This window comes from Bradyrhizobium betae (genome assembly GCF_008932115.1).
Taxonomy (GTDB): Bacteria; Pseudomonadota; Alphaproteobacteria; order Rhizobiales; family Xanthobacteraceae; genus Bradyrhizobium; species Bradyrhizobium betae.
Genome location: NZ_CP044543.1, coordinates 1,937,255 through 2,049,820 on the forward strand (window position 1 = coordinate 1,937,255; position 112,566 = coordinate 2,049,820).

110 protein-coding genes, 2 tRNA genes and 1 pseudogene (2 of these 113 only partly in view) are annotated in these 112,566 nt (G+C 64.7%); 48 read left to right on the top strand and 65 right to left on the bottom strand.

Annotated features, from left to right (window positions below; translation table 11 throughout):
• A protein-coding gene (locus tag F8237_RS09190) for a Tex family protein (protein ID WP_151643920.1) crosses the window boundary here: on the bottom strand, positions 1-214 show its start. The gene continues 2,123 nt to the left of window position 1, outside the view; the window shows 214 of its 2,337 coding nt (coding positions 1-214); its start codon is at positions 212-214; its stop codon lies beyond the left edge, outside the window.
• Positions 215-1,419: 1,205 nt separating this feature from the next.
• Between F8237_RS09190 and atzD the strand changes: the two genes are divergently transcribed.
• On the top strand, positions 1,420-2,526 hold the full coding sequence (atzD, locus tag F8237_RS09205; RefSeq protein ID WP_151643922.1) for a cyanuric acid amidohydrolase: 1,107 nt from the start codon (positions 1,420-1,422) through the stop codon (positions 2,524-2,526).
• A 107-nt stretch (positions 2,527-2,633) separates the two neighbouring features.
• Positions 2,634-4,103, top strand: a complete 1,470-nt coding sequence (locus F8237_RS09210) for an amidase (protein ID WP_162005957.1) — start codon at positions 2,634-2,636, stop codon at positions 4,101-4,103.
• A 40-nt stretch (positions 4,104-4,143) separates the two neighbouring features.
• Here the strand turns inward: F8237_RS09210 and F8237_RS36060 are convergent, their stop codons facing one another.
• Complete coding sequence (locus F8237_RS36060; RefSeq protein ID WP_162005958.1) at positions 4,144-4,464, bottom strand: hypothetical protein; 321 nt, start codon at positions 4,462-4,464, stop codon at positions 4,144-4,146.
• Between the two features lie 115 nt (positions 4,465-4,579).
• Here F8237_RS36060 and F8237_RS09220 point away from each other — a divergent pair, with 115 nt between their 5' ends.
• Together F8237_RS09220 and F8237_RS09225 are read left to right on the top strand one after the other, a co-directional pair.
• Positions 4,580-5,503 (top strand): PaaI family thioesterase, encoded by a 924-nt coding sequence (locus F8237_RS09220; RefSeq protein WP_151643924.1) that lies wholly within the window; start codon positions 4,580-4,582, stop codon positions 5,501-5,503.
• Positions 5,504-5,570: 67 nt separating this feature from the next.
• Positions 5,571-5,936 (top strand): hypothetical protein, encoded by a 366-nt coding sequence (locus tag F8237_RS09225; RefSeq protein WP_162005959.1) that lies wholly within the window; start codon positions 5,571-5,573, stop codon positions 5,934-5,936.
• Here F8237_RS09225 and poxB read toward each other — a convergent pair.
• The 3 genes from poxB to F8237_RS09240 form a co-directional block, all read right to left on the bottom strand.
• Positions 5,933-7,669 (bottom strand): ubiquinone-dependent pyruvate dehydrogenase, encoded by a 1,737-nt coding sequence (gene poxB / locus F8237_RS09230; protein WP_151643926.1) that lies wholly within the window; start codon positions 7,667-7,669, stop codon positions 5,933-5,935. The two genes, F8237_RS09225 and poxB, sit on opposite strands and share 4 nt — an antisense overlap.
• A gap of 80 nt (positions 7,670-7,749) precedes the next feature.
• Positions 7,750-8,382, bottom strand: a complete 633-nt coding sequence (locus F8237_RS09235) for a 2-dehydro-3-deoxy-6-phosphogalactonate aldolase (RefSeq protein ID WP_151643928.1) — start codon at positions 8,380-8,382, stop codon at positions 7,750-7,752.
• Between the two features lie 13 nt (positions 8,383-8,395).
• On the bottom strand, positions 8,396-9,310 hold the full coding sequence (locus tag F8237_RS09240; protein WP_151643930.1) for a 2-dehydro-3-deoxygalactonokinase: 915 nt from the start codon (positions 9,308-9,310) through the stop codon (positions 8,396-8,398).
• 218 nt (positions 9,311-9,528) lie between these two features.
• Between F8237_RS09240 and F8237_RS09245 the strand changes: the two genes are divergently transcribed.
• Complete coding sequence (locus F8237_RS09245; RefSeq protein ID WP_151650504.1) at positions 9,529-10,626, top strand: LLM class flavin-dependent oxidoreductase; 1,098 nt, start codon at positions 9,529-9,531, stop codon at positions 10,624-10,626.
• A 58-nt stretch (positions 10,627-10,684) separates the two neighbouring features.
• Complete coding sequence (locus F8237_RS09250) at positions 10,685-11,239, top strand: flavin reductase family protein (protein ID WP_151643932.1); 555 nt, start codon at positions 10,685-10,687, stop codon at positions 11,237-11,239.
• Positions 11,240-11,416: 177 nt separating this feature from the next.
• Here F8237_RS09250 and F8237_RS09255 read toward each other — a convergent pair whose 3' ends face one another.
• From F8237_RS09255 to F8237_RS09270, 4 genes are all read right to left on the bottom strand, one after another.
• Positions 11,417-13,273: a sigma-54-dependent Fis family transcriptional regulator gene (locus F8237_RS09255; protein ID WP_162005960.1), complete on the bottom strand. Its 1,857-nt coding sequence runs from the start codon at positions 13,271-13,273 to the stop codon at positions 11,417-11,419.
• Positions 13,274-13,417: 144 nt separating this feature from the next.
• Entirely contained in the window at positions 13,418-16,723 is a 3,306-nt protein-coding gene (locus tag F8237_RS09260) for an acetyl-CoA carboxylase family protein (RefSeq protein WP_151643935.1), read from the bottom strand.
• A 126-nt stretch (positions 16,724-16,849) separates the two neighbouring features.
• A complete protein-coding gene (locus tag F8237_RS09265; protein WP_151643937.1) occupies positions 16,850-17,518 on the bottom strand; it encodes an aspartate/glutamate racemase family protein in 669 nt (222 codons plus the stop codon).
• Position 17,519: 1 nt separating this feature from the next.
• Complete coding sequence (locus tag F8237_RS09270; RefSeq protein ID WP_151643939.1) at positions 17,520-18,290, bottom strand: GntR family transcriptional regulator; 771 nt, start codon at positions 18,288-18,290, stop codon at positions 17,520-17,522.
• 88 nt (positions 18,291-18,378) lie between these two features.
• On the opposite strand from F8237_RS09270, the gene F8237_RS09275 reads away from it, so the two are divergent.
• The gene (locus F8237_RS09275; protein WP_244626103.1) at positions 18,379-18,762 is read left to right on the top strand and encodes a polysaccharide deacetylase family protein; all 384 of its coding nucleotides are present in this window, start codon (positions 18,379-18,381) and stop codon (positions 18,760-18,762) included.
• On the opposite strand, the gene F8237_RS09280 is transcribed toward F8237_RS09275, so the two are convergent.
• Entirely contained in the window at positions 18,759-20,444 is a 1,686-nt protein-coding gene (locus tag F8237_RS09280; RefSeq protein WP_151643941.1) for a methyl-accepting chemotaxis protein, read from the bottom strand. The genes F8237_RS09275 and F8237_RS09280 overlap by 4 nt on opposite strands.
• Positions 20,445-20,929: 485 nt before the next feature.
• Between F8237_RS09280 and F8237_RS09285 the strand changes: the two genes are divergently transcribed.
• Complete coding sequence (locus F8237_RS09285) at positions 20,930-21,430, top strand: hypothetical protein (RefSeq protein WP_151643943.1); 501 nt, start codon at positions 20,930-20,932, stop codon at positions 21,428-21,430.
• Positions 21,431-21,441: 11 nt separating this feature from the next.
• Positions 21,442-21,915 (top strand): hypothetical protein, encoded by a 474-nt coding sequence (locus tag F8237_RS09290; protein ID WP_151643945.1) that lies wholly within the window; start codon positions 21,442-21,444, stop codon positions 21,913-21,915.
• Here the strand turns inward: F8237_RS09290 and F8237_RS09295 are convergent.
• On the bottom strand, positions 21,912-22,511 hold the full coding sequence (locus tag F8237_RS09295) for a TetR/AcrR family transcriptional regulator (RefSeq protein ID WP_151643947.1): 600 nt from the start codon (positions 22,509-22,511) through the stop codon (positions 21,912-21,914). The two genes, F8237_RS09290 and F8237_RS09295, sit on opposite strands and share 4 nt — an antisense overlap.
• A gap of 177 nt (positions 22,512-22,688) precedes the next feature.
• Between F8237_RS09295 and F8237_RS09300 the strand changes: the two genes are divergently transcribed.
• A complete protein-coding gene (locus F8237_RS09300; protein ID WP_151643949.1) occupies positions 22,689-23,066 on the top strand; it encodes a tautomerase family protein in 378 nt (125 codons plus the stop codon).
• 19 nt (positions 23,067-23,085) lie between these two features.
• On the opposite strand, the gene F8237_RS09305 is transcribed toward F8237_RS09300, so the two are convergent.
• The 5 genes from F8237_RS09305 to F8237_RS09325 all read right to left on the bottom strand — a co-directional run bounded on the left by F8237_RS09305 (position 23,086) and on the right by F8237_RS09325 (position 28,127).
• Positions 23,086-24,012, bottom strand: a complete 927-nt coding sequence (locus tag F8237_RS09305) for a CobW family GTP-binding protein (protein ID WP_151643951.1) — start codon at positions 24,010-24,012, stop codon at positions 23,086-23,088.
• Positions 24,013-24,015: 3 nt separating this feature from the next.
• Positions 24,016-25,506 (bottom strand): amidohydrolase family protein, encoded by a 1,491-nt coding sequence (locus F8237_RS09310; RefSeq protein ID WP_244626104.1) that lies wholly within the window; start codon positions 25,504-25,506, stop codon positions 24,016-24,018.
• Positions 25,507-25,810: 304 nt separating this feature from the next.
• The gene (locus tag F8237_RS09315) at positions 25,811-26,962 is read right to left on the bottom strand and encodes a hypothetical protein (RefSeq protein WP_151643953.1); all 1,152 of its coding nucleotides are present in this window, start codon (positions 26,960-26,962) and stop codon (positions 25,811-25,813) included.
• Between the two features lie 242 nt (positions 26,963-27,204).
• Positions 27,205-27,630 (bottom strand): hypothetical protein, encoded by a 426-nt coding sequence (locus tag F8237_RS09320; protein WP_151643955.1) that lies wholly within the window; start codon positions 27,628-27,630, stop codon positions 27,205-27,207.
• 284 nt (positions 27,631-27,914) lie between these two features.
• The gene (locus F8237_RS09325) at positions 27,915-28,127 is read right to left on the bottom strand and encodes a hypothetical protein (protein ID WP_151643957.1); all 213 of its coding nucleotides are present in this window, start codon (positions 28,125-28,127) and stop codon (positions 27,915-27,917) included.
• Positions 28,128-28,216: 89 nt separating this feature from the next.
• On the opposite strand from F8237_RS09325, the gene F8237_RS09330 reads away from it, so the two are divergent.
• Positions 28,217-28,609, top strand: coding sequence for a type II toxin-antitoxin system TacA family antitoxin (locus F8237_RS09330; protein ID WP_445432971.1), 393 nt, complete (start codon positions 28,217-28,219; stop codon positions 28,607-28,609).
• A gap of 3 nt (positions 28,610-28,612) precedes the next feature.
• The gene (locus tag F8237_RS09335; protein ID WP_151643959.1) at positions 28,613-29,110 is read left to right on the top strand and encodes a GNAT family N-acetyltransferase; all 498 of its coding nucleotides are present in this window, start codon (positions 28,613-28,615) and stop codon (positions 29,108-29,110) included.
• Positions 29,111-29,148: 38 nt separating this feature from the next.
• Here the strand turns inward: F8237_RS09335 and F8237_RS09340 are convergent, their stop codons facing one another.
• The 3 genes from F8237_RS09340 to F8237_RS09350 form a co-directional block, all read right to left on the bottom strand.
• Positions 29,149-29,688 (bottom strand): 2'-5' RNA ligase family protein, encoded by a 540-nt coding sequence (locus F8237_RS09340; protein WP_151643961.1) that lies wholly within the window; start codon positions 29,686-29,688, stop codon positions 29,149-29,151.
• A 58-nt stretch (positions 29,689-29,746) separates the two neighbouring features.
• Positions 29,747-29,821, bottom strand: a tRNA-Glu gene (locus tag F8237_RS09345).
• Positions 29,822-29,878: 57 nt separating this feature from the next.
• The gene (locus tag F8237_RS09350; protein ID WP_074120296.1) at positions 29,879-30,223 is read right to left on the bottom strand and encodes a hypothetical protein; all 345 of its coding nucleotides are present in this window, start codon (positions 30,221-30,223) and stop codon (positions 29,879-29,881) included.
• On the opposite strand from F8237_RS09350, the gene F8237_RS09355 reads away from it, so the two are divergent.
• Positions 30,222-31,229 carry an RluA family pseudouridine synthase gene (locus F8237_RS09355; RefSeq protein WP_151643963.1) on the top strand — a complete coding sequence of 336 codons (1,008 nt, stop codon included), beginning with the start codon at positions 30,222-30,224 and terminating at the stop codon, positions 31,227-31,229. The genes F8237_RS09350 and F8237_RS09355 overlap by 2 nt on opposite strands.
• 219 nt (positions 31,230-31,448) lie before the next feature.
• Positions 31,449-32,348 (top strand): RNA polymerase sigma factor RpoH, encoded by a 900-nt coding sequence (rpoH, locus tag F8237_RS09360; protein ID WP_151643965.1) that lies wholly within the window; start codon positions 31,449-31,451, stop codon positions 32,346-32,348.
• A gap of 191 nt (positions 32,349-32,539) precedes the next feature.
• Here the strand turns inward: rpoH and F8237_RS09365 are convergent, their stop codons facing one another.
• Positions 32,540-33,061 carry a hypothetical protein gene (locus F8237_RS09365; protein ID WP_151643967.1) on the bottom strand — a complete coding sequence of 174 codons (522 nt, stop codon included), beginning with the start codon at positions 33,059-33,061 and terminating at the stop codon, positions 32,540-32,542.
• A gap of 110 nt (positions 33,062-33,171) precedes the next feature.
• On the opposite strand from F8237_RS09365, the gene F8237_RS09370 reads away from it, so the two are divergent.
• Positions 33,172-33,513: a hypothetical protein gene (locus F8237_RS09370; protein ID WP_151643969.1), complete on the top strand. Its 342-nt coding sequence runs from the start codon at positions 33,172-33,174 to the stop codon at positions 33,511-33,513.
• A gap of 55 nt (positions 33,514-33,568) precedes the next feature.
• On the opposite strand, the gene F8237_RS09375 is transcribed toward F8237_RS09370, so the two are convergent.
• The 4 genes from F8237_RS09375 to F8237_RS09390 form a co-directional block, all read right to left on the bottom strand.
• Positions 33,569-34,195: a peptidoglycan recognition protein family protein gene (locus tag F8237_RS09375; RefSeq protein ID WP_151643971.1), complete on the bottom strand. Its 627-nt coding sequence runs from the start codon at positions 34,193-34,195 to the stop codon at positions 33,569-33,571.
• Positions 34,196-34,230: 35 nt separating this feature from the next.
• Positions 34,231-35,442, bottom strand: a complete 1,212-nt coding sequence (locus F8237_RS09380; RefSeq protein ID WP_151643973.1) for a GGDEF domain-containing protein — start codon at positions 35,440-35,442, stop codon at positions 34,231-34,233.
• 608 nt (positions 35,443-36,050) lie between these two features.
• Positions 36,051-36,662, bottom strand: a complete 612-nt coding sequence (locus F8237_RS09385; RefSeq protein WP_151643975.1) for a LysE family translocator — start codon at positions 36,660-36,662, stop codon at positions 36,051-36,053.
• Between the two features lie 84 nt (positions 36,663-36,746).
• Complete coding sequence (locus F8237_RS09390; RefSeq protein WP_151643977.1) at positions 36,747-37,121, bottom strand: response regulator; 375 nt, start codon at positions 37,119-37,121, stop codon at positions 36,747-36,749.
• A gap of 129 nt (positions 37,122-37,250) precedes the next feature.
• Here F8237_RS09390 and F8237_RS09395 point away from each other — a divergent pair, with 129 nt between their 5' ends.
• Complete coding sequence (locus F8237_RS09395) at positions 37,251-38,081, top strand: SDR family NAD(P)-dependent oxidoreductase (protein WP_151643979.1); 831 nt, start codon at positions 37,251-37,253, stop codon at positions 38,079-38,081.
• Between the two features lie 153 nt (positions 38,082-38,234).
• On the opposite strand, the gene F8237_RS09400 is transcribed toward F8237_RS09395, so the two are convergent.
• On the bottom strand, positions 38,235-39,041 hold the full coding sequence (locus F8237_RS09400; protein ID WP_151643981.1) for a lytic murein transglycosylase: 807 nt from the start codon (positions 39,039-39,041) through the stop codon (positions 38,235-38,237).
• A 278-nt stretch (positions 39,042-39,319) separates the two neighbouring features.
• On the opposite strand from F8237_RS09400, the gene F8237_RS09405 reads away from it, so the two are divergent.
• Together F8237_RS09405 and F8237_RS09410 are read left to right on the top strand one after the other, a co-directional pair.
• The gene (locus F8237_RS09405; protein ID WP_151643983.1) at positions 39,320-39,652 is read left to right on the top strand and encodes a hypothetical protein; all 333 of its coding nucleotides are present in this window, start codon (positions 39,320-39,322) and stop codon (positions 39,650-39,652) included.
• A 571-nt stretch (positions 39,653-40,223) separates the two neighbouring features.
• Complete coding sequence (locus tag F8237_RS09410) at positions 40,224-40,460, top strand: hypothetical protein (protein ID WP_015688406.1); 237 nt, start codon at positions 40,224-40,226, stop codon at positions 40,458-40,460.
• Positions 40,461-40,572: 112 nt separating this feature from the next.
• On the opposite strand, the gene rpoD is transcribed toward F8237_RS09410, so the two are convergent.
• Both rpoD and dnaG read right to left on the bottom strand, forming a co-directional pair.
• On the bottom strand, positions 40,573-42,720 hold the full coding sequence (rpoD, locus tag F8237_RS09415) for an RNA polymerase sigma factor RpoD (protein ID WP_151643985.1): 2,148 nt from the start codon (positions 42,718-42,720) through the stop codon (positions 40,573-40,575).
• Between the two features lie 378 nt (positions 42,721-43,098).
• Positions 43,099-45,114: a DNA primase gene (gene dnaG / locus F8237_RS09420; RefSeq protein ID WP_151643987.1), complete on the bottom strand. Its 2,016-nt coding sequence runs from the start codon at positions 45,112-45,114 to the stop codon at positions 43,099-43,101.
• 373 nt (positions 45,115-45,487) lie between these two features.
• Between dnaG and F8237_RS09425 the strand changes: the two genes are divergently transcribed.
• Entirely contained in the window at positions 45,488-46,054 is a 567-nt protein-coding gene (locus F8237_RS09425) for a chlorite dismutase family protein (RefSeq protein ID WP_151643989.1), read from the top strand.
• On the opposite strand, the gene F8237_RS09430 is transcribed toward F8237_RS09425, so the two are convergent.
• The 3 genes from F8237_RS09430 to F8237_RS09440 all read right to left on the bottom strand — a co-directional run bounded on the left by F8237_RS09430 (position 45,997) and on the right by F8237_RS09440 (position 48,301).
• Positions 45,997-46,446: a gamma-glutamylcyclotransferase family protein gene (locus F8237_RS09430; RefSeq protein ID WP_151643991.1), complete on the bottom strand. Its 450-nt coding sequence runs from the start codon at positions 46,444-46,446 to the stop codon at positions 45,997-45,999. The genes F8237_RS09425 and F8237_RS09430 overlap by 58 nt on opposite strands.
• Before the next feature lie 127 nt (positions 46,447-46,573).
• Positions 46,574-47,389: a transglutaminase-like domain-containing protein gene (locus F8237_RS09435; RefSeq protein ID WP_151643993.1), complete on the bottom strand. Its 816-nt coding sequence runs from the start codon at positions 47,387-47,389 to the stop codon at positions 46,574-46,576.
• Positions 47,390-48,301, bottom strand: a complete 912-nt coding sequence (locus tag F8237_RS09440; protein ID WP_151643995.1) for a transglutaminase family protein — start codon at positions 48,299-48,301, stop codon at positions 47,390-47,392.
• Between the two features lie 91 nt (positions 48,302-48,392).
• On the opposite strand from F8237_RS09440, the gene F8237_RS09445 reads away from it, so the two are divergent.
• Positions 48,393-49,199, top strand: a complete 807-nt coding sequence (locus tag F8237_RS09445) for an N-formylglutamate amidohydrolase (protein WP_151643997.1) — start codon at positions 48,393-48,395, stop codon at positions 49,197-49,199.
• Here the strand turns inward: F8237_RS09445 and F8237_RS09450 are convergent.
• Positions 49,196-50,179 carry a DUF3592 domain-containing protein gene (locus F8237_RS09450; protein WP_151650507.1) on the bottom strand — a complete coding sequence of 328 codons (984 nt, stop codon included), beginning with the start codon at positions 50,177-50,179 and terminating at the stop codon, positions 49,196-49,198. The two genes, F8237_RS09445 and F8237_RS09450, sit on opposite strands and share 4 nt — an antisense overlap.
• Positions 50,180-50,253: 74 nt before the next feature.
• The gene (locus F8237_RS09455; RefSeq protein WP_151650508.1) at positions 50,254-50,871 is read right to left on the bottom strand and encodes a LysE family translocator; all 618 of its coding nucleotides are present in this window, start codon (positions 50,869-50,871) and stop codon (positions 50,254-50,256) included.
• 115 nt (positions 50,872-50,986) lie between these two features.
• Between F8237_RS09455 and F8237_RS09460 the strand changes: the two genes are divergently transcribed.
• The 3 genes from F8237_RS09460 to F8237_RS09470 are packed head-to-tail and all read left to right on the top strand — an operon-like array spanning position 50,987 to position 52,273.
• The gene (locus F8237_RS09460; protein ID WP_151643999.1) at positions 50,987-51,301 is read left to right on the top strand and encodes an ArsR/SmtB family transcription factor; all 315 of its coding nucleotides are present in this window, start codon (positions 50,987-50,989) and stop codon (positions 51,299-51,301) included.
• Positions 51,294-51,764, top strand: coding sequence for an SRPBCC family protein (locus tag F8237_RS09465; protein ID WP_151644001.1), 471 nt, complete (start codon positions 51,294-51,296; stop codon positions 51,762-51,764). Before F8237_RS09460 ends, F8237_RS09465 begins: the two co-directional genes overlap by 8 nt.
• Complete coding sequence (locus tag F8237_RS09470) at positions 51,761-52,273, top strand: SRPBCC family protein (RefSeq protein WP_151644003.1); 513 nt, start codon at positions 51,761-51,763, stop codon at positions 52,271-52,273. The genes F8237_RS09465 and F8237_RS09470 overlap by 4 nt, the downstream gene beginning before the upstream one ends.
• Positions 52,274-52,276: 3 nt before the next feature.
• Here F8237_RS09470 and F8237_RS09475 read toward each other — a convergent pair whose 3' ends face one another.
• Positions 52,277-53,047: a DUF2189 domain-containing protein gene (locus F8237_RS09475; RefSeq protein ID WP_162005962.1), complete on the bottom strand. Its 771-nt coding sequence runs from the start codon at positions 53,045-53,047 to the stop codon at positions 52,277-52,279.
• A 204-nt stretch (positions 53,048-53,251) separates the two neighbouring features.
• Between F8237_RS09475 and F8237_RS09480 the strand changes: the two genes are divergently transcribed.
• Positions 53,252-55,480, top strand: coding sequence for an ATP-binding protein (locus F8237_RS09480; RefSeq protein ID WP_151644007.1), 2,229 nt, complete (start codon positions 53,252-53,254; stop codon positions 55,478-55,480).
• Between the two features lie 18 nt (positions 55,481-55,498).
• Here the strand turns inward: F8237_RS09480 and F8237_RS09485 are convergent, their stop codons facing one another.
• From F8237_RS09485 to F8237_RS09500, 4 genes are all read right to left on the bottom strand, one after another.
• A complete protein-coding gene (locus tag F8237_RS09485) occupies positions 55,499-57,109 on the bottom strand; it encodes an acyl-CoA synthetase (protein ID WP_151644009.1) in 1,611 nt (536 codons plus the stop codon).
• Between the two features lie 186 nt (positions 57,110-57,295).
• Positions 57,296-58,432: an epoxide hydrolase family protein gene (locus F8237_RS09490; RefSeq protein ID WP_151644011.1), complete on the bottom strand. Its 1,137-nt coding sequence runs from the start codon at positions 58,430-58,432 to the stop codon at positions 57,296-57,298.
• A gap of 153 nt (positions 58,433-58,585) precedes the next feature.
• Entirely contained in the window at positions 58,586-59,041 is a 456-nt protein-coding gene (locus F8237_RS09495; protein WP_151644013.1) for a GatB/YqeY domain-containing protein, read from the bottom strand.
• A 33-nt stretch (positions 59,042-59,074) separates the two neighbouring features.
• The gene (locus F8237_RS09500) at positions 59,075-59,803 is read right to left on the bottom strand and encodes an alpha/beta fold hydrolase (protein WP_151644015.1); all 729 of its coding nucleotides are present in this window, start codon (positions 59,801-59,803) and stop codon (positions 59,075-59,077) included.
• A 147-nt stretch (positions 59,804-59,950) separates the two neighbouring features.
• Here F8237_RS09500 and carA point away from each other — a divergent pair, with 147 nt between their 5' ends.
• Complete coding sequence (carA, locus tag F8237_RS09505; protein ID WP_151644017.1) at positions 59,951-61,144, top strand: glutamine-hydrolyzing carbamoyl-phosphate synthase small subunit; 1,194 nt, start codon at positions 59,951-59,953, stop codon at positions 61,142-61,144.
• Between the two features lie 39 nt (positions 61,145-61,183).
• Here carA and F8237_RS09510 read toward each other — a convergent pair whose 3' ends face one another.
• The gene (locus F8237_RS09510; protein ID WP_151644019.1) at positions 61,184-61,399 is read right to left on the bottom strand and encodes a hypothetical protein; all 216 of its coding nucleotides are present in this window, start codon (positions 61,397-61,399) and stop codon (positions 61,184-61,186) included.
• A gap of 146 nt (positions 61,400-61,545) precedes the next feature.
• Here F8237_RS09510 and F8237_RS09515 point away from each other — a divergent pair, with 146 nt between their 5' ends.
• Positions 61,546-62,067, top strand: coding sequence for a cupin domain-containing protein (locus tag F8237_RS09515; protein WP_162005963.1), 522 nt, complete (start codon positions 61,546-61,548; stop codon positions 62,065-62,067).
• Positions 62,068-62,182: 115 nt separating this feature from the next.
• On the opposite strand, the gene F8237_RS09520 is transcribed toward F8237_RS09515, so the two are convergent.
• Positions 62,183-62,707 (bottom strand): Dps family protein, encoded by a 525-nt coding sequence (locus F8237_RS09520; RefSeq protein WP_151644023.1) that lies wholly within the window; start codon positions 62,705-62,707, stop codon positions 62,183-62,185.
• A 113-nt stretch (positions 62,708-62,820) separates the two neighbouring features.
• On the opposite strand from F8237_RS09520, the gene F8237_RS09525 reads away from it, so the two are divergent.
• Positions 62,821-63,522, top strand: coding sequence for a class I SAM-dependent methyltransferase (locus tag F8237_RS09525; protein ID WP_151644025.1), 702 nt, complete (start codon positions 62,821-62,823; stop codon positions 63,520-63,522).
• A gap of 357 nt (positions 63,523-63,879) precedes the next feature.
• Here the strand turns inward: F8237_RS09525 and F8237_RS09530 are convergent, their stop codons facing one another.
• Complete coding sequence (locus F8237_RS09530) at positions 63,880-64,257, bottom strand: ArsR/SmtB family transcription factor (RefSeq protein ID WP_151644027.1); 378 nt, start codon at positions 64,255-64,257, stop codon at positions 63,880-63,882.
• Positions 64,258-64,366: 109 nt separating this feature from the next.
• On the opposite strand from F8237_RS09530, the gene F8237_RS09535 reads away from it, so the two are divergent.
• From F8237_RS09535 to greA, 3 genes are all read left to right on the top strand, one after another.
• Positions 64,367-65,536: an MFS transporter gene (locus F8237_RS09535; RefSeq protein ID WP_151644029.1), complete on the top strand. Its 1,170-nt coding sequence runs from the start codon at positions 64,367-64,369 to the stop codon at positions 65,534-65,536.
• 144 nt (positions 65,537-65,680) lie between these two features.
• Positions 65,681-69,145, top strand: coding sequence for a carbamoyl-phosphate synthase large subunit (gene carB, locus F8237_RS09540; RefSeq protein ID WP_151644031.1), 3,465 nt, complete (start codon positions 65,681-65,683; stop codon positions 69,143-69,145).
• 209 nt (positions 69,146-69,354) lie between these two features.
• A complete protein-coding gene (greA, locus tag F8237_RS09545; protein ID WP_027534300.1) occupies positions 69,355-69,828 on the top strand; it encodes a transcription elongation factor GreA in 474 nt (157 codons plus the stop codon).
• A 279-nt stretch (positions 69,829-70,107) separates the two neighbouring features.
• Here greA and F8237_RS09550 read toward each other — a convergent pair whose 3' ends face one another.
• Positions 70,108-70,587, bottom strand: coding sequence for an Lrp/AsnC family transcriptional regulator (locus F8237_RS09550; RefSeq protein WP_027547667.1), 480 nt, complete (start codon positions 70,585-70,587; stop codon positions 70,108-70,110).
• 267 nt (positions 70,588-70,854) lie between these two features.
• On the opposite strand from F8237_RS09550, the gene trxB reads away from it, so the two are divergent.
• The 5 genes from trxB to F8237_RS36285 all read left to right on the top strand — a co-directional run bounded on the left by trxB (position 70,855) and on the right by F8237_RS36285 (position 74,707).
• A complete protein-coding gene (trxB, locus tag F8237_RS09555) occupies positions 70,855-71,820 on the top strand; it encodes a thioredoxin-disulfide reductase (RefSeq protein ID WP_151644035.1) in 966 nt (321 codons plus the stop codon).
• Between the two features lie 5 nt (positions 71,821-71,825).
• Positions 71,826-72,749 carry a LysR family transcriptional regulator gene (locus F8237_RS09560; protein WP_041748541.1) on the top strand — a complete coding sequence of 308 codons (924 nt, stop codon included), beginning with the start codon at positions 71,826-71,828 and terminating at the stop codon, positions 72,747-72,749.
• 449 nt (positions 72,750-73,198) lie between these two features.
• Positions 73,199-74,107 (top strand): 4-hydroxy-tetrahydrodipicolinate synthase family protein, encoded by a 909-nt coding sequence (locus tag F8237_RS09565; protein ID WP_151644037.1) that lies wholly within the window; start codon positions 73,199-73,201, stop codon positions 74,105-74,107.
• 155 nt (positions 74,108-74,262) lie between these two features.
• A complete protein-coding gene (locus F8237_RS36280; protein ID WP_167527469.1) occupies positions 74,263-74,412 on the top strand; it encodes a hypothetical protein in 150 nt (49 codons plus the stop codon).
• Positions 74,413-74,542: 130 nt separating this feature from the next.
• Positions 74,543-74,707 (top strand): hypothetical protein, encoded by a 165-nt coding sequence (locus tag F8237_RS36285; protein ID WP_167527446.1) that lies wholly within the window; start codon positions 74,543-74,545, stop codon positions 74,705-74,707.
• Between the two features lie 72 nt (positions 74,708-74,779).
• On the opposite strand, the gene F8237_RS09575 is transcribed toward F8237_RS36285, so the two are convergent.
• Complete coding sequence (locus F8237_RS09575) at positions 74,780-75,457, bottom strand: ParA family protein (protein WP_151644041.1); 678 nt, start codon at positions 75,455-75,457, stop codon at positions 74,780-74,782.
• A 450-nt stretch (positions 75,458-75,907) separates the two neighbouring features.
• Complete coding sequence (locus F8237_RS09580; protein WP_151644043.1) at positions 75,908-76,255, bottom strand: hypothetical protein; 348 nt, start codon at positions 76,253-76,255, stop codon at positions 75,908-75,910.
• Between the two features lie 446 nt (positions 76,256-76,701).
• Here F8237_RS09580 and F8237_RS09585 point away from each other — a divergent pair, with 446 nt between their 5' ends.
• The 4 genes and pseudogenes from F8237_RS09585 to F8237_RS09600 form a co-directional block, all read left to right on the top strand.
• Complete coding sequence (locus tag F8237_RS09585; protein ID WP_151644045.1) at positions 76,702-77,646, top strand: AEC family transporter; 945 nt, start codon at positions 76,702-76,704, stop codon at positions 77,644-77,646.
• A gap of 438 nt (positions 77,647-78,084) precedes the next feature.
• Positions 78,085-78,366, top strand: a complete 282-nt coding sequence (locus F8237_RS09590; protein ID WP_151644047.1) for a hypothetical protein — start codon at positions 78,085-78,087, stop codon at positions 78,364-78,366.
• 222 nt (positions 78,367-78,588) lie between these two features.
• A complete protein-coding gene (locus tag F8237_RS09595; RefSeq protein ID WP_151644049.1) occupies positions 78,589-79,941 on the top strand; it encodes a ferredoxin reductase family protein in 1,353 nt (450 codons plus the stop codon).
• A 74-nt stretch (positions 79,942-80,015) separates the two neighbouring features.
• Positions 80,016-80,147, top strand: a pseudogene (locus F8237_RS09600) (IS3 family transposase); the annotation flags it as partial.
• 106 nt (positions 80,148-80,253) lie between these two features.
• On the opposite strand, the gene tenA reads toward F8237_RS09600, so the two are convergent.
• A complete protein-coding gene (gene tenA / locus F8237_RS09605; protein WP_151644053.1) occupies positions 80,254-80,928 on the bottom strand; it encodes a thiaminase II in 675 nt (224 codons plus the stop codon).
• 202 nt (positions 80,929-81,130) lie between these two features.
• On the opposite strand from tenA, the gene F8237_RS09610 reads away from it, so the two are divergent.
• Positions 81,131-82,018 (top strand): hypothetical protein, encoded by an 888-nt coding sequence (locus F8237_RS09610; protein ID WP_151644055.1) that lies wholly within the window; start codon positions 81,131-81,133, stop codon positions 82,016-82,018.
• A 57-nt stretch (positions 82,019-82,075) separates the two neighbouring features.
• Positions 82,076-82,909, top strand: coding sequence for a hypothetical protein (locus F8237_RS09615; protein WP_151644057.1), 834 nt, complete (start codon positions 82,076-82,078; stop codon positions 82,907-82,909).
• Between the two features lie 102 nt (positions 82,910-83,011).
• Here F8237_RS09615 and F8237_RS09620 read toward each other — a convergent pair.
• Positions 83,012-83,088, bottom strand: a tRNA-His gene (locus F8237_RS09620).
• Positions 83,089-83,402: 314 nt separating this feature from the next.
• Positions 83,403-83,837 (bottom strand): phasin, encoded by a 435-nt coding sequence (locus F8237_RS09625; RefSeq protein WP_151644058.1) that lies wholly within the window; start codon positions 83,835-83,837, stop codon positions 83,403-83,405.
• 594 nt (positions 83,838-84,431) lie between these two features.
• On the opposite strand from F8237_RS09625, the gene F8237_RS09630 reads away from it, so the two are divergent.
• On the top strand, positions 84,432-87,827 hold the full coding sequence (locus F8237_RS09630) for a PAS domain S-box protein (RefSeq protein WP_162005964.1): 3,396 nt from the start codon (positions 84,432-84,434) through the stop codon (positions 87,825-87,827).
• A gap of 88 nt (positions 87,828-87,915) precedes the next feature.
• Here the strand turns inward: F8237_RS09630 and F8237_RS09635 are convergent, their stop codons facing one another.
• The 12 genes from F8237_RS09635 to F8237_RS36290 form a co-directional block, all read right to left on the bottom strand.
• A complete protein-coding gene (locus F8237_RS09635) occupies positions 87,916-89,088 on the bottom strand; it encodes a thiolase family protein (RefSeq protein WP_151644063.1) in 1,173 nt (390 codons plus the stop codon).
• A gap of 261 nt (positions 89,089-89,349) precedes the next feature.
• Positions 89,350-90,939 carry a phosphoglycerate dehydrogenase gene (gene serA, locus F8237_RS09640; protein WP_151644065.1) on the bottom strand — a complete coding sequence of 530 codons (1,590 nt, stop codon included), beginning with the start codon at positions 90,937-90,939 and terminating at the stop codon, positions 89,350-89,352.
• 17 nt (positions 90,940-90,956) lie between these two features.
• Positions 90,957-91,733: an enhanced serine sensitivity protein SseB C-terminal domain-containing protein gene (locus F8237_RS09645; protein ID WP_151644067.1), complete on the bottom strand. Its 777-nt coding sequence runs from the start codon at positions 91,731-91,733 to the stop codon at positions 90,957-90,959.
• A 62-nt stretch (positions 91,734-91,795) separates the two neighbouring features.
• Positions 91,796-92,968, bottom strand: coding sequence for a phosphoserine transaminase (locus tag F8237_RS09650; RefSeq protein WP_151644069.1), 1,173 nt, complete (start codon positions 92,966-92,968; stop codon positions 91,796-91,798).
• A 79-nt stretch (positions 92,969-93,047) separates the two neighbouring features.
• Complete coding sequence (locus F8237_RS09655; protein WP_015688468.1) at positions 93,048-93,254, bottom strand: hypothetical protein; 207 nt, start codon at positions 93,252-93,254, stop codon at positions 93,048-93,050.
• A 159-nt stretch (positions 93,255-93,413) separates the two neighbouring features.
• Positions 93,414-93,878, bottom strand: coding sequence for a GNAT family N-acetyltransferase (locus F8237_RS09660; RefSeq protein ID WP_151644071.1), 465 nt, complete (start codon positions 93,876-93,878; stop codon positions 93,414-93,416).
• 30 nt (positions 93,879-93,908) lie between these two features.
• Entirely contained in the window at positions 93,909-94,499 is a 591-nt protein-coding gene (locus F8237_RS09665) for a glutathione S-transferase family protein (RefSeq protein WP_151644073.1), read from the bottom strand.
• Positions 94,500-94,568: 69 nt separating this feature from the next.
• Entirely contained in the window at positions 94,569-95,429 is an 861-nt protein-coding gene (locus tag F8237_RS09670) for an outer membrane protein (protein WP_151644075.1), read from the bottom strand.
• Between the two features lie 169 nt (positions 95,430-95,598).
• The gene (locus F8237_RS09675) at positions 95,599-96,471 is read right to left on the bottom strand and encodes an outer membrane beta-barrel protein (protein ID WP_151644077.1); all 873 of its coding nucleotides are present in this window, start codon (positions 96,469-96,471) and stop codon (positions 95,599-95,601) included.
• A gap of 225 nt (positions 96,472-96,696) precedes the next feature.
• The gene (locus F8237_RS09680) at positions 96,697-97,947 is read right to left on the bottom strand and encodes an MFS transporter (protein ID WP_151644079.1); all 1,251 of its coding nucleotides are present in this window, start codon (positions 97,945-97,947) and stop codon (positions 96,697-96,699) included.
• Positions 97,948-98,229: 282 nt separating this feature from the next.
• A complete protein-coding gene (gene glmM, locus F8237_RS09690) occupies positions 98,230-99,573 on the bottom strand; it encodes a phosphoglucosamine mutase (RefSeq protein WP_151644083.1) in 1,344 nt (447 codons plus the stop codon).
• Positions 99,574-99,792: 219 nt separating this feature from the next.
• On the bottom strand, positions 99,793-99,960 hold the full coding sequence (locus tag F8237_RS36290; protein WP_015688475.1) for a hypothetical protein: 168 nt from the start codon (positions 99,958-99,960) through the stop codon (positions 99,793-99,795).
• Positions 99,961-100,064: 104 nt separating this feature from the next.
• On the opposite strand from F8237_RS36290, the gene F8237_RS09695 reads away from it, so the two are divergent.
• Entirely contained in the window at positions 100,065-101,201 is a 1,137-nt protein-coding gene (locus tag F8237_RS09695) for an alpha-hydroxy acid oxidase (RefSeq protein WP_151644085.1), read from the top strand.
• 197 nt (positions 101,202-101,398) lie between these two features.
• Here F8237_RS09695 and F8237_RS09700 read toward each other — a convergent pair whose 3' ends face one another.
• From F8237_RS09700 to F8237_RS09730, 7 genes are all read right to left on the bottom strand, one after another.
• A complete protein-coding gene (locus F8237_RS09700) occupies positions 101,399-102,025 on the bottom strand; it encodes a hypothetical protein (RefSeq protein WP_151644087.1) in 627 nt (208 codons plus the stop codon).
• A 56-nt stretch (positions 102,026-102,081) separates the two neighbouring features.
• A complete protein-coding gene (locus F8237_RS09705) occupies positions 102,082-102,921 on the bottom strand; it encodes a shikimate dehydrogenase (RefSeq protein WP_151644089.1) in 840 nt (279 codons plus the stop codon).
• A gap of 53 nt (positions 102,922-102,974) precedes the next feature.
• On the bottom strand, positions 102,975-104,732 hold the full coding sequence (locus tag F8237_RS09710) for a SulP family inorganic anion transporter (RefSeq protein ID WP_151644091.1): 1,758 nt from the start codon (positions 104,730-104,732) through the stop codon (positions 102,975-102,977).
• Positions 104,733-104,841: 109 nt separating this feature from the next.
• On the bottom strand, positions 104,842-105,114 hold the full coding sequence (locus F8237_RS09715; RefSeq protein ID WP_094973011.1) for a helix-turn-helix domain-containing protein: 273 nt from the start codon (positions 105,112-105,114) through the stop codon (positions 104,842-104,844).
• Positions 105,115-105,355: 241 nt separating this feature from the next.
• Positions 105,356-107,404, bottom strand: a complete 2,049-nt coding sequence (locus tag F8237_RS09720) for an elongation factor G (RefSeq protein ID WP_151644093.1) — start codon at positions 107,402-107,404, stop codon at positions 105,356-105,358.
• A gap of 188 nt (positions 107,405-107,592) precedes the next feature.
• Entirely contained in the window at positions 107,593-108,072 is a 480-nt protein-coding gene (locus F8237_RS09725; RefSeq protein ID WP_151644095.1) for a DUF992 domain-containing protein, read from the bottom strand.
• A gap of 158 nt (positions 108,073-108,230) precedes the next feature.
• Positions 108,231-109,433 (bottom strand): pyridoxal phosphate-dependent aminotransferase, encoded by a 1,203-nt coding sequence (locus F8237_RS09730; RefSeq protein WP_151644097.1) that lies wholly within the window; start codon positions 109,431-109,433, stop codon positions 108,231-108,233.
• A gap of 526 nt (positions 109,434-109,959) precedes the next feature.
• Between F8237_RS09730 and F8237_RS09740 the strand changes: the two genes are divergently transcribed.
• The 5 genes from F8237_RS09740 to F8237_RS09755 all read left to right on the top strand — a co-directional run.
• Positions 109,960-110,610, top strand: a complete 651-nt coding sequence (locus tag F8237_RS09740; RefSeq protein ID WP_151644099.1) for a glutathione S-transferase family protein — start codon at positions 109,960-109,962, stop codon at positions 110,608-110,610.
• 152 nt (positions 110,611-110,762) lie between these two features.
• Entirely contained in the window at positions 110,763-110,939 is a 177-nt protein-coding gene (locus F8237_RS36295) for a hypothetical protein (protein WP_167527470.1), read from the top strand.
• A gap of 91 nt (positions 110,940-111,030) precedes the next feature.
• Positions 111,031-111,189, top strand: a complete 159-nt coding sequence (locus F8237_RS36300) for a hypothetical protein (RefSeq protein ID WP_167527471.1) — start codon at positions 111,031-111,033, stop codon at positions 111,187-111,189.
• Positions 111,190-111,318: 129 nt separating this feature from the next.
• Positions 111,319-112,131, top strand: coding sequence for a PAS-domain containing protein (locus tag F8237_RS09750; protein ID WP_151644103.1), 813 nt, complete (start codon positions 111,319-111,321; stop codon positions 112,129-112,131).
• Between the two features lie 71 nt (positions 112,132-112,202).
• Positions 112,203-112,566: the 5' portion of a GNAT family N-acetyltransferase gene (locus tag F8237_RS09755; protein WP_151644105.1), read on the top strand. It continues 92 nt past the right edge of the window; only the first 364 of its 456 coding nucleotides appear in the window; it begins with the start codon at positions 112,203-112,205; the stop codon falls past the right edge of the window.

Sequence of the window (112,566 nt, forward strand, 5' to 3'; positions counted from 1 at the left end):
GGATGGCCTTGCGGCGGTCTTCCAGCTCGCGCAGATAGCCCAGGCGCTCCTCAAGGGTGCGCAATTGCGCGTCGTCGAGCGCACCGGTCGCTTCCTTGCGGTAGCGCGCGATGAAGGGAACCGTGGCGCCGCCATCGAGCAGCGTCACCGTCGCCTCGACCTGCTCAGCCCGGACCCCAAGCTCCTGCGCAATTTTCTGGTTGATATTTGCCACGCGAGAATCCCTCTATTCCAACCACGCAAGGCGGCGGCGAACCACCGGCTGCGGGACGCCGCTTATGGACCAACCAAGGTTGATTCATCAAGGTGCGGCGCGCAACCGTCGACAGGGGATTTTTTGTCGAACCGATGCGATCTCGCCACAATCGTGGGGATGTCGCTTGTTCTGCCTCTTGCTTGGGCCAAGATATTTGCTCCGTCATCCTGAGGTGCGAGGCGTGCGCTGCAAAGCAGCGCATGCGGAGCGTCGAAGGATGGACGGCCCGGATGCAGCCGGGCTGTCGCCCTTCGAGGCTTGCTCCGCGGCGCGATGCGCCGCAGAGCGCGCACCTCCAGCGACAACCGCTTCGCGGTTGCGCGGGGGTGACGGTTACAAGATTGATCCCCCATCAACGATTTTTGAATCTCAGACACGCCTTCGCAGCCTCGCGGCGCATCTCGCCCGAGTTTTGCTTCTTCGCTCGGCCCTCAAATCCAAGAGGGCGCAGGGAAGACCGGGTGCCGACGGGCACCCGCGGTCCGCTGCGCGAAATGGTGCGCAAAGAGACCGCACAGCAGCATACAGGTGTCGCCGATCACTCGGCCTTCCCTGCGCGATGGTCGGACGGCTTATGCCGTGCTCTCCCGGGAGCCGAACTTTCCTTCTGGCCTCCCTCGCCCCGCGAATTGACGATGCCGTCCGCCCGGTTGGGCTCGCGCACATCTCCGCAAAAGGCTTGACCGTAGCAACGACGGCCAAGACCACACGGTTTTGCCGTACGCTTCAGCGCCGCTCGTCCGCGCGCGGTCACGGGCTCACAGGGACTACCCGCCCTGCCCGCACCTCTCGCGCACGACGCTGCCGCGTCCACCGCAGGCCCGGCTCGCAACTCGTGACGACGTACGATCGCCCCTCAAGGATGAGCCGGGATGGGCGTTACATACGTCATTCCCGAATTTCGGTAAAGTAGAATATTTTTCAGGGCACGGCTTGACACTGTGGCGAAACAGGACGACGGCGACCATCATCTCTGCTGTCATTCCGGGGCGCGCCACTTGGCGCGAGCCCGGAATCCATTGGTCCGCAGAACACGCTGCACGATGGATTCCGGGCTCGCGCTTCGCGCGCCCCGGAATGACGCAGACTGTTGCACTTGACAGACGCCTCCGTTCCACGCCTGTTTGCTCCGCCGGACCACCTGACTTCACGCGAGGACTCTCATGCCAGCCACATCGGTCGGCGTCTTCAAGATCGCCACCAGAGGCCCCGGCGACGTTTCCGGCCTCATGGCCATGATCGCCTCCGGCGCGATCGAGGCCAAATCGATCCTCGCCATCCTCGGCAAGACCGAGGGCAATGGCGGCGTCAACGACTTTACCCGGGAGTATGCGGTGGCCGCGCTGTGCACGGCGCTGGCGCCGCAGCTCGGCCTTTCCGCGCACGAGGTCGAGCAGCGCATCGCTTTCGTGATGTCGGGCGGCACCGAGGGCGTGCTCAGCCCGCATATCACCGTGTTCACACGGCAAGAGATCGATCGGCCAGCAGCGGGTCTGTCCGGCAAGCGCCTGAGCATCGGCATGGCCCACACAAGCGACTTCCTGCCCGAAGAGCTCGGCCGTGCGGCACAGATCACGGAGACGGCGAAAGCCGTGAAGGCCGCGATGGCGGATGCCGGCATTTCCGATCCGGCCGACGTCCATTTCGTGCAGATCAAGTGCCCGCTGCTCACCAGCGACCGCGTCGCGGCGGCGACCGCGCGCGGCAACACGACCGTAACCACAAGCGCCTACAGCTCGATGGCCTATTCGCGCGGTGCTTCCGCGCTCGGGGTTGCGGTCGCGCTCGGCGAGCTCGCCTCCGACGTCGGCGACGACGACGTGCTGCGCCGCTATGATCTTTTCTCGAAGGTCGCCTCGACCTCGTCCGGGATCGAGCTGATGCACAACGTCGTCATCGTGCTCGGCAATTCGGCATCGTCCGCGAGCGAATTCGTGATCGGGCACGCTGTGATGGACGATGCCATCGATGCGCCGGCGGTGATGACGGCGTTGCAGAACGTCGGGCTCGGTGCAAATCCGCAGCCGGGCCGCGAACTCATCAACATCTTCGCCAAGGCCGAGGCCTCGCCTGATGGCAGCGTGCGTGGCTTCCGCCACACCATGCTGGAAGACACCGACATCAGCTCGACGCGTCACGCCCGCGCCGCGGTCGGCGGCTTGATCGCCGGCGTTGCCGGGACCGGCGCGATTTATGTTTCCGGCGGCGCCGAGCATCAGGGACCGGCGGGCGGCGGGCCGGTTGCGGTGATCGCCCGACTGGCTTACTGACGCAGACCTCTCCGCCCGGCGCAACCCTGCCCCTCGCGCCGGCTCAGTTGATTCACGCGGACCCTTGCGAAAAAGGTGATGCCGCACCTCAAGGGATTTATGACTTCATGACTTTGCCGATGAGCTGGAACGAATGGGCGCAGCACGATGGCGTCGGGCTGGCGGCCCGCGTCCGCAAGGGTGAGCTAACGGCGAAGGAACTGGCTCGCCAGGCGGCCGCGGGCGTGGCCAAGGTCAATCCGGCACTGTCGGGCGTGGTCGAACTGTTCGAGGACGTGATCGCCGATCCGGCCAAGGATGGCGCCAATCTCGGCGGGCCCTTCGCCGGCCTGCCCTTCCTGATGAAGGACCTCGGGCCGACCATGAAGGGCCGGCTGCAGGAGATGGGCTCGCTGCTGATGCGCGGCAATCGCGCCGCCGCCGACACGTTCCTCACCGGTAAACTCCGTCAGGCCGGCCTGAACCTGATCGGACGCACCACGACACCGGAATTCGGCGTGTGCTCTTCGGCCGACAATCCGGCCGTGTACGTCACGCGCAATCCCTGGAATACCGACTACACCACCTGTGGCTCGTCGGCGGGCAGCGCCGCGATGGTCGCGGCCGGCGTGGTGCCGATCGCGCACGCGACCGACGGCGGCGGCTCGATCCGCATTCCCGCCGGCGTCAACGGCAATATCGGCCTGAAAGTGTCGCGCGGCGTGTTCTCGCTCGCCCCGCACATGTCCGATCTCACCGGCCTCGTCTCGATCCAGGGCTGCCAGTCGCGCTCGGTGCGCGACACCGCCGCCTTCGTCGATCACGCCCGCGGACCCGCACCCGGCGAGTTCATGCCGTTCTGGACCACGGCGCAGCCCTATTCCGAGATGATCAAGCGCGATCCGTCGAAGCTGCGCATCGCGCTGTCGCACACCTGGGGCGACTACACCGCGACGCCGGAGATCGCCGCCGAGCTGGAGAAGACCGGCCGCTTCCTCGAAGGCCTCGGCCATCACGTCGACTACGCGCTGCCAGAACTCGACTTCCGCGCCGCGTTCGAGGCGCAGACGATGTGCTACATCTCGAATTTCGCCGTGGTGATCTCCAACATGCTCGCCGCGCGCGGACTGGACAAGCCGCCGGAAGACCTGATCGAGCCCATGAACATCCGGATCTGGGAGGCCGGCCGCCACACGACCTTCGCGGAACGCGCGAAGATGCAAGGCGTGTTCAACACGACCTCGCGCGGCTTCGGTGCGTTCTTCGAGCAGTGGGACGTGATCCTGACGCCGATCACCGCGCTGCCGACGCCGAAGGTCGGCACTAGGGAATACCTCACCATCTCCGACAATCCCGATGTGCTCGACTGGTTCGGCAATCTCTGGCGCTTCTTCGCCTTCACGCCGCTCGCCAATCTCTGCGGCATGCCCGCGATCTCGATGCCGATGGCGACCCAGGATCACGGCCTGCCGCTCGGTATCCAGGCGATCGCCAAGCAGGCCAATGACGGCCTCCTGCTGCAACTCGCCGCCCAGATCGAGCGCGCGCTGGACGGCAAGTGGAACGATGGCAGGAAGCCGAAGGTGCATGTGAGCTGAGAGACCGCGATCGCATCGAGAAGCGATCGCGCCTCCCACCTCAGTTCTTCACGGCCGGAATTTCCTCCGCCGTAGGCTGCTGCTGCCCCTGCCGAAACATCGCCAGCGCCTTGTCGAGCGCTTCGCGCAGCGCCAGCGCGGCGGCCACACTGCAACGCAGGTGCGCGGTCTGGACCACGTCGACCCTGACGGCGGCGCCGACCGGCAGCAGCAGGTTCGCGGCGAGCTCGATCTGGATCGCGCCGTTGTGATGGCCGAAGCAGGAGGCGCCGTCGAAATAGATGATCGGCGCCCGCTCGGCGCTGGAGCTCGAAATGGTGACGGGCCCCTGGCTGGTGGCAGGCGTTTCGGGATCGGCCATGGGCACTCCTTGGGCAGGTCGACGGGCGAAGCGCCCACCATCGTTGCTTCGGCCCGCCCTGTCGAGGCCTGTTCGGGGTTTTGCGCGACGCCCGACACTGGTCTAGAACGTTGGCATGTCCAGCTCATCGACGTCCAACTCTCCGCCTACGCTCCCGTTCGAGGAACTCGCCGAAGCCATCAAGGGCCGCCGTTCCGATTACGGCCATATCAGCGGGCTCCAGCTCGACCGTTTCGCGCCAAGCGAGGCCTGGTCCAGCCTGCCCTACCGTCCGGTGTTCGTCGGCGACACCGAGACCGGCGTGCTGCATGGCGGCGTCGTCACCGCGATGCTGGACGAGAGCTGCGGCATGGCGGTGCAACTTGCGCTCGACGGCACGAGCGCGATCGCAACCCTCGATCTGCGCATCGACTATCAGAAGCCGGCCACGCCCGGTCTCGACATCAAGGCGCATTCGGTCTGCTACCGCACCACCCGCTCGATCGCCTTCGTGCGCTCCACCGCCTATCAGGAGTCCGAGGACGATCCGGTCGCCACCGCGACCGCCTGCTTCATGATCGGCGCCAACCGCACCAACATGCTGGCCGACCGCAGGATGGATGCGCGCAGCATCCCGACGCTGGAGGCGCCGGACGATCCCGACGGCCCGTTCGCAAGCAGCCCGTTCGCACGCGCCCTCGGCATTCGCGTCAATGACGACGGTACGCTGACGATGCCGTTCTCACCGCAAATCATCGGCAATCCGATCCTGCCCGCGATCCATGGCGGCATGACCGGCGCCTTTCTCGAGACCACCGCGATCTTCGGCGTGAGGCGCGAGCTCGGCATCGCCGCGCTGCCCAAGCCGATCGGCCTCACCGTCAACTATCTCCGCTCCGGCCGCGCGCTCGACACCTTCGCCAACGTCTCGATCGTGAAGCAGGGCCGGCGCATCGTCGCTTTCGAGGCGCGGGCCTGGCAGGACGACGCAGCCAAGCCGATCGCCTCCGCCTTCGGTCATTTCATGCTGCGTCCGACGCCCGGAAACGACGAGGAATAGGCGTATTTTCCCTTGACGGAAGGGGCCGGGCCACAACGATAGCGCGCTTTCTGCGAGGGGTATTGGGTTGCGGCATCCGCTCGACATCGTCGCCATGTTCGCCGCGCTCTGGCTGCTGGCATCGATGGTGCTCGATGCGCTGACGCCGAAGGAGCTGACGGCGGTGATGATCGGCATCGCGATCGGGCCCGCCATCGTCATCACCGCCGTGTTCTATTACCTGCGCTGCCCGCGCACGGATTTCGCGGTGATTTTCGCAGCGCTCTGGCTGATCTCCGATATCGCCATCGCGTTCATCTCGCCGGCCCAGCTGCCGCATTTCCTGATCGCGCTCGGCTTCGTGCCGGCGCTGCTGATCGGCATCGTGCTGCACTGGCAGCGCTTCCAGCGCCGCCACGAACGGCTGACGGTGCCGTCGGTGAAGCGGGGTTAGCGCGACAGAAGATTGGTCTTGGCGAGATCGAGCACCTCGTCGCCACGGCCGTTCATCACGGCGCGCAACACCCACAGGCTGAAACCCTTGACCTGCTCGGCCGTGATGGTCGGCGGCATCGACAGCTCCTGCTTGGCGGTGACGACGTCGAGCAATGCGGGGCCGTCGTGGGCCAGCATCTCCTTCACGGCACCAGGCAATTCGCCGGGGTCCTCGACGCGCCTGGCGAAGATGCCCATCGCGCGCGCCATTGCCGCGAAATCGGGGTTTTCAAGGTCGACATTGGTGTCGACGAAGCCCGCCGCCTTCATCTCCAGCGCGACGAAGCCGAGCACGCCGTTGTTGAAGATCACGACCTTCACCGGCAGCTTCATCTGCGTCAGCGTGATCAGATCGCCCATCAGCATGGTGAAGCCGCCGTCGCCCGACAGCGAGATCACCTGACGGCGCGGCTGCGAGGCCTGCGCGCCGATCGCCTGCGGCATCGCATTGGCCATCGAGCCGTGCACGAAGGAACCGATCAGCCGGCGCCGGCCGTTCATGTCGAGATAGCGCGCGGCCCACACCGTCGGCGTGCCGACATCGGCGGTGAACACGGCATCCTCGGAGGCGTGGTCGCTGACGACCTTTGCCAGATATTGCGGATGGATCGGCTTTGATCCCGGCGTACCCCTGGCGAGCGAATCGAGGCCCTCGCGCGCCTTCTTGTAGTGCGCGATGGCGTCGTCGAGATGCTTGCGCTGCGTCTTGCTCTTCAGCAGCGGCAGCAGCGCCTCGATGGTGAGCCTGACGTCGCCGACGAGACCGAGGTCGATCCTGCACCGCCGTCCCAGATTTTCAGGGCGAATGTCGATCTGCGCGATCTTCGCATCATCAGGGAAGAACTGCTTGTAGGGAAAGTCGGTGCCGAGCATCACCAGCGCGTCGCAGGCGTGCATGGCCGCGTAGCCGGAGGAGAAGCCGATGAAGCCTGTCATGCCGACGTCGTAGGGGTTGTCGTACTCGACATGCTCCTTGCCGCCGAGCGCATGGACGATCGGGCTCTTCAGGCTTTCTGCGAGCTGCATCAGCGGCGCATGCGCGCCGGCGCAGCCGCGACCGCAGAACAGGGTGACGCGCTCGGCGCCGTTGAGGAGATCCGCCAGCGCCTTCAGCTCATCGGCCTGGGGCACGACCTTCGGCGCCGTCAGCGCAAGCCCGCGCGCGGTCGACAGCGCACGCTTCGGCGGGTCGCGGAAGGCGACATCGCCGGGCATGACAATGACCGCAACGCCGCGCAACCCCACGGCCGCGCGGATTGCGTTCTCAATAACGTACGGCAGCTGGCTCGGGTCCGAGACCATCTCGCAATAATGGCTGCATTCGCGAAACAGGTTCTGCGGATGGGTTTCCTGAAAGTAGCCGCCGCCGATCTCGGCCGAGGGGATCTGCGCCGCGATCGCCAGCACGGGAACGCGGCTGCGATGCGCATCGAACAGGCCGTTGATCAGATGCAGATTGCCGGGGCCGCAGGAACCCGCGCAGACCGCGAGGCTTCCGGTCATCTCGGCTTCGCCGGCGGCGGCGAATGCCGCGACCTCCTCGTGCCGGACATGGATCCATTCGATGCTGCCGCGGTGGCGCAGCGCCTCGGTGAACGCGTTCAGGCTGTCGCCGACGATGCCGTAGATGCGCTTGACGCCGGCCTGTTCGAGCGTTGCCACGAACAGATCGGCCACGTTGTTGATCGCCATGTCGGTCTCCTGATCCCGCGAGTCACGCAAGATAGGATAACGCGCGGCCGGGACCAGATCACGGCTTGTTTATTGCGGCTTCAGTCTTTCGCGATTGCCCGATCGTAGGCCGCGATCGTCACCCTGGCGCGCGCCGCGACATCGGCGGCCGACATGCCGGGCTTGTAGAGACTGGAGCCGAGCCCGAACGCGGTCACGCCGCCCTTGATGTACTCCGCGAAATTCTCGTCGGAGACGCCGCCGACGGCGGCGATCAGCACGCCTGACGGCAGCACGGCGCGAATCGCGGCAATGCCGGAGGCGCCGAGCACGCTGGCCGGAAAGAACTTCAGACCTGAGGCGCCGGAGCGCGCCGCGAGCAGCGCCTCGGTCGGCGAGAACACGCCCGGCAGCGTCACCATGGCGTATTGATGCGCTCGCGTCAGCACCTGCATATCCACATTCGGCGACACCATCAGCTTGCCGCCGACGTCGTTGAGGCGATCGACATCCGAGGTGGCCAGCACCGTGCCGGCGCCGATCAGCACGCCTGATGGCGCCAGCTTCACGGCGGTCGCGATCGAGCGGAACGGATCGGGCGAGTTGAGGGGAATCTCGATCGCGGTCATGCCGGCCTCGATCAGCACACCGACGATGGCCTCGGTCTCCTCTGGCTTGATGCCGCGCAGGATCGCGACCAGCGGTCGCTTCATCGGCGGAAAGGGAACGCTCATCTTCGAAGTCCTTCTATTTCGTCCAGATCGCGGCCGCCGCCATCGACAGGCCGCGGCGGACGGCTTGGTCGGCATCGACCGGATTGACGACCACCGACCACGCGTCGAAGGCGAGGCGATACAACGCCGCAAGTCGACCCGATGCAATCAGGGTGATGCCGGCTTTCGGCACCGGGCCGGAGAGTCCTGCCGCCAGCTCCACGCCGATCAACGTGCCTGACAGCGTTTCGCGCGCGGCGGCCGGCGTGCCGCCGAACAGCAGCTGGCGCGACCGCGCGCCGAACAGAAGATTTGCCGCGAAGGCCGGCGCTTCGTACGCGGCTTTCACCGCCGCCTTGAAGCTTGTGGCATCCTCGGCGTCATCGGCGCCTGCGACCGCGAGCGACAGGATGGTCTCGCGCGAGACCACGCTGAAGAGCTCGCCGGTCATGAAGGTGGAGAAATGTTCGACGGTGCCGTCCTTCACCCGCACCCATTTCGAATGCGTGCCGGGCATGCAGACCAGCGCTTCGCCGGCGGCATCGAGGCCGAGCGCGCCGAGCAATTGCGTCTCCTCGCCGCGCATCACGTCGGGCGCTTTGGCATCGCGCTGCGCGATGCCGGGCAGGATGCGGATGTCGCGCGCCTCGCCGGGCACGCGCGCGGCCTGCTTCAGGACGGCCGCGAGCGGCGCCGGCGTGTCGACATAGCCGGCCTCGATCCAGCCGGTCTTGGCACCGGCCATGCCGCAGATGAGAACCGGCAGCCCCGCCGGAGCCTCGACGGCCGCCAGGTGCGATTGCAGCACACCGGAAAAACCCGCCTTGGCCGCCGCCAGCATGCCCTCGTCGCTGCGGCGCTCGGCCAGCACCGCACCAGTACGGTCGACCAGCCAGAGGCGAAAACTGCTGGTGCCCCAGTCTACCGCGACATAGGCGGGTTCGGTCATCTCGACTCTTGTCCTCGTCTCACCGGCAAGACGCCGTCTCGCGACAATGAGACGGCGGCTCGCAAATCCGCCCCGGAATATCGGCAATTGCCGCCGCAAACCAGCGCTTTCTCGCAGGTCTGAGCCGCTCGCCGCGCTGGCACAGCGCTTGCTGAATTGCCTCCGCTCACGTCCGTGAACCGCGCAGCAAGACGCGTCAACATCAGATGAGGAAACCCATGGAGATCGGCTATTTCACGATGCCTTCGCATCCGCCGGAGTGCGGCCTGAAGGAAGGACACGACTGGGACCTGCAGGTCCTGCGCTGGCTCGACGAGCTCGGCTATCAGGAAGCCTGGATCGGCGAGCACCACACCGCGCCCTGGGAACCCAATCCCACGCCGGACCTGCTGATCGCGCAGGCACTGATGCAGACCAAGACCATCCGCATCGGACCGGGCGGGTTCCTGCTGCCCTATCATCACCCCGCCGAGCTCGCCAACCGCGTCGCCATGCTCGACCATCTCTCCGGAGGCCGGCTCAATTTCGGCGTCGCCGCATCCGGCCTGCCGAGCGACTGGGCGATGTTCAACGTCGACGGCATGAGCGGGCAGAACCGCGACATGACCCGCGAGGCTCTCGAGATCATCCTGAAGATGTGGAGCGATCCCGCGCCCTGGACTTACAAGGGCAAGTTCTGGACGGTGACCAAGCCGGACACAATGTTCGACTTCCTCAAGCCGCACATCAAGCCGCTGCAGACACCACATCCGCCGATCGGTGTCGCCGGCCTGTCGAAGAACTCGGACACGCTGAAGCTTGCGGGCGAGCGCGGCTTCATTCCGATGAGCCTCAACCTCAATCCGGCCTATGTCTCCAGCCATTGGGACTCGGTCGAGATCGGCGCCGCCAAGACCGGCCGCAAGCCGAACCGCGCGGATTGGCGCCTCGTGCGCGAGGTGTTCGTCGCCGACACCGACGAGGAGGCCTGGAAGCTCTCGACCGGCGACATGATGGGCCGGATGATGGGCGAGTACTTCCTGCCGCTGCTCGGCCATTTCGGCTTCAAGGACTATCTGAAGCACGCGCCCGACGTGCCCGATAGCGACGTCACCGTCGAATATTGCGCCAAGCGGAACTGGATCGTCGGCTCGCCGGCGACCGTCGCCGAGAAGATCGAGAAGATCTACGACGAGGTCGGCGGCTTCGGCGTGCTCTGCGTGTTCGGCTTCGACTACAAGCACAAGCCGGAAGCCTGGCACCACTCGCTCTCGCTGCTCAAGAACGAGGTGATGCCGCGCCTGAAGCATCTCGGCTCCGCGAAGAAGGCAGCTTGACCTGATACGGGTGCGGCGCGATCGTGCCGCACCCGCATTCATTTCGGAGATTTTTGGCGTGAGCGTGGATGCGAAGGATTTCAAGCAGGCGATGCGCCAATGCGCCGGCGCGGTCGCACTGGTCACGGTGGGCGCCGAGCACGGCAAGCGCACGGGACTCACGGTCACGTCGGCCTGCTCGCTGTCGGACAATCCGCCGTCGCTGATCGTCTGCGTCAACCGCAACGCCAGTGCCCATGCGCGCATCCGCGAGGAAAGGGCGTTTGCGATCAACTTCCTGCACGAGGATCACGCGGGGCTGGCGCTCACCTTCAGCGGCCAGAAGGGCGTCAACGGCGACGACCGTTTTGCGTTCGGGCAGTGGACCCGCGGCGTAACCGGCGCGCCGCTGCTGACGGATGCAGTCGCCGCGTTCGACTGCGTGCTGGCGCAGGAGTTCGAGACCAGGACGCATTCGATCTTCGTCGGCGAGGTGCGCGGCGTGTCGCATTTCGACGGGGCGTCGCCGCTCGTCTATCTGCGCAGCAGTTTCCACGTCCCTCACGAAATCCGCGGCACCGTGACCGTCGGCGATCTCGATTCGCGTCATCTGAGCTGGAGCGATTTTTCGTAAGGTGAGCGCTGTCTTCCCTTCTCCCCTTGTGGGAGAAGGTGGCGCGAAGCGCCGGATGAGGGGTATGTCTCCGCAGCCTCAGGCGAGAATTGGTCTCGTGGAGAGAGACCCCTCACCCGTCTCGCCGCTACGCGGCGAGCCACCCTCTCCCACAAGGGGAGAGGGGCAGAAAAGCGCCTACTGCGCCGTCTCGATCTTCATCGCTTTCATCTTGCGATACAGCGTCGCGCGGCTCAGCTTCAACGCGCGCGCCGCCTCGGTGACGCGGCCGCCATGCCTGCGCAAGGCCTCGATGATCGTCGCGCGCTCGGCCGCCGCGAGATCCGGCTCCGCCGTCCGCCCGCCAAACGGCGGCAGGTCGAGATCGGCATCGGTGATGACACCATCCTCCGCGGTGCAGCCCGCAAGCCTCAGCACGTGGCGGAGCTGGCGCATGTTGCCGGGGTAGGGATAGGCCGAGAGCAACACCCACGCCTCGTCCGACAGGCGGCAGTCCGGCGCCTCCTCGCGCGCGATCTGGCGAATGATGTCGTCGCGATCGGCGCGCTCGCGCAAGCTCGGCAATCGCACCTCCATGCCGCGCAGGCGGAAATAGAGGTCGGCGCGGAAAGCGCCCTCTTCGGCCATGCGGCCGAGATCGCGGTGGGTGGCGCTGATCAGGCGGATATCGACAGGCACGGGTTTCAGCGCACCGAGCGGCCAGACCTCGCGATTCTCCAGCACGCGCAAGAGGCGCGTCTGCAGCGCGATCGGCATGTCGCCGATCTCGTCCAGGAACAGCGTGCCGCCGTCGGCCTGCACGATCAGACCCTTCGAGCCGTCGCGCCGCGCGCCAGTGAAGGCGCCGGCCTCGTAGCCGAACAGCTCGGCATCGATCAGGCTCTCCGGCATCGCCGCGCAGTTCAGCGCGACGTAGTTGTTGCGCGCGCGGTTGCTGGCGGCGTGAATGGCCCGCGCGAACACGTCCTTGCCGACGCCGGTCTCGCCGTGTAGCAGCACCGGCAGATTGTGATCTCCGATGCTCCGCAGCCGCTTGACGCTCTTGATCAGGCCGGGGTCACGGCCGGCGAGCCGGTGCATCGCGTCGTAGCGATCGATCGGCGCGTCACGACGCGGCACAGGAGATCTCGTGCGCAGCGGCGGCGCGACATGTCCCCGCCCCAATGCGCGGCCATCGGCACGGCGCAGCTCGACAGTCTCGTCCGCGCCACGCGCGGCGTGATGGTCGAACTTGACATAGCGCGACAAATCGATGCCGGACGCGATCAAGCCGTCGGTGAGGCCCAGCAGCGCCCGCGCCGAGCGGCAGGCACCGACGATGCGGCGGTCGTCGTCATAGGCGAGCAGGCCGCTGCCGCCGTCGCCCGGAACGGTGGCGATCCAGGCGTTGCGGAAATGGCGGCGGAAGATCGCGCCTTCCATCCGCCGGGTCGCCTCCATGGTCACCGCGAGCGCAAGCTGGTGCGCGGTACGTTCGAGATCCTCGCGGCACGAGGTGATGTTGACGGCGCCCGCGAGGCGTCCGGCCTGGTCGAACAGCGGCGCCACGGCGCAGGAGAACATGTGCCACTGCGCGCGAAAATGCTCGTCGCGATGCACCAGGATCGGCTTCTGCTCGGCCAGCGCGGTGCCAAGCCCGTTGGTGCCTTCGAAAGCCTCGGCGAAGTTCGAGCCGGTATAGATCTTCCAGTCCATGAACAGTCGTGCGTCGGCCTCGCCCGGCAGACGGCTGAACAGCATGGTCGCGTTCGCATCAGCCAGATTGACGCAATAGCCGGCGTCGCGCAGCACGCGGGCGAGACCATCGAGCTCGGGCGTCACGAGCCTGATCGTCTCCTCCATGGGCTCGGCGACGTGGCGGATTTCCGCTTCGGTCAGCGTCTGCGGCGGGCCCTGGCGGGCCGGATCGAGCTTGTGGCTGATGACGCACCGCCGCCAGGAATTGGCGATGCGCGACGAGGCATCGACATCGGCCACATGATTGGCGACCGACAAGACACGGGCGACATGGTTCGAGGCCGAAAGGCTGGCCATCGCGGACGTCTCCACCCTGTATTATTGTGCAAAGTCTGGCACCACAGGCGGGGATGTCAATCGGGAACAGGCTTCGCTGTCATTCCGGGGCGGCTCGAAGAGCCGAACCCGGAATGACGTCTTCCACCAATTGCTGCACTGCGCTCACCACGTATCGATGCACGGCCGCTTCTTCTCCGTCCTCGGCGTCGGCTTCGGCACCGAGCGCAGGCCCGCCATGATCCAGCGACGTGTCTCGGAGGGGTCGATGACGTTGTCGATCTCGAACACCGAGGCGATCGAGACCGCCTTCCCGTTGGCGTAGAGCTCGGCGACCTTGTTGCGGTAGTAGGTCTCGCGCTCCTCGGGGTCGGCGATAGCCTCCATCTCCTTGCGGAAGCCGAGCCGGACATAACCCTCCAGGCCCATGCCACCGAACTCGCCGGTCGGCCAGGCCGCGGTGAAGAACGAGGCGTGAAAGCCGCCGCCGATCATCGACTGCGCGCCGAGACCATAGCCCTTGCGCAGCACGATGCCGAACAGCGGCACGGTGAGGCTCGCACCGGCGACGAACATGCGCGAGACGTGGCGCACGATCGCGGTCTTCTCGGCTTCGGGACCGACCATGAAGCCGGGCGTGTCGCACAGCGAGACGATGGGCAGGTCGAAGGCGTCGCAGAGCTGGAGGAAGCGCGCGGCCTTGTCGCCGGCGTCGGCATCGATGGCGCCGCCGAGATGGCGTGGGTTGTTGGCGATCAGGCCGAACGGCTTGCCCTCGATCCGGATCAGGGCGGTGACCATGCCGACGCCGAACTCCCGGCGCAACTCCAGCACGCTGTCCTTGTCCGCGACGAGGTCGATCACGCTGCGGATGTCGTAGACGCGCAGACGGTTCTCGGGGATGGCGCGGCGAAGCAGGCGCTGGTCGGCGGCCTGCCACTCCGTCACCGCGCCCTGGAAATAGGACAGGTATTTTTTCGCGACGGCCGTCGCCTCCTCCTCGTCCTCGACGAGGATGTCGATGACGCCGTTGGGGGACTGGAACGCAACCGGGCCGACCTCGGCCGGATGATAGACGCCGAGCCCGCCGCCCTCGATCATGGCGGGGCCGCCCATGCCGATCGAGGCATTTTTCGTGGCGATGATGACGTCGCAGCAGCCGAGCATCGCGGCGTTGCCGGCAAAGCAATAGCCGGAGACCACGCCGATCACAGGCACCAGGCCGGAGAGCCGTGCGAACTGCACGAAGGACGGGCCGTCGAGGCCGGTCATGCCGAGCCGGTCGGTGTCACCGGGCCGGCCGCCGCCGCCCTCGGCATAGAACACAAGCGGCACGCGCCAGTCTTCCGCCAGCGTCAGCATGCGGTCGATCTTCTTGTGGTTCATGTGGCCCTGCGTGCCCGCAAGCACGGTGTAGTCGTAGGCCACGACGACGCAGCGGCCGCCTTCAGCGCCAAACTTATCGGCATTCACCGTGGCAACGCCCATGACGAGACCGTCGGCCGGCGTGTTCTTGATGAGGTCGTCGACCTTGCGCCGGCGGCGCTGCGCCGCGATGGCGAGGCTGCCATATTCCATGAACGAGCCGTCGTCGACGAGCTGGGCGACATTCTCGCGCGCGGTGCGCTGGTTGGTGTTGCGGCGACGCTCGACCGAAGCGGGACGGTTGGCATCGAGCGTATTGGCCTGGCGCGCGATCAGCTCGGCCAGATCGGGACGGATGTGGTCGAGATCGATCTCGGCCTCCGCCGCCGACGCGTCGGCGGCGACGTCGAGCGGCTCCAGATACAGGATCGGCTCGCCATGCATCAAGGTGACGCCGTCGCCGGCGACGAGCTTCATGACGCGGCCGCCCTGCTCGGCCGTGACCAGATGCTCCATCTTCATGGACTCGATCACGGCGAGCTGCTGGCCGGGGCGCACGATCTCGCCCTCCTTGACCTGGATGGTGACGATGGTCCCTTGCAGGGGCGCCGCGACCATCAGTGCGCCTTCAGGCACCGCCTGCGCGACGTGAGTCTCCGTGCCGTGAGCGCCGCTGCGCTCGGTCGCCGCAAAGTACAGCGGCTTGGCCGCGCCATCGGCCGCCTCGACGAGCTTTGCGATGTTGCGATCGATGAAGTCGGTCGCGATGCGGTTGGTCCTGAAATCGGGATGCGCGAGGACCGCCTGGAGGAAAGCGACGTTGGTGACGACGCCGTCGATCCGGAATTCACGCAATGCGCGCGACGCCTTTGCGACCACGTCATGCCAGGCCTCGCCCGGTGTATGCACGATGACTTTTGCGAGCAGCGAGTCGAACGCGGCGCTGGTCTTGTAGCCGGCGTAACCAAAGCTATCGACGCGGACGCCGGGCCCTGACGGCGGCTCGAACACCGCGAGCACGCCACCGGTCGGATGCGTCGCGCCCGTTGCGTCCAGCGTCTCCATGTTGATACGGAGCTGCATGGCATAGCCGCGCGGTTTCGGAATCGAACCCTGCGCCAGGCCGAGCGAGGCCAGCGTCGCGCCTGCGGCGACCGCGAGCTGGGCACGGACGAGGTCGAGGCCAAGCACCTCTTCCGTCACGGTATGCTCGACCTGGAGCCGCGGATTGGCCTCGATGAAGGCAAAGCTATCCTCGGCCGTGCCGTCGACCAGGAACTCGAAGGTGCCGAGATTGTCGTAGGACGCCGCCGCCGCAAGCTGCTTCGCCGCCTCGATGATGCGGCCGCGCAAGGGCTCGCTCAGCGACGGGCTCGGCGCCACCTCGATCAGCTTCTGGTGCCGGCGCTGGATGGTGCATTCACGCTCCCACAGATGGGAGATCGCGCCATGGCGGTCGCCGATGATCTGCACCTCGATGTGGCGCGCCTGCCGGATCAGCCGCTCGGCATAGACGCCGTCGAAGCCGAATGCCGCCTTGGCCTCGGACTGGCAGCGCGCATAGGCTTCGGCGAGATCGCCTGCGTTCTCCACCACGCGCATGCCGCGGCCGCCGCCGCCGGCCATCGCCTTGATCACGATCGCGGCGCCCTTGCCGAGGGATTCGAAGAATGCGGTGATCTCCTCGAGGCTCGACGGGCCGCTGGTGCCGGCGATGATCGGCACGCCGCAGCGCCTTGCCAATTGCCGCGCCGCGACCTTGTCGCCGAACAGCTCGAGCGCCGTCACCTTTGGTCCGACGAAGGCGATGCGCGCCTCCGCGCAGGCCTGGGCGAATGCCGCGTTCTCGCTCAGGAAGCCGTAGCCGGGATGCACGGCATCGCAGCCGGCACTTCCGGCCGCCTTCACCACGGCCTCGATGTCGAGATAGGCCCGCGCACCGCGGCCGGGAATCTCGATCGCCTCGTCGGCAACACGAACATGCAGCGACAGCGAGTCGTCCGCGGGATGAATGGCAACCGTCGCGATGCCTGCATCGGCCGCCGCGCGTGCGATGCGGATGGCGATCTCGCCCCGGTTGGCGATCAGGAGTTTCTTGAACGACATGCAGCGATCTCCATGCCCGCAGCCGAGCGCAGGGGCGGCAGGTTCGATGATCCTGCATCTTCGCTTTGGCTGCTGCCGTCAAGGGAGGGAACAGGACCGCGATGACCGCTCCCGTCGGCCGGAATATCAGTCGGCCTCGCGCGCCCCGATGAGGCGAATAATCCGCGCCACGGCAGACGGGATCGGTGCGATGACGGGGACAGTGAACATCGGCTGCAGCTCCCGCGCGGCCTCGCCGAGCGGCCCACCGCCGATGATGACGGCCTCGGCACCGTCCTGCACGATGCAGGCCTCGACCGCGCCGGCGAGGGCTTCGCGCAGCAGCGCCCGATCGCGCATCAGCTCTTGTGCATCGCCGTCGGCAAAGCGGGTGCCTGTGTAACGCGATTGCAATCCCAGCGCTTCCGGCAAAGCGTCGATCTTCGCGCCCAGTAGCGGCGTCGTGGTCGCGACGCCGAAGCGGCGGCCACCTTCGGCTGCTTCAAGCATGGATGACTCGCCGATGCCGACTGCGGGCAGGCTCAATGCCGCCCTGATCCCGGCGAGACCGGGATCGCCGAACGCGGCAACGACGAAGCCGTCGCACCCGGCGCTGCGCGCCCGCGCGATTTCCTCGACCTCAGGCGCGGCCGCATCCAGCGCCTCCGCCGACACGATCATCGTCGGCGCGCGCGTTGCCGTTGCGCCAACGACGTCGAAGCCGCCGACGGCCGCTGACGCAGCGATCGCGACCATCATCGCGGTCGTCGCCTCGTTGCTGTTCGGATTGATCAGGAGGATGCGGCGGCCGGCCATGCTATCCGCCCGCCCGCGCGCGCGCGCCGATCTCCTGGAAGATTGCGGTGAGCTCGTCGACCTCGTCCTCGCCCTCCCTCGGCCTGATCCGCTGCTCCATCTCCTCGATGTGATGACGCATGGCATGGACCGCACCGGCCCTGTCGCGCGCGAGGATCAGCGCGCCGATGTCGGGGTGCGCGTCCGGAGAGCAATCCGGCTCGCCAGGCTGCTCGAATGTCGCGATCGCCAGCGACGTCCGCAACATCAGTTCGCGCGACATGTCCAGCAGCACCTGGTTGCCGGCGAGCTTGGCGACCAGGATGTGGAATTCCGCCGTGAGCGACAGCGAGGCCCAGCGGTCGTTGCGGTCGTGACGCGCTTCGAGCTCCATATGCGCCTTCAGCGCGGCCTTGCCTGATTTGTCCAGCCGGTCGATCGCCGCGGCGACGGCTGCGGTCTCGATAAGGCGTCGCGCCGCGAAAATGTCCCGGGCTTCGTCCCAACTCGGCCTGTACACGAACGCTCCGCGGTTCGGGATCTGCATCACGACCTTGCGCGACGCCAGATGTGCCAGCGCCTGGCGGATGTGGATCCGCGTGGTGCCGAACGCCGCCGTGAGCTTGTCCTCGCCGAGCTTGGTGCCGGGCTTGAGACGCTTCTGGCTGATCGCGGTCAGGATGCCCTGAACCACGGGATCGTCGTCGATGCTGCGCGGATCGACGGCATCGGACTCCCTGTGTTTCGGCTCCGGTCGCTTCGGCTTGCGCTTGAGGGGGCTGGTTCGCTTCATCCGCCGCTTTTACAGGATTCTGGAATGTTGCCGCAGCCCATTTTTTGCACAAACCACCCACGATAATGTTTACAATATAGTCATCGTATTGGCGCCAATATTTGATTCCAACGCGCTGGACGACGACCTGCCCTATTGGAGCCAGACGCCAAAGGGATCGATGCTGATCCTGCCCTACGGCTTCGACACCAACGACATGAAGTTCTTCCATCCCAACGGTTTCGTGCAGCCGGAGGATTTTTCAGGCTATGTCAGCGCGGCGCTCGCGACGCTGGTCGAGGAGGCCGAGCGCGGCCGCTCCTCGATGCTGTCGATCGGCTTTCACCTGCGCATCTGCGGCCGGCCTGCGCGCTTCCGCGCCGTGAAGGCCATTCTCGCCGAGCTCAAGCGGCTCGACCGCCGCGTCTGGGTCGCGACACGCGCCGATATCGCGGCGCGTTTTCGCGAGGCCGTCGACGATGGGCTGCGCTAGGCTGCGCGGACCGTGGTCATGAACGCGCTCACCTTCTGCTTCAGGCTCGCGCTGTCGGCCGCCAGCGACCGGGCCGCCGTCAGAACCTGCGACGAGGCCACACCCGTCTCGGACGCTCCGCGCTGCACGTCGGCGACGCCCGTCGAGACCTGCTGCGTGCCGTGCGCGGCCTGCTGAACGTTGCGCGAAATCTCCTGCGTCGCCATGCCCTGTTCCTCGACCGCCGCGGCGATCGCGGACGAGATGTCCGAAAGGCTTCCGATCGTATCGCCGATCTCCTTGATCGCGGCGACGGATTCGCCGGTCGCCGTCTGCATGCCGCCGACCTGCTCGCTGATCTCCCCGGTCGCCTTCGCGGTCTGCTCGGCGAGGGCCTTCACTTCCGATGCGACGACGGCAAAGCCGCGTCCGGCTTCACCCGCGCGCGCGGCCTCGATCGTGGCGTTGAGCGCCAGCAGGTTGGTCTGCTCCGCGATTCCGTTGATGAGCGCGACGATATCGCCGATGCTGCTCGCCGCCTGCGCCAGCTCGCTGACCCGTGCGTTGGTCTTGTGGGCCTGCGCAACGGCCTCCCCGGCCATGCGCGCAGAGGTCTGAACCTGCCGGCTGATCTCGGTGATGGAGGAACTGAGCTGCTCCGTTGCCGCGGCCACGGACTGGACGTTGGTCGACGCCTCGCCGGATGCCGCCGTCACCGTCTTGGCGAGATCCTGCGACCTGTCGGCGCTCGACGTCAGGGTATCGGCGGAGGTCTCGAGATTGCTGGCCGCCCGTGACACCGTCTCGATGATCGCCCCGACCGCGTGCTCGAAATCGTCGGCGAGCCGGTTCATGTCCTGACTGCGCTGCGCGGCCGCATCGGCCCGCAACTTCTCCTGCTCTCCGCGCAGCTTCTCGCTCTCGGCCATGCGGTCGCGGAAATACTTCGTCGCGCGGGCCATCTGCCCGACTTCGTCGGCGCGCTCCGCTTCCGGCAGATCGATCGACAAATTGCCGTCGGCCAGCGCCTGCATCGCGGCTCCCACGCTGCGGATGCTTCTGCTGACGGCGAAGCCGACCAGCCCGACGAGACCGATCGCCGGAAGCGCGAGCAGCGCGATGATCCCGACGATCTTCCAGACCATCGCCATGAAGTCGGTCCAGATGTCGTCGACGAAGACACCGGTGCCGATGAAGATCTTCCACGGCGCGAAGCCCTTGACGTAGGACAGCTTCACCGCCGTCTTCGGATCGTCCTGCCGCAGCGGCCAGTCGTAGGCGTAGGTGCCCTCGTTCTTCCTGGTCACGATATCGAGCAGCGCCGGAATGACGGGCACGCCTTTGGCGTCCTTGATGCCGGACACGTCCTTGCCCATCAGCTTCGGACTCGGATGGGCGAAGCCGATCTGGTCGTTGCTATGCGCGAACAGATATTCGTCGCCGGAATAGCGGATCTTGAGTAGCGCGTCCTTGAAGCGCGCCTGGGCTTCATCGCGGGTCATCTGCCCCGCCACCGCGGCGGCCTCGAATTTCTCCGCGAGGCTGTAGCCGACATCGACCATCACCTTCAGGACGTTGACCCGGTCCTGATACATGCGCTGATACATCGACCACAACGCAGCGCCGGTCACGCAGCAGATCGCAACCGCCATCGCCAGCACGGCACTCAGAAGCTTGGTACGGATCGAGATCTGGTTCAGCACGGTCGGTGTCTCCAATGGCACGTCACGCAAAGTCGGACGCGACCTCGCACAATCAAATGGTTTGAGGCGATCCCGGCCGTCGCCTGAATGTTCCCTGGTATGACTGATTTGGGCTTAAGGTGCCGTAAACCGAACGAGACCGAAGTTCCCTTCGCGATGGTTCAAGCAACCGATCTCACAAATCCCCGCAAAATTACGGGGAGCGATCGATCGTTTGGCGTCCATCCCACTCTCGCAACACAAGCCGATGGCGATCACAGCCGGCACCGAAGCGCGCCGGATGGTCTCCATCTCTCACGACCAGATCAACGTCGCGTTGGTGTGAGCGGACTTTAGAATTCGTCGATAGTCACGCCGCTGCCAAATCTAGAAGACCTCGATATCGGCCCTCGCAGCGTTGACTTGCACCAGCCTCTGGCGGAACGATCGGCGCAGATATTTTGCGCCGGCCGGGGGCGTGAGCGCAGCCAGCGACAAGAGGCTCCATGCATCAATCGACAGACGCCAGCCCCCTCGAACTCCCCGCACTGAGCGCCGCGGAGCGATTGTTCATCTGGGGATTTCGGGCGAAGGCCCGCAGCGGAGGCGCCGTTCCGACCGCGGCCGACATCAAGGAGGTGTATGACTATTTTCGCGTGGGCGATGCCGTGCCCTCGCTGGACTCCATCATCGAGATCTTTGCCTGCACGGCGCACACGGCGATCGAGGTTCATTGCCCGACCTGTCCGAAGATGTCCGACAGCGAGCACGGAATTCTGCACGCCATCGCCGCGGCACAGCAGGACCGCATCGACGTTGCGCGCGAGCAATTCGAGAACTGGCTGCCGCCTGTCGGCGCCGACTGGGCGCTGGCACCGGTGCGGGGTGTTGCGACGATCTTCCGCATGGCCGGCCTCGTCCTGCCCGACCGGCAGGTTCGGTCTCTCGACCATGGCCGGACGATGGCGATGAAGAGCTGGCTGGTCGGAAGCCCCACCTTGCACTGACGAGATCCTCCATGACGCAGGATGCGTGCGGCTTTGTGCCCGTCGCGGACGACGGCAAGGCGCGGCTCTGTCCGCTCCAGGCCGCGCTTGCAGCGCGTCCCTGCGTCGAGAACTATGATGATTTCTGCCGCGTTGCGCTGTCGCTGTTCCGCTTCATTGGCGCCGCCTATGCGACCGGCGCCTCCGATTGCTGGGAAGCGGCCTATCGCTTCGCCGACGAAGCGCCCGGCATTGCCGACAGCCCGCTACTGGTCGCGCGGGCGGCTGCGCTGGTGAGAATCTTGCGCAGCGGCCGGCCATGCGATCTCTGCTTCATGCCGCCGTCCTGCCGGCGCCTGTCGAAGGACGAGGCGGAATTGATGCGGCTGCTGGCGGTCGCCCGCGGCAAGCAGCCGGGTGAACTCGAATCTGTCGTCTGCCAATTCGTCGGCAACGAGAACGAGATTGCGACGACGCGGGCGGTCAACGCGCTCGCGGTCTGCTAGCCGCCCTTCTTGCCGAGCACGAGGTCGATGGTGTGCGCGGCGATCTTGCGCAGCTGTGGCTCGTCGCCATAGGCACGTTCGAGCACCCCGAGGCCGCGCGTCACCGTGATGATGTGCAGCGCTGCGGCTGCGGGGTTGCCGCTGAATTCGCCGCGCTCGGCGCCGGCCGACAACGTATCCTGAACCAGAGCGGTGATGCGCGAGATCAGCTTCGCGAAGGCCCGACGCGCCTCCTCGTCCAGCCCCTCGCCTTCGACCGCACCGAGCTCCATCAGACCGCGCGTGGTCGGACATCCCCGGGATGGCGTGCCGGAGCGGAAATTGGTGATGGTCAGGTCGAAGAACGTGGTGAGACGTTTTCGCAAGCTGCCGGCACCGAGCGCCTTTTGCAGGGCGAGGAGATAATCGTCCGCGTAGCGTTCATAGGCCTGGAGGAACAGCGCCTCTTTGCTGCCGAAGGCATTGTAGAGACTGCCGCGCTGCACGCCGGCGTCGCGCGCGATGTCCGACAGCGAGCTGCCGCGCACGCCCTTGCGCCAGAACTGGTCGAACGCGATGCGCAGGACGTCGTCGTGGTCGAATTCGCGCGGTCTCACAGATCTATTCCCGGCTTGAAAGAGTGTGGCTCGAAGTATTTGACACGACGTCAAGAACATGCTTCTAGACATCGTGTCAAAAACTAATGGGATTGATAGCCCGTTTCGTCAATGGGCTGAACCGCCGGCGCGGGCGATTTGCCTTGTCCGGTCGGACAGCATGCAAAGGGTCTCGCGATGCCTCTCCTTCACATCTCGATGCGCGCCGGGAAGCCGGAAGCCTACCGGCAGGCGATCCTCGACGGCCTCTATCGCGCCATGCGCGAGGCGCTGAACGTGCCTGACGGCGACGAGTTCATGACCATCAGCGAGCTTTCGCCCGCAAACTTCCGCTGCGGCAATGCCTATGGCGTCAAGCGCAGCGACGACGCCGTGCTGATCCAGATCACCGTGTTCGCGACGCGCACTGCACAGCAGAAGAAGGCGCTGTACCGCCGGATCGCGGACCTGCTCGGCGAGAACCCGGGCATCCGCCCCGAGGACGTGTTCGTCAACGTGCTCGACGCCCCCGCGGAGAACTGGTCCGTCGGCCACGGCATCGCGCAATTCGCGTGAGGCGGCTCGGGCTGTCGAGTCAGCCCGCAACGCACGCCGCCATGATCCCGTCGAGCTCGGCCTTCGACATCACGCCGAGTTCGGCGATGAAAACGATCCTCGCGCGCGGCACGCCAGGGGCGGGCGCATCGCCGGGCGCGAGCGTGGCGCGGCCGCCGGCGAATTGAAACACCATCAGGCGTCCGGGCTGCTCGACGGTCTCGAACAGGCCCTTTGCGCGCGCAAGCTTTGGCGCAAGCCGGCCGATGGCCTGCTGCAGGCGCGGCAGCGACAGCGGCTGGTCCGAGGTCCAGCTCAGCGTCTCGAAGCGCTCCTCTGCCGGGCGTTTCGGCCCCGGCTCCCGCGACGCCGGCGCGCGATCGACGGCCGCAGGGAACAGCAGCGCGGACGGGATCTCGCCGTTTTGCGCATCGACCACCACGGCAGGCACGCGCAGGGCGCGGATGGCCTCGCGGATCCGGACGCCCGCGCCCTCCTCCGCCAGATCCAGCTTGCTCAGCGCCACGATGTCGGCGACGCGCAATTGCGACCGCATCAGCGCGTCATCGAGGGCCGCCGGCGGCGTGCCGGCGTCCATCACGCAGACCACGGTTTCCAGCGGCGCCTCGCGCAGGATCACCGGGTCCATCAGATTGCGGACGATGTCGGCGGGATCGGCGACGCCGCTGGTCTCGATGACGATATATTCCGGCTTCGGATCGCGCCGCAGCAGCGTCGAGAGCGTACGGAGCAGATCGCCTTCGAGGGAGCAGCAGATGCAGCCATTGGCAAGGCTCACCACGCCGTCGCTGGCGCCCGCGATCAGCTCCGCATCGATGTTGATCGCACCGAAATCGTTGACGATTGCGGCGATGCGGCGGCCGTCCGCATGCGCCAGCAGATGGTTCACGACCGTGGTCTTGCCGGCCCCCAGAAAGCCCGTCACCAGGAGAATGGGGACCGGCATGTCTCAAGCCTCGACGACGGGACGGCGCACCGGCTTGCCGGGCCGTGCCGCGACATCGAGGATGCCGTCGCTGATCAGCGGCTGGCCGCTGACCACCAGATGCCGCACGCCCGCCGACGGACGGTTCATCGCCGTGAAGGTCGCGCAGTCGCTGAGCTTCTCGTAGTCGAACACGACGATGTCGGCATCGGCGTCCTTGGCAAGCCTGCCCTTGGCGCGCATCGCCGGCGTGCTCTGCGACAGGATCTCCGCCGGGATCAGCGCGCATTTGCGCACGCCTTCCAGCAGCGACACGGTCTTGCGCTCGCGCACCCATTCGCGGATGAACTTCGTGAAGCAGCCGGCCGAGCGCGGGTGTGAAGTGGCGTCATCCGGCAGCGGCCAGGCATCGCCGGTGTAGGTCTTGCCGTCCGACGTGGTCCACGGCATCGCGTCGGAGGCAATGGCGCCGCCAGGATACAGCACCGACATGTCGAGGAGATCGCGGTGATGCGCGTTGTTCTCGGTGTCGAGGATATGCCAGAGCACCAGCGAGGACGGCTCCTCGGCCTGCGCCTTCAGCAGCTCCTCGCGGTCGTGGAAGCGGTAGCCGTCGGTCACGCGCTGCACCGAATCATAGCCGGTGCCGTTGCGCTCGACGAATTCTGGATCGCTGAAGAACGCGGCGGCCAGCACGGTCGAGCCGGTGCCGTAAGGGTAGGCCTCGACCGTGATGGGCAGGCCTTGCGCCTGAGCCTTCGCGATCAGCTCGCGGCAACGCTCGATGTCGGTCTTGCTCGACGAATTGAAATGGCAGATGTGCATGTGCGCGCCGGTGGCGCCGGCATAGCCGATCAGGCGGATATAGGCTTCGGCCGCGCTCTCGGGGTCGACGCGCGACATGTAGGCGACATGGGTGAAGGTCGGCACGTCCTGCTTTGCGGCGAGCTGGCAGACCGCGGTCAATTCCTGCACGCCGGCGCCCGGGGCGTAGGCGTTCAGGATGCCGATGCCGATGCCGCCCTCGTTCAGGCCGCGCGAAAGACGCTCGAGAATGCCGGCGACCTCCGCATCGCTCGCCACGTTGTCGATCCAGCGCCGGTCGCGCATGGCGTTGCCGAACGCCTCCAGCGAGCTCTCCGCATTGGAGCCCGTCATCGCGCCGATGCGCGCAAAGGCCCAGTTGGTGGCGGCCCCATAGTTCAGCACGCGGCCTTTCCTGGCCTGGCGCTCATACCACGACCCGACCGGCAGCACGCCGGCCTCGAGATCGAGCGTCGTCGTCACGCCGTCGAACGCCTGCATGCGGTCGGCCGGGATCGACTGGCCGTGGGCATGCAGATCGATGAAACCGGGGGCGACCACGAGGCCGGTCGCGTCGATCACCCGCTCGGCGCCGCCGAGGCCCGTGCCGACGGCAGCGATCTTGCCGTCCACTACCGCCACATCGCCAACGGCGTCCATCCCGCTCGCGGGATCCACCACCCGGCCGCCGCTGATCACCAAACCGCTCATATCGTCACTCCGAAAAGCTATTGCCAAAACCTCCAAAGGCCCGGCAGCAGCTTTGGAAGCGGAGACCGGCCGCATCGCGCACCGTCCCGGCGCGCATAGAGCAGATTTTCCGGCAGACGACCACCACCGCCGATGCCGATGCTGCATGCTTACGCGTGAGATCGATGCTCGCCGAGGTGTTCGGGTTGGACGGCAACAACCAGCGGCATTAATTCGCCCGCCGATCGGATTCGAGGCGAAGGCCACCGATCGCGCGTTGCGCGAATGGTGCGCGCTGGATGAGATCGAAATCGTCGGCTGATTCTCACTTGACCTGTGGCGGAGCCGGCCCGCCGCCAGGGCCTGGCGCCTTCACCCCCTGCATGACCCGCTGTTGCGGCTCCAACTTGACTCTCTCATCAAGAAATTCATACCGGCGGCCATATAGCAGCGAATTGGTGCGGCCGTTTCCTCGCGGATAGAACGCATCCGTCGAGTTGAGACAGGTGACTTCGGGTGGATCGAGCCGGAGCCGCTTGAAGTCGTCCTCGCGGCTTCTCGCATCGACGACGCAGAGCGCATAGGCCGCGCGCCACAGCGCATTCAGCTCGTAGCCGCCTTTGACGTCCTTCAGCAGGTCAGCGACCTTCTGCTTTTGCGTCACTCTCGCTCTCGGGAAGGCCATGCTGATCTTGACCTTGTGCATGTCCAGGCGCGATCCGGTGAAGTTCGTGCTGGCGTTCACCAGCCGGAATTCCTTCGGCACCGGCGCGAGCGTCACGGCACCGCCGACCCTTCCATCGAACGTCGTGGTGAAGGTGAGCTCGTCGGTGAACGTGTCGAGGGCGCCATCCTGGACCGCTATTTTCAGGAACGACGTCACCGCGCGCGCCAATCCGATCGAACCGGTGATCGGATAAAGAGCGCGTTCGGGCTGAGGCTCGAACGGCGGACTACGATTCGGAGTGTTGGGAAAGTATTCGACGGAGCGGTTGATGTCGTTGCAGAACTCATACCTTTTCTTCGTCAGAAGGTCCCTGAACGAGTCCTGGTTCTTGAATGTACGTTTGGCCTGCCTGGTCGCGTTGGCGTTGCCGCCGGCTCCGACGTCGACCGTGCCGGCCGGGTTGAGCACGGGCAAGCGGAAGCCGACGCTGGCATCGGCATGGTTGGTTTCCGTGATGTCGAAGGTCCAGTCATAGGCAATCGCAATATCCAGATATTGCTCCCAATCGCCTTTATTTTCCGGTTTGGTCTTCGGGAACAGGGTATACATCCGTTCCAGATTACCCTTGTCGCCGATGGTGTTCGGGTCAAATCCCGTCACCGGCGGATCCTCGTCCGCGAACCAGACCTCGACCTGATGGACGAGGCCGAGCCTGAGCTCGCAGCGCGCGGCCGCCACGATCGCTTCGGTCGGGATCGGGGACACGTCATCGACCAGCGGATGGATCGAGCAGCCAGCCAATGCTGCCACTGCGAGAAACGCGCAGATGCCTCTTGCGCCGCCTGATGGCCTGAAGCCGCGCGCAGCCACACGTTTCAATGGCCACACATCGAAATTGCGACCACGCCCCAATTGACGGATCGACTCGACGATACCCGTACGCATGACGCCCCCCACTCATCACTTGAAAAACAGCACGTTGATAAAATGATCAGCCCCGACGCGTGCGCCGGAGCGATGGCCGAACCGGACCGCTTCAAATCGTTGCCGGGCTAGGGATGCGCAAGCCTGCATCGTGGATCGTAGGGCCACTGTCGATCGAGCCCCACGGCACACCATTCGAGCCTGTAGCCTGGATCAGTCGCAATGATCGCGTAGTAGATCGGGTGGATCACGGGTTCAGCACCACGCCACATCCTGATCCGCCACTCGCAGAAACGCCGCGGTATGAGCTGCTGCGGCCAGGACTCCCAATCGGCTGGGCGTATGTCGACGCTTTCGAAGCCCGCAGAGGCCCAATGTCTACCGCGGAATTCAGCGGCGATCTGACCGAGCACTGCGGGATCATTGCAGCTTGGCCCCGGATACCAGGCCGGCACCCGATTGCCCTTCGCGACCGCATCGGTGGGCCATGCGATCAGCGCGCACAACGCGCTCGTGACCACGAAGCCCAGTGCCGCGGCGCGTACCGCACGCATCCAGCCTCGGGCATCGAGCGGCAGAGCGAGGATCGGAGGGAAAGCTGTCGAAAGAACGGGTCCGATCCGCGGAGAAGCCGTCGACACGGCTGCCGCAGATCTCAAATGGCGCGGCGTTGTCGCCTGATGCCGACGCGTAGCCCCCATGTCCGCCCCCGCAGAACAACAACATCAGGTTGCAACGCACGGCGACGGGTTGTCAAGGATTCCTTCGCGAGCCGCCTGGCACGCCAAAATCTCCGGACCCGAAGGCCCGGAGATCGCAGGGCGGACAAGCCGTTCGCTCAGTTCTGCCGGTGGATGGTGATGTTGATGTGGCCGCCGCCGCCGAGACTGCCCAGGGCTTCGATGCCTTTGCCCCATTGTTCGCCGACCCACTTCGCAGCCGAATGAACTTCATGCTTGATCCAGCCCCAGACGCCGCCTCCGGCAATGGCGTCGAGCTCTTCGATGGACAGTTCGCGGTTCTCAAAACCGACGTCGTCAGGATTTGTCATTGGCGTCTCCAGTTGGTGATGCGGGCCATCCCGCAAGCACGGGCAGGATGCGCGCACACGCCCGGCGAGAGCTGTGACGATGATCACCCGTGGCGGGCTATCACGATAATTTCGCGTCGTCCTTCACGGTATTGCAAAATGCGCTACAAATTCTATATTGGCTGCTGTGGAGGTTCATCATGCCCCGTGCCGTTGAGCGCAAGGAGCATCCGCTTTCGATGCGGCTGCCGGAAACCGACATTGCCATCATCGACCGGGCGGCGGCGCTGCGCGGTCGCTCACGCACGGACTTCGTTCGTGATGCGGCCGTACGCGCGGCCGAGGACGTGCTGATGGAGACGGCCCCCATTCGCATGAGCCCGGCTGGCTTCAAAGCGTTCATGGCGACGATGTCCGGACCGGCTGCCCCGGTGCCGGAAATGGTTGAACTCTTCCAGCGCCCAGCGCCCTGGGAGAGCACTCGCACGGGCAAAAGGCGCTGAGGCTTGGCAATCTCCGGCCCCGAACCATTGACGCCGGTTCACGATCTCGACGAGTTCTCCTGCGGCAAGCCATCACTCGACCGATGGCTGAAGACGCGGGCGCTGTCCAACCAGGAAAAGGGTTTTACGGCGGTGATGGTCGTTCACGAGGCGACGCGGGTGGTCGGCTATTATGGCCTCGCGCCGACGGCAATCGTGCCATCGTCCCTGCCACGGTCCATACGGACCGGTCAGCCGCCCGACCCTGTACCCTGCCTGCTGCTGGGACAGCTCGCGACTGATGAAAATTGGATCGGCAAGGGAATTGGCACCGGCCTGCTCAAGCACGCGCTCCAGCGCTGCGTCGCGGCCGCAGGCCTGATCGGAGGGCGCGCGCTGATCGTCAACGCGGTCGACGCCGAAGCTGCTGCGTTCTGGAAGCGACGTGGCTTCCTTGCTTCGAAAGATGATCCGCTGGTTCTCTTCAGGCCGATTGCCGACATTGCGGCATCGCTGCGGTAGAGCGTGTTCTCGGAAAGCGCGCGTTTGGTGGCGACCAACTACGGCTGCAATCTCTGCTCGGCAACCACCCGTACCGGCGGAAAGGCAACACAATCGACCATGTCAAACAGGACTTCAATTCCACCGTCGAACGACTGGGCGAATGCAATCGCGTCGTCGCGCGACACGTCGGTGATGCGCGTCCCGAGCGTGCAATGTGGCGTCCAGGCACCCGGTCGGTAATGAGGACGACAATGCGACGGATCGATTGCCGCGCTGATTGCGTCGTGAATGCGGATCAGGATCAGGACATTGTCGGCCGCAGGCTGCGCCCACAGGACGAGAGGAGAACCTTCGAACCAGCGAATGCGCCGGAATTCGATAAGCAATTGCGCTTCGTCGTCGACTGCCTTTAGCAGCGCATCCCACGCCGTCTTTTCGTCAATCGCGGGCGAATCGTAGATTGCAAACGTAAAATGAGGCCGGTACCCGAGCTGGCGCATCGAGGGTTCGACTTCGAACGTACCAACCCGATCCCACAACCGCTCGATTTCGCCCGCGGACCCATTTTCGGCGCGGATGTTGATCGCCAATGCCACAGGTTCACCTGGCGGGTACAACAATCAATCGGGATGAAAGGACGGCATCGTCCAATATTGGCGCTCCCTAGGGGAATCGAACCCCTGTTTCAGCCTTGAGAGGGCCGCGTCCTAACCGCTAGACGAAGGGAGCGTGCGGGCTAGCCAATAACCTCGAAATTTGTCCGCCGCAAGGACCCGGGCGGGCCTTTTACGGCTCATTGGCAAATTTCAGCTTTCCGGCCGGCTTCAGGGTGTGGGCGTCGAAGGTGCGGATCTCGGTGACCCCGCCGATATCGAGAGTGACGACGAGGCGGTCGCCGGCCACCCCGGTCGAGACGATCCTGGCGCCCTTCGGCAGGGTGGCGGTGACGTCGCCCACCGGCTCGGGCGCCCTTCCCTCGGACTTGAAAAGGCGGTAGCCCACCGCGATCAGGACGGCGCAGATGGCCAGCGCCGTGGTCAACCCCGCGATCAGCATCATCCGCCGCACCCGCGCAAACAGCGCGGCCTGCTCGGGGCTCGGTTCGGGAACAGCGGTATCAGACGTCGTCATGGAAAACTCGGGCTCTGCGCAAAGGTTGGAGGTTGTCGTCGAAGGCTCCGAGGGCTCGGCCCGGCTCGACCGCGTGCTGGCGGCGCACCTCACCGACCTGTCGCGATCGAGGCTGAAAGCCCTGATTCTGGCGGGCGCGGTGACTCTCAAGGCCGCCGCGATCCGCGACCCCGCTTATCACGTCAGTTCCGGCGATACGATCATAATCGACGTGCCTGAGGCGGTGCCCGCCGAGCCCAAGGGCGAGGATATCGCGCTCGATATCGTGTTCGAGGACGACGACATCGTGGTGCTCAACAAGCCGAAGGGGCTGGTGGTGCACCCCGCGGCCGGCCACGAGACCGGCACGCTGGTGAATGCGCTGATCGCCCATTGTGGAACGTCGCTGTCCGGCATCGGCGGAGTGCGCCGGCCCGGCATCGTGCACCGGCTGGACAAGGACACGACGGGACTGATGGTGGTCGCCAAGAACGACCTCGCCCATGCCTCGCTCACCGCGCAATTCGCCGATCACGGCCGCACCGGACCGATGCGGCGCGGCTACATGGCCTTCGCCTGGGGCGTGCCCGGCCGGCACCGCGGCACCGTCGATGCGCCGATCGACCGCCACCCCTATGCGCGCGAGAAGATGGCGGTGCGCCAGAGCGGGCGCGAGGCGGTGACCCATTGGGAGATCCTCGAGAGCTTTGCCGGGCGCGACGGCAAGCCGATCGCGACGCTGCTTGCCTGCGAGCTCGAGACCGGCCGCACCCACCAGATCCGCGTCCACCTCGCTCATATCGGGCACCCCCTGATGGGCGACGCGGTCTATGGCCCGCATTTCAAGACCAAGGCGAACCAGCTCGGACCGGAATCGCAGGCCGCCCTGGCTGCCCTTGGACGGCAGGCCCTGCACGCTTATCTTCTGGTATTAGAGCACCCGAGGACCGGAGAACTTCTTCACTGGGAGGCGGCTCTACCGGAGGATTTGCTTCTCTTGCAGAGCACACTGAAAGCGGCGCTATGACGCAGGCCTCTTAAGAAAAGCGTTACATTACAAAAAGTTATAGCTGCCACACGGGGACGTGACGTCAGCAATCCTTCCCTTTTTGCCCCCCGATGAGGTATATTGCGGCTGCGTTGGAAATGACCAACGCGGAACATCGCAGCTACGGCCGGCTTTAACAAAGCGGTCGTCTGCCTGGCCCGCCGCTATCGGGGGCCTGAACCTTTGGAGGGCTCGCCTATGGCCCGTACCGCTGCTTTGCCGGTGCTCAATGGAGAATCCGGCCTCTCTCGCTACCTCGCCGAGATCCGCAAGTTCCCGATGCTGGAACCCCAGCAGGAATACATGCTCGCCAAGCGTTGGCGCGAGCATGACGATCGCGACGCCGCGCACCAACTCGTCACCAGCCATCTCCGCCTCGTGGCCAAGATCGCCATGGGCTATCGCGGCTACGGCCTGCCGATCTCCGAGGTCGTCTCGGAAGGCAATGTCGGCCTGATGCAGGCGGTGAAGCGCTTCGAACCCGAGAAGGGGTTCCGTCTCGCCACCTACGCGATGTGGTGGATCAAGGCGTCGATTCAAGAGTACATTCTGCGTTCCTGGTCGCTCGTGAAGATGGGCACCACCGCGAACCAGAAGAAGCTGTTCTTCAACCTGCGCAAGGCGAAGAGCAAGATCAACGCGCTGGACGAAGGCGATCTCCGCCCCGACCAGGTGAAGATCATCGCCAAGCGCCTCGGCGTCACCGATCAGGACGTGATCGACATGAACCGCCGCCTCGGTGGCGATGCGTCGCTCAACGCACCGATCCGCGACGACGGCGAAGCCGGCGAATGGCAGGACTGGCTGGTCGACAATACGCCCAACCAGGAAGCCATGCTGGCGGAGCACGAGGAATATGACGAACGCCGCGACGCCCTGAACGGCGCCATGAGCGTGCTCAACCCGCGCGAACGCCGCATCTTCGAGGCCCGCCGCCTCGCTGATGAGCCGATGACACTGGAAGACCTTGCCGCCGAGTTTGGCGTGTCGCGCGAGCGCGTCCGCCAGATCGAGGTCCGCGCCTTCGAAAAGGTGCAGGCTGCGGTCAAGGGCACGATCGCAAAGGCCGAACAGGCCGCGCTGGAAGCCGCGCACTAAGCGAGGGCTTTGGCCCCAGAGATTGGCGGATCGAAAGAGACGGAAAAGCCGGCGGTGACGCCGGCTTTTTTGTTGGGGTAGTGCCTTGCCTGAGTGACGCGAAGCGCGGCCTCAGCCATGACTGGCTCGGAATACTGGATCGCCCGGTCAAGCCGGGCGATGACAACGGTGAATGCCGCGATGAGTGTGGCTCAATAAAACGCCCGAAAATAATCCGCGAGCGAGTCCGGCTCGGCCAGCGAGTCCAGCTGTGCCGGTGTTTCGTCGAGCAGCGCGCTCGCCTGGGTCTTGTAGTCGGCGGAGACGATGTCGGGTTGGTCGGCGCCGCGGAGAAGCATGCCGCGATAGGCCTCAAAGGCGGCCTGCGTGCCCATGAAGATGCAGACGCAATGCTGCGGCTCGGCGTAGAGATAGCGGACATTGCCGCCGTTCCGGTGCATCACGAAGCGATGCGGCGGCAGCGCGCGCAGCGCCTTCTGGCCCGCGGCGTCATTGGCGACCTGCACGCGAAAGCCGGTGGAGGCGAGATAGAAGCTGTTCTTGTCGAGGAACGGCTTGCTCGGCGTCTCCAGCGCCACCAGCAGCGAGGCGCACAGCGAAAGCACGATCGCCGGCATCGCGCCGACGGCGCGCAGGCCGCGCGACGATGCGCGACGCGATTGCGCGACCTTGCGAACATCGACGCGCGCGGCGCTGCCGACTGAGACGGCCATCACAGTCCCCTCCCCCTCAACCCGGGTACAACCGAGCTTGCCTTGAACCCGCGCTGCCGGTCAACCGACCCACAAGGACCGGCCGGCACATCCATTGAACGGACACCATCGTGTCGATCATCCTGCAATCCACCGTCGGCGGTTTCTCCGCCCAGTTCATGCGCAAGCTGCCGCTGGTCGAGCAGGCGATGCGCGAGCACGGGCTCGACCCCCGGGAGTTCGTGATCTCGAAGGATTATGCGAGCACCGCGGCGTACCCGATCATAGGTCCGTTCTTCTTCAACTACAGCGTATTCTTCGGCGCGGAGACATTCACCGTCACCGAGCCGAACGACATGGTGTTCCTGGATTACTTCTTCAAACGCGTCCTGGCGGCGGACGGACCGCCCGAAGTGCCGCGGCGGCCGGGATTGATCCGGCGGTTGTTCGGCTGGATGTCGCAGCCGGTGTAATCACTTTAGCTGCTTCTTCGCCTCTCCCTGCAAGCGGGGGCGAGGGAGGGCACCTTCATTCCCCCCAGGTCCTTGCCAAGGTCGCCAGCCAGCAGCCTTCGCAATAGCGCGCGTCCTTGTAGTCGATCCAGTTGTGCGCATAGACGTGGTCGAGCGGGATGCCGTAGCGCGCGCGCAGGATCTGGACGAGGATCTTCCAGGCCGCGACCTGCGCCTCGGTCGGACCGGCGGTGACATCGGGAAAATTGCCCGCGAACTCGACGCCGATCGAATTGCCGCGCACGACCTGGCGATAGGTCGGCTTGTTGTCGATATACTTGTTGTCGTTGCGATTGGCGCCGTCGCCATGGGTCGGCACAAGATTCTCCGCGACCGCCCAATAGACGGTGCCGTCGGTCTCGACCCACACGGTGACGCCGCGCCGGGTCGGATTCCTCGACTGCTCCTGCGCGCCGCCGCGCGCCGAGCCCGCCGGTCCCTCGGTCTGGTGCACGATGATGTTGCGCCAGGGGTGGGCGTTCTGGACATCGCCCCACGGCGCAAGCCACACGATCTTCAGCCCGGGAATATCGGGCGTGCCGGACGCGCGCGCGAGCTTTGCGAGCCCGGCGTCCGTTGCGGCGGCAGGAATGACCAGGGCGAATGCAGCGAGAACAGCCGCGAGCAGGCGGGAGATCATCATACGGGTCCAATAGCGGACCCAAATCCTAGCAGGCTTTATGCGAATTTGCGCGCGGCCTCACCGAGCCCATGGGGCTCGGGCGAGAGTGGCGGTGCCGGATCGTAGACGGCAAAGTCGTTCTTGCCGTTCTTCTTGGCAGCATAGAGGGCATGGTCGGCATGCGCGATGAGACGGTCCGGGAATTGGCCGACGCTGCGATCCCATTCGGCGACGCCGATCGACATCGCAATCGGGATCTCCTGGCCGCCGCAGGCCGCGGCATCCTGACGGCAGACCTCGAGCACACGACGGGCAATCAGCGCGCCTTCGCGCAAGGAGGACGACGGCAGCACGACGCAGAACTCGTCACCGCCGGTGCGGGCGAGCATGTCGCCCGGCCGCAGCCGCGTCTGCGCCATCAGGGTGAAGTGCCGGAGGCAATCGTCGCCGGCGGCGTGGCCGTGGGTGTCGTTGATGGTCTTGAAGCCGTCGAGGTCGATCACCAGCAGCGAGAACGGCTCGCCGCTGCGCTCCGAGCGGGCGCATTCCTCGGACAGGCGCTGCAGCAGATGCCGCCGGTTGGCGACGCCGGTGAGATCGTCGAGCAGGGCGAGGTCGGCGACCTCGTTGCGCAGCCGGTCCATCGCCATCAGCAGGAAGCCGAAATTGAGCGTCATCGACAGGAACAGGAGCCCCAGCACCATCACGGCATGGGCCTGACCGCCGGCCACCGACGAGAAGTCGCCGCCGAGCAGGTTGCCGACTGAACGCGCCGCGAAGATTGCGATCATGATGAGGATCACGATGCCGGACAGCCGGGCCCCCGGACTGACACGGCCCACCGGCGGCGACAGGAGCAGACGAAGCGCCAGCACCAGCGGCAGGGCCTGACCAAGCGTGTAGCTGAGCATGCGCAACTGCATCTGCTCGAAGCCGACCATGAAGACCACGACGCCGCCGAGGCTCGCGCATCCCGTTGCGGTCAGGACTCGCCATGAGACCGGTCGATCGTAGAAGCGCTGAATGCCCATGGCGGCGAGGCAGCTCGCCGCAATGACACCGGCAGCGCCAATCAGAAGCGGCAGCGGGGAGTCAACGAACAGGCGGATCAGTGCCGTCATCGCGCCCGTCGCGCCGACGAAGCACGATGCCATCCAGAACCGCGCCGCCGCAAATTTCGGATAGGAGTGCGTCACGTAGGCCCAGATCAGGCCGAGCGCCAGGAAGTTGACGACGAAGACAGTCCAGAGTGTCGGCAAGTTCAGCATGGCGACCGCAGCCCGCGCAGCGTCGCGCCCCCCGTCTCTGGCAGCCGTTCGTCCATGACCCGTCCCCGTTTTCTTGCGGCAAAGAATGCGCGGGTTGCACTTAACGGAACCTCACTGCGATCTGCGAAAGTCCGCCCTTGGTTTTGGATTCATGAACGGCGCGCGGTGATTGCCGGATCGTTAGCCATGTCGCCTCGCGCGTCGCGAGCGCGCTCGCAAGGCGGATTCGCGGGCAAAAATCACCCGAAAATGCATCTGAGCTGTGGATAACGTAATGACACAGATGTGACAGCGCGGGGCAGGCGCTCGCGAATCTGCTGAGTTTGTCGTCGAGGATGTTGCGAGGCTGGCCCTCCGCCGAGCATCCCTCGTGTCGCGTTTAACCATGAACCCTTGAGAGGATACTATGGCTAAGAAAGCGAAGAAGGCGAAGAAGGCGACGAAGAAGAAGGCCAAGAAGGCCGCGAAGAAGAAGTAGCCAGCATGTTCTTTGCCCGGGTGGAGTTTCGCTCCGCCCGGGCGTCGGGTAAGCGAGCTTGAAGATGGCGGGCCCCAGGCCCGCTTTTTTATTGGCAGGTGCTCGAGGAGCGAACGCTCCCACGAAGAGCCTAGCGCTCCGCGAACGCCAGCTTGGCGCCGAGGGCGGCAAAGCCCGCGGCAAAGCTGCGGCGCAGCCAGGCCATCACGCGGGGCCGCGAGATGACGCGTTCGCGCACCGAGGCGGCGCAGAGGCCATAGACGACGAACACGGCAAAGGTCATGGCCATGAAGGCGCCGCTCAATTCCAGCATCCGCGCCAGCACATGGGCCTCGTCCACCGCAACGAATTGGGGCAGGAAGGCGAGGAAAAAGATCGAGAGTTTGGGATTGAGGATGTTGATCAGGAAGCCGGTCACGATGACCCGGCCGCTGGAGCGCTCCTTGATGCCACCCTCGACCGAAAGCGCGCCGGTCTCGCGCAGCGCCTGCCAGGACATATAGAGCAGATAGAGCACCCCGCCCCATTTCAACGCGGCAAAGGCGAGCGCGCTGGTGTGCAGCACCGCGGCGAGGCCCAGCATCGCCGCGATCATGTGCGGCACGATCCCGAGAGTGCAGCCGAACGCGGCCGCGACGCTGGCACGCGAGCCGCGCGTGAGCGCCGCGGCCAGCGTGTAGAGCACGCCGGTACCGGGCGAAGCGACCACGATGAGCGATGTGAGCAGGAAGGACCAGGACATGGTCTCGTCCCTATCACCCCCGACGCTGACCGGGAAATCACGACCCGGTCAGCGGGCCGGCCGCTGCTGCGAAGTGGCACTGTGTTAGTTCAGTTGGGCGAGTTCGGCCTCGCGCAGGACGTCCAGCGGCGCCCATGGCTTGGCCCAGAATTTGGCGCCATCGGGCAAGGGCTGCATCAGCGGGCGACCGGAGGTGACGACGACGTCGAGCCTGGGATTGCGGCCCTTGGCAACGTGCGCCAGCTCGACCCCGGTCATGCGGCCCGCGAGCTGCACGTCCGTGAGCATCAGGCACAGCGCGCCGGCGTTCTTGTCCAGCACGCGTTCAGCGGCCTCGCCGCTTTCACACTGGATGACCAGGTAGCCGCTCTCTTCCAGCAGGAGACTCAGCATCTCCCGCTGCATGGCGTCGTCCTCAACGATCAACGCGGTCGCTTGATATGGCTGCGCCTGTCCCATTTGACTGCTCCCAGAATGCTCGCCTCCGCTCAAGTAACCTGGGTTAAGGGGACCAGACGCGATATGGTTCGGTTCCATTCTGAAAAAATGTAAATCATAGTCCCTATCCAGAAGTTGACGGGGGGATCCATGACAACGATTCGCGGCGCAGCCGCCATTACCGGGGCCGCCAGCGGCATCGGCCGCGCCCTCGCCATCGAGCTCGCAAGCCGCGGCTGCGACCTCGCGCTCGCCGATCGCGACGAGGCCGGGCTGAAGACGCTCGCCGCCGAGATCGGACGAGATCGCAAGATCAGCGTGCATCGCGTCGATGTCGGCGAAGCCGGCGACATCGCGCAGTTCGCGGCCGATGCGGTCGCGGCGCATCCCGCGCTCGGCATCGTCATCAACAATGCCGGGGTGGCGCTGATGGGGTCGTTCGAGGAGATCGACCAGGCGCAGATGGAGTGGCTGTTCGACATCAATTTCTGGGGCGTCGTGCACGGCACCCGCGCCTTCCTGCCGCATCTGAAGACCAGATCCGAGGCGCACATCGTCAACCTCTCCTCGATCTTCGGCATCATCGCGCCGCCGGGACAGTCGGCCTATGCGGCGGCCAAGTTCGCGGTACGCGGTTTTTCCGAGAGCATGCGCCATGAGCTCGCGGTCGCGGGCAGCCCGGTGAGGCTCTCGGTCGTGCACCCCGGCGGCGTCGCCACCGCCATCGCGCGCAATTCCCGCACCGGGGTCGGCGTCACCGACAATGCCCGCCGCGCGCAATCGATCGAGCGGTTCGAGAGTGCGGCGAAGACGACGCCAAAGGACGCCGCGCTGCGCATCATCAGGGGCATCGAGAAGAACGAGCCGCGCATCCTGATCGGCAACGACGCCCGCTTCATGGACCTGCTGCAGCGCTTCCGCCCAGGGACGTACTGGGCGCCGTTGCAGCGCAAGCTGGAGAAGATGGCGAAGGGGAAGTGAGGTGGGGAATGCGCTGGCCTCGCCACACATCGCGCAGTCATTCCCCGCGAAGGCGGGGAATCCAGTACGCCGCGGCTTCTCGATGCGCCGCTGACGTCACGGAGTACTGGATCGCCCGGCTGCGCGGGCGATGACACCGAGTATGCGGCCCCCTCACTGCCCCGCGAGCCGGTCCGCAAAATACCCGATCGTCTTGCGGTAGATCACCGCCCGGTTCCACTCCCGCATCGCCTCGAAATTGGCGGTGCCTTCGCCATAGGGCTGGCCCATCTTGAAGCCGTTGCTGTGGAGCAGGTTCGCGGTCGAGGCGAGCACGTCGGGGACGCTGTGGCGGAGGTCGACGTGGCCGTCGCCGTCGAAATCGACGCCGTACTTGATGTAGGACGACGGCAGGAACTGGGTCTGGCCGATCTCGCCGGCAAAGGCGCCGATCAGGTCGCGCAGCGGCAGGTCGCCGCGCTGCACGATCTTGAGGGCTGCGAGCAGCTCGCCCTGGAACAGCTCGGTGCGGCGGCAGTCATGCGCGAGCGTCGCCAGCGTGCGGACCACCGGCATCTTGCCGATGTCGCCCTTGCCGAAATCGCTCTCAAGGCCCCAGATCGCAACCAGGATCGTGCGAGGCACGCCGAACTGCTGCTCGATGCGCGAGAGCAGCGCGGCGTGACGCTGCAACAGCGCCTTGCCACCATTGATGCGGCCGGGGCCGACGCGGGTCGAGACATACTGCTCGAAACTCTTGTTGAAGGTGTGGCGCTGGCGCCGGTCGAAGGCGAGCACCGCGCCGTCCTGCTGCACGCCGCTGAGCGCCGCATTGGTCACGCTCGCCGAAACGCCGGCCGCCTGCGCCTCCGAGGCCATGCTGGCGACGAAGCTGTTGAAGTCGCCGCCGCAGCGCGCGGCCTCGGCCGAGCCGCCGGCCAGACAGACGACGAAGGCGGTGGCGGCAAGCGATCTCAGCATCCGAAACAATCCTCATGAGTTGGGCGCGAAGCGCGCCCGGATCATGCCCGGGAACGAGATTCGCGTCAAAGCGACACGGAACCGCTCTGGCCCGGATGACGACCTCTCGCTGCGGCGAAACAAAAACCGAAAAACAACCCCATGCATAGTAGAAGCGTGACGGAGCCGTCTACTGTTTTACCGAATTCATTTGACCCGTCGGGCAATACAGGTGTAGGGTGCGACCATCGAAGATTCCAAACGCGGCGCCGCCACACGCGGCTATCAAGGCCAGAGCCATGGCGCCCTTTTCCCTGCTCCGCATCCCCCTGTTTCGCCTGCTCGCTATCAACCTTGCGATCGGCGCCTGCGCCGCGGCGCTGCTCGTCGGTGGGCTGCTCTGGCTGAACCCCGGACATCTGCGCGAGTTGATCTTCGCCGACCGAGCCCCCGGCATTGCGCTTCTCGTCCTGCTCGGTTCCTTCCTCATCACGTTCGGCTCAGCCGCGATGGGCAGCGCGATCATGCTGCAGGGACGCAAGGAAGATAAAGAGGATGACGGCCAGCGCGGTGGCGGACACGGACCGCGGCTCGCCGTGCAGGAACTGGCGCAGCGCACGCACACGCGTTGAGATATGCACCGCGAATTCGAATGCGTTCGCGTGCAGGGAATTCGCGTGCAGGGAATGAGAACCCGCCGCGCCCATTCGGAAAGGATGCAGCTCTACGCATTTCAACACATCCATGCGAGCTCTCGCTGCATTGCGAGAGCGACGATGCCGAACAAAGGTGCTTTGAAGATCCAATCATCTGCTTCGAAAATTCGTGCACGCGGCGCTCGCCATCGACGCATATCTGATGCGCACGCTGCGACATCAACGCCATCATGATTTGCCTTGCCATGGCATGGCGATGGTATTAGCCTTCTATTTTAGGTTGTTGCCCTGCCAGCCCCGGGCGACGCTGAAGGCCAAAAATAAACGGCGGGCTTTGCGGCCCGTCGTTTATTGAGGTCGGGGCCGCATCAACCGGATGCATCGGATTTCACGAAGCGCTGGACGTTTCCATCCGCCCCAAATCATATCGCAACGGTTGTCGTCGATCGATCGCGCATCCGGTTCCGAGGCCGCGGAAGTCCTGCTGTCCCCCGGAAAGCCGCCAAAGTCATTTGACTATGGCGCCCTGATCGACGACAAGCCCGCCATGGCCAAAAAACCCGGAACCAATCCCAAAGGCGAATTCGCCTTTTTCAACGTCTTCTATGAAGACGGCTCCCAACGCTCCAACCGGCGCGTACCTTCGGAGCTGCTCGGAGGCCTCGATGGCGACGAGCCCGCCCGTGCCTTCATCATGGAGCAGGACCGCGAGATCGCCGAAAAGTCCGGCCGTCCGCCGCTGGAGATCAAGGATCTCGAGCGGGTCGGCGCGAAGAAGAAGTAGGCGCCGCGCGCTGGACACGCGACGTATCATCCAAAAGAAAAACGGCGGGCCTAGGCCCGCCGTTTTTCTTTTGGATGGATGCCCGGGTCAGGCCCGGGCATGACGATCCGACTTAGTTGTCCAGGAACGACCGCAGCTTCCTGCTCCGCGACGGATGCTTCAGCTTGCGCAGCGCCTTGGCTTCGATCTGACGAATACGCTCGCGCGTCACCGAGAACTGCTGGCCGACTTCTTCCAGCGTGTGGTCGGTGTTCATGCCGATGCCGAAGCGCATGCGCAGCACGCGCTCTTCGCGCGGGGTGAGCGAGGCGAGCACGCGCGTGGTGGTCTCGCGCAGGTTCGACTGGATCGCGGCGTCGATCGGCAGGATCGCGTTCTTGTCCTCGATGAAATCGCCGAGGTGCGAATCCTCTTCGTCACCGACGGGCGTTTCGAGCGAGAGCGGCTCCTTGGCGATCTTGAGGACCTTGCGGACCTTTTCGAGCGGCATGCCGAGCTTTTCGGCGAGCTCTTCCGGGGTCGGCTCGCGGCCGATCTCGTTGAGCATCTGGCGCGAGGTGCGCACGATCTTGTTGATCGTCTCGATCATGTGCACGGGGATGCGGATGGTGCGGGCCTGGTCCGCAATGCTGCGGGTGATCGCCTGCCGGATCCACCACGTCGCATAGGTCGAGAACTTGTAGCCGCGGCGGTACTCGAACTTGTCGACGGCCTTCATCAGGCCGATGTTGCCTTCCTGGATCAGGTCGAGGAACTGCAGGCCGCGGTTGGTGTATTTCTTGGCGATCGAGATCACGAGACGGAGGTTGGCTTCCACCATCTCCTTCTTGGCCTGACGTGCCTCGCGCTCGCCCTTCTGCACGGAGTGCACGATCTTGCGGAACTCGACGATCTCGAGGCCGGTGAGCGCAGCGAGCTGGTGCACCTCGTGGCGGAGGTCCTTGATGCGGTCCTTCTCGTGATGGACGAAATTCTTCCAGCCCTTGGCCGAAAGCTTCGAGACACGGTTGAGCCAGCGCGGATCGAGCTCCGAGCCGGTGTAGTTGCGCAGGAAATCCTCGCGCGCGACGCCGTGGCTGTCGGCGAGACGCATCAGGCGGCCTTCGTGGGACACGAGGCGCTTGTTGATGTCGTAGAGCTGCTCGACGAGGCTGTCGATACGCGCCTGGTTCAGGCGCAGCGACTTCACCTCGACGATGATCTCGTCCTTGAGCTTGCGGTACTTGCGCTCCTGGTGCGGCGACAGCGAGGGACCATGCGAGGTGCTCTCGAGCTGGTTCTGGATGTCCTGCTCTTGCAGCTTGCGCAGCTTCTTGTAGCTCTCGGCGATCTTGTCGAAGATCTCGACGACCTTCGGCTTGAGCTCGGCCTCGATTGCCGCAAGCGACATCTGGTTCTCGAACTCGTCGTCATCGTCCATGTCGGCTTCGGCCGCGGCCTCGCCCGGATCCTTCTCGGCTTCGCCGGCATTGCCGGGCGCAGGCGCGGCGCGGAACGGCGTCGGCGCCGGCGGCGCAGCGGGCGGCGCGACATGCGCGGGCGCACCGGCAGGCTGGCCGCCTTCGGCCGACGCTTCGCCGTTCTCGCCGTTGGGGCCGGCGATCATCGCCGTGTTCATGCCGGCCTTGGCATCGGGCCCGGCATAGGTCGCTTCGAGATCGATGATGTCGCGGAGGAAAATCTTGCCTTCGTTGAGCTCGTCTCGCCAGATGATGATGGCCTGGAAGGTCAGCGGGCTTTCGCAGAGGCCTGCGATCATCGCCTCGCGGCCGGCCTCGATGCGCTTGGCGATCGCGATTTCGCCTTCGCGGGACAAGAGCTCGACCGTGCCCATCTCGCGCAGATACATGCGCACGGGGTCGTCGGTGCGCTCGCCCGGCTCGCTCTTCTTGACCTCGGTGACGGCCTTTTGTGTGACCTCGACGAGTTCGTTGTCGGTCTCGTCCTCGCCGCCCTCGTCCTTTTCCTCCTCGTCGCCGCTATCGTCGGCTTCGGTGACGTTGATGCCCATGTCCGAGAGCATGGACATGATGTCCTCGATCTGCTCGGGGGAGGTCTGGTCGGACGGCAAAACTTCGTTGAGCTGATCGAAGGTCACGAAGCCGCGCTTCTTGGCCTGCTTGATCATCTTCTTCACTGCCGCGTCGGACAGATCGAGCAACGGCGACGGCGCGTCCTGGGAATCCTTCTCCGGAGCGTCCGGTGCCTTGTCGTCTTTTTCCTTGTCCTTCGTCTGCAGCGTCTTTGCCTTGGTGGCCATCCATTGCTCCTAAACGCGCTTCATGCGGAAGGCACATCGGCCCGCCCGCCTGAAATCACTTGAACCTGTTGCTCGACGCTCTCGCTTCGCCAGATCTCGACACGGAAAGGGCGGCGCGCATATCTCTCGCCACCCCGACCTTTCTCTCGCCGGATTTGCCTAACGCTTCGTGAGCCTCTTTGTCACAGCGGATGCAGGTGAAGTGCCAACAGCTATTGCGCGGATTCATTCCTGACGCGTCTGTTCTGCCTGCGGCCGCCTGGGGGCCAAAGTGCTACAAGACCGTTAAGCCTCGATTAACCCTGTTTTTGCCGCCAAACCTTGGATTTGGCGAGTCTTTTAGCGGTTCCGGCCCCGGCCGTCCGCATGATTCTTTCATCAGACGCTCTTCTGGAACCGGCCCGACAGCTCGCCAAAACCCTCGATCAGGGCCTCGGTGCCGTCAACTTCGGCCAACCGAGCCTTCACGTCACGAAGCCACGCCATATTGGCCTCGCTGGGATCCTCCCCCAAGGCCAGCTCGGCGTCCTTCAGCTCTCTAAGTAGTGAATGGTACTGCCGATGCAAGGCAACGAGCTGGTGCCAGGTGGCGAGAACGTCGTCCGGCGCCGCCCCTTCGCGGGCGCCCCACACCGCCTGGGTCGTGATGCCGCTCTCAACCCTTTGAAGAAGCTGCGAAAATCCGCCCTTTTCGATGTCGGATCGCATCTTTTCGGCCTGTTCACCAGGGTCCGGGCTGTGGTGATGGTCATTGGCGAAGGCGGCGATGATGCCGGCCCGCAGCTTGTGGGCCTCGGGGTGGGCCAGCTCCAGGGCGGCCACCTCCTCCAGGTGCTCATGCAGCAGCCAGGGATGATTGATCAGGATTTGCAGGATCAGGGCCTCGCGCCGGGAAATGGCGCTGCGCTGGCCTCGCATGATCGGGCTCGCCGCCAGCTGGGGGCTTGCCGCCTGGTAGGGACCGGAGGGCAGCATGACGGGACCGGGCGGGCCGCGACGTCCCTGACCACCGAATCCCTGGCCGCCGAATCGATTCGCCTGCCCCCCGCCGCGGGGCTGGAACGGGCGGCCGCCGCCACCGGGGCGGAAATTGCCGCGGGCGGCAAAGCCGCCGCGGCCGCTCTCCGGGGCAAAGGTGCGCTGAAGCCGCTCGGCGAGATCCTGGCGATAATAGCGCCGCACCACCTCGTCACGGATGCCGTTCGAGAGCTCCTTGATGCGCGCCTCCAGCGCGGCGCGGCGCTCAGGGGTGGCGAAATTGCCGCCTTCGAGCTCGCGCGACCAAAGCATGTCGGCAAGCGGCCGCGCCGCCGCGATCACCTCCTCGACCGCGCCGCGGCCGCCGGAGCGCACGAGATCGTCGGGATCCTGCCCTTCCGGCAGCAGCGCAAAGCGCAGGCTCTTGCCCGGCGCGAGGAAAGGCAGCGCAAGATCAGCCGCGCGATAGGCCGCCTTCTGCCCGGCCTTGTCGCCGTCGAAGCAGAGGATCGGCTCGTCCGCCATCTTCCAGAGCAGTTGAAGCTGGTTTTCGGTCAGCGCAGTGCCGAGCGGCGCCACGCTGCCCGCAAAGCCCGCGGTGACCATGGCGATGACGTCGACATAGCCTTCGACCACGATCAGCGAAGCACCGTTATGTGCGGCGGCGCGCGCGGTCTGGTGATTGTAGAGATTGTCGCCCTTGTGGAAGAGCGGCGTCTCCGGCGAGTTCAGATATTTTGCGGGAACGTCCTTCTCCAGCGCCCGTCCGCCGAAGGCGATGACGCGGCCGCGCAGATCGGTGATCGGAAACATCACGCGGTCGCGGAAGCGGTCATAGGGCACGGGAATGTCGTTGCCGGCGACGAGCAAGCCGGTCTCGACCATGTCGTCGACGGAGACGCCGAGCTTGCCGAGATGCTCCTTCAGCGCGAAGCGATCGGGCGAGGCATAGCCGAGGCGAAACTGCACTTGCGTCGCCGGCGAGATCGCGCGGTCGGCGAGGTAGCCGCGCGCTTTCGCGCCGAGGCGCGAGGCCAGCGTTTCCGCGAAATATTTCGCGGCAAGATCCATGACGTCGTGCAGCGTCCGACGCCGCTGCTCGTGCCGCGCCGCATCGGGCGTCACCGCAGGCAGCGGCAGGCCCGCCATGCTGGCGAGCCGCTCGACCGCTTCGGCGAACGGCAGGCCGTCGGTCTCCATCACGAAGGTGATGATGTCGCCGTGCTTGCCAGAGGAGAAGTCGTGGTAAAAACCCTTCTGGTCGTTGACGTAGAAGGACGGCGTCTTCTCCTGCTGGAACGGCGACAGCCCCTTCCACTCCCGCCCCGCCTTCTTCAGCTTGACGCGCTTGCCCACGACTTCGGAGACCGAAAGCCGGGCGCGAAGCTCGTCGAGGAATTGGGGCGTGAAGCGCATGGGCTTTGTCTAGCGCGAACCAGGGTGAGTCGGGCGAAGGATCAGGGATATAGGTGCGGCCTGCCCAGAAGTCAGGTTTAGGCGGGTTATCCGCGCTGTTCACAGGGCCCTTCCCTCCTTATGGGCGCGCGGAGCGCGGCTGAGACCGATCGTTTTTCGCCGTCACCCCCGCGCAACCGCGAAGCGGTTGTCGCTGGAGGTGCTCGCCCTCTTCGGCGAGCCTCGCAGGGCGACGGCCCGGCTGCATCCGGGCCGATTCATCCTTCGAGGCTCACACTGCTTTGCAGTGCGAGCGCCTCAGGATGACGGAACAGGTGGCCGGCGTATGACGGGAAAAGCTTGAACCGCGCCCGGTTCCACGCTTCCATGGGCCATGTTCAGGACGTTTCGAGGCGGCCAGAGCGGGGGCTGGCGCGTGATCTCGATTTCATCCGTGACGGGCGAGCCCCTGCCCTTCATGCCGGCGCTGTCGGTCACCGACAGCGACGCCATCTCGTTGCCGCTGGTGCCGTCGCGCAATGCGTGGCGGCTGGTCGGCGCGCCGAGTTCGCTCCGCTATACCGAGCGCGCGGAGAAGCAGCAGTTCACCGCGGTGCAGGCCGGACTCGGCCGGCTGGAGGCAACATCCGCAGCGCTGATCCCGATCCGCAAATCGCAGGCCTGGTGGGAGCTGACACAGGAAGAGCGCCGCAGGATCTTTGAGGACAAGTCGCACCACATCGCCAGCAACCTGCGTTTCCTGCCTGCGATCGCGCGGCAGCTCTATCATTGCCGCGACCTCGGCGAGCCCTTCGATTTTCTCACCTGGTTCGAATTCGCCCCCGCGCATGCCTCGCTGTTCGAGGAGCTGGTGGGGATGCTGAGGCGAACCGAGGAGTGGACTTACGTCGAGCGCGAGGTCGACGTTCGCGTGGTCAAGGAAGTGCTGTCGGCTGAGTGATCGAGAAACCGGCCTGACTCGATGCGCGGCAGATCGGTCACGGGCCAGTTATAGATGTAGGTCCAGGCCTTCTCCGCAACGCCGTCCGCGCCTGTCACGTCGATCAGCTTGCGCAGATATTCCGTCGGCTCCGCAAAGCCCTCGCCGCAGGCTTCGTACATGTCGAGCTCGCGCAGCAATTCGTCCGGCACATGAAGGCGGAACAGCTCGCCATGGACGACCTCGGAGGTTGCGCCCGATAACAGCAGTCCCGGATAATGCTTCACCAGAACGAGCCGGCCGCGACAGGTCGCCTCGCCAAGGAAATCCGCGTGGCCCGCGAGCAGCCGCGCCATCGGATGGTCGAAGCTGCGCATCAGGGTGCCGTACACGAAGAGACGATCGGAGGTCATGGAAATGTCTATAGCCCCTGAACTCCGTCATTGCGAGGAGCTCTTGCGACCAAGCAATCCAGACTGTCACTGCGGAAGATTCTGGATTGCTTCGCTGCGCTGGCAATGACGAGGCAGGCGCAACGGCTCACCCTGCCTTCACGACCTCATCGCTCACCACCAGGAACTTCTTCAACTCCATCCGGCCAAAGCTGGTCGAGAGCGCGACGTCTGCGGCATCGCGGCCGGTGCCCATCAGGATGCGGCCCCTGCGGGGAATATTGTGGCGGGCGTCGAAGGTGAACCATTTTCCCGACAGCCAGACCTGAAACCACCCGGAAAAATCCATCGGGGCCGGATCCTTGGGAATGCCGATGTCGCCCATGTAGCCGGTGCAATAGCGCGCCGGGATGCCCATGCAGCGGCAGAAGGTCAGCGCGAGATGCGCGAAGTCGCGGCAGACGCCGGTCTTCTGCTCGTAGACGTCGTGCGCCGATTTCATGTGATGGGCGTGCTCGTAGCCGAAGGTGACGTGCTTGTGCACGAACTCGGTGATCGCGCAGACACGCGCCCAGCCAGGTTTGGTCTTGGCGAACAACGACCAGGCGATGTCGGTGAGCTTGTCGGTCTCGCAATAGCGGCTCGGCATCAGATAGAGCATCAGCTCGTTCGGCAATTGCTCGATGGGGAGTTGCTGCGCAGTCGGCATCACTTCGTCCGGCAGGCCGGTGTCACGCACCAGCGCGCGGCCCTTCAGGGTGACGCCGCCGGCGGGAGCGACGAGACGGCCGCAGACGTTGCCGAAGCTATCGTGATAGAAGCGGATCGGAACGTCGGGCTCAGCAACCACCGTCTCCTTGCCGATGATGTCGGCCTGCCGCGAGGGGTGGATGTTGAGCATGATCACCATCGGTGTCGGCTGCTCTGCCGCGTAGGTGATGTCGAAGCCGACCCTGATTTCCATCTATAAGACCTCCGCCTCCATCTCATCGTCGCTCTGCTGGTCGTCCGAGACCACCCTGATGGTCACGTCCATGGCCTCGAAGGCATTCCCGGCGCCGATATAGACCCCGTGCAACGGGATCGCCTGGCGCGGATCGCGGGCGACCGCGACGCGAATGAGATCGCGGGTGCCGACGATGCCGTTGGTCGGATCGAACTCGATCCAGCCCGCACTCGGCAGATAGACCTGCACCCATGCGTGGGTCGATCCGCCGCCGACGTGACGCTGCTCGATATCCCCCGGCACGAAGATGTAGCCGGAGACAAATCGCGCGGCGATGCCGAGGTGGCGCAACGCTTCGATCATAAACAGCGCATAGTCCCGACAAGTTCCCGAGCCCGACTGCAAAGTATCGAGCGGATGCTGCGTGCCCAGCTCGTGGCGCTTGCGGTATTTGAACTGCTTGCGGATGCCGTGCGTCATGCCGCTCAGGATCTTGAAAGTCGGCGTCGGCGCGTCCTCGTCGAGGAAGCCGCGCGCCCATTCCGCGATCTCGCCGCCGGGATCGGTGTATTGCGGCGTGATGTACTGGACGAGATCGGGGAATTCCTCGTCGTCGTACACGAAGGGGTAGAAATAGGCGGTATCGTCCGGCGTCAGCGCGAATTCCTCGACCGGGTTGTGCTCGACGGTGACATGCCACTCGAAGCTCAGCGTCTCCGCACGTTCGTCGAAATTGGCGATCGCGACCGAGTTGCCGAACACGTCGTGAATCCAGTGCAGCGACATCGGCGTGGGCGATATCTCGAGCCTGGAGTCGAGCACACGCAGATCGTGCCCGTCGCGCGGACGCAGCATGATCCTGTGTTCGCCGAACGCCACGGGGCGGTTATAGCGATATTCGGTCTTGTGATGAATTGTCAGCAGCGGCATCGTGAGGCAATCATGGTGATATCGGGGGGGATCAATCTACAGCGATTCTGCCCAATTGTGCGGGTGACTGCTCTTTCCGTAGGCAATCTGGATGGCTTTAGACACGGCTGGCGTGACCGATCAACTGCTGAATGAGGGCGACATTCCGCCGGTGCATGAGGTGAATGCCGGGGGAGCATCGCCCTTCCTGCTCACCTCGGATCATTTCGGGCGGATTCTGCCGCGCGCGCTCGGCGATCTCGGCGTCGCCGAGGCCGAATTGACGCGGCACATCGCCTGGGACATCGGCATCGCCGGTGTCGCCGAGCGGCTGGCAAGGATGCTCGACGCACATCTGATCGCGCAGCGCTATTCGCGGCTCGTGATCGACTGCAACCGCCCGCCGGGCGCAGCGAGCTCGATTCCGGTCATTTCGGAGGCAACGGCAATCCCGCGCAACGAGGGCATTTCGGAGCATGAGCGCGGGGCGCGGCGGCGCGAGATTTTCGAGCCCTATCATCACCGCATCAACGCCGTCATCGACGGCCGGCTGCACGACAAGCGACCGACGGTGCTGGTATCGCTGCACAGCTTCACGCCGGTCTATGCCGGGGTGGAGCGGCCCTGGCACATCGGCACGCTCTACAACCGCGACACGGTGCTGCCGCACCTTCTGCTGAAACATCTCCGCGCCGAGAGCGATCTCGTCGTCGGCGACAACGAGCCTTATGCGGTGAACGACCTCACCGACTACACCATCCCCGTGCACGGCGAAGCCCGCGGCCTCGTCAACACCGGCATCGAGATCCGCCAGGATCTGATCGCGGATCAGTCCGGCGAGCAGCAATGGGCCGAGCGGCTGGCACGGATCTTCGCGGAGATCGAGGTGGAGCTGAGGGCGGAGAGAGTGGTCGACTAGCCGCCGCGCGTCGCGACGAACAGCGCCAGCGCGGCGAAGATCGCGGCGATGCCCCACAGCACCCAGGCCATGCGGCCGTCGCCGCGGGCATCCAGCGTTGCCTCGGCCGGGTTGTCGGGATTGACATGGACCTCCACGGTCGCGCCGTCCTGATAGCGCGACATCAGCTTCCGCAGCATCTCGTCGGACGCCGACTGCGTTCCGGCCGCGACGCGCGCGCATTCATTGGTGTAGCTGACGTTCTGATAGAGGTAGGTATAGGTCACGCGCTTGCCGAACATCTCGACGCCGCGCGCCTCGCCGGGCTCGCTGGCCGCGTGATATTCCTCGATTCCCGACAGCTTGATCGTGCCCGGCACCACCGGCCAGCGCGTCGCCATCGACGCCTGCTTGCGCACGGCAAACCCCATCAGCGCGATGACGAGGCCGAACGCGCCGAAGCCGACGACGAGGCCCGCCAGATCAGGCCGTCCGATATGGTGCGCGAGATAGGCATAGGCCTGATTGAACCCGAATGCCGAGCCGAACACGATGGCAAGCACGATCACCGTACCGATGCCGAGGCAGCCCCACAGGCCCTTGGGCAGGTCGCGTTCCAGCACGGCCTGATCGGGATGGCGCGGATTGTAATAGACCGTGACGATGCTGCCGGCCGGATATTTCGCGAGCTTCTCGGCGACCTGGAAATTGCCGAGGTCCTCGCCGATCGAGATGCGGTTGTTGCGCAGCTTCCTGCCGCCCACCGAATATTCGTAAGTCACATTCGCAAAATTGCGGCTCTCGAGGCGAGAGCCGCCCTCGCGGTCGTCGTCGAAAACCTTGACGTCGCGCAGCTCTGCGACCGAGGTGACGACCTTGCCCGGCGCTTGCAGCCAGCTTCGCGCCTCGCGCACCTGCCAGGTCTTGACGATTGCGGCGACCAGGATGAGTCCGAGCGGTGCAAGCAGCATCGCATAGACGAACCAGGGCAGATCCGGCACGGCAAAATCCCTCGTCAACGACAATGCTTCCTTGGACGCACCGTCGCGGACGAAGGTTCAACCGGACAATCAGCTCATTTGGCCCGGGTCAGCGCCAGCCAAATGCCGCCACCGATCATGAAGCCGCCGGACACGCGCGACATCATGCGGGTGCGACGCGCCGAGAAAAAGCTGCGGGCCTGACCGGCAAGCAGCGCGTAGATCCCGTCCGTCAAGCCGGCAAGAACCATGAAGGTCATTCCGAGCACCAGGACCTGCGACAGGTGATCCTTGCTCATGTCCATGAATTGCGGAATGAACGCGCCGAAGAACACCAGCAGTTTTGGATTCGACAACGCGACGACAAAGCCCTGCAAAAGGAAGCCACCGCGAGGGGGCGGCGGCGGCGCGTCGGTGTCGACGCCTTCGACCGGGGAGCGGATCAGCTTGATGCCGAGCCAGACCAGATAGGCTGCGCCCGCAAAGCGCACCCAGTTGAACCAATAGCCCATCGTCGCCATCAGCGAGGTGAGGCCCACCGCAAGGATACCAATCACGATCAACAGCCCCACCTGCACGCCGAGAATGTTGGTCAGCGCCGCGCGCGTACCGTGGCGCAGGCCGTTGGCGATGACGAGGGTCACGATCGGCCCCGGCAGCAGCGCCAGCGCAATGCAGGCGGCGACGAAGGCGAGATAGGCTTGCATGGACATCATGAGAGGGACTCGCTGAGGGCGGTTCGGGGACATTAATGCATGGCGAAGGCGGGAACGGAAGTCACGACCTCACGCTTGACATGCAACCATTTAGTTGCCTATTATCGCTGCCATGGATGAGGTCTTCAAAGCGCTCGCCGATGCGTCACGACGGTCGCTGCTCGACAGGCTTCACGCCAGGAACGGCCAGACACTGAGCGAGCTCTGCGAGGGCCTTGCGATGACGCGGCAGGCGGTGACGAAACACCTCGTCATTCTGGAAGAGGCCAACCTGGTCACGGCGATCAGGCACGGCCGCGAGAAGCTGCACTATCTCAATCCGGTACCGATCCATCAGATCGGCGAACGCTGGATCAGGAAGTTCGAGCGCGGCAAGCTCGCCGCGCTCGGCGAGTTGAAACGCCAGTTGGAGAAGCGCGATGAGTAAGCCGCAATTCGTCTATGTGAGTTATATCGAGACCACGCCGGAAAAACTGTGGGAAGCGCTGACGTCGAGCGAGTTCACGAAGCAATACTGGTTCGGCGCCGAGGTCCGGTCCGACTGGAAGGTCGGCTCCCCCTTCGCGCTGACGCTCGATGGCGAGATCACCGATTCCGGCGAAATCCTCGAGGCCGATCCCCCGCGGCGCCTGTCCTACAGCTTCAAGCACCAGAAGTTCGAAGAGCTCCGCGGCGAGCCGATCTCGCGCGTCGTCTTCACCATCGAACCGTTCGGCTCTCTCGTGCGTTTGACCGTGCTGCATGACGGCTTTGTCGAGGGCGGCAAATACCTCGGCGCCGTCTCCAATGGCTGGCCGGCGATCCTGTCCGGGCTCAAGAGCCTGCTGGAGAGGGGCCAGGTGCTCGCCATCCCGCGAGCAGCCCTCAACAAGGGATTCGACGCAAAATGAATCTCGACCAGTTCAAGCCGCTGACGGTCTACACCATCTACATCGCCTCGACGCCAGAGAAGGTGTGGGAGGCGCTGACATCGGCCGAGTTCAGCCGCAGATACTTTTCCGGCTTTGCGGTGGAGATGGAGCCGAAGCTCGGCGGCAGCTTCATCGTGCGCGCGCCCGACGGTTCCGAACACATCTCCGGCGAGGTGTTCGAATACGATCCACCGAGAAAGCTGACGGTGACGTGGAACGTCAACTGGCCCGACCTCGTCGCAAAACTCGGCGCCACACTCGTCACCTACGAGATCGAGCAAGCCGGCGAAGCCGTCCGTCTCACAATGAGCGAACGCCACGACCGTCCGCTGAGCGACGATATCCTTTCCGGCGGCCGCACCGGCTGGCCGGCGATCCTGTCCGGGCTGAAGAGCCTGCTCGAGACGGGGAAGGCGCCGCAGATCAAGATGGCGCCGCCAGCGCAGATGCTGGCGGCGTTGAAGGCGATGGGGATCAAGGCGCCGTAGGGACTACGTAGGCACCACCAGCCGCCGGTAGAGATGCCACGTCGCATGCCCGAGCACCGGCAGCGTCACGATCAGCCCCAGGAAATACGGCAGCGCCGAGACGATCAGCAGGATCACGATCACGGCGGCCCAGCCGATCATCGGCAGCGGGCTCGTCACCACCGCGCGCACGCTCGTGACCATGGCGGTGACGAAATCGACCTCGCGGTCGAGCAGCAGCGGAAACGACACCACGGTCAGCGAGAACAGGATCAGCGACAGCGCCGCGCCGACCGCATTGCCGATCGCGAGGAACAGCAGGCCCTCGTTGGTCGTCAGAACCACCGTCATGAATTCCTGGAGGCTCGAGAACGAGGCGTGCAGGCCGAGCAGCAGCGCGATCAGGAGCCGCACCTGGTACATCCAGATCACGAACACGAACAGCGTGACGAACGCCATCCAGCCGATCTCGCTGCGCGAGCGTATCGCCGACCAGATCGCGGCAAACGAGACCGGCTCGCCGCGCTCGCGCCGACGGCTGACTTCGTAGAGGCCGATCGCCACGAACGGGCCGATCAGCGCGAACCCCGCCGCGAGGGGGTAGACCAGATAGACCATGCCGAAGGCGGTGAGGCAGAGCATGATGGCGATGCCGCCGGCCGCGTAGAGCCCACCGAAGCAGAGCCCGTAAAGCGGCACCGCCTGGAAATCGCGCAGGCCCTCGACCAGCGCCTCGGCAATGTCGGTCGTCGCAACGGCACGCACCACCGGATCGACCTTGCCCGAGATGGACATCGGTACCCTCCTCCTCTGCCGGTGCGATCTTCGTCGCACGCGGCTCAATCTCGACAGTAGCGCCCTTGGGCGCCGCGCGCGACGTCAGAATTTTCCCGCATGGAGGGCTTTTCGGCAGGATGCCTATGGACTGAGCAGAGGATGGTGCCGCAAATTGTCCTTTTCGACCGGCACATGCGATCACCAGAGCGGACCACCCGACCGATGAGCTTGCGTACCCGGCTACTGATACTGGTGATCGCGGCCATGCTGGTGCCGGCAAGCCTGGTCGGGCTGCGCTTCGTGCAGAACAGGAGCAGCGAGATCAACGCGGCCTTGGCCAATCTGGCTGCGACGGCCGACGACATCGCCGGAGATCTGGACGAGAAGATCCAGGGCACCGCCCAGCTTCACTATGGTCTCGCCCGAGCGCGCGACCTCGACACGCGCGACAAGGCGGCGTGCTCGGCCTTTCTGTCGGACGTGCGCGAGGAATACCCGCAGTTCACCGGGATATTGACCATCAATCCGGACGGCAGCCTGTTCTGCGACTCGCTGCGGACCGACCGCACCCTCGATCTGAGGGATCGCGCCTATTTCAAGCAGGTCCAGGGCCTGCATGGCGTCGTCGCGCTCGAGCCGGTGTTCGGCCGCCTGACCGGCATATCGGTGCTCCAGATCGCCTATCCCGTACGATCGGAGGCGGGCGCGCTGAAATTCGTCCTGCTTGCCTCCTTCAACCTCAACAAATTCGCGGAATACCAACACAAGCGGCTGCTCACCGAGACGGAGATCCTGCTCACCGACGGCAAGGGGACCGTTCTGGTCGCGCCCAAGGAAGGCGGCCGGAGCGAGCCCGTCGGCGCCTCGATCGCAGGGTCCGACCTGTTTCGCTTCGCTGCAAACCCCGATCGTGACGCGTTTCAGGAGGTGACCGATCGCGAAGGCCGCACCCAGGTCTGGGCCGTCGCCCGCTCGCCTTCGATCCGCAACGCCGGCCTCTACATCATGGTCGGGCGCTCCAAGGACGGACTGGTCGCGGCCGCCAACCGCCGGCTCTACGAGGACATGGCGATCCTCGCCGTGGCCTCGCTGCTGCTCTTGGCGGGCGTCTGGATCCTTGCGACCATGAGCGTCGGGCGCCAGGTCGGGCGGCTCGCCACGATGGCGAAGAAGCTCGGGCTCGGCGAGCTCGGCGCACGAATTCCGCCTCCCTATCCGCGCGGCGAGCTCGGCGGATTGATGACCCTGCTGAACGGCACCGCCGAGTCGCTCGAGCAGCAGCGCGCCGCCATCGCCGACCTCAGTCACAAGCTCAGCCAGTCCCAGAAGATGGAAGCGATGGGCCAACTCACCGGCGGCGTGGCGCACGATTTCAACAATCTGCTGACAGTCATTCTCGGTAATTCGGAGCATCTTGCCGACAGGCTGGCGGGAAACAAGGAGCTGCACCGGATTGCCAGCGACATCGCGACCGCCGCCGAGCGCGGGGCGGACCTGACACGGAGCCTGCTCGCCTTCGCGCGCAAGCAACCGCTCCGGCCGCGCGAGATCGACATCGCGGAGAAGGTCGTCGGCATGGAGCAGTTGTTGCGCCGGTCGCTGGGCGAGCACATCGAGTGCAGCTTCGTGTTCGGACCCGATCTGTGGTTGACCAGCGTCGATCCCGGCCAGCTGGCAACGGCCCTGCTCAACCTCGTGCTCAACGCGCGCGACGCGATGCCCGACGGCGGCAAGCTGACGGTCGAGGTCCGCAACAACTCGCTCAGTGCATCCGACCTCGACGTCAACGGCGAGCCGCGGCCAGGCGACTACGTCATGGTGGCCGTGACCGATACCGGCAGCGGCATGACCGGCGAGGTGGCAAGCCGGGCGTTCGAGCCGTTCTTCACCACCAAGGAGGTCGGCAAGGGCACCGGCCTCGGCTTGAGCATGGTGTACGGGTTCGCGCAACAATCCGGCGGACTCGTGCAGTTGCAGTCCGAACCGGGACAAGGCAGCGTCGTCAGGCTGTTCTTTCCTCGCATTGCAGCGACGCTGAGCGAGGATCCGCCGCAGGCGGAGCGACTCACCATCCCCGACGGGAGCGAAACCGTTCTCCTGGTCGAGGACGACGACATGGTGCGAGCCTACGTCGAGAGCGAGCTGAAGACGCTCGGCTACGGTGTCATCGCGACATCGAACGGGCCCGCGGCGCTGGACGTGCTGCGCCAGCCCCGAGACATCCATCTGCTGTTCACCGACGTCGTGATGCCCCGCGGCATGTTCGGGCCGGAGCTTGCAAGGCAAGCCATCGTCCTGCGGCCCGACCTCAAGGTGCTGTTCACCTCCGGCTACAGCCAAAGTCCCGTCAAGACACCCGACGGAATCGATGTCCGCATTCTGACAAAGCCATTCAAGCGGCAGGATCTCGCCGCGATGCTGCGGTCCGCGTTGTCGGCGCCGCCGCGATGAACGACGACCCGGCCCTTCCTACCCCTTGGCCCGCAGTTCGCGCCGCAGCACCTTCCCCGTCGCCGTCATCGGCAGCGTCTCGGCGAACTCCACGAAGCGCGGATATTCGTGCGCGGCGAGCTGCACCTTGACGAACTCCTGGATCTCGCGCGCGAGCTTGTCGCCCGGCGCAAAGCCGGGACGCAGCACGATCCAGGCCTTGATCGATTCGGTGCGGATTGGATCGGGAATGCCGACCACCGCGGCCATCGCCACCGACGGATGCTTCATCAGCGTGTGCTCGATCTCGGACGGGCCGACACGATAACCGGCGGTGGTGATGACGTCGTCCTCGCGGCTGACGTACCAGAAATAGCCGTCCTCGTCCTGCACGCCGAGATCGCCGGTCAGCAGGAACTCGCCGGCATATTTCTTCGCCGTGGCTTCCGGGTTGCGCCAGTATTCGATCATCGTGCAGGGGCATGGCTGGCGCACGCCGATGATGCCACGCTGTCCTCTCGGCTGCTCTTCGCCCTTGTCGTTGACGATGCGGACATCGAAACCCGGTGTCGCCTTGCCCATCGAGCCCGGGCGGATCGGAAACAGGTTGGAGTTGCTGCCGATCACGAGATTGCACTCGGTCTGGCCGAACACTTCATGCGCATCGATGCCGAAGGTCTCGCGCACCCAGCCGAGCAGTTCGCCGCCGAGGGATTCACCGCCGGTAAAAATACTGCGCAGTTTCACGCCCGAATGCTTCACGCCGGCCTGCCGCATCAGCTTGAGCGCGGTCGGCGGCAGGAAGACGTTGCGGACGCCGAGATCGGCCATCATCTGCATTGCCGCCTGCGGTTCGAATTTCCGCGCGCGATGACCGACCAGCGGAATGCCGTGATACCAGAACGCGAACAGCCCGTTGACGAGGCCACCGATCCAGGCCCAGTCCGCCGGCGTCCACATGAGGTCGCCGGGGCGAGGCAGGAAGTTGTGACACATCTCCACATTCGGCAGATGGCCGAGCACGACGCGGTGCGCGTGCAGCGCGCCCTTCGGATTGCCCGTCGTGCCCGAGGTGTAGATGATGAGCGCGGGATCGTCGCACGAGGTGTCGACGCGCGCGAAATCGGGCGATGCGGCCTTGACCGCATCCCAGAATGATTTCGTACCAGCCGGTGCGCGTTCACCGACGATATAGACATTCTTCAGGTCCGGCAGGCGATCGCGGATTTTCGCCAGCTTCTCCCAGCCCGCTTCGTCGGTGACGATCGCCTTGGCCTGCGAGTTGGACAGACGGAATTCCAGTGCGTCCTCGCCGAACAATGCAAATAGCGGGATCGAGATCATCGCCGAGCGGAACGCTGCCATGTGCGCGACCGGCAATTCCAGCGATTGCGACAGGAACACCGCAACGCGGTCGCCGTGCGCCAGGCCGTCGGCCTTCAGCACGTTGGCGAAGCGGCGCGACATCTCCGCGACTTCGTCGAAAGAGGTGCGCGTGGTGGCGCCGTTCTCGTCGACATAGACCAGCGCGAGGCGGCCAGTGCCGTCGGCATGACGGTCGCAGCACGCCTCCGCCATGTTGAAGCGCGCCGGGACATCCCAGTGGAAGTTGCGATAGAGCTCGTCGTAGGTGGCAGCTTCGGTCAGCATGGGCTTGGTCGTCTTCCCGGTGTCTTGTTATCGCCCAGTCTAGAGCCGTGAATGCTCGCGACAAGCCCTGCGACGTCATTCCGGGGCGACGCGCCAGCGTCGAACCCGGAATCCATCAGGCGACATTGCCTGCGGCTCGATGGATTCCGGGTTCGCCCTGCGGGCGCCCCGGAATGACGGCGAGAGTCACCGCACCGTCGCGAAGAACTTCCTGACATCGCCGACATACAGCTCCGGCTGCTCGAATGCGGCGAAATGACCGCCCTTCTCCATCTCGCTCCAATGCGTGATGCTGGAAAAGTTCGGTTCCATCCAGCGCCGCACCGGCGTGATGATCTCCTTGGGGAACACCGCAACGCCTGTGGGTACGTTGACCTTCGGCGTCGTCCGGCGCTTGCCAAAGCTCTCCCAATAGAGCCGCGCCGATGACGTCGCCGTCTCCGTCACCCAATACAGCATGACGTTGTCCAGCAGCTCGTCCTTCCTGAAGATGTTCTCGGGATGGCCGTCGCAATCGGTCCAGGCCCAGAACTTTTCCAGAATCCAGGCCGCCTGTCCGCTCGGCGAATCCGTCAGGCCATAGCCGAGTGTCTGCGGCCGCGTCGATTGCTGTTTTGAATAGCCGGAATCGAGATCGACGTAATGCTTGAGGCCGGCGAGCGCGCGCTTCTCCTCCGGCGTCGGTTCGCCATCCACCTTCGGCGCTGCGTTGAAGGCGAGCGTGATGTGGATGCCGGCGCAGTGCTCGGGGTCCTGCATGCCGAGTGAGGTCGTCACCGCCGAGCCCCAATCGCCGCCTTGGGCGCCGTAGCGCGCGTAGCCGAGCCGATCCATCAGCTTCGCCCAGGTCGCGGCGATGCGATCGACGCCCCAGCCGGTGGTCTTGGGCTTCTCCGAGAAACCAAATCCCGGCAGCGAGGGGCAGATCACATGGAAAGCATCGGCGGGATTGCCGCCATGCGCGGCGGGATCGAACAGCGGCGCGATCACCTTCTGGAATTCGACGATCGAACCGGGCCAGCCATGGGTGATGATCAGCGGCAGCGCCGACGGTTCTTTCGAGCGCGCATGGAGGAAGTGGATGTCGAGCCCGTCGATCTCGGTGGTGTACTGCGCGAAGCGATTGAGCTTGGCCTCGCGGGCACGCCAGTCATACTCGTTCGCCCAGTAGGAGCAGATCTCCTGAATCCACTTCAGCGGCGCGCCCTGGCTCCAGTCGCCGACCAGTTCAGCTTCGGGCCAGCGCGTGCGGGCGAGACGTGACTTGAGATCGGTGAGGATGTCCTCGCTGATGGCGATGCGAAACGGTTTGATGGCGGTCATCGCAGCCTCCCCTTGTTCTTCTTGTCATTCCGGGGCGCGCCGCTTGGCGCGAGCCCGGAATCCATTTCGCTACGGAGCCGGCGGCACGATGGATTCTCGGATGCGCAATTGCGCACCAAAGCTCGACGCTTCGCGTCGCCCCGGAATGACGACCTAGCCCGTCAGCGCGGCCTTCACCAAGCCGCTGGCCTTGCCGAAATCCATCTGGCCGGCGTATTTCGCCCGCAACGCCGCGATCACCTTGCCCATGTCCTTCATGCCGGCGGCGCCCGTCTCGCCGATCGCATCCGCGATCGCCTTCTTGACCTCGTCATCCGACATCTGCTTCGGCAAATACGCCGAGATCACCGCGATCTCCTCGCGCTCCTGCGCGGCGAGCTCGGCGCGGCCACCCTTTTCGTAGAGCTCGACCGACTCCTGACGCTGCTTGATCATCTTCTGAAAGACGCCAAGCAGGTCGGCATCGGAGAGCGGCGGCTTGCCGTTGCCGCGGGCCTCGATGTCAGCGTTCTTGATGGTCGAGTTGACCATGCGCAGCGTGGAGAGCTTACGCTCGTCCTTGGCCTTCATGGCCTCCTTAACCGCATTGTTGATGTCGTCGCGCAGCATGATCGTGATCCCTTCGCATATCCGAGGCCTGATCTAGGCCGTTCGCGCTCCTGAGACAACCTGGGTTTGAAGCCATTCGGCCAGCGCCCGCGCCGTCGCCTCGGGCTGTTCCGGCTGCGGCAGATGCCCGCAACGTTCGAGGATCACCAGCCTCGCGCCGGCAATGCCCGCCGCCATCTCCTTCGAGAACGCATTCGGAATGGTGTTGTCCTGATCGCCCGTCAGCACCAGCGTCGGGCATTTGATCGTCGCCAGCGTGGGCCGCGAATCCACCCGCGCCATGATCGCGGTCTGCTGCCGCAAATAGCCTTCCACGCCGACGTCCTCGCCCTGCTCGTCCACGAGCCGGCGAATATGAGCGTCGTCGCGGCGCGATGGATGCACCAGTTCGGGAAACATCTCCTCGCGTGCCGCGCGCAGCTCGCCGCGTCTCGCCCGCTCCATCAGGCCGCGGCGCCGCGCGGTCGCCTCGGGCGTATCAGGCCGTGCCTGGGTGTTGATGAGCGCGAGCTTTGCGACCCGCTCGGGCGCCTGGCGCATGATCTCGAGCGCGATGTAACCGCCCATGGAATGGCCGGCGAGCGCGAAGCGCGGCGGCGCCTCGCTCAGGACCCGGCGGGCGATCGCCGTCATACTGTCGTCGCGGATATGGTTGGCGACCATCACCGGGCCGAGCCGCCACAATGCCGGGATCACCGGGGCATAGATCCGGGCCGAGGACGCCAGCCCCGGAACCAGCAGGATGGGGACGGTCTGGTCCATTATTGCCTCGCAAGCCCCAGGATTTGCCGGAAATTATTCCGGGCAAGCTTAAGTGCCTGAGACCACCTGTCAAATATGCAAAAACGCATGTGAATCGGCGCATCTGCGCTTTGACGGCGGCGCTCGCGGAGACTATGAAGCGGGCTCATGACACAACATGAAAACGATACCGCTTGGCCGGACCATAAACCGACCGCGCTCCTCGTGCTCGCCGATGGCACGGTGCTCGAAGGCTTCGGTCTTGGCGCCGAAGGCCATGCCGTGGGTGAAGTCTGCTTCAACACGGCGATGACCGGCTATGAGGAGATCCTCACCGATCCCTCCTATGCCGGGCAGCTCATCACCTTCACCTTCCCGCATATCGGCAATGTCGGGACCAATGAGGAAGACATCGAGACGGTGAACATGGCCGCGACGCCCGGTGCGCGCGGCGTGATCCTGCGCACCGCGATCACCAATCCCTCGAACTACCGCTCCACCAAGCATCTCGATGCCTGGCTCAAGGCCCGCGGCATCATCGGCCTGTCCGGCATCGACACCCGCGCGCTGACCGCGCTGATCCGTTCGAAGGGCATGCCCAACGCGGTGATCGTGCATTCCAAGACCGGTGAGTTCGACCTGCACGGCCTGAAGGAAGAAGCGCGGGAATGGCCGGGCCTCGAGGGCATGGACCTCGTGCCGATGGTCACCTCCGGCCAGCGCTTCACCTGGGACGAGACGCCCTGGCTGTGGGACAAGGGTTTTGGCCGGCAGGACAAGCCGGAGTTCAACGTCGTCGCCATCGACTACGGCATCAAGCGCAACATTCTGCGCCTGCTCGCCGGCGTCGGCTGCAAGGTGACGGTGGTGCCGGCGACGACCTCGTCGGAAGACATCCTGGCGATGAAGCCGGACGGCGTGTTCCTGTCGAACGGCCCTGGCGATCCGGCCGCGACCGGCAAATATGCCGTGCCTGTCATCCAGGACGTGATCAAGTCGGGCACGCCGACATTCGGGATCTGCCTCGGCCACCAGATGCTCGGCCTCGCGGTCGGCGCGAAGACGAAGAAGATGCATCAGGGCCATCACGGCGCCAATCATCCCGTCAAGGACGAGACCACCGGCAAGGTCGAGATCACCTCGATGAACCACGGCTTCGCCGTGGACGAGAACACGCTGCCGAAGGGCGCGACGCAGACCCACATCTCGCTGTTCGACGGCTCCAATTGCGGCATCCAGCTCGACGGCAAGCCGGTGTTCTCGGTGCAGTACCACCCCGAGGCCTCGCCCGGCCCGCGCGACTCGCACTATCTGTTCCAGCGCTTCGCCGATTTGATGCGGCAGCAGAAGAAGAGCGCGTAATTCCAAAAGACGCCGGCGGACGAGACCGCCGGCTATGCGTCACGGACGCATGAACATGAAGTCCGTGTCGGGATCGCAATTCTCGGCGATGAAGCGCAGCTCCGCCTGGATGTCGGCAACCGATCGCGTCTCGAGATATTTCGAGATCACGAGGCTGAGCAGGGCGCGACAGACGGCTTCGTGCCCGAGGCCGGCCGCCTCGGCCTCATCGACGGCCGCCGAAAAATGGCGCTGCGCAACGTCGGATGCGTACATGGCGGTCCCCCTCTTCCAATTTGGGTTGCGTGCCCGTGAACGGCCGCTTGCGCCTTGATCTCCGTCAAGCCCGCCTATGGACTGATTTCAGGAACAAGGACGCCTGTGCCGTCTTGATTTCCAGTCAATTGCTACCGGAGCCTGTCATGTCCGTCATCCGCGACAAGGCCGAGCCGCTCGCCATCGTGTTTGAGGATGACGGACTCGTGCCGAACAACGCTGTCCCCTTCCTGGTCTACCAGGGCGTGGTGACGCTCGATCCGAAGCGCCCGGAAGAGACCATCGAAGACCTGTTCGAAGCGAACGGCTGGGGCGGCTCGTGGCGCAACGGCGTCTACGATTATCTGCACTACCACGCGACGGTGCATGAAGTGCTCGGCGTCGCGCGCGGGAGTGCACGGGTCCGCTTCGGCGGCGACCATGGCGAGGTGCTGGAGATCAAGGCTGGCGATGTCGCGATCCTGCCGGCGGGCACGGGACATCAGTGCATCACGGCGAGCGATGATTTCTGCGTGATCGGCGCCTATCCGCCGGGCGCGAAGATGCAGATCACGCGGGCGACGGCGGAGAACCACGCCAAGGCGCTGAAGACGATTCCGAATGTCGCGCTGCCGCCGGCCGATCCGGTGACGGGGAAGGACGGGGCGTTGATGCGGTTGTGGCGGTAGCTACAAGCAAGGTGCTGTAGGGTGGGTTAGCGAAGCGTAACCCACCTCTTCTATTTCCGCGGAGACAGATTTGGTGGATTACGCCTGCGGCTAATCCACCCTACAGCAACGTGGCCTACGCCTCGTTGCCGCCTTCCTGGCGGGTGGCTTCGAACAGGAACCAGGTGCGACGCTCGGTGTCGTCGATGAAGTTTTCGAGCAGGCTGGCGCTGGCGACATCGCCGGCCTCGTCGCAGACTTCATGGGCCTTCCGCATCGCCGCGGCGACGTGCTTGTTGTCCTGCATCAGCTCGCGCAGCATCTCGCGCGGCGGGACATAGTCCTCGTCGTTGTCCTTGATGGTCTGGAGCTTTGCGACCTGGCCGATCGACTTCAGCGTCGCGCCGCCGATCTTGCGGACGCGCTCGGCGAGCTGGTCGGTGGTCGCGAAAATCTGGTCGGACTGTTCGTCGAGCAGCAGATGATAGTCGCGGAAATGCCGGCCGCTGACGTGCCAATGGAAATTCTTGGTCTTCAGATAGAGCGCGAAGGCGTCGGCCAGAAGCACGTTGAGCGCCTCGGAAACCTTCTTGACCGCCTGGGGCGACAGATCGGTGGGGGTGTCGAGGTCGGGCGAGACCTTGCTGGGGGCTTTGCTCACGGGAAACCTTCCTGTTAGGACGCGGACATTGACGGCGCGCCGTCACACCCCTAACGCAGACAGGCAGCGCCGGTTCCAGTACAGGAACCGTTTGGCCGGGGCCCTCGGATACCATGGACGATTGGATCGATTACTACGACTCCACGCACACGATCTATGTCAGCAATCTGCATCGCGATTTGCATTTCCAGATCATCGCGCGGGACATCATCGGCTACATCACTTCGCCCGAGGCGACCGTGCTGGACTATGCCTGCGGCGAGGCGCTGTCGGCGAGCCAGGTGGCGGCCGCCTGCGGCAAGCTGATCCTCGCCGAACCCGCTCCGGGCGTACGCGGCCGGCTGATCGCGCGGTTTGCCCCGAACACGAAGATCCGCGTCCGCTCACTGGACGACGTTCGCAAGATGCAGGACCAGTCGATCGACCTCGTGGTGATGAACTCGGTCGCGCAATATATGACGCCGGAGGAGCTCGATGCCGCGCTCATCAACGTCCGGCGATTGCTGACCCCGTCCGGCAAGCTGGTGCTCGGCGATATCCTGCAGCCCAATGTCGGCATGTTCAGGGACGTGATGGCGCTGCTCAGCTTCGGCCTGCGTCACGGCTTCCTGAAGGACGCGCTGATCGGGCTGATCAGCACCGCGCTGTCGGACTACCGTCATCTGCGCACCCGCATCGGGCTGCAGCGCTACAGCGAGGACGAAATTACCGCCAAGCTCAAAGCGGCCGGCTTCGCAGCCCAGCGCGCGCACACCAATATCGGCCATAATCGCTGGCGCATGACGTTCATCGCACGGCCGCCCCTGGTGCGTTAAGCATAACGACCACACGGGGTGGCTTGTCGCACCTCGATCGGACATGATCTCCGCGGCCCGGTGGCGGAAGCGTCTACGCGAGAGCAGTGCATCGCTCTTCATCCTGGTTCAAATCCAGGCCGGGTCTCCACGCTTCGCCCCTGCGGGGCTTCGCGTGGCGCAGCCACGCGAGATCCGCAAGGGCGAAGCGTGTCCGGCGTAGCTGAGCGAAGCGAAAGCGTAGACGGACTGTCGCCCAAACAAAAAATGTCTAAAACCACCCCATGCACAGTAGCCGGCCATGGCCGGCGTGATGTCCGCTGGATCTTCTGAAGGCTTTGATACCGCGGGCAAATCAGCGGCCGGCGCGCAATCGTCTCAGTTTGGGTCGGCGGCGACCATTTCGCACCCGGGCAGCAGCTGAAGCCGGTCGGCGTCCCTGGCCGCAGAGTTGAGCACGGCATCGAGCAGGCCCGGGAAGCGCACGTCGAGATCCTCGCGGCGCAGCCGCATGAAGCGATTGGTGCCGGCCACGCGCGTCTGCATCACGCCGCATTCGCGCAGCTTGGCGAAGTGATAGGCGAGGTTCGACTTCCCACTGAGCGCGTAGAAGTCACCGCAGCGCAATTCGCCGCTGACATGTTCCTGCTTGGCGAGCTGGTAGACGATCGCGAGCCGGATCGGATCACTCAGGCAATCCAGAACCATTGGCAGTTCGATCTGCTCGCGGGTCGGGTGAGGAGGCGTGCGACTCATGGCGCAATCATAACAATGCGGCTCATTTGTTCAATAGTTCTTGAACCAATTGACATTAGCAGACTACCGCTCAATAGTTCAATGATTATTGAACATAGGAATGACGAGCATGAGCGTATTCTGGCTGGCGGTCGCGGCATTTGCGATCGGGACGGAGGCCTTCGTCATCGCAGGCCTGCTGCCGACCATCGCGGCCGACCTGCAGATTTCCGTGCCGGCCGCCGGACAGCTGGTCAGCGTCTACGCGCTCACCTATGCCGTGGGGTCGCCGATCCTCGCGGTAACCCTCAACAATATCGACCGCCGCACCGTGCTGATGCTCGCCTTGTCGACCTTCATCGCCGGCAATCTGCTGGCGGTGGCCGCCTCCGGGTTTGCACTGCTGATGGCATCGCGGATGCTGATGGCGCTCGGCGCCGGCCTGTGCATGCCGACGGCGCTCGGGGTTTCCGTGGCGGTCTCCTCCCCCGAAAGGCGCGGCCGCGCCGTGGCGCTGGTCACCTCCGGCCTCACGATCGCAACCGTGATCGGTGTCCCCCTCGGCAATTGGATCGGCAGCCTGTTCGGCTGGCGGGCGACGTTCGCCCTGGTCGCCCTGCTCGGCGGAATCGCGCTGGCAGGCCTGCTTTTTGGCCTGCCCCGCGGCCTGCCGCGCAACACCGCTTCGCTCGCCGAGCGGCTGGCCGTGGCGCGCCACGGCAACGTCCTGATCGCACTCCTCATCACGATCCTATGGGCGCTCGGCGGCTTCACCATGTTCACCTATTTCGCCGTTCCGCTGCGCGCGCTCGGCTTCGACGCCTCGCAGATCAGCCTCGCGCTGCTGGTTTTCGGCGCGGCCGCCGCGATCGGGAACATGCTCGGCGGCCTGCTGGCGGACCGGCTCGGCGCCATCGTCACGGCGGCGCTCGGCCTGACCGGCATGGCCAGCGCGCTTTTCCTGCATTCGCTGGTGCTGAAATTCCTCCCCGGCCAGGCGCATTATGCGATCCTGGGCCCGATCTTCCTCCAGGGCGTTTCGGGCTGGGCGTTCTATCCGGCCCAGATCGCCAGCATCATCCGGATCGACCCGCAGGCCTCGATGGTCGCGCTCTCGCTCAACGCCTCAGCGATGTATCTCGGCTTTGCGATCGGGGGCGCCCTGGGCGGTGCCGTGCTCGCGGGGTGGAGCCCGGCCGATCTCGGCTGGGTCGGCGGATTGAGCGTTTCAGCAGCGCTTCTGGTGCATCTCGCCCGTGGCTGGCAGGCGCGGCCAAAACCCGTCAAAATTGCTGGTTGATGGGCGCTTTTCGGGGTTTCGCCGCCCCGAAAACTGGTCTAAGACCCGTCCGCGCGCGAGGGAGACCAACGCGCTCTCGGCCACAGGGGACGCGCAGCAAGCGCGCCCTTTTTTTGTGCCCAAATTCCACTTCGGCGAGAGTTGATGCCCAAACGTACAGACATCACCACCATCCTGATCATCGGCGCCGGCCCTATCGTGATCGGCCAGGCCTGCGAGTTCGACTATTCGGGCACGCAGGCGGTGAAGACGCTGAAGGAAGAGGGCTATCGCATCGTCCTCGTCAATTCCAATCCGGCCACCATCATGACCGACCCGGAATTGGCGGATGCGACCTATATCGAGCCGATCACGCCCGAGATCGTCGCCAAGATCATCGAGAAGGAACGTCACGTCATTCCCGGCGGCTTCGCGCTGTTGCCGACCATGGGCGGCCAGACCGCGCTGAACTGCGCGCTGTCGCTGCGCCGGCAGGGCACGCTGGAAAAGTTCGACGTCGAGATGATCGGCGCGACGGCTGACGCCATCGACAAGGCCGAAGACCGCCAGCTGTTCCGCGAGGCCATGACCAAGATCGGGCTCGAGACGCCCAAGTCGCGGCTCGCCAACGCCTCCGCCCTGAAGAAGTCCTTCCGCGACAAGCACCAGGCCGAACGCGAGAAGCTGTCGGGCGCCGCTCTTGAGGAGCACGACAGGCAATGGACGCTCGGCGAAGGCGACCGCCGCAAGCGCTATCAGGAATATGCGCTGGGCCAGGCGCTGATGGCGCTGTCCGAGATCGGGCTGCCCGCGATCATCCGTCCCTCCTTCACCATGGGCGGCACCGGCGGCGGCATCGCCTACAACAAGGAAGAATTCCTCGACATCATCGAGCGCGGCCTGGATGCGTCCCCGACCAACGAAGTCCTGATCGAGGAATCCGTCCTCGGCTGGAAAGAGTTCGAGATGGAGGTGGTGCGCGACAAGAAGGACAATTGCATCATCGTCTGCTCGATCGAGAATTTCGATCCGATGGGCGTGCACACCGGCGACTCGATCACGGTGGCTCCGGCGCTGACGCTGACGGACAAGGAATACCAGATCATGCGCGACGCCTCGCTGGCGGTGCTGCGCGAGATCGGCGTCGAGACCGGCGGCTCCAACGTGCAGTTCGGCGTCAATCCCGAAGACGGCCGCATGGTCGTGATCGAGATGAACCCGCGCGTGTCGCGCTCGTCCGCGCTGGCCTCGAAGGCAACGGGCTTTCCGATCGCCAAGGTCGCGGCAAAACTCGCGATCGGCTACACGCTCGACGAAATCGCCAACGACATCACCGGCGGCGCGACGCCGGCCTCGTTCGAGCCGACGATCGACTACGTGGTGACCAAGATCCCGCGTTTCGCCTTCGAGAAATTCCCCGGCGCCTCCACCACGCTGACGACATCGATGAAGTCGGTCGGCGAGGTCATGGCGATCGGTCGCACCTTCCAGGAAAGCCTGCAGAAGGCGCTACGCGGGCTCGAGACCGGCCTGACCGGCCTCGACGAAATCGAGATCGACGGCCTCGGCCAGGGCGACGACAAGAATGCGATCCGCGCCGCGCTCGGCACGCCGACGCCGAACCGGCTGCTCCAGGTCGCGCAGGCGATGCGGCTCGGCTGGTCCAACGAGGAGATCTTCAACTCCTGCAAGATCGATCCGTGGTTCCTTGGCGAGATGCGCGGCATCGTCGACATGGAAGACAAGATCAAGAAGAGCGGCCTTCCCTCCAATGCCTTCGGCATGCGCACGCTGAAGGCCATGGGCTTTTCGGACGCGCGGCTTGCGGTGCTGGCGCAGATCGCGGATGCCGACGTCACGGCCAAGCGTCACGCGCTGGGCGTCCGCCCGGCGTTCAAGCGCATCGACACCTGCGCGGCCGAATTCGCCTCGCCCACGGCCTACATGTACTCGACCTACGAGTCTCCCTTCGCCGGCGCCGTCGCCGACGAGAGCCAGCCGTCGGACCGGAAGAAGGTCATCATCCTCGGCGGCGGCCCAAACCGCATCGGCCAGGGCATCGAGTTCGACTATTGCTGCTGTCACGCCTGCTTCGCGCTCGCCGATGCCGGCTACGAGACCATCATGGTCAACTGCAATCCGGAGACGGTGTCGACCGATTACGACACCGCCGACCGGCTCTATTTCGAGCCGCTCACGGGCGAGGACGTGCTGGAGATCATCGCGACCGAGCGCACCAACGGCACGCTGCATGGCGTGATCGTACAATTCGGCGGCCAGACGCCGCTGAAGCTGGCGCGCGCGCTGGAAGCTGCCGACGTGCCGATTCTCGGCACCTCGCCCGACGCCATCGACCTTGCCGAAGACCGCGACCGCTTCAAGCGCGTGCTCGACAAGCTCCGCCTCAAGCAGCCGAAAAACGGCATCGCCTATTCGGTCGAGCAGGCCCGCCTGGTCGCGACCGATCTCGGCCTGCCGCTGGTGGTGCGCCCGTCCTACGTGCTCGGCGGCCGCGCGATGCAGATCATCCGCGAGGAGAACCAGCTGAGCGACTATCTGCTCGGCACGCTGCCGGAGCTGGTGCCCGCCGACGTCAAGGCGCGCTATCCGAACGACAAGACCGGGCAGATCAACACGGTGCTCGGCAAGAACCCGCTGCTGTTCGACCGCTATCTCTCGGACGCCACCGAAGTCGACGTCGATTGCCTCTCCGACGGCAAGGACACCTTCATCGTCGGCATCATGGAGCACATCGAGGAAGCCGGCATTCACTCCGGCGACAGCGCCTGCTCGCTGCCGCCCTATTCGCTCGACGCCAGGATGATCGAGGAGCTGGAGCGCCAGACCCGCGAGCTCGCGCTCGGCCTCGACGTCGTCGGCCTGATGAACGTGCAATACGCCATCAAGGACGGCGATATCTACGTGCTCGAGGTCAATCCGCGCGCCTCGCGCACGGTGCCTTTCGTCGCCAAGGTGGTCGGCACGCCGGTGGCGAAGATTGCCGCGCGCATCATGGCCGGCGAGAAGCTCGCCGACTTCAAGCTGAAGAAGGCGCAGCTCAAGCATGTCGGCGTCAAGGAATCGGTCTTCCCGTTCGCGCGCTTCCCCGGCGTCGACACGGTGCTCGGTCCGGAAATGCGCTCGACCGGCGAGGTCATGGGCATCGACCGAAATTTCGAGGTCGCCTTTGCCAAGAGCCAGCTCGGCGGCGGCACGAGGGTGCCGCGCAAGGGTACGGTGTTCGTCTCGGTGCGCGAGAGCGACAAGACGCGCATCGCGGAGGCCGTTCGCGAATTGCATTCGCTCGGCTTCAAGGTGCTGGCGACATCGGGCACGGCGCGCTTCCTGACCGACCAGGGTATCCCGACCGAGAAGGTGAACAAGGTGCTGGAAGGGCGGCCGCACATCGTCGACGCCATCACCAACGGCGACGTCCAGCTGGTCTTCAACACCACCGAGGGCCCGCAGGCGCTCGCCGACAGCCGTTCGCTGCGGCGCGCGGCCCTCTTGCATAAAGTGCCGTATTACACCACTCTTTCCGGGGCCGTGGCGGCCGCGCAGGGCATCCGCGCCTATCTGGGCGGGGACCTTGAGGTTCGGACCCTGCAGAGCTACTTTTCGGAAACCTGATCGCTAGCGGCGGCGAAGCTTCCGCTAAGTGACTGGCAATGAAGCCACAATGGCCGGAGGAACTGTCCGGCCATGTGGTTGTTCTGTTCCGGCGCCAGCCCCACATAACGGTTCCGGCGGGCGTGTATTCAGCCCCCGGGGACACTGACGAATCAAGGCTGCCGCGCCCACTGTCTGGTCGGGCGCGCGGCCGAAGGACGAGAGAAGAGATGGAAAAGGTTCCGATGACTGCGGGCGGCTTTGCCGCGCTCGGGGAAGAATTGAAGAAGCGCCAGTCCGAGGACCGTCCGCGCATCATCGAGCACATTGCGGAGGCCCGCTCGCACGGCGACCTCTCGGAGAACGCGGAATACCACGCCGCGAAGGAAGAGCAGTCCCACAATGAGGGCCGCATCGCCGAGCTCGAGGACAAGCTCGCGCGCGCCGACATCATCGATATCTCGAAGCTGTCCGGCGACACCATCAAGTTCGGCGCCACCGTGACGCTAGTCGACGAGGACACCGAGAAGAAGGCGGTGTGGCAGATCGTCGGCGAGGTCGAAGCCGACGCCAAGAAAGGCCGCATTTCCATCACCTCGCCGCTCGCACGCGCGCTGATCGGCAAGAAGAAGGGCTCGACCGTCGAGGTCAACGCACCCGGCGGCGCCAAGGCGTATGAGATCACCAAGGTGGAGTGGCGGTAAGGATTTGCCGCTGAGGGTGATGATGTTTCGAAAAGGCCGCGCGGTGCGCGGCCTTTTTTGTTTCAGCGTGTTGCTGTCGATCCGCGTCATTGCGAGCGCAACTCTTTCACCGTCCCCCTGAGGTGCTCGCCTCTTCGGCGAGCCTCGAAGGGCGACGGCCCCGCTGTTGCCGCACGCGGATGTACGCGGGCCGTGCATCCTTCGAGGCTCCTCATCGGGCGCTTTGCGCCCGACGAGGAGCACCTCAGGATGACGGGACTGGCAGGACGCCTCGAGAGGCTACCTCCGTCCCTTCACGTCCAGCGGCACGGCCGCCTCGTACTTCGAATTATGCAGCACCAGCGAGGTGCGGACGTTGCGTACATGGGGCGCGGCGGTCAGATGGGTCACGAAATCCTGGAACGTCGCCATGTCGGGCGCGACGCATTTCAGGATGAAATCGACCTCGCCCGACAGCATCCAGCATTCCCGAACCAGGGGTTCGGCGCGGACGAACTCCTCGAAGGCGCGCAAATCCGCCTCGGCCTGGCTGGACAGATGCACGGCGGCGAACACGGTGACGTCAAAGCCCAGTTTTCGCGCGTCCAGCAGCCCACGATAGCCGTGGATGTAGCCCTCCTCCTCCAGCGCCCGGACGCGGCGCAGGCACGGCGGGGGCGAAATGCCGACCCGTTTGGCAAGCTCGACATTGGTGATTCGACCGTCGGCCTGAATCTCGGTGAGAATCTTCAGGTCGATCTCGTCTAGGTTCCGCGACACGTGACTGGAACTCCTGGCCTTTATGGCGGTATCGGGTGGGTCTGGTGCAATCCTCATACCCAGTCGCGCCCGCCAGCGCAATTTTATTGCGCGTTCACCCCGACCGACTTTTGTTCCCTGTTGGAAAAATCCGCCGAATGGGAATGCAATTCTTGCATAGCTCACCAGAAGGCTTAGATTAGCTCTGATATTTCAGCGCCCCCGCGAGGCCTCCTGGCTCTTTCCGCACCCGCGCTGCAGTTCCCCGTGACAAAGGCGTCCGTCGATATGTCCGCTCCTGTTCATGCAAAGGTCGTCATTATTGGCTCCGGGCCCGCTGGCTATACGGCGGCGATCTACGCTGCGCGCGCGATGCTCGAACCGATCCTGATCCAGGGCATGCAGGCGGGCGGCCAGCTCACCATCACCACCGACGTCGAGAACTATCCCGGCTTCGCCGACGTGATCCAGGGCCCCTGGCTGATGGAGCAGATGGAGAAGCAGGCGGTCCATGTCGGCACCAAGATCGTCTCCGACCTGGTCATCAAGCTGGACACGACGCAGCGGCCGTTCCGCCTCACCTGTGACAGCGGCGACGTCTATCTCGCCGACGCCGTGATCCTCGCCACAGGCGCGCAAGCGCGCTGGCTCGGGCTGCCGTCCGAAGCGAAATTCCAGGGCGGCGGCGTTTCGGCCTGCGCCACCTGCGACGGCTTCTTCTATCGCAACAAGGAGGTCGTGGTGGTCGGCGGCGGCAATACCGCGGTCGAGGAGGCGCTGTACCTCACCAACCACGCCTCGCAGGTCACCATCGTGCATCGTCGCGATCACTTCCGCGCCGAACGCATCCTGCAGGAGCGCCTGTTCAAGCACCCGAAGATCAAGGTGGTCTGGGACGCCGCCATCGACGAGATCTGCGGCACCGAGAGCCCGAACAAGGTCACCCATGTGCGCCTGAAGAACGTCAAGACCGGCGCGCTCACCGACCTGAAGACCGACGGCGTCTTCATCGCCATCGGCCATGCGCCGGCGACCGAGCTCGTGAAGGACCAGATCAAGCTCAAACCCTCCGGCTATGTCGAGGTCGCCCCGAATTCGACCGCGACCTCCGTGCCCGGCCTGTTCGCCGCCGGCGACGTCGCCGACGAAACCTATCGCCAGGCCGTCACGGCCGCCGGCCTCGGCTGCATGGCAGCCCTCGAGGCCGAACGATTCTTGGCCCTGCGCGCCAGCGAGCGCGCGGCAGCGGAATAAAGATCATGCCTCGAACACGCGACGGATTTACGGATATGGATTGGGACAAGCTGAAGGTGTTTCACGCGGCGGCGGAAGCGGGCAGCTTCACGCATGCGGGCGAGCAGCTCGGCCTGTCGCAATCGGCGGTGTCACGCCAGGTCTCGGCGCTGGAGCAGGAGCTTTCGGTCTCGCTGTTCCACCGCCACGCCCGCGGCCTGATCCTCACCGAACAGGGCGACCTTCTGTTCCGCACCGCGCATGACGTGTTCATGCAGCTGCAGGCGGCGCGCGCCAAGCTGACCGACAGCCGCGAGCGGCCGAGCGGCGACCTCAAGATCACCACCACACCCGGCGTCGGCATCAACTGGCTGATCCCGCGGCTCGGCGAGTTCACCGCGCTCTATCCCGAGATCCGGATCTCGCTGATCGTCACCGACGAGGAGCTGGACCTGTCGATGCGCGAGGCGGACGTCGCGATCCGCACCCGCAAGCCGACCCAGCCGGATCTCATCCAGCGCAAGCTGTTCGCGATGGGCTTCCACGCCTATTGCTCGCCTGATTACATCAAGCGCTTCGGCACGCCGCGCACGCTGGAAGAGCTCGACGCTCACCGCATCATCACGCTCTCGGACGGCAGCTTCGCGCCGCATCTGCAGAACCGCAACTGGCTGGTCGAAGCCGGCCGCAACGGCTCGGGTCCGCGCGAAGCCTATTTCAAGGTCAACAACATCCTCGGTCTCGTGCGCGCCTGCCAGCAGGGCCTCGGCATTGCGGCACTGCCGGACTATCTGATCGAAGAACAGAGCCGGCTCGTACAACTGTTCGGCGAATCGGATTCGATCCAGCTCGATACGTACTTCGTCTATCCCGAGGAGTTGAAGACGGTTGCGCGCGTGCAGGTGTTCCGCGACTTCGTGGTGAGCAAGGCGCAGCGCTGGCCTTCCTGATTTCCGCATGTCTGACATGCGACCTGGACGCTTGCTGCATGGCGCTCGTCAAGCCCATACTGCTTGCACGCTGAGCCTTCGCGTTGCGCATTTGTCCCCCTCCTCCAGTGGCGCGGGAGTTCAGTAATCCCTCTTGGAAGGTGATTGTGTCGGCCTCACGTGGCCAATACCTTAAGCCGGGCTCGTTCGAGAGCCCGGCTTTTTTTCTGCCGGGTTTGGCCTTCGCCTTCCGCGTGTATTGACAGTTTTGGGCATAGCCAGCATCATTTGCAAATGATCACGAAGTCGTGCGCAATCGTTTCGAAAAAAGGCCCCCATCCCGGGGCCTCGGATTTTTGCGCGCGCTAATATCGACTTCGTCATCGCAGCAAAACCCGCAAACCCCGCCACCTGGACGGGGTTTTTTCATGTGCCCTCCGTCTCAGGTTTTTACGAGAAGGAGAAGAAACATGACCGGTCTGGAAGATCATTTGCACGGGCTGTGGCTGCCGCTGGTGACGCCGTTTCGCGACGGACGTCTCGACGAGACGTCGCTGCGGCGGCTGACGCGGCACTACAGCGCACACGCCGTCGACGGCCTTGTCCTGGGGGCAACCTCCGGGGAAGGCATGACGCTACGCGATGCCGAGCTCGAACGGCTGGTTGCAGTGGTGCGCGACGAGATGGCGGCAGGGCGGCGCTCTGTTCCGCTTTGCCTGGGATTGTCGGGCGCCGACACCGCGCGGCTGAAGGAGCGGCTCGATGAGACCGCGGACTGGCCGATCGACGGTTATCTGATCGCCAGCCCCTATTACGTGCGGCCGTCGCAGCGCGGCCTGCTGGCGCATTTCGAGGCGCTGGCCGATCACGCCGCCTGGCCGCTGGCGCTCTACAACATTCCCTACCGGACCTCGGTCAACATCACCAACCAGACCTTGCTGCGGCTCGCCGAGCATCCGAACATCGTCGGGCTGAAGGATTGCGGCGCCAACCGCGAGCAGTCGATCGCGCTGCTGCGCGACCGCCCGAAGGGCTTTCGCGTGCTGACCGGCGAGGATGCGAATTACTTCGAGGCGCTCGTCGACGGCGCCGACGGCGGCATCGTGCTGTCGGCCCATGTCGAGACCGCGACGTTCGCGGCCGTGCAGGCCGAGCTGAAGCGCGGCAACCATGATGCGGCGCTGGCGCGCTGGCACGAGGTGTCCGAGCTGACGCGCCTGTTGTTCACCGAGCCGAGCCCGGCACCGGCGAAGTATTGGCTGTGGCGCAGCGGCCTGATCGACAGCCCCGAAGTGCGCCTGCCGATGGTGGAGATCAGCAGCGAACTCGCGGCGACGATCGATCGCGAGATCGAGCGACGGGTGAAGGTCGCGGCGTAGGCGCGCTGACCCTCCCCCTCCAGCGGAGGGTCAGAGCCGCCCTTGGTTAACCCCGCCCCAACAGCCTTCGCAGCCGCCGCATGGCGCGTCCACGTCTCGTTTACGGAAGCGCGCCTATCGTTTTCGTTCAAAGTCTTTTCAAAGGGGGAATGATCATGGCGCATCGCACCCGGCCTACGGCCGCGAGCCAGTTCGCGCCCGCCGATCTCTTGCAGGGAATTCTGGTCGTGTCGTCGTTCGGGTTCTGGGCGGTGATGCTCGGCCTGATCCCGGTGCTGCTGGTTCGGGTCTGGCTCGTCGGCTGATGCCGGCCCGCGCTGATGGTTAAACGGAGGTCACAAATGCGCTCAAAATGCGCAGGGGATTGCGACCCGGAATTTTAAAACATCTGGCGTATCGTCCACGTCCATAAGCGAAGAAATCGCGGGGGCGTTCGTGAATAGTCGGAACGAAGTGGTGTCGCATTACGGCGCCGGACAGCAGAGCCATACCACCGAAGAGAGCTTCACCACCGAAGACATCCTCTGGGCCGTCGGCATCTGGTCGGTGATCCTGACGCTGTCGCCGGTGATCGTGTTCTACATGCTGATGGTGGCTTGACTTCACAACACCCTCTGAAACGCAAAACGCGCGGAGAGCCGCGCGTTCTCGTCCGGGGATTGTTGGTTGAAGTTAAGCGGCCTGCTTGTGCATCGCGCCGGATGCCGACGCCGTGCCGCGAATGGCCTTCACCGAACGCTCGATCGCTGCCCACAGCCTGGCGATTTCCTGAGCCGCACGGCTCTCGGCCTGATATTCCCGCGCGCCTTCGCCATGGCTCAGCGCCATCAGCAGGTCCGAACGGTTGGTGATCTGGCCGCCCCACACCGGTGCACGGAATTTGGCAAGCGCCTCGCGGGCGATGGTGACGATCGGGCTTTCGGATTCGTCGCGGCGTGCCGGGGCACCGTTGAGTACGACCGCGTAGGGCTTGCGCGCCGCGCGGCACATCTGAATCGTTTCCTGCACCGCGTTGACGTCGAACACGCCGGGACGGGCGGGAATCACCACCATCGTCGCATTGCGGATGGCGTCGTCGACCACGGCCGACAGGTTCGGCGGCGTGTCGATCAACACCCATTCATAACCGTCGCGCTTGGCAGCGGAGACGATGCCGCTGACCGAGTTCACGGCGGCCTTGATCGGCGGCTCGTTGGTGCCACGCAGCTTGTGCCACAGCGTGAGCGAGCCCTGCGGATCCGCGTCCACGAGCATCACCTGCTTGCTCGCCTTGATCTGCGCGGCGAGATGTGCGGCGAGGGTACTCTTGCCCGAGCCGCCTTTACGCGATGCGAAAACAATAACGTTCATACCCTTGGCCTCCAGATTGACCCCAGGCCGCGAAAATGAATCACCTCTCTGATTCGTGAAAGAAAAATTTATCGGCAGTTGCGTTGCAGCCACGAAATAACAAGACGTGTTGGCTTTTGAGTCACACTGCCGCCTGCGACAAAGATACAAACCGCAACGAAACGCCTTTCGCGCGAGCATTCGTGCGTTTTTCAGGCAGTTGCGCCGGAAAATCCAAATGCAACCTCCCCGCGCAAACCTGCTCGCAGCTCTCTTTCATCGCACGCGGTTGGAATTGTCGCAGGCGTCCGCGCACGCAGGCGAACAAAAGGAGTCCGGTAGCTGTCGCGTGGCTGATGAGTCCTCGGCGAGCCGGGCCGGACACGCAAATGCCCGGGCACGTCTAGCGCGAAACCGCGCGGCAGCCCGGGCATGGAGGAGTTTCAGGGAAGGAACGCGCTTGCCGCGGGCTCAGCCCTCGGTCTTTTTCTTCTTGGTCGCCTTCGGCGGCTTGGCGCTCGTCTTCGCCGCTTTGGGTGCGATGTCGGTCGGCTTGCCGGCGCGGGCTTCGGACGGCTCGGGGCCCTGGCGGAAGAACGGCCGGCACTGCGGCGAGAGCTGCGTCTTCTTGCGGATCATGCAGGCGGTGATGGCATCGACGTTCGGCACGAACTCGCTGCACAGCCGCATCGCATCGGGCGAGCAGGCCTGCTGCTCCTCCTGCGTGTAGGCAAAGCCTGTGCCCGGCTGGACCAGAACGGCCAAGGCAAGCCCCGAGACGGCCGCAAGAACGGACTTCTGAAAACGGAACGCCGGCATCGATACCCCCTGCATGTCGAGTCGGGGCGGAGTGTGGGTGAACGGCGGTTCGTTGGCAACGCGCGGGAATGCGAAAGGCGCGACGTGTGCGCTCTCGGCAACAGGCGGGAGAGCGGGCGCGGGACAAACTGCACTTTCAGCTGTCGTCACCCGCGAAGGCGGGTGACCCAGTATTCCAGAGACGTCAAACGTACCCCCGATAAGCCGCGGCGTACTGGATCCCCCGCCTTCGCGGGGGATGACAGCTGCCTACAGTGCCCCTCCAAAACAAAGCCGCGAAAACAACCCCATGCACAGTAGCCAAGCCCAGGCGAACACAGCGGATTCCAGATGCACTTACGGATTTTACGAATTTTTCTTTGACACGTCGGGCAAAACAGCGGCATAATGCGATCATCGGAAAAGTGAGGGGTGGCCTGTCCAAGTCCCCGTGAAGCGAGGGGCGCATGGCCACCGTTCTGATCGTCGCGCCGGTGTTCGCCCTGATCGCCGCCGGCTATGCCGCGGTGCTGTTTCGCTTCGTCTCGGAGACCGCGCACAAGGGCATCTCCGAATTCGCCTTCAGCATCGCGATCCCGGCGCTGCTGTTCCGCACCATTGTCGTATCGGAATTCCCCGACGTCAGCCCCTGGCGGATGTGGGGCGCCTATTACGGCGCGCTCGCGATCATCTGGATCGCGGCGCTGGCGATCTCGACGCTGCTGCGCGCGCGCCGCGAAGACAGCGAGGACGGCGTCGTGTTCGCGATCGGCTCGGTCTACGGCAACATCGTGATGCTCGGCATTCCGCTCGTGCTCTCGGCGCTGGGCAACGAGGCGGCGGGCCCGATGGCGCTGATCCTGTCGGTGAACACGCCGCTGCTCTGGCTGTGCGGCATCCTGCAGATGGAGCTTGTCAGCCGCAAGCAAGGCGGCTCGCCGCTGGCGGTGATCCGGCCCGTGCTGGCGGATCTCGCGCGCAATCCGCTGATGCTGGGGATCGGCTTTGGCGTGGTCTGGCGCTTTACCGGTCTGGGCCTCAATCCCGTCGTCGACAAGACGATCGAGCTGCTGGCACAGGCGGGCTCGCCGGCGGCGCTGATCGCGCTCGGCATCAATCTGTTCCGGTTCGAGGTGAAGGGCGAGATGTTCAGCGTCGTCGTGCTGTGCGCGCTCAAGCTGCTCGCGATGCCGGCGGCCGCGTTCGTGCTGGCAAAACTGCTCGCTTTGCCGCCGGTCGCAGCCGGCGTGATCGTGCTGTTCGCGGCGATGCCGACCGGCGCCAACGCGTACATCTTCGCGGTTCAATACAAGCGGATGGTGAACCCGGTATCGGGCGCGGTCGCGCTGGGCACGCTGCTGGCGGCGGTGACGTTGCCGGTGGTGGTCATGGTGGTGGCACGTCTCAGCTAGGCCGCCAGGCGCGTCCGCGCTGGGATCAATGCAGTCCCAGGAACGACAGAATGGCGCCAACCACGACGACGAGACCGACGAGATAGATGATTCCGTTCATTGCTCAGCTCCTCAGCGTTGTCTGTCCCTGCCGCAACTACAAACACCCTGGCCGCCGAAAAGGTCCGTCGCGCCGATTGCCGATTTTTCCCGAATGAAGGAACGAATAGCCGCTCTGCCGCTTCTGAATCCGGAACTATTCGGCGGGAGAGAAATCGATGCGGGCCTGGCACCAGATCGCGAGTGCGACGACGACGATTGCATTTTCGATTTGTCTCTTCATGGCGTCGCAGATGTACGTGACCTCGCGCGCATCCGCGGCCGAATCCGCAACATTGCAAGTCCTGAAGCTGCGAAACGCGGGATATCGCGCGCTGCACGCTCATTGAGCCGGATCGGATGTCGCTTGCCATATCGCTGATCGTGGACGGCTATGTGCGCCTCGCGGATCGCGACGCTCTGGAGACGCTGCGCGCCCACCGTGCCAAGATGCTGGAAGCGGCGACGGCCGTCGCCGAAATGGACACCAGCGGGATGATTGCCACGCTCAACGAGGACATCGAGATCATCGATGCCGGATTGTCTCGACTGAAGGCCTGGCGGGAGGAGCAGGAGCGCGCATCCGGCAGGCCCGAGGCAACGCCTCTCAACGACATCGCGCGTGGCGACCCGCATGAGTAATGGCGGGAGATCCAAGACCGCCTCGAAACATCCGCACACGACAAGCTGCCCGGTTTGCCTCAGGTCGCAACCGGCGTGATCGTGCGGGTAGCCACAGATCGTCGGTCCCGAGCACTTAACCCGGCGTGATGTTGACTTAACTCAATGCGAAGCTGGTCGATTGCCTTCAGCTGAATTCTTGAACCGATAAATTGCGCCGAACATTGCGTGAAGGACGCTCGCATGCAGAACCTCAAACGCACATTTTGGGGCACGCTCGTGCTTCTGGTGCTGCTGTGGCTGATTGCGGAACCCTCCGTATTTCAGTCCGCCGCGTTCTTTGCTCTTCGTGGAGCGATGGTGCAGTTGAGCGGCATTCTCGCAATCGGATGCATGAGCGTCGCGATGATCCTGGCGCTGCGGCCGCGCTGGCCGGAGTCGTGGTTGGGCGGCCTCGACAAGATGTACCGCCTGCACAAATGGTTCGGCATCGCGGCCCTTGTTGTTGCCATCGTCCATTGGCTCTGGGCCAACGGCCCGAAATGGGCAGTCGGCTGGGGTTTGCTGGAGCGACCGGCACGTGGGGCAAGGCGCGCCATCGAGAATCCCGTCGAAGCGTTTCTTGCAGATCTCCACGGGACGGCGGAGGGCCTGGGCGAATGGGCTTTCTATGCCACGGTGGCACTGGTCGCGCTGGCTCTCATTCAATATTTTCCCTACCGCCTCTTCTACAAGACGCATCGGCTTCTCGCCCTTGCTTATCTGGTGCTGGTCTTTCACGGCATCGTGCTGATCAAGTTCAGCTACTGGACGTCTCCAGTCGGATGGGTGACGGCGGGGCTGCTTGCCAGCGGCACATGGGCCGCGGTTCTTGTACTCTTGCGGCGGGTGGGTGCAGGGCGGCAGGTCAAAGGCAGGATCACATCGCTGCAATATTATCCCGGCGTCACCTCGCTCGAGACCGAAATCGAGGTGCCCCACGGCTGGCCGGGCCACAAGCCGGGCCAGTTCGCCTTCGCCACGTCGGACGCATCGGAGGGCGCACATCCATACACCATCGCCTCCGGCTGGCACGCCGGGGACCCCAGGATCACCTTCATCACCAAGGAACTGGGCGACCACACCAGGCGCTTGCGCCAGAAGCTCCGCGTTGGGCAGGAAGTGACGGTGGAGGGACCCTACGGCTGCTTCACCTTCGATGACGACTGTCCGCACCAGATCTGGATCGGCGGCGGCATCGGCGTCACGCCTTTTGTCGCGCGCATGAAGCACATGGCCATGCAAAAGGACGCCCGCGATTGGCCTCAGGCGCAGGCGGTGGATCTTTTCCACACCACCGCCGATGTCGATGAGGAAGCGCTAGGCAAATTGGCAGCCGACGCCAAATCAGCCGATGTCCACCTGCATCTTCTGATCGATGCTCGCGACGGGCGCCTGACCGGTGAACGAATTCGCCAATCCGTCCCACGATGGCGCGAGGCCAGCATCTGGTTTTGTGGCCCGACGGGATTCGGCGAAGCGCTGAAACGAGACTTTGCCGCGCATGACTTTCCCACCAAACATCGATTCCATCAGGAGCTGTTCGCGATGCGATAACAGTGACGCCGTCCAACTTAAAATGATCCAGCCGAGCATCTCGATTGAACCTCGTGGATCAGACCAATCGCCGCAGCCAATCCGTCAGCGAACGGTTCCTGCGCCTGATGATTGAGAGCGGCATCGTTCGCAGCATGAGCCGATCCGGCAATGTGTGGGACAACGCGGCGATGGAGAGCTTCTTCTCGTCGTCGAAGACCGAGCGCAAGACCTGTCGCGCCAGGTGACGGAAGCTCGGCCCGACAGATCGAGGAGCACCGTCATCGCAATTTGCTAACCTCCGGGTCCTGAGCCTGACGACGGCCGAAAGGCTTATTGAACACGCTGGCCCGCGCGCCAGGCCATCTCCCAGAAGTCTGTCTCGAGCCGGGTGGCTTCCTTGAAGATCGCAATCAGTTCTGCCTCGCGGGCCGGCGTGGCGTAGCGATCGGCGAGATGCTCCATGTGCGCTAGCGCCTTGGCCGCGACCTCTTGATATGGCGCGCCGGCATATTCGCCGATCCAGACGCGATAGGCGTTCGTCGCGGCGTCCGCATGGGGACGCGCGGCGAGCCGCGTCGCGATCTCCGCATAGCCGATCACGCAAGGCGCCAGCGCCACCTTGAGCGCCAGCAGATCGCCGCGCATGCCGGCGTCGAGCACGTAGCGCGTATAGGCCAGCATCTCGGCCGCCGGCGGGGCCTGTTCAAGATCGGCCGGGGACAGACCCCAATCGGCACAGAGTTTGACATGCAGGTTCATCTCGACATCGAGGATGGCCGATAGGCCGGCGGATGCTTCACGCATGTCGGCAAGCCGAGGCGACTTGTAGACCGCGAGCGCGTAGGCGCGCGCAAACTCGATGAGGAACAGGTAGTCCTGAACGAGGTAGTGACGGAACGCCGCTTCGGGGAGCGAGCCGTCCGCCAATCCGTTGGTGAAGGGATGCTCGGTGTAGGCCCGCCACTCACCGGATGCTGCTGTCTTAAGACGCTCGAAGAAGGTCACGATGGTTTTTGCCTGGGTTGGTTTTTCATGAACGTCTTTGGGTCGCTAGCGATAGCGCATTGCGAAGCGAGGAGATACGGCGCCGCGGACAAAACTAGCTGTGAGAAGCGTTGCGGACACTCCCCGCGCCGAGAGTTTGGTACATTGTCACTGTGATTCCATCTCTATCATTGAGTGGGGTAACTGAAAGGGAGGGCCGAAGATGACCGTTGGAATGGCGCGTCGATTTGGCGATCGCATGCTTATCGCTACGGATACAATGATCCACGATGAAGCAACAGCAAAGCGCAACCTGATTCCTGGGAGAGTAAAGGCTATTGTCCTCTGTGAGGATGTTTCGGTCGCCTATGCAGGGACGGTGGGATACGCGCTCCCCGCCATCCAGGAAGCCGCTGCAATTGCGCGTGGCGGCCGTCGCATCGAAGACGTGATCAGACCATTGAGAAACGCCTGCGCTGAGAGTGCAGCCAGGGGTGAAAAATTTCAGACAGAGTTTCTCGTGGCATCGCACCGCAGCAGAGCCACTATGTTCAAGATTTGGAAAGACGGATTGATCACTGAGAACAATGATCGTCTATGGATAGGGCAGCCTGACGTTGTTACCGCAATTGAGAGCATTGAGGCTGAGACGCCAACGGGCCTCGCGCATAGCACCACCATCCCATTCATGCCCCCTGAAGAGCACCGCTTCACCTCCGCCATCAACCAAATTGCGACGCAGCCGGCACGTTTCTTGAGTAGCAGTGTGGGAGGATTTATGATCACGGTCCTAGCGTCGCCGTTCGGACACACCTATCAACATATAGTAGGGGCCACGATGCTCCAGGACATCGAGTTCGATAAAGCCAGAGGCGAAGAACAGCATGCCGAACAGCAAACCGGAATAAATTATTACACCTACCAAATCCTAGCGAATTTTTGGAGAGGTGCAGCAGTCGTTGCAGCATATCTCGAGCAACCGAGACTTGGCTTTCTATATCGTCCACTCGAATGGGACGGCGTTGAGACGTTCAGAGAAACGACTGCTGAAGAGCTTTTAGGCCGTGTCCGTGAAGTGGCAACTGCGATGGGGGCCGTTGAACGGATTTAGAACCACAGTGACCAATCAAGCACTGACACCGTAATCACGACTCAAACATAAGGCAGTATGCAAAAGCCGCCGGCCGTTTTCGATCATCTCGGTCCGTACGCGCAGCCTCCGGCTGTCGCCGAATGCTACCGCATGAATGAGCGCTTGTGGCTGAAATATCTAGAGTTGGCTGGCGACTACGAGCACGAGGATAACCAAAGCCGCGAATTCCAGATTGTTCGCATGCTCCATATTGCCGAGATCACGAGTAGCGCAGTCCGACTAAACGCGAGCTGGGGTCTGACACCCGCCGCTATGTCACTACTCCGCGATCGGTACGAGCAAACTGTGCGTTTTTCTTGGCTGGTCAGGAACCCGGACCCGCTCGCGTTTCAGAAATACGACCGCACCAAATTCGCCAAGATGGGTGATCTGGCGAAGGCCGCGAAGCCGGAGACCCGAGCGGATTTCGAGAAGCTATACGGACCTCTGCCTGCTTGGGCGACCGAACCGCTCACAAAGGAGCAGCGCACGTTTTTTCAAGAATGGTCCACCCTCGATCTTCGCTCAACGGCAAAGAAGCGCGACGAGCTTCCTCCGCTTTCCGACTTGCACATCGCTAAGGAGAAGCTGGCACCGTCATACGACGCCATCTATGCGCAGTTCAGTTCCGTCGCACATTACGATCGGTTTAGCCTAGAGTTCATGCAAGTGAACAAGTCGCCGGACGGTAGTCGGCATCTAGGCGCGCAACCTCATTGGCCGCGCATGCTCATCCTGCAGAACGCTCACTTCGACATTATTCAATGCTATGAAGCCGCACACATTTGCTACCAACGCGATGCTTCACTGATATTCAATTCTTTCTTCTTTGAGTGGAACCAGCTGGCAAAGGAGATCGTGCCGCCATGAGGGACCTGCGAGGCAACCTAGATTGAGTGCGAATTTCTCATCTGTCAGCAGCCATCTGGTCGATCAGTAAGAAGCCGGCGACGCAGAACAAATCATCTGCATTGGTACAGTTGGGTGGGCTCGAACCACCGACCTCCTGTTCCACAGACAGGCGCTCTAACCAACTGAGCTACAACTGCATCCTTGCGAGCCGCGCCTTGGGGCGCCCTTGAGGGCCGGTCACCTAGGGGGGCTGGACGGGGCGGAAACTAGGTGCAACGGGCGTTTTTGGCAAGGCCGCAAACGGACGAAAACCCGGGGTAAATCACCCTCAGCGCAATGAAATCGGGCTTGAGGGCGACCGTCGCGAGGTTGCGCTCCCCTCGCCGGCCCGGAGGCGACACTCCCGATGAGGAGAGAGCCCTCTGCCGGCCTCTCCCGCGAGCGGGAGAGGTGAAGAAAAAACCCGGGCTTTCGGCCCGGGTTCTCAATCACTTCAAGACCAGCCGAAAGATCAGGCGGCGGGCGGGTAGAGCTTGGCGGCGCTGGCCTTGATCGGCTCGGCGGCGGCGGTGGCGGCGCGCTGGGCGATCTCGGCGAGCTCCTTGGCCTGGGCCTGGAAGGTCTCGAGCTGGGTCTTGGAGTGGCCGGTCCACAGCGCGAACGCGTCCTGCGGCGACTTCACGCTGAACAGCTCCTGGGTGAACTCGAGCTGCGCCGTGGTGTTGGCCTTCATGAACTCCATCACCTTGGCAGCGTATTCGCTCGCGCCCTTGTGGGCGGAGGAGAACACGGCCTCGACGGTGCCGTTATGGCTCTCGGCGGCGTCCTTGAACTTGGCGTAGCTCTCGCGGGCCTGCGAAACGCCCTTCTCGGCGAACGCACGCATCTGCTCCGGAACCTCGAACGGGATGACGGAGGAAGAGAATGGATCAGTCGCACCTGTCATGGTTGTCCCTCACTCTAATTGGAAAAATGGGGTGAGCCATCTGGCGCGCCCGCCGGGCCCCAATCTGGGCCTGCATTCAGCGGTGCGGAGACCGGATACGCGAAACAAAACGGCTCGCCCAACGCCCGGTAGTATTGCTGCCTAACATGTCAACATTGTGCAGCGCAACGCGGCAGCGGGGTGCAATGCGAAATTTAATCCCGGGGAGGATGAGGTTCCGGAGGTGGGGAACCGGGGGTTGAGGGTGAGCGCGATGGGACGACATCTCTCCGTCATTCCGGGGCGCGACGACGTCGCGAGCTATGGTGCGCAATTGCGCACCTGAGAATCCATTCCTCCACCGTCGTTGCGGCCTGATGGATTCCGGGCTCGCGCTCCGCGCGCCCCGGAATGACGGCCCGAATCCTGCGGAAGCCGGCCGGCTGCGGCTTGCGGGGGCGGAGGGATTAAGGTTATCGCGGCTTTAGGCTTACCTGGTTACGGTGGGACCGTGGACCTGCCCGCGGGGGCGGGCGATACTAACCCTTTCTTAAGGCTGTCATTCCCGGCAGCCTGGCACCCAGATGCGTGACAGCGAGACTTGAAGCCGGTCGGATGACAAGTTCGGATTTCCAGTTGCGAGGCGTCGGCGATCCCAGGCTGGCCGTGCACGCGACCTCATCCCTGCCCGCCTGGCTCTGGTCGATCGACGGCACGCGCGTGCTCTGGGCCAATCCGGTCGGCGCCAAACTGTTCAGGGCGGCCAACGCGACTGCGCTGGCCGCCAGGACCTTCGGCCCCGCCGACAGCCATCGCCGCCAGATCGTGCGGCTCGCCCTGCAACTGCCCGCGAACGGTGCGATGCGGCTCGAACGGCTGCGCGGCTTCGGCGCGCGGCTCGGCGCGCTGATGACCTGCGGCTGCGCGCGGCTCGAGTTTGCCGATGGACATCATGCCGTGCTGGTCACCGCGATGGACCCCGCCCTGCGCACCATGCCGCTGATCGAGCGGCTGCATCGCCTCGTCGACGGTGCCACCGTGCCGATGGCCGCGTTCGGGCCCGACGGCATGTTTGCCGGCGCCAGCGAAGCCGCGCGCGCCCTGCTCGGCTTTCGCGATCTCGGCGAGGCCGGGCTCGAACAGGCGCGCAGCGATGCGCTGCGCGACGGCCGCGTCGAGACGCCGATCGGCATCGGCCAGATGGTGCTGCAACGGGTCGGCACGGGCGCCGATGTCGGACTGGTCGCGCTGATCGAACCTGCGGCCGCGCACGCCGCGCCTGCCGCGGAGGCTTCCGATAGCCCAGCGGAGACCGCGCCTGAAGTACAGGTTCACCACGCCCCTGAGATCGTCGACGCGCCGCCCTCGGGCGAGGCTGACGGCGGGATCGCGCTATTCGACGCGTTCGCTGAGCCGGTCGAAACGTCTGCTCCCCCTGAGGCGAGCGCACCCGCGCCGGAGCCTCCGGCGCAGGAGACGGTGCCTGCTACCGCAGCGGTCGTCGAGGTGAGCGAGCCCGCGCCAGACTCTCCGGTTGAAAACCTCGCCGACGCCATTGTGCCGCCGCAGGCCGCGCCGATCACATCCGCCATGGTCGAACCGCCATCAGCGGAGCCGCCTGCACCGCGCCAGCTTCCGCTGCGCTTTTTGTGGCAGATGGATGCGGACGGCCGCTTCGTGCTCGGCTCGGACGAGTTCATCCGCCTGATGGGCGCGCACACGGCGGCCGGCTTCGGCCGCCCCTGGCGCGAGATCGCCGATGAATTTTCGCTCGATCCCGAGGGCCGCGTCGCGCAGGCGCTCAGCAGCCACGACACCTGGGCCGGGATCACCGTGAACTGGCCGGCCGACGGCGGCGAGCATCTGCCGGTCGAACTGGCGGGCCTGCCGGTCTACGACCAGAATCGCAATTTTGCGGGCTTCAGGGGCTTTGGCGTCTGCCGCGATCTCGACGGCCTCAACCGGCTCGAAGCGCTCCGCCGCTATGAGCTGCTGGTCGAACCACCAGCGCCGCACGGCCTGTCCGCCGACATGGCGGAGCCGGAGCCGGAGCCGGAGCCTGAACCCGTGGCAGAGGCACCGCCTCCGCCGGCCGAGCCGCCTGAACCTGAGCCGACACCTGAACCTGAACTGCCCGAGCCCGTCCTCAAAGCAACTTCACACCCAACCGATCCGGAAACGCCAGTGGAAACGCCGCCTCCCAACGTCGTGCCGTTCCGCCCGCACGGTGATTCCAGATCACTCGGCGATCAGAGGTCGCCGACCCTGACGCCGGTCGAGAACAGCGCGTTCAACGAGCTCGCCCGGCAATTGTCCGAACGGCTCGAACGCGAGCGCGAGACGATCGCTTCTGTCACCGTCGAGCCGCCGGCCGCGGAGATCACGCCCGAACCGCTGCCGCCGGAGCCCGAGCCGCCGCACGCGCCGGCCGAGTGGCTGACCGAGCCCGCGCCGCCCGCGCACGGCCACAGCGCGCGCGACCGCGCGCTGCTCGACCTGGTGCCGACGGGCATGCTGATCTACCGGCTCGACCGCCTGCTCTACGCCAACCCCGCGTTCCTCGCGCGCATGGGCTATGCCAGCATCAACGCGCTGGAGGATGCCGGCGGGCTCGATGCGCTCTATGTCGAGCCGGGCGTCTCGTCGGCCAGCAGCACCTCGCAGGCCGGCACGCCGGTGACGATCAGCGCGACGCTTGCCAATGGCGAACAGCCGCTTGCGACCACCGAAGCGCATCTGCACACGATCGACTGGGACGGCGAGAGCGCGCATGCGCTGATCTGCGCGCTGCCGCAAGCCGCGCCTGTCGTTGCGGCGCCTGTGCTCGCGCCGCCCGTTGCCGCCGAGCCTGTCGTCGCGGAATCCTTCCCCTACGTGCCCGAGATCGAGCCGGAGGCCGGCGACACGGATGCGGAGGATCTGGCCGCGATCCTCGACACCACGGCCGAAGGCATCGTGATGTTCGATGCCGAAGGCAACATCCACGCCTGCAACCGCAGCGCCGAAGCGCTGTTCGGCTATGACGGCGAAACGCTGATGCAGCACAATCTGGTGACGCTGTTCGCGCCCGAGAGTCAGCACGTCGTGATCGACTATCTGGAAAACCTCAAGAGCCAGGACATCGCCAGCCTGCTCGACCACGGCCGCGAGGTGCTCGGCCGCGAGAAGAAGGGCGGCGTGATTCCGCTCGCCATGATCATGGGCCGCACCCGGCCCGACGGCCCGAACTTCTTCGCCGTGTTCCGCGACCTCTCCCAGAGCAAGAAGGGCGAGAGCGAGCTGAAGAACGCACGGCGCCTCGCCGACGGCGCGGCCAACGCCAAGGCCGACATGCTGGCGCGGATCAGCCACGAGATCCGCACGCCGCTCAACGCCATCATCGGCTTTGCCGAGGTGATGATCTCCGAACGCTTCGGCACGCTCGGCAACGAGCGCTACGGCGAATACATGAAGGACATCCGCGCTTCCGGCGAGCGCGTCATCACCATCATCGACGATCTCTTGGAGCTGTCGCGGATCGAGACCGGCCAGCTCGACCTCAACTTCGCCAACCTCAACCTCAACGATTTGGTCGAGGCCTGCGTCGTGGTGATGCAGCCGCAGGCCAATCGCGAGCGCATCATCATCCGCACCTCGCTCGCGCATGCGCTGCCGCAGGTCACAGTGGACGCGCGCGCGATGCGGCAGATCACCATGAACCTGATCTCGAACTCGATCCGGCTCGCCAGCGCCGGCGGCCAGGTCATCGTCTCGACCGCGCGGTCCGATCGCGGCGAGATCGCGCTTCGCATCCGCGACACCGGCCATGGCCTGTCCGAGCGCGAGGTCGCCGCCGCGATGGAGCCGTTCCGCACCCCGCCGCCCGGGGACGCCTCGGACAGCTCGGCGCTGAGCCTGTCGCTGACCAAGGCGCTGGTCGAAGCCAACCGCGCCCGGTTCAACATCAAGAGCACGGCCAACACCGGCACGCTGATCGAAGTGGTGTTTTCGCCGGTGGTGGCGGGCGCTTAGTCTCCGCTGTCATTGCGAACACAACGATGCGGATGCAAAAAGGGCACGGCTCGCGCCGTGCCCTTTCGCATTCAGTGAGGCGATCGCCTCAGCTGTAGATCTCGAACAGGCCGGCGCCGCCCTGGCCGCCGCCGATGCACATGGTCACCACGCCCCACTTCGCCTTGCGGCGCGCACCTTCCTGCAGCAGATGGCCGGTGCAGCGTGCACCCGTCATGCCGAAGGGATGTCCGATCGCGATCGAGCCGCCGTTGACGTTGTACCTGGCGGGATCGATGCCGAGCTTGTCGCGCGAATAGAGGCACTGGCTGGCGAAGGCTTCGTTGAGCTCCCAGAGATCGATGTCGTCGATCTTCAGGCCGTGACGCTTGAGCAGCTTCGGCACCGCGAACACCGGGCCGATGCCCATCTCATCCGGCTCGCAGCCCGCCGCAGCCCAGGCGACGAAGCGGCCGAGCGGCTTGAGGCCGCGCTTCTCGGCGTCCTTGGCTTCCATCAGCACCACGGCGGCTGCGCCGTCGGAGAGCTGGCTGGCATTGCCGGCGGTGACGTACTTGCCGGGGCCCCTCACCGGCTCGAGCTTGGCAAGGCCCTCCAGCGTGGTCTCGGGACGGTTGCACTCGTCGCGGTCGACGACGTAGTCGACGATACTCTCCGCCTTGGTCGCCTTGTCGACCACCTTCATCTTGGTCTTCATCGGGACGATCTCGTCCTTGAACTTGCCGGCCTGCTGGGCGGAGGCCATGCGGCGCTGCGACTCCAGCGAATACTCGTCCTGGTATTCACGGCTGAGCTTGTAGCGCTCGGCGACGATGTCGGCGGTGTCGATCATCGCCATGAAGATGTCGGGCGCGACCTTGAGCAGCTCCGGATCGACCGTCTCCTTCGCCGTCGCGCCGCCCGGCATCGAAATGCTCTCGACGCCGCCGGCGACGATGCAGTCGGCGCCGTCCGAACGGATCGAATTGGCTGCCATCGCGATGGTCTGCAGGCCCGACGAGCAGAAGCGATTCACCGAGACGCCGCCGATCGACTTGGGAAGACCCGCGAGCAGCGCGGCCTGACGGCCGATGTTCGGCGCGCCATGGGCGCAATTGCCGAGGTAGCAATCCTCGACATAGTCCTTCTCGACGCCGGCGCGGTCGACCGCATGCTTGATCGCGTGGGCCGCCAGCGACATCGGCGGGGTGATGTTGAACCCGCCGCGGCCGGACTTGGCAAGGCCCGTGCGCGCGTAGGAAACGATGACGGCTTCACGCATTGTTTTCTCCCTTTCGAACAGTGGTACGGAGGCGTTGGAACGAAGGTGTTCTCGGCGCCATTGGTACACAAAGTTGGGCGGCCACGGGAAGAATAAAGCGCGGCACTGCATCAACAAAAACGCCGCCCTCTCGGGAGGGCGGCGCTCTTGTTCCGCAGGTCGGAATTTATGATATGATACCCGTCATCCCGAAGTGGGCATGCTCGATCCACTGGTCATGCCCGGGTTTGTCCCGGCCACGACACTAGTGTTGACCATGCCTCAGAACGTCAGCGCCTTGACCTGCTTGACCTGCGGCAGGGCCTGCACCTTGGCCAGCAGGTCCGCCGGCACCGCGCCGTCGACCTCGATCAGCGCGATGGCATCGGAGCCTGGCGCGACGCGGCCGAGATGGAAGGTCGCGATGTTGATCCTGGCGTCGCCGAGCAGGCTGGCGAACTTGCCGATGAAGCCCGGCTTGTCCTCGTTGGTCACGTAGATCATCGATTTGCCGAATTCGGCATCGACGCGGATGCCCTTGATGTCGACGAGGCGCGGCTTGCCGTCGGCATAGACGGTGCCCGAGACCGACCGTTCCTGCCGCTCGGTGGTGACGGTGACGGTGATCAGGCTTTCATAGTCGCTCTGGGCGGCGCGCACGATCTCGTCGATCTCCATGCCGCGCTCCTTGGCGATGACCGGCGCCGAGACCACGTTGATCTCGCCCAGCATCGGCCGTAGCAGGCCGGACAGCACGGCGGAGGTGATCGCCTTGATCTTCATCTCGGCGACGTGGCCCTCATAGGTGATCTGCACCTTGAGAATGCCGCTCTCGGTGAGCTGGCCGGCGAACGAGCCGAGCTTCTCGGCGAGCGCGATGAACGGCTTCAGCTTCGGCGCCTCTTCCGCCGTGATCGAGGGGAAGTTGACGGCGTTCGAGATCGCGCCGGTGAGCAGATAATCCGACATCTGCTCGGCGACCTGGAGCGCGACGTTCTCCTGCGCTTCGGTGGTGGAGGCGCCGAGATGCGGCGTGCAGATCACGTTGGGATGGCCGAACAGCACGTTCGCGGTCGCGGGCTCCTCGACGAAGACGTCGAAGGCGGCGCCCGCAATGTGCTTGGAGTTCAGCGCATCGACCACCGCCTGCTCGTCGACGAGGCCGCCGCGGGCGCAGTTGATCAGGCGCACGCCCTTCTTCATCTTGGCGATGGCGGCCGCGTCGATGATGTTCCTGGTCTTGTCGGTGAGCGGGGTGTGCAGCGTGATGAAATCGGCGCGCTTCAAGAGGTCGTCGAGCTCGACCTTCTCGACGCCGATATCCTTGGCGCGCTCCGGCGACAGGAACGGATCGAACGCGATCACCTTCATGCGCAGGCCGAGCCCGCGATCGGCCACGATCGAGCCGATATTGCCGCAGCCGACCACCCCTAACACCTTGCCGGTGATCTCGACGCCCATGAAGCGGTTCTTCTCCCACTTGCCGGCCTGGGTCGAGGCGTCGGCCTGCGGGATCTCGCGGGCCAGCGCCAGCATCAGGGTGATGGCGTGCTCGGCGGTCGTGATCGAATTGCCGAACGGCGTGTTCATCACGATGATGCCCTTGGCCGTGGCGGCGGGAATCTCGACATTGTCGACGCCGATGCCGGCGCGGCCGATCACCTTCAGCTTCGCCGCCTTCTCCAGGATCTTGGCGGTCGCCTTGGTCGCGGAGCGGATCGCAAGGCCGTCGTAATTGCCGATGATCTCGGCGAGCTTGTCCTTGTCCTTGCCGAGGTTGGGCTGGAAGTCGACCTCGATGCCGCGATCCCTGAAGATCTGCACGGCGGCGGGGGAGAGCGCGTCGGAGATGAGAACTTTCGGTTTGGACATGGGGTTCTGCCTGACTGTTAGCTGAAGAGCTTTTGGAAGAAGCCGCGCTTGACGGCGGGAATTGGAATTCCGGTACGCAAGGTCGATGCGAGTGAGCTGCTTTCGAGCGGCACCGCGTCGAGCGGCCGCCCCTTCAAGACATTGCCGGCGACTGCGCGATTGATCGCCGCCAGCACGGTCGACCACGATCCGCCGTGATCGACGCCGAGCATCCAGCTCTGATCGGGATGCCCAGCCCGCGCCGCCAGCATCAACCAGGCGCCGCGGATGGATTTTTCCGCACTGAACTCGCGCGAGAGCGCCGCGATCAACTGGTCCGGCACATCGCTGGGATGGCCGAGCATCACCTGCTCACCGGCAGGAATCGTGATCGTCTCGGCGCCTTCCTCGAAATGGCCGGCGAGCAACCGCTTCACCTCGGCAGGAGTGAACTCCTTGCCATAGTCGGAGCCAGGATTGAGCACGAAAAACGCCTCCGGATAGCGGCCAAACAGATCACGCGTGCGGTCAGGTGCGACCACGTGATCGCCGCTGAACCAGGCACGCGCCCGGGAAGGCGCAGTGAAGAAAGGAAGGAGCCGCTCCTCGCCGCGCATTGCGCTCGGCAGAGTGAGCCTGGTTCCTTCCGGAACGATGGCTTGTCCGTCCGGACCCGGCTTGAGCTGGCCGCCTTCGGGCACCAGCACCACGACGATTTCGGCGTCGATCAGCGCCCGCGCGAAGGCCGCACGTTCCGGCGGCTCCTGCGCGGCACGCATCAGCATGCGCTCGATCTCGTTCTCGGGTTCGAACATGACGGGCCTGTGCAGATCAGGCCGTACGGAGAAGTCCGCACGGCATCAGCTCACGGCGTTTGTCAGGCGGCTTTTGCGAGCGCGGCCTTGGTCTCGGCGAAAGCCCAGTCGATCCACTGGGTCAGCAGCTCGACGTCCTTCGCTTCGACGGTCGCGCCACACCAGATGCGCAGGCCGGCCGGCGCATCGCGATAGTAGGCGAAGTCGTAGCCGGCGCCTTCCTTCTCGACCAGCGCGACCAGCTTCTTGGAGAAGTCGGCCTGCGCGTCGTCCGAGAGCGAGGTGAGCGCGGGATCGGTGAACTTCAGGCACACCGAGGTGTTGGAGCGGATCGCGGCGTCCTTGGCCAGGAAGTCGATCCAGGGCGTCTTCGCCTTCCAGTCGGCCAGCACCTTGGTGTTGGCATCAGCGCGCGCGATCAGCGCCTTGAGGCCGCCGATCGACTTGGCCCAGTTCAGCGCGTCGAGATAATCCTCGACGCAGAGCATCGACGGCGTGTTGATGGTCTCGCCGACGAAGATGCCTTCGTTGATCTTGCCGCCCTTGGTCATGCGGAAGATCTTCGGCAGCGGCCAGGCCGGCTTGTAGGTCTCGAGCCGCTCCACCGCGCGCGGAGAGAGGATCAGCATGCCGTGCGCGGCTTCGCCGCCGAGCGCCTTCTGCCAGGAGAAGGTGACGACATCGAGCTTAGGCCAGTCGAGCGGCTGCGCAAATGCGGCGGACGTCGCATCGCAAATGGTCAGGCCTTCGCGCGTCGCACTGATCCAGTCGGCGTTCGGCACGCGCACGCCGGAGGTCGTGCCGTTCCAGGTGAAGACGACGTCGCTCTTGGGATCGACCTTGGAGAGATCGGGGATTTCACCGTAAGCCGCGTTGAGCTTGGTGACGTCCTTGAGCTTCAATTCCTTGACGATGTCGCTGACCCAGCCCTCGCCGAAAGATTCCCACGCGAGCGTGGTGACGGGGCGCGCACCGAGCAGCGACCACAGCGCCATCTCGACCGCGCCGGTATCCGACGCCGGAACGATGCCGATGCGATAATCGGCGGGCACTTCAAGCACTTCGCGCGTCAGATCGATCGCGAGCTTGAGCTTGGTCTTGCCGACCTTCGCGCGATGCGAACGGCCGAGCGCTGCGTCCTTGAGATTTTGGGCGTTCCATCCGGGGCGCTTGGCGCAGGGGCCGGAGGAAAAATGCGGCACGTTGGGCCGCGAAGCGGGCTTCGCTACAGTCATATTCTACCCTTCCAGATAGTAAGCCTCCCGTTGGGGGGAGGTGTCCCGCCGCGGCTGATACGGGAAACAGGAAGAGTCGTCAAGGAAGTTCCGGGGCCTCACGCGCGAGTGATGGCTCATCCGGTGCGATATCAGGGGATTCGACCACGGCAAGCGCGTTCAGCAAGTCCGTGGCATCACTGATCAATTGCGCGGCCCGGCGGCGGCTGCCGACTTTTAAAATGCATTTGTCATTGGCCTGCACAACATAGTCGTTGCCGACCTTGATCATGGAATAGCTTGTCATCGAAATCCCCGAACCGACCGAGCTCGGCTTTCAGACGCTGACGTAGCACCCTTCGTTCCTGGTTCCACGTGAACGACGGCTGGGTAGTTTACCCACTCTTAATATGAACGAACGCGCGATCCGATTTCGCTGATCGCGCAACGGCCGCTGGATGATGCCTCAAAAGCGGACAGTCATGCCGACATGACTCGATGTGAATCCGAGTCGCTTGTAGAAGCGCTGCGCGTCGACGCGGCTCGCATGCGTGAGCAATTCGACCAGGATGCAGCCGCGCGCTTTTGCTTCAGTCACCGCCCATTGCACCAAATGCTCGCCGATGCCGCGGCTGCGGCAATCGGAAGCGACGCGAACATCTTCGAGCAGGCCGCGGATGCCGCCTTGCGAGCTGATGCCCGGCAGCACCGCCAGCTGAAGACAGCCGACCACCCTGCCCTCGCTCTCCGCAACCACGAGCGTGAGGTTCGGATCGCGCTCGACCCGCGCGAACGCCTCGTAATAGACCGCGGGCAGCGGGTCCTCCACGCGCTCGCGGGCGCGCCCGAGATGATCGTCGGCGAGCATTGCGATCATCGCGGGGACGTCCTCGCGCCGCGCGAGACGGATGGAGACGGACTTATCGTTCATAGGCGAAACTCCAGGCTCAGCGCGTGAGGCTCAGCGCGCCGGCGGCAGGCCGAGAGAGGCCTCGGCTTCGCCGATCCAGCGGCGGACGGCCGGGTAACGGCCAAGATCGAAGCCGCCTTCATGCGCGAGACGGGTATAGGCGAGCAGCGAGACATCGGCGAGCGAAACCTCTTCGCCGGCGAAGAAACGGCTTGCGGCCAAGTGCTGCTCCATGCGGTCGAGCGCGGCATAACCGCGCTTGACCTTCTCGGGGTCGAGCTCGGATGCGTCCTTGCCGAGATAGACCAGCTGGAAGCGGCACACCGCGATGTAGGGCTCGTGGCTGTACTGCTCCCAGAACAGCCATTCGTCCATCTTGGCCGCAGCAAAGGCGTCGCGCGGGATCAGAGCGCTGTCGCGGGCGAGGTAGCGGATAATGGCATTGGACTGCGCCAGCGTGCGGCCGTCATCGAATGCGACGGTCGGCACCTGGCCGGCGCCGTTCATTGTCAGGAATTGCGGCGTGCGCGTCTCGCCCTTGCGGGTGTCGATCTCGATCCACTGGTAGGGCAGCGCGAGCTTGTCGCAGACCCATTTCACCTTCAGACAATTTCCGGAATTGCTGTCGCCGTAGACCTGCATCGCTGTCGCCCCATTTACGGGTGACAGAGCATCAGGCCGGAAAGAACCTGTCAACAGGAAGCGGGCAACTCAGAACTTGTAGCCGGCGCCCAGGCGGAAATTGTTCAGGCTGACGGAGATATCCTTGGCGTTCGAGAACCCGACATGCTCCCACTCACCGCGCAGGATCACACAGTCGAGCAACGCGTATTCGATTCCGATGCCCCCCGTCCATCCGTAGATGAAACTGTTCGCGCGCCGCTCGGACTGCGTCATCGTACCGGTGCCGGCGATCGAGCGAGTCGTAACGCCGGAGTTGGGGTCCGTAAAGTCGTCGTATTTCACGTACGACACGGTCGCAAACCTCGACACGTCCGCGCGCCCGATCGCAAGGCCGCCAAACGCATAGGGCATGAAGTCTCCACCGGCCCATCCGATCCGACCTCGGAAAGTCGCATAGTCCTTGAGCTGCAACGCGGCGCCGCCACCGAGCGTCGTATTGTAAGTATAGGCGTGATTGGTCGGCGCTGTTTCGCCGGGGATCAATCTCGACATGGAATCGCTTGCACTGCTCGCGAGATTGTTCATGTAGCTGTAGTTGGCCTCAACGCCCATCACGGCATCATAGAGCTGCCAGTTGCGGCCCACATAGGCGCCGAACCCGGTCGCCTGGACGTGATTTTTCGGCAGCAGCGACCATCCGCCGACCGGCGCCTGAAGAATGCTGTCGCGAAGCATGAAATCGGTCATCGATTTCGGGGCGTGGCTGAAATCGATTTCCGACGTGGCAAAGCCGAACTGGCCGCCGACATAGAAGCCGTCCCAATTTTGGGATGACTTCGAGAGGCCGTCGGTGAAGCTGCCGCGCAGGATGGGCAGATCGGAAAGGTCGGCCGCGTGCGCGACAGACACCGTTCCCAACATCACCGCTGCCAACAAAAGCCTACGCATCGCAACGCTCCATCGAACTCGAACTTTCGATGCTGATCATGGCTCGTTAACCTTAACCAATGGTTGCGCCGGACGCTTTCATCGCCGTCAAGCCATGAAAAATACGCAAAGCAAAACGGCGCGGGATGATCCCGCGCCGTTAAGAGACTTTAACCGATGAGGCTTGCTATCAGCCCTTGGTGACGAGCGGCGGCGGCATGTAGGCCGGCGGGCTGTTGAGATCCCAGCGCACGCCGAGCTTGAGGTCGTGGGACGTGATGTCCTTGAACTTCATTGTATTGCCATACGTGGTGCCATCGTACGCCACAATCGCACCGGTCGTTCCACTGCCGAGATCGACATAGCTATAGGCCAATTCGAGCGTGAGACTGGGGTTTACCTTGTAGGCCAGACCCGCGTGCGCGGCCCAAGCGAAGTTCCATTTTGAGCCGGACGCTGCAGTTGCATAGCTCGCCGAGGGGCCGTTATGTGTGGGCCCGGCTGTTATGCGGTCTGTAACCGAACCGCTATCAGTGAAGTTAGAAATGTTGACCTGCGATGCGCCGACACCAGCACCGATGAACGGAGTCACACACCACCACGTCCCTAGATCCACGTAAGCATTTGCCAGGAACAGCAGCTCGGACTTGCTGGCATTGTAGTTGTTGACCCCGGAATAGCCGAGACCGTAGGCGGAGGCATTGAATACGTCCGATCCCTTGAAATTCGATTTGCCACGATACTGAGCAGTGACATCCGTGCGGAACCAGTTGTTGACACGATAACCGACACCGACGCCAAAGATCCCCGCAGTATCGAAGCCGGTCGTCTGATTGAACGAACTCATCTGGGAATAGGCAGTTTCGTCGGATTTCCGAACGCTCTTTACGCTCTGATTGCTGAAGCCGATGTCACCGCGCAGATACCAGCCACCGAAATCGGCGGGCTGAGCCACCGGCGCGTACATGGGAGGGGGCGCCGCGATCGGCATGTCGGCAGCGAACGCCATCGACGAGATCAGGGATGCCGCACCCGCGGCAAGGAGAGACTTAACGCTACGCATTGGCTTCGTCCTTATGGCCGGTGAGGCAAAATGCAGATGCCTCACGTTCTGGAAACTCACAGGGACGATCGCACCAAATGTTTAAGCGCCACTTAACCCTAATTTTTAAGGTTGATTTTTTCTCACCACTCGCGCGCATGCGGCGCAAGCGTTGCAAAAATGCAGCGTCTGCGCACCGCAATCGCTAACGATGTATGAAGCCGCAATGCAGCGAAACAGGATCAGTTAACGCATGTGCCGCGGTAGCCTGGGCAGGAACACCGCGAGCAGGCCGATCGCCGGCAGGTAGGCGCAGACCTGATAGACGAACTCGATCGAGGTGTGGTCGGCGAGCTTGCCGAGCACGGCGGCACCGAGGCCACCGATGCCGAAGGCGACACCGAAGAACACGCCGGAGATCATGCCGAAGCGGTGCGGCACCAGCTCCTGCGCGAACACGATGATCGACGATGTCGTCGAGGAAATGATGATGCCGATGATCACGCTCAGCACCGCGCTCGCATAAAGCCCGGCATAGGGCAGCGCCAGCGTGAACGGCAGCGCGCCCAGGATCGAGATCCAGATCACGATCTTGCGGCCGAAGCGATCACCCAAGGGACCGCCGAAGAACGCGCCGACCGCGTTCGCCGCGAGGAAGATGAAGAGATAGATCTGGGCGGTCTGCGTCGACACGCCGAAACGGTCGATCAAATAGAAGATGTAGTAGCTCGACAGGCTGGAGACGTAGAGCTGCTTGGAGAACAGCAGTGCCACCAGCACCAGCAGCGCGACCACCACGCGGCGCGAGCTCGGCGCGTCGGGATGGGCTTGAACCGCGATCGTCTTCTTGGCCTTGATCTGCGGCTCATACCAGCGGCCGATGCGCCAGAGGATGAGAATCGCCAGGAACGCGATCGAGGAGAACCAGGCGATGCTGCCCTGCCCGAACGGCACCACGATCAGCGCGGCCAGCACCGGTCCCATCGACGTGCCGAAACTGCCGCCGAGCTGAAACACCGATTGCGCGAAGCCGTAGCGGCCGCCGGACGCCAGCCGCGCGATGCGCGCGGATTCGGGATGAAACACCGCCGAGCCGAGGCCGACCAGGGCGGCAGCCACGAGGATGACGAGATACTGATGCGCGGCGCTGAGCAGCAGCAGGCCGAAGAAGGTCGAGGCCATGCCGATCGCCAGCGAGTAAGGCTGCGCCTTCTTGTCGGTGTAGTGCCCGACCACGGGCTGGAGCAGCGAAGCCGTGAACTGGAACGCCAGCGTGATCATGCCGATCTGCGCGAAGTCGAGCGCGTAGGTGTCCTTCAGGATCGGATACACCGAGGCGATCAGCGACTGCATGGTGTCGTTGAGGAAGTGCGAGACGCTGATGCCGGCGAGCACGACATAGGCCGGCCCGGCGGCCTTGGCAGCGCCAGGCGCGACGTCGGCAACGACGACGGGCTCGGTCAGCGTTTCCGCAGGTACAATGACAGGCTTGTTCAACGCAGCATCCCGGCATGCGCGGCGAACCGCCGCGACCTACTAGGTACGATGATAGCGGCGGCCGAACCACCGCCAATCGTCGATGGCTGGAATGCGAGAGCATTCTTGGCGCTCACCCTCCCCTGGAGGGGGAGGGTCGATCGCGCGGTGCGCAAGCGGGGTGGGATGATCTCTCCTCACGGGCACCATTGGAGGTGGAGAGACCGCCACCCCACCCCGTCTCACATTTCGCTGCGCTCAATGTGGGCCGACCCTCCCCCTCCAGGGGAGGGTAAGAGAGGCTCAGGCCGCGGCCAGCCCCAATGCCGAGACGATGGTGTCGACGACGTCCTCGACCAGGATGCGGTCTTCGCCCTCGCCCATGACGCGGATCACGGGCTCGGTGCCCGAGGAGCGGATCAGCAGGCGGCCGTGGCCGTTGAGGCGCTTCTCGCCGTCGGAGATCGCCGACTTGACGTCGGAATCATCGAGCGGCTTGCCGCCCTTGTGACGGACGTTCTTGAGGATCTGCGGCAGCGGATCGAAACGGTGGCAGACTTCCGACACCGGGCGGCGCAGCTTCTGCACCACGGCCAGCACCTGCAAGGCGGCGACGAAGCCGTCGCCGGTGGTGGCGTAGTCGGACAGGATGATGTGGCCGGACTGCTCGCCGCCGAGATTGTAGCCGCCGTTCAGCATCTGCTCGAGCACGTAGCGGTCGCCGACCGGGGTGCGGACGAGATCGAGCCCGTGGCCCTTCAGAAAACGTTCGAGCCCGAGATTGGACATCACGGTGGCGACGATGCCGGGCCGCGAGAGACGTCCGTCTTCCTTCCAGCTCTGCGCGATCACCGCGAGGAGCTGGTCGCCGTCGACGACATGGCCGCGCTCGTCGACCAGGATGACGCGATCGGCGTCGCCGTCCAGCGCAATGCCGATGTCGGCGCGCATCTCGCGCACCTTCCGCGACAGCGCTTCCGGCGAGGTCGAGCCGCAATCCTTGTTGATGTTGAAACCGTCGGGCTCGACGCCGATCGGCACCACGTCGGCGCCCAACTCCCACAGCGCTTCCGGCACGACCTTGTAGGCGGCGCCGTTGGCGCAATCGATCACGACGCGCAGGCCGTCGAGCGACAGATCGCGCGGCAGCGTGCGCTTGGCGAATTCGATGTAGCGGTCATGCACGCCGTCGATACGGCGGGCGCGACCGAGGCTCGCGCTCTGCGCAAGCCGCTTCTCGATGGGCTCGTCGAGCAGCAGCTCGATCTGCTTCTCGACGTCATCGGACAGCTTGAAGCCCTGCGGGCCGAACAGCTTGATGCCGTTGTCCTCGAACAGATTGTGCGAGGCCGAGATCATCACGCCGAGATCGGCGCGCATCGACTTGGTCAGCATCGCGACCGCCGGCGTCGGCATCGGGCCGACCAGCAGCACGTCCATGCCGACCGAAGTGAAGCCCGCGACCATCGCGTATTCGATCATGTAGCCGGACAGGCGGGTGTCCTTGCCGATCACGACCCGATGGCGGTGGTCACCGCGCTGAAACGCTAGGCCTGCGGCCTGGCCGACCTTGAGCGCGAGCTCCGGCGTGATCAGTCCGTTGGCGCGGCCCCGAATCCCGTCCGTCCCGAAATATTTGCGGCTCATATCGTCCCCCACGCAACAACCAGGAATCCCCACGACAACCTACGGGTGCCACAATGGGCCCCGCATCCCTGATTTGCTGGGGTCTTATAATGCCTGCGCGGCTAACTTGGCTTCAAAAAATATGATGAATCATTACGGAACCGTGGACAGGGCGCCCCGGTAACTTATTGTTAACATTATATTTCCGAGCGAGCGCCAGAACGGTGTGGAACCCTGCCCCTAGCTGGAGCGCTTCACATGGCCGTCCTGACGGCTCGGCGCGGGCTGGGTGACGTTGACGGGATCGGAGCCCGGGAAGGTCTCTTCGAGGCCTTCTTCCAGCGCGTCCTCGAGATCCTGCTTCTCCTTGATCTCTTCCGGCGTGGGCTGGCTGTGCGGTTTGCTCATGGCGCCTTCTCCTCAAACGATTTGGCTGTGCATCCAACCATGCTAGATGACCCCTCGATCATCCGATGCAAGACTTACGAAGAGACGGGCCGGGGAAAACAACCATGAAGCACATCACCTGTATCGACGACCTTCGCACCCTGCATCAGCGTCGCGTGCCGAAGGCGTTCTTCGACTATTGCGACCGCGGCTCCTACGCCGAGGAAACGCTGCGCGCCAATCGCGATGACATGCAGCACATCAAGTTCCGCCAGCGCATCCTGGTCGACGTCTCCAAGCGCGACACCTCGACCACGATCCTCGGCGAGCCCTCGACCATGCCGCTGATGCTGGCGCCCGTCGGCCTGCTCGGCATGCAGCATGGCGACGGCGAGATCCACGCCTGCCGCGCCGCGCAGGCCGCCGGCATCCCGTTCACGCAGTCGACGATGTCGATCTGCTCGATCGAGGACATCGCCGCCAATGTCGAGAAGCCGTTCTGGTTCCAGCTCTACGTGATGAAGGACCGCGGCTTCATCAAGGAATTGATCCAGCGTGCGATGGCAGCCAAGTGCAGCGCGCTGGTGCTGACCGTCGATCTCCAGGTGATCGGCCAGCGCCACGCCGACATCAAGAACGGCATGACGATCCCACCCGAATGGTCGCTGTCGAAGTTCCTCGATTTCGCGACCAAGCCAGCCTGGGTCTCCGGCGTGCTGCAAGGCAAGCGCCGCACCTTCGGCAACATTGCAGGCCATGTGAAGAACACCGAGGACCTCAACCGGCTCGCGGAATGGACCGCCTCGCAGTTCGACACGTCATTGAACTGGAAGGACATCGAGTGGGTCCGCAGCATCTGGCCGGGCAAGCTCATCATCAAGGGCATTCTCGACGTCGAGGATGCCGAGGAAGCAGCCAAGACCGGCGCGCAGGCGCTGGTGGTGTCAAACCATGGCGGCCGTCAGCTCGACGGCGCGCCCTCCTCGATCGAGGTGCTGCCGGAGATCGCCGACGCCGTCGGCGACAGAATGGAAATCATGTTCGACGGCGGCATCCGCTCCGGCCAGGACGTGATGCGCGCGCTCGCGCTCGGCGCAAAATCCTGCATGATCGGCCGCGCCTATGCCTATGGCCTCGGCGCCGGCGGCCAGGCCGGCGTCGCCAAGGCGATCGACATCATCCAGAAAGAGCTGCTCACCACCATGGGCCTGTGCGGCGTCAACCGCATCGACGAGATCGACGATCACGTCATTGCGGTGTAGCCACAAGGGCGGTGCCGTAGGGTGGGCAAAGCGTAAGCGTGCCCACCACCTTTCACGGAATGGAAGAGAATACGTGGGCACGGCGCAAGTGCGCCTTTGCCCACCCTACGAGTTCTGAACTCGCGGAGGCAGCCCCTCACCCCACCCTCTCCCCGTAAAAACGGGGCGAGGGAGCGAGAGAGCGATGCGCTCCGCTTTCACATCGGCGGCGTCAGGCCATCGCGGCCGACGCTGACGCGGTTGGTTTCGAACGAGCCATCCGGGAGCTGCTTCATGAAGGCGATGACCTTGGCGCCGGCCTTCAGGTCGGTCTTGTCGCCGGGCACGAAGGTCACCACCGGCGTGTTGTCGGCGACGAACACCTTCTTCTCGCCGTCCTTGTACTTCACCAGCAGCGTATGGCCGTCATTACCGACCACGCTCTCCGACACCGTGGCATTGGTCATGCTGGAATTCGGCTTGAGGTCATAGGGCCGCGAGCCTTCGCCGGTGCCGCGCATGCTCTCCGGAAATACGTGAACCTCGACGGCGTTGTCGCCGCCATCAGGTCCCGGCACGGTGGTGGCCCCGACGAAGGAGCCGACCTTGATGTCCGCGAGCGAAATCTTGGTGACGCCGGCCACGCGCACGTCAGGCGCAATATGCAACTTGACGTCCTCGCCGCTGCGCGACTTGACCTGCATGATGTCGCCATCGACGCTTTCGATCGTGCCGCGCACGCGCGTCGGCACCGGCGCCTTCTGCGCGACGGCATAGAGAGTGGAAGCGGCCACCATCGCGACGGCGATCAGCGGACGTGTAAAACCTGCACGGTGGATGGTCATGAATGTCTCCGATTGTCCCCACGGATGGTGAACGCCGCGGAGCGCGGCCTATTCTCTCAAGTCTTCGTGAGATCGGCCTCGACCAGCGCGCGCAATTCCGCAGTGACCGCCGGCCTGCGGCCAAACCACAGCTCGAAGCCGCGGACCGCCTGATGCAGCAGCATGCCGAGCCCGTCGGCGGTCCTGAGGCCCCGCGCCTGCGCTGCGGCGAGCAACGGCGTGACCAGCGGGACGTAGACGAGATCGGCGACCACGGCCGACCGCGGCAGACGGGCCACGTCAATGGCGAGCGACGGCTGGCCGTGCATGCCGAGCGAGGTCGTGTTCACGAGAAGTTTTGCGCGCGGCAGCACGTCGTCGATCGCGTCCCACGTCACCGGATGCACGTTCGGCCCGAACTGGCTTGCCAGCGTCCCGGCCCGCTCGAGGGTGCGGTTGGCGAGATGGATGCGGCTGATGCCGCGCTCGAGCAGGCCAAATATGACGGCGCGCGAGGAGCCGCCGGCGCCGAGCACCAGCGCCTCGTCCGCCGTGTCCCAGCCGGGTGCGCCGGCATCGAGATTGTTGATGAAGCCCTCGACGTCGGTGTTGGTCGAATGCAGCTCGCCGCCTTCGAACCATAGCGTGTTGGCCGCGCCTACGGCCCTGGCGCGCGCATCGGGCGTCGACAGCGCCAGCACGCCCTCCTTGTGCGGGATGGTGACGTTGGCGCCGACGAAGCCACGCAGCGGCAGGCGCAGCACGAAGTCGCGGAGATCCTCCGGCGGCACCGCCTCGATGACATAGCCGCCCTCGATTCCGAGCGTGCGCAGCCAGTAATGATGGATCAGCGGCGAGCGCGAATGCGCGGCCGGCCATCCGATCAGGCAGGCTGCGGGAGCTTTGGGCGCGGTCATCTTTCCCTCAAGGCGTGGTCGAGGGCGATCCATTTCGCGTCCCGCCGGTCCTGTCAAGCAGGCGGCGGCAGCGTCGCGGATCCACTCGCACCGGGGGCCGCCTTGATATCGGCGACGGCACGCTCGATGGTCTGACGATAACGCGCGTGTCGCGGGCTCACACCGTGCGTGAGCAGCGCGCGGCGGACCGTGGGCGAGGCCCCGGTGATGAACAGCCGGATGCCCTGGCGCCTGGCCTTGGCGGCGACGCGCCCCAGCACGTTCGCCGCGGTGGAGTCCAGGAATGGCACGGCCGTGAAATCGACCACGAAAGCCTTGCGCCCGTCGGCGACGCCGTCGAGCACGCTGCCGATGGCCGATGCGGCACCGAAGAAGAACGCGCCGGTGATGCGGTAGACCAGCACGTCGCGATCGACCGCGAGTGCGGGATCGTAAGGAACGCGCGTCCCATTGCCGTCATCGGGACGGTCGTCGGCCACCAGCGGCGACCGCTCCTCGATGCCGGTCATCTCCGACATGCGGTGGATGAACAGCACCGCGCCGAGCGCAAAACCAACCAGGATGCCTTCGGTCAGATCGCGGAAGATCGTGAGCAGGAAGGTGGCGAGCAGCACGACGGCGTCGCCCCACGAGGAGCGCAGCAGCGTGGCGAATTCGTGCTTCTCCGCCATGGTCCAGGCGACGACGACGAGCACGGAGGCGAGCGCGGCCAGCGGAATGTAGCTCGCCAGCGGTGCCGCGATCAGCATGAACAGCAGCAGGAAGACCGAATGCAGCATGCCCGCGAGCGGGCCGCGCGCACCGGCGCGGATGTTGGTTGCGGTTCGCGCGATCAGACCGGTGACACAAATGCCGCCGAACAATGCCGAGCCGATATTGGCGGCGCCTTGCGCCACCAATTCGCAATTGGAGCGGTGACGGCGCCCGGTCATGCCGTCCGCCACCACCGCCGAAAGCAGCGATTCAATGGCAGCCAACAGCGCGAACGCAATCGCATCCGGCAGCACCGCCGTCGCCTTCGCAAGCGAGAACGCCGGCAAGGCCGGCGACGGCAGTTCGCGCGGAATGCCGCCGAAGCGCGAGCCGATGGTCTCGACCGGCAGCGACAGCACGGTACACGCGACAGCCGCGAGCACGACCGCGATCAGGATGCCGGGCCAGGACGGCCGCCAGCGCCGCAGGCCGGCGATGATGGCGATGCTGACGACCGCGACGGCCACGGCGGACGGATTGATGGTGGGCAGGCCGCCGGCGAGCGCGACGAGTTTCGGAACGAACTCGCTCGGCTCTTTCCCCGCGAGCGTGATTCCGCCGAGATCGCGAAGCTGGCTGGCGAAGATGATCACGGCGATGCCGGCGGTGAAGCCGACCGTCACCGGATAGGGGATGAACTTGATGTAGGTGCCGATCCGCAGGAAGCCGGCGGCAACCAGAAAAAGCCCCGCCATCAGGGTGGCGAGGATCACGCCGTCGACGCCCTGACGCTCGGCGGTCGCAGCGACCAGCACGATGAAGGCGCCGGCTGGGCCGCCGATCTGAAACCGGCTGCCGCCGAGCAGCGATGCGATGAAGCCACCGACGACAGCGGTGTAGAGGCCCCGGTCCGGCGTCACGCCCGAGGCGATCGCGATCGCCATCGACAACGGCAGCGCGACGATCGCGACCGTGAGGCCCGCGAACACATCGGCGCGGAGATCGGCAAGGCCATAGCCCTCGCGCCATACGGTCACGAGCTTTGGCAGATAGAGTTCGGTAAAGGTCGGCCGACGAAGCTGGTGCAGCTTGCCTGCGTGTTCGTCCGTGATGCTCATTTCAGCAAATTTCTCCGCTGCCCACAATGCTCCGATGCATCGTGCGGCCGCGTGCTTCGGCGCGCCGGTGCGTTAGTTCAACCTGCTCCCGAGCATGATCATCGCGGGATCACGCCCCCACCCGGCGTGGCGGCCCCGGCTCTTTCAGCCGAACGCCGCGTCCGCCGCCTTCGCTGCGCGCCTGTTCGCCGATCAGCTCGACGCCGGCCCGCTCGAACGCATCGACCACCCTCATCAGGGTCTCGACCACACCACGAACGTTGCCGGTGCTCGCCTCCATCCGCTGGATGGTCGGCAGCGACACGCCTGCGAGTTCCGCCAAGGTCCTCTGGTCAATGCCAAGCAGCGCGCGGGCTGCCCGCATCTGGAATGACGTGATCACCTTGGCCTCACGTATCAAAGCTTATAATTGATATCCTACGCATGTACAATGATGTAAAATACATCATTTCAAGCCAAACGCAAGCGCCCTTTGCGAGTCCTCCGTCGTTGCGAGCGCAGCGACGGAGCTTGCGGCGCGGGCTCGGCAAAAAGAAATGTCGTGCCCGCGGAGGCAGCCCCTCACCCCACCCTCTCCCCGCAAGAGCGGGGCGAGGGTGGGAGAGCTGTGCGTCCCTAACCGCTCACGCCGCGTGCTGATGCGCGGCGATGATCTGGTCTGCGGCGCGGCCCGTCACCTCGGCCATGTGGTCGAACTGGCGGGTGAAGCTGCCGGCACCGGCGGTGGCCGAACGCAGCTCGACGATCAGCTCGCCGATCTCCGCCTCCGGCATCATGGCGCGCACGCAGTCCCAGCCGCTCCAGCCGTCGCGGGTGTCGAAGCCGAGGATCTGGCCGCGCCGCGCCGACAGGATCGCGTTGATCCTGGCGGTGGCATCGGTCGGGCAGACGATCTCGACGACGTGGATCGGCTCCAGCAGCACCGGCTGACATAGCGGCAGGCCCTCGTTGAGCCCGACTCGCGCCGCCGTGCGGAAGGCAAGGTCGGAGGAATCGACGCTGTGATAGGAGCCGTCGGTCAGCGTCACCTGTACATCGGTGACGGGGAAACCGAGCGGACCGCGCGTCAACCCGTCGACGACGCCCTCCTCCACCGCGCCGATATAGTTGCGCGGCACCGCGCCGCCGACCACCTTCTCGGTGAACTTGAAGCCGTCGCCGCGCGGCATAGGCCTGATGTCGAGCACGACGTCGCCGAACTGGCCGTGGCCGCCGGACTGCTTCTTGTGGCGGCCGCGCTGGGTGATCGGCTTGCGGATGGTCTCCTGATAGCCGATCGCAGGCGGATGCGAGCTGAGCTTGATACCGAAGCGGTCGCGGAGCCGCTCGCTGGCGACGCGCAGGTGCATCTCGCCCTGCCCCCACAGCACGGTGTCGTGGGTCTGGGCGTTCTGCACGACGACGAGCGAGGGATCCTCCTCGTGCAGCCGGGCCAGCGCCTGGCCGAGTTTGACGTCGTCCTTGCGGTCGGTGGCAGCAATCGAGATCGCCAGCACCGGCGGCGTCGGCTCCGCGGCGGCCAGCGCATCCGGCGGGGTCTTGCCGGTCGAGACCGTGTCGCCGGTCTTGACGGGATCGAGCTTGGCGAGCGCCACCGTATCGCCGGCTTCGCCCGCGGCCCGCTTGGTGTCGTAGGCGCCGTTGACCGCGAGGATGCCGGAGATGCGGCTGAGCCCGCCTGAGGATGATTGCAGGGTGGCGCCGTCATCGAGATGGCCGGCGAGCAGCCGCGTCAGCGACAGCTTTCCACCATGCTGCGAATGCAGCGTCTTGAAGACGAAGCCGAGCGCGTCCTTGCTGGCGGGCACACCGAGACGCTTCGCTGTCTCCGCAATACCAGGCGCCTCGTGGCGCAGCGCCTTCATCAGGCGCAGCACGCCGTTTTCGCGCGAGGCGGCGCCCAGCAGCACGGGGCAGATCTGTCCTTCGCGCAACTCGCGGGCGAGATCGTCGAACACGGCATCGCGCGGCGGCTGGATGTCCTCGAGCAGTTGCTCCATCAGCGCGTCGTCGTGATCGGCGAGTTTCTCCAGCATCGAGAAGCGGGCCTCCTTCTCGCGATCGAGATCGCCGCCTTCGAGCGCGACCACTTCGGAGGCCTTGTGCTCGCGATAGACGAAGGCGCGCTCCAGCGCGAGATCGACGAAGCCCTCGATCAGCTCGTCCTTCCAGATCGGGATCTGGCGCAGCACCAGCGGCACGCGCGAGGCGGGCTGAAGCGTCGCGAGCGTCTCGCGAATGCGCTTGTTGGCGCGGTCGATCTTGTTGAGAAACAGGAAACGCGGGATCTTCAGTTCCTCCAGCTCGCGCAGAATGATCTGAAGCTGCGGCAGCTTCTTCTCGTCGGCCTCGCAGACCACGATTGCGGCGTCGACCGCGGGCAGCGCGGCGCGCATGTCGTGGGCGAACTCGACGGAACCTGGACAATCGAGGAAGGTGTAGCTGTCGCCCATGAAACTCGTGGTGGCGGCCGTGAGACCGACGGTCATCTTGTGATGACGGGCTTCCGGCGTGGCGTCGCCGACCGATGTTCCGGCGTCGACGCTGCCGGCGCGCGGGATGGCGCCCGTTCGCGCCAGGATCGCTTCGAGAAGTGTGGTTTTACCGCTTTGGAAAGGGCCCACCAGCGCGATGCACCGTGGACCTCGGGGACTTCTGACGTCTTGTCCCATTTCGCCGCCTCCTTGGTATGGAGCTCGGCCCATGATTGGGTCGGCAAGCGCAGATGCTCTGCCCGTCCCTGAGATTTGGCAAGCGTCAAAAATCGCTGCGGTGCGTGGTCAGTTGTTTGTTACCGCTATCGCACTGTTCACCTCTCCACGATGGGGAGAGGTGAATCAACACCTCCAGTGAGGGGCGCTTAACGGCCCGGACGGAGTTCCAGGCTTTCGAGGCCGGCGGCGACGTTGAGGCCGACCTGGCCCTGCACGCTGAGCGGCTGGAGGGCGATCGAATTGTTGGAGCCACCAACCAGCACGTTGCCGCCGAGGCCGACGCCAACCGAGGCGCTGCCCTGCGCGCCGGCGTAGTTGCCGGCGAGATCACCGGGACCGAGCCGGTTCACCGGTGCGAACACGCCCCACGCCAGTGCCGTCTCCTGGGTGATGCCGATGTCGAGACCCACCTTGCGGATCGTCGCGACGTAGCGGTCTTCCGGCAGACCGTCTGCGCGGAGCACGCAGCCGAGATTGGTCACGGAACCCACGATGAACCCAACACTAGCGCCGCCGCGGCATTCGAGTACGCCGACCTTCACCATCCGCGATTGCGCGCTGGCGCCCGCGATGGAAGCAACGAGGCTGGCTACGGCAAGCCCGGCTAGAAGGAGTGAACGGCGCATGGAATATCTCCGGCAATGAATGTGACGCGAGCATGGGAAGGGATGATGCAAGCCGCGCGGGAGTTCTATGCCACAAGAGTGATCTCGGTGCCAAATTTCGTGATGAGATAAAAAAGGCCCGCCGAAGCGGGCTTTTTCGCAATCCTGTCGCGAGAAGCTCAGCGCAGATTACCGCAGAAGCGCTGGATGCGCTTGCAGGCGTCTTCGAGGTCCGAGGTCTTGGTCGCGTAGGAGATGCGGAAGGCAGGTCCGAGGCCGAAGGCCGAACCCTGCACCACCGCGACGCCTTCGGTTTCCAGCAACTCGGTCACGAAGTCCTCGTCATTGCCGATCACCTTGCCCGACGGCGCGGTCTTGCCGATCGTACCGGCGCAGGACGGATAGACGTAGAAGGCGCCTTCGGGACGCGGGCATTCGATGCCCTTGGCCTGGTTGAGCATGGAGACCACGAGGTCACGGCGCTCCTTGAACACCTTGTTGTTGGCGGGGATGAAGTCCTGCGGACCGTTCAGCGCTTCCACCGCCGCCCACTGCGCGATCGACGACGGGTTCGAGGTCGACTGCGACTGGATCGTCGCCATCGCCTTGATCAACTGCGCGGGACCACCGGCATAGCCGATGCGCCAGCCGGTCATGCAATAGGCCTTCGACACGCCGTTCACGGTGAGGGTGCGGTCGTAGAGTTTCGGCTCGACCTGCGCGATGGTGGTGAACTGGAAGTCGTCGTAGACGAGATGCTCGTACATGTCGTCGGTCATCACCCACACATGCGGATGCTTGACCAGCACGTCGGTGAGCGCCTTCAGCTCGGCCCTGGTGTAGGCCGCGCCCGTCGGGTTCGACGGCGAGCACAGGATGACCCATTTGGTCTTCGGCGTGATCGCGCGCTCGAGCGCGTCGGCCTGCAGCTTGAAGCCGGTCGCGGCGGTGCAGACCACCGGCACCGGCTCGCCGCCGGCGAGCGCCACCATCTCGGGATAGCTGACCCAGTACGGCGCGGGAATGATCACCTCGTCGCCCGGATTGATGGTCGCCATCAGCGCGTTGTAGAGCACCTGCTTGCCGCCGGTGCCGACGATGATCTGGTTCGGCTTGTAGGTGAGACCGTTCTCGCGCTGAAACTTGCCGATGATGGCTTCCTTCAGCTCGGGGATGCCGTCCACCGCGGTGTACTTGGTCTTGCCGGCCTCGATGGCGTGGATCGCCGCCAGCTTGATGTTGGCGGGCGTATCGAAGTCGGGCTCACCGGCGCCGAGGCCGATGACGTTGCGGCCCGCCGCTTTCAGCGCACGTGCTTTATCCGTGACCGCGATGGTCGCGGACGGCTTCACACGGTCGAGCGCAGCGGCAAGGAAGGACATCGTCATCTCCTGACAAGCGTCGTGAAACCTTTGGCCTCACGACTCCGATTGTGGGAATGGAGACACCCTAAAACGTGTGCCGCTGCACCGCAAGAAACTTCGTCCCGATCTCGCAAAAGTTTGCGGATTTCGAGCGTTTCAAGGTGCGATTTGTCGCAATTTTCCGAAACTTTGCCGCCGGAATCGCTCATATCCCGCAAGGCCTGTCCTCGGAGCAATTTTGCGCGTCGTGTGTTGCCCCGCTCGCCGTCAAGCACGGCCATGACGATTGGAAGCGTTAACACTTCAACGCCAACAGACCGCTCCCCAACACAAATGCACGGCACAATGCGTCCGCGCGTTGACGCAAGCGTGAACTGAGTTGCATGGCCGCACGGAAATGATCTTCCGCCGCATTGCAATGCGGTAGGGTTTTCGAGTTTTTCTATGAGCGGGCCCTTGCAGCGGATTCGCATCGGCATCATTGTTTAGCCGCGTTGCGGGGCAACAAGCGCCGCGTCTTCCCGTGTCCGGAATCATCTTCAGAATGTACAAGCTCTATTCGATGCAGCGCTCCGGCAACAGCTACAAGGTCCGCCTTGCGCTGGCGCTGTTGAACGTGCCTTACGAAGCGGTCGAGGTGGACATTCTGCGCGGCGAGAGCCGCACCCCGGACTTTCTGACCAAGAACCCGTCGGGCCAGGTGCCGCTGCTCGAGGTCGGCGGCGACCGCTATCTCGCCGAGTCCAACGCCATCCTCTGGTACGTCGCCGTCGGCACGCCGCTCGCGCCGGAGAACCGCATCGACCGCGCCGAGGCGCTGCAGTGGATGTTCTTCGAGCAGCACGCGCTCGAGCCGAACATCGGCGCGGCCTATTTCTGGCTGTCGCTGGTCAAGGGCGGCCGCGACCTGCAGACCCACGCGCTGGAGGACTGGATGGAGCGCGGCTATGGCGCGCTCCAGGTGATGGAGAACCATCTCAAGACCAACGCCTATTTCGCGGCCCGCCAGCTCACGGTCGCCGACATCGCGCTGTACGGCTACACCCACCTTGCCGACCGCTGCGACTTCGACCTCGAGGCCTTCCCGGCGATCCGGGACTGGCTGAAGCGCGTCGAGGCCGCTCCCGGCTTCGTGGCGATGGACTGGCGCCCGGCCGACATCGAGGCCTCCGCCAGCATCGCGGCGGGCGCCTGAAAGGCTCCGGCGTTAAGAATTACGGGCATATCGTTAACCTTTGCCGCAATCCCGCCATTTTCATCGCGGGAGCCGCCGCAATATTGCCGGTTGAAATTGTGAAGTTGTTCGACGTCGCGGGTGATTCGCCCGAACGTTGAAGGATTTAGACCATGATTCGGGCGTCCGGCACGGCAGGCTTTCAAGGCCGTCCCGATACCGTCGCATCTTCCCGGTTGACCCACGCGGTTGCGGCTTCGCTCGCCGTCGCCGCGCTGTCGCTGTGTCTGATCGTCACGCTGACGGTGCTGTCGACCAAGGCGACCATGGCGATGGGTCTGCCGGTCTGATCCCCATTTCATCCTGGACCAGCCTTCACGGCGCCAAGAAACCTTCGATCTGGCCCGCGCCGACCGGTATCGGTATCGCGACAGGATTTCGATGAAATCACCTGTGGTCGTCGTTGCAATCACCCTGACTGCGGCCATCCTGGTCGCGGCATCGCTGCTGATTTTCACCGGCATGCGCAAGAGCTCGGGGACCTCGACGCTGAATGCGCCTGCGCAGCAGCAGCGGCTCAGACACGCGCATTTGGTCTAAAATCCTCCGAAAGCTTTGCGCGGCGTCACAGCCGCTCCTTAAGCGTTCCGCGCGATTTCGCACTGCACCCGCGCAACGATCAGTCAGTGTCGCGACCTTATCTCGTTCAGGAAGGAACGAGTCAGGCCCATGCGATTCGGATGGCGTGCGATCTCCGGTCCTGTGCTGACGGCAGCGGTCGCGCTGCTGGCGATCCTGCTCGATCGTCATGTCCCCGTCCCCTCGCCTGCGCCGTTGTTCGTCGCCATCGTCGCGCTGGCGGGAACGCTGTCGGGTTTCGCCTCGGCCATGACCAGCGCGGCGCTCGCGGTGATCGGCGCAGCGCTGTTCTTCCTCAGCCGTCACGGCGTATCCTTCAGTGCGCCGGCGGATCTGGTCCGGCTCGGCCTGCTCGCCCTGACAGCTTTCGGCACCGCAGGCATCACCGGCCTGATGCGTGAGCGGCTGCTGGCCACCTTCGCCGCCGAGCGAAAGAGCCACGCCACCGCCGCGCGGCTTTCGGCCGCACTCGACGAGGTCGACATCGGCATCGTGCTGCTCGATGCCGAGACGCGGGCCGAGTTCATCAACCGCGCCTTCCGCGATTATTTCGCGCTGCCGGACGAAACCGCCGACGGCAAGCCGCCGTTCGTCGCGCTGATGTATCACGGCCGCGACACCGGTGCGTTCGAGCTGCCGGAAGACGAGCTCGCCACCTTCATCGCACAGCGCATGGAGACGGTGCGGATCGGCGATGCCACGCCGATCAACATCAATCTGCGCAGTGGCGAGGTGCTGCGCTTCGTCTGCGCCGTGCTGCCCGCCGGCGGCCGCATGCTGAGCTACACGCCGGTGACCGACCTCGTGCGCCACACCGACCCGCCCTCGCGCGCCGACTACTACCGCTCGCTGCGCGATCCTACCGGCCGCGGACTGATCCGGTATCTGCGCGTCGCCCAGTGATGCGAGAGCACGATTGATCAGCGCGCTCCTCATCACGTATGAATGGCCTCCATCGGCCGCGAGAATTTCAGATGTCGCTCAGCATTCGCTCCGTCACCAGGCAGGACTACGATCAGTGGCTGCCGCTGTGGGACGGCTACAACGCCTTCTACGGCCGCTCCGGCCCGACCGCGCTTGCACCCGAGATCACGCAGATGACGTGGCAGCGCTTCTTCGATGGCTACGAGCCGGTGCATGCGCTGGTCGCCGAGAGCGACGGCAAGCTGCTCGGGCTGACGCACTATCTGTTTCATCGCAGCACCACCGCGATCGAGCCGTCGTGCTATTTGCAGGACCTGTTCACGACCGAGGCCGCGCGCGGCAAGGGCGTCGGCTCGGCGTTGATCCATGGCGTCTATGAGCGCGCCAGGCTGGCGGGATCGCCGCGGGTCTACT

Coding starts and splice junctions, on each gene's coding strand:
- F8237_RS09455 (WP_151650508.1), bottom strand. CDS start 50,871: ATGTCCATGCAAGCCTATCTCGCCTTCGTCGCCGCCTGCATTGCGCTG.
- F8237_RS09375 (WP_151643971.1), bottom strand. CDS start 34,195: ATGATGATCTCCCGCCTGCTCGCGGCTGTTCTCGCTGCATTCGCCCTG.
- F8237_RS09575 (WP_151644041.1), bottom strand. CDS start 75,457: ATGAACGTTATTGTTTTCGCATCGCGTAAAGGCGGCTCGGGCAAGAGT.
- F8237_RS09390 (WP_151643977.1), bottom strand. CDS start 37,121: ATGGGACAGGCGCAGCCATATCAAGCGACCGCGTTGATCGTTGAGGAC.
- F8237_RS09495 (WP_151644013.1), bottom strand. CDS start 59,041: ATGCTGCGCGACGACATCAACAATGCGGTTAAGGAGGCCATGAAGGCC.
- F8237_RS09270 (WP_151643939.1), bottom strand. CDS start 18,290: ATGAAGCGAACCAGCCCCCTCAAGCGCAAGCCGAAGCGACCGGAGCCG.
- F8237_RS09525 (WP_151644025.1), top strand. CDS start 62,821: ATGGACGATTGGATCGATTACTACGACTCCACGCACACGATCTATGTC.
- F8237_RS09435 (WP_151643993.1), bottom strand. CDS start 47,389: ATGGAAATCAGGGTCGGCTTCGACATCACCTACGCGGCAGAGCAGCCG.
- F8237_RS09485 (WP_151644009.1), bottom strand. CDS start 57,109: ATGCTGACCGAAGCTGCCACCTACGACGAGCTCTATCGCAACTTCCAC.
- F8237_RS09310 (WP_244626104.1), bottom strand. CDS start 25,506: ATGAGCGGTTTGGTGATCAGCGGCGGCCGGGTGGTGGATCCCGCGAGC.
- F8237_RS09490 (WP_151644011.1), bottom strand. CDS start 58,432: ATGACCGCCATCAAACCGTTTCGCATCGCCATCAGCGAGGACATCCTC.
- F8237_RS09535 (WP_151644029.1), top strand. CDS start 64,367: ATGAGCGTATTCTGGCTGGCGGTCGCGGCATTTGCGATCGGGACGGAG.
- F8237_RS09510 (WP_151644019.1), bottom strand. CDS start 61,399: ATGTACGCATCCGACGTTGCGCAGCGCCATTTTTCGGCGGCCGTCGAT.
- F8237_RS09440 (WP_151643995.1), bottom strand. CDS start 48,301: ATGCCGCTGCTGACAATTCATCACAAGACCGAATATCGCTATAACCGC.
- F8237_RS09500 (WP_151644015.1), bottom strand. CDS start 59,803: ATGGACCAGACCGTCCCCATCCTGCTGGTTCCGGGGCTGGCGTCCTCG.
- F8237_RS09355 (WP_151643963.1), top strand. CDS start 30,222: ATGGAAAACTCGGGCTCTGCGCAAAGGTTGGAGGTTGTCGTCGAAGGC.
- poxB (WP_151643926.1), bottom strand. CDS start 7,669: ATGGCGATCAACAACGTGGCCGATCTGTTCGTGGCAACGCTCGAACAG.
- trxB (WP_151644035.1), top strand. CDS start 70,855: ATGTCCGCTCCTGTTCATGCAAAGGTCGTCATTATTGGCTCCGGGCCC.
- F8237_RS09655 (WP_015688468.1), bottom strand. CDS start 93,254: ATGACAAGCTATTCCATGATCAAGGTCGGCAACGACTATGTTGTGCAG.
- serA (WP_151644065.1), bottom strand. CDS start 90,939: ATGTCCAAACCGAAAGTTCTCATCTCCGACGCGCTCTCCCCCGCCGCC.
- F8237_RS09395 (WP_151643979.1), top strand. CDS start 37,251: ATGACAACGATTCGCGGCGCAGCCGCCATTACCGGGGCCGCCAGCGGC.
- F8237_RS09595 (WP_151644049.1), top strand. CDS start 78,589: ATGCAGAACCTCAAACGCACATTTTGGGGCACGCTCGTGCTTCTGGTG.
- F8237_RS09400 (WP_151643981.1), bottom strand. CDS start 39,041: ATGCTGAGATCGCTTGCCGCCACCGCCTTCGTCGTCTGTCTGGCCGGC.
- F8237_RS09365 (WP_151643967.1), bottom strand. CDS start 33,061: ATGGCCGTCTCAGTCGGCAGCGCCGCGCGCGTCGATGTTCGCAAGGTC.
- F8237_RS09430 (WP_151643991.1), bottom strand. CDS start 46,446: ATGACCTCCGATCGTCTCTTCGTGTACGGCACCCTGATGCGCAGCTTC.
- F8237_RS09710 (WP_151644091.1), bottom strand. CDS start 104,732: ATGAGCATCACGGACGAACACGCAGGCAAGCTGCACCAGCTTCGTCGG.
- rpoH (WP_151643965.1), top strand. CDS start 31,449: ATGGCCCGTACCGCTGCTTTGCCGGTGCTCAATGGAGAATCCGGCCTC.
- rpoD (WP_151643985.1), bottom strand. CDS start 42,720: ATGGCCACCAAGGCAAAGACGCTGCAGACGAAGGACAAGGAAAAAGAC.
- F8237_RS09660 (WP_151644071.1), bottom strand. CDS start 93,878: ATGAACGATAAGTCCGTCTCCATCCGTCTCGCGCGGCGCGAGGACGTC.
- F8237_RS36280 (WP_167527469.1), top strand. CDS start 74,263: ATGGCGCATCGCACCCGGCCTACGGCCGCGAGCCAGTTCGCGCCCGCC.
- F8237_RS09285 (WP_151643943.1), top strand. CDS start 20,930: ATGCATCAATCGACAGACGCCAGCCCCCTCGAACTCCCCGCACTGAGC.
- F8237_RS36060 (WP_162005958.1), bottom strand. CDS start 4,464: ATGGCCGATCCCGAAACGCCTGCCACCAGCCAGGGGCCCGTCACCATT.
- greA (WP_027534300.1), top strand. CDS start 69,355: ATGGAAAAGGTTCCGATGACTGCGGGCGGCTTTGCCGCGCTCGGGGAA.
- glmM (WP_151644083.1), bottom strand. CDS start 99,573: ATGAGCCGCAAATATTTCGGGACGGACGGGATTCGGGGCCGCGCCAAC.
- F8237_RS09515 (WP_162005963.1), top strand. CDS start 61,546: ATGTCCGTCATCCGCGACAAGGCCGAGCCGCTCGCCATCGTGTTTGAG.
- F8237_RS09635 (WP_151644063.1), bottom strand. CDS start 89,088: ATGCGTGAAGCCGTCATCGTTTCCTACGCGCGCACGGGCCTTGCCAAG.
- F8237_RS09675 (WP_151644077.1), bottom strand. CDS start 96,471: ATGCGTAGCGTTAAGTCTCTCCTTGCCGCGGGTGCGGCATCCCTGATC.
- dnaG (WP_151643987.1), bottom strand. CDS start 45,114: ATGCGCTTCACGCCCCAATTCCTCGACGAGCTTCGCGCCCGGCTTTCG.
- F8237_RS09305 (WP_151643951.1), bottom strand. CDS start 24,012: ATGCCGGTCCCCATTCTCCTGGTGACGGGCTTTCTGGGGGCCGGCAAG.
- F8237_RS36295 (WP_167527470.1), top strand. CDS start 110,763: ATGATTCGGGCGTCCGGCACGGCAGGCTTTCAAGGCCGTCCCGATACC.
- F8237_RS09405 (WP_151643983.1), top strand. CDS start 39,320: ATGGCGCCCTTTTCCCTGCTCCGCATCCCCCTGTTTCGCCTGCTCGCT.
- F8237_RS09480 (WP_151644007.1), top strand. CDS start 53,252: ATGAGCTTGCGTACCCGGCTACTGATACTGGTGATCGCGGCCATGCTG.
- F8237_RS09615 (WP_151644057.1), top strand. CDS start 82,076: ATGCAAAAGCCGCCGGCCGTTTTCGATCATCTCGGTCCGTACGCGCAG.
- F8237_RS09665 (WP_151644073.1), bottom strand. CDS start 94,499: ATGCAGGTCTACGGCGACAGCAATTCCGGAAATTGTCTGAAGGTGAAA.
- F8237_RS09410 (WP_015688406.1), top strand. CDS start 40,224: ATGGCCAAAAAACCCGGAACCAATCCCAAAGGCGAATTCGCCTTTTTC.
- F8237_RS36290 (WP_015688475.1), bottom strand. CDS start 99,960: ATGAGCAAACCGCACAGCCAGCCCACGCCGGAAGAGATCAAGGAGAAG.
- atzD (WP_151643922.1), top strand. CDS start 1,420: ATGCCAGCCACATCGGTCGGCGTCTTCAAGATCGCCACCAGAGGCCCC.
- F8237_RS09590 (WP_151644047.1), top strand. CDS start 78,085: ATGTCGCTTGCCATATCGCTGATCGTGGACGGCTATGTGCGCCTCGCG.
- F8237_RS36300 (WP_167527471.1), top strand. CDS start 111,031: ATGAAATCACCTGTGGTCGTCGTTGCAATCACCCTGACTGCGGCCATC.
- carA (WP_151644017.1), top strand. CDS start 59,951: ATGACACAACATGAAAACGATACCGCTTGGCCGGACCATAAACCGACC.
- F8237_RS09425 (WP_151643989.1), top strand. CDS start 45,488: ATGTTCAGGACGTTTCGAGGCGGCCAGAGCGGGGGCTGGCGCGTGATC.
- F8237_RS09240 (WP_151643930.1), bottom strand. CDS start 9,310: ATGACCGAACCCGCCTATGTCGCGGTAGACTGGGGCACCAGCAGTTTT.
- F8237_RS09460 (WP_151643999.1), top strand. CDS start 50,987: ATGGATGAGGTCTTCAAAGCGCTCGCCGATGCGTCACGACGGTCGCTG.
- F8237_RS09670 (WP_151644075.1), bottom strand. CDS start 95,429: ATGCGTAGGCTTTTGTTGGCAGCGGTGATGTTGGGAACGGTGTCTGTC.
- F8237_RS09730 (WP_151644097.1), bottom strand. CDS start 109,433: ATGTCCTTCCTTGCCGCTGCGCTCGACCGTGTGAAGCCGTCCGCGACC.
- F8237_RS09610 (WP_151644055.1), top strand. CDS start 81,131: ATGACCGTTGGAATGGCGCGTCGATTTGGCGATCGCATGCTTATCGCT.
- F8237_RS09565 (WP_151644037.1), top strand. CDS start 73,199: ATGACCGGTCTGGAAGATCATTTGCACGGGCTGTGGCTGCCGCTGGTG.
- F8237_RS09210 (WP_162005957.1), top strand. CDS start 2,634: ATGACTTTGCCGATGAGCTGGAACGAATGGGCGCAGCACGATGGCGTC.
- F8237_RS09385 (WP_151643975.1), bottom strand. CDS start 36,662: ATGTCCTGGTCCTTCCTGCTCACATCGCTCATCGTGGTCGCTTCGCCC.
- F8237_RS09220 (WP_151643924.1), top strand. CDS start 4,580: ATGTCCAGCTCATCGACGTCCAACTCTCCGCCTACGCTCCCGTTCGAG.
- F8237_RS09475 (WP_162005962.1), bottom strand. CDS start 53,047: ATGTCCATCTCGGGCAAGGTCGATCCGGTGGTGCGTGCCGTTGCGACG.
- F8237_RS09350 (WP_074120296.1), bottom strand. CDS start 30,223: ATGACGACGTCTGATACCGCTGTTCCCGAACCGAGCCCCGAGCAGGCC.
- F8237_RS09650 (WP_151644069.1), bottom strand. CDS start 92,968: ATGACTGTAGCGAAGCCCGCTTCGCGGCCCAACGTGCCGCATTTTTCC.
- F8237_RS09320 (WP_151643955.1), bottom strand. CDS start 27,630: ATGCGTGCGGTACGCGCCGCGGCACTGGGCTTCGTGGTCACGAGCGCG.
- F8237_RS09300 (WP_151643949.1), top strand. CDS start 22,689: ATGCCTCTCCTTCACATCTCGATGCGCGCCGGGAAGCCGGAAGCCTAC.
- F8237_RS09445 (WP_151643997.1), top strand. CDS start 48,393: ATGGCTTTAGACACGGCTGGCGTGACCGATCAACTGCTGAATGAGGGC.
- F8237_RS09380 (WP_151643973.1), bottom strand. CDS start 35,442: ATGCTGAACTTGCCGACACTCTGGACTGTCTTCGTCGTCAACTTCCTG.
- F8237_RS09465 (WP_151644001.1), top strand. CDS start 51,294: ATGAGTAAGCCGCAATTCGTCTATGTGAGTTATATCGAGACCACGCCG.
- F8237_RS09265 (WP_151643937.1), bottom strand. CDS start 17,518: ATGGCCGGCCGCCGCATCCTCCTGATCAATCCGAACAGCAACGAGGCG.
- F8237_RS09750 (WP_151644103.1), top strand. CDS start 111,319: ATGCGATTCGGATGGCGTGCGATCTCCGGTCCTGTGCTGACGGCAGCG.
- F8237_RS09530 (WP_151644027.1), bottom strand. CDS start 64,257: ATGAGTCGCACGCCTCCTCACCCGACCCGCGAGCAGATCGAACTGCCA.
- F8237_RS09585 (WP_151644045.1), top strand. CDS start 76,702: ATGGCCACCGTTCTGATCGTCGCGCCGGTGTTCGCCCTGATCGCCGCC.
- F8237_RS09255 (WP_162005960.1), bottom strand. CDS start 13,273: ATGGCCAGCCTTTCGGCCTCGAACCATGTCGCCCGTGTCTTGTCGGTC.
- F8237_RS09645 (WP_151644067.1), bottom strand. CDS start 91,733: ATGTTCGAACCCGAGAACGAGATCGAGCGCATGCTGATGCGTGCCGCG.
- F8237_RS09630 (WP_162005964.1), top strand. CDS start 84,432: ATGACAAGTTCGGATTTCCAGTTGCGAGGCGTCGGCGATCCCAGGCTG.
- F8237_RS09235 (WP_151643928.1), bottom strand. CDS start 8,382: ATGAGCGTTCCCTTTCCGCCGATGAAGCGACCGCTGGTCGCGATCCTG.
- F8237_RS09720 (WP_151644093.1), bottom strand. CDS start 107,404: ATGGGACAAGACGTCAGAAGTCCCCGAGGTCCACGGTGCATCGCGCTG.
- F8237_RS09740 (WP_151644099.1), top strand. CDS start 109,960: ATGTACAAGCTCTATTCGATGCAGCGCTCCGGCAACAGCTACAAGGTC.
- F8237_RS09580 (WP_151644043.1), bottom strand. CDS start 76,255: ATGCCGGCGTTCCGTTTTCAGAAGTCCGTTCTTGCGGCCGTCTCGGGG.
- F8237_RS09245 (WP_151650504.1), top strand. CDS start 9,529: ATGGAGATCGGCTATTTCACGATGCCTTCGCATCCGCCGGAGTGCGGC.
- F8237_RS09325 (WP_151643957.1), bottom strand. CDS start 28,127: ATGACAAATCCTGACGACGTCGGTTTTGAGAACCGCGAACTGTCCATC.
- F8237_RS09695 (WP_151644085.1), top strand. CDS start 100,065: ATGAAGCACATCACCTGTATCGACGACCTTCGCACCCTGCATCAGCGT.
- carB (WP_151644031.1), top strand. CDS start 65,681: ATGCCCAAACGTACAGACATCACCACCATCCTGATCATCGGCGCCGGC.
- F8237_RS09725 (WP_151644095.1), bottom strand. CDS start 108,072: ATGCGCCGTTCACTCCTTCTAGCCGGGCTTGCCGTAGCCAGCCTCGTT.
- F8237_RS09625 (WP_151644058.1), bottom strand. CDS start 83,837: ATGACAGGTGCGACTGATCCATTCTCTTCCTCCGTCATCCCGTTCGAG.
- F8237_RS09260 (WP_151643935.1), bottom strand. CDS start 16,723: ATGTCGTTCAAGAAACTCCTGATCGCCAACCGGGGCGAGATCGCCATC.
- F8237_RS09700 (WP_151644087.1), bottom strand. CDS start 102,025: ATGACCATCCACCGTGCAGGTTTTACACGTCCGCTGATCGCCGTCGCG.
- F8237_RS09560 (WP_041748541.1), top strand. CDS start 71,826: ATGCCTCGAACACGCGACGGATTTACGGATATGGATTGGGACAAGCTG.
- F8237_RS09470 (WP_151644003.1), top strand. CDS start 51,761: ATGAATCTCGACCAGTTCAAGCCGCTGACGGTCTACACCATCTACATC.
- F8237_RS09705 (WP_151644089.1), bottom strand. CDS start 102,921: ATGACCGCGCCCAAAGCTCCCGCAGCCTGCCTGATCGGATGGCCGGCC.
- F8237_RS09290 (WP_151643945.1), top strand. CDS start 21,442: ATGACGCAGGATGCGTGCGGCTTTGTGCCCGTCGCGGACGACGGCAAG.